Below are 111,585 nucleotides of genomic sequence, written 5' to 3'. Positions count from 1 at the left end.
CTTCTTCGCTAATCAAAGCCAGCACTTTCTCCTTTACGGTAAGCTTCACCGTGACCGAAGCGCTGCGAATCGGAGAAGCAGTACCCGAAGTAACTTTGGACTCAGGCAGCTTGGCTGTCAAGGTAACCTCGCCCTTGCCCACGCCAACGATCTTCCCGTCTTCCACTTTGGCGATTTTATCGTCGCCGGATGTCCAGGTTACTTCTTTGCTGAAATCCACTTGTTCATCGTCAAGCTTGGTTCCCGTTACTTTCGGAAAGCTAAGGGATTCGCCTTTATAAAGTTCCAGTTCCGTCTTCTCCGTAGTCAGTTTGGTGATCGTCGAATTAACGGTAACCTTGAATGATTTGCTAATGCCCGAATGACTTACTTTAATAGTCGCGGTTCCTGTGGCCTTGGCAGAAACTTCTCCGCCAGACACCGTTGCCGCAAGCGGATTGGAGGACGTCCAGGTCGCTTTCGAAGTTACGTCTTCCGAATTGTTGGCACCGCTTCTAACCTCGGCCTCTACCTTCAGTGTCTCACCGATAAACATCGACTGGTCGGCCGAAGGATCGAGCAAAATCGCTTCATAAGGTGCGCGGACGTAAATGTCGGTTTGAGCCTTCACGCCAAGATATTCAGCGGTAAGGGTCGCTTTACCGATAGCCAGCACCTTGATTTTGCCGCCTTCCACCGTAACTACCCCTTTGTCGGAAGACGTCCAGGTTGCTTTATCCGTAACTTCCAACTCGGAGCTGTCGCTGGCGAGGGTCGACCAGGCCTGCAAGGTAGCTTTATCATCACCGACTACAAGCTCAATGTCTTCGGCAGACAATTCTTTATCGTTGTTCAAGAATTTCAATTTCAATTTCGAATAAGGCGAGTTGACCTTTGCGGTGAATGTGGCGGTAAGCCCCGAATATTTCGCGGTAACGGTAGCCGTACCTTCCCCGACAAGGGTAAGTTTACCTTTTTCGATCGTCAATACGCTCGAGTTCGAACTGGACCATTCCGCATCCGCGGTAACGTCCTTCGTAGCTTCGGAGCCCTGAATCGCGGCCAGTGCTTTTACGGTTGGATTTTCGCTGACCCCCAGGCTATATTTCCCGTCCTGAGCATATTCCAGACTCAATTCTTTATAGGAATCCTTTGCTTTTACTTCAATCGTCGAAGTCGCGCCTTGGGCATGATCCGCACGGATCGTTACGGTGCCCGCTTTCAACGCCGTTAAGAAGCCATTTGTTACTTTAATGGTTTCACCGTCACTGGACGTCCAGGTAACGGAATTCGTCAAGTCGCGCTTTACCGAGGAGCCTTCAACCGTACCCCATAATTTAAGCTGTTTCGTCTTTCCCACAGTGAGCTCAAGCGTCGTCCCTGATCCTTCGATGTCAATCGCAACTACATCGTTTGCGGCCGCAATAGCGCCATTCGGAAACACAGTGACTAGCAGCAATGTGAGCATCAGGAGCCATCCTGTCAATTTCTTTTTTGCAGTCATTCATTTCTCTCCTTTTGATCCATCTTTTGGCGGAAATCCTTCCTCTCCAGGCCTATGCGTTGTATATCGGCTTTTAGGAGAATTTTAGTAACCTTTTCCTTAAAAAACACGACCTTGGTCCTATTAAAATTCTTAAGCATCTGCTATATCTGCTAACCAGTTCACGGGCGTCTCTCCATGCTCTTCCAAAAAAAGATTGATCCGGGAAAACGGACGGCTCCCGAAAAACCCTCTTCTTGCGGACAAAGGACTGGGATGCGGTGAAGATATCACCGCATGCTTGGATGTGTCGATCATTCCTATCTTTCTCTGGGCGTGGCTTCCCCACAACACGAACGCAACCGGCTTTTCCCGGCGGTTCAATGCTCCGATCACGGCATCCGTAAACTTCTCCCAGCCTTTCCCCTGATGAGATCCGGGCTCCCCGTCCCTCACGGTAAGGACCGTATTAAGCAAGAGAACCCCTTGCTCCGCCCATGACGTCAAAGTTCCCGTCGCGGGGATCGGACACTCCAGGTCGCTCGATAATTCCTTATACATATTGCGCAGTGACGGAGGAATGCGGACTCCCGGCAACACGGAAAAGCTAAGCCCATGCGCCTGGCCCGGTCCATGATAAGGATCCTGTCCCAATAGGATTACCTTTGTTTCGGCATAGCCGGTCAACTTCAATGCCTGAAATAAAAACTCCCTTGGCGGATAAACGACTTGATGTTCGTACTCCCCGTCAAGCCAGCTCATAAGTTCCCTAAAATAAGGCTGCTCCACTTCACCGTGAAGCATTTCATCCCAATCGTTTCCAAACATTCTGCTCTCTCCCTCTACCCTGGGATTTGATATTCTCTCATCATCAATTTCATCATAGGTTCTGCATCCTCGGAGCGAGGCTGATTAAAGTTAAAGCTTTCAAAACTGCATGCATTCCGTCTCCTGCCGTCGAGCGTCCAGCTTAACCGGAATTTGCACCAGTCGACGGTCGCATTCTGAAAACCGCAGTAATGGCAACCGTCCCGTTCAAAATAGCACCGCAAGCCGGGCGGCAAACTCTGGACCAGGTCCAGATAGTTGTCCATGTTTTTCAGCTTCAAGATAACCTGAACCTCTAACGTATGAAAATCAATGATATAACGCGCAACCCGTTTATTTTTGAGATAATACTCTATTGTATCGTCCTTATAATGCGCTGCCAATTTTATTTGATCTGCGAAATAGCTATTAAGCGCAAGCAGCAACTCTCCGTTATTCTCATCAAGCAGCGCAGCAAGATCCCGTACCGTGCAATATTCAGGCAGCTTAGCCCGTTCCGCAACCCGTTTATAATCAAAATAATAAAACTCGTGCGGATCATTCCCCTGAAACGAATCTGTCAACGCATAGGCCTTGATCACAGTCATCAGCAGAGGATTATCGGGGAAAGTGATTACAATAGATTCTGCATGCTTTGCTATCTTATCTCCGTCAAACCCGCCGATCGTAAATCCGAAATCCATTAGCCTGCTTAAGATGAGGTGAACTTTATTCACCTTTTTCAGAGCTGTTTTGAAATCGGCAACCGTAATTTTCAGCCCGCAGACAGCCGATTCACCGAGCTTACCAATTGCGGCGATCACATCGCCTAACCGCTTAACGGAGCGCCAGGAGGCTTTCGCTAAATTGCCGTCCTCTTTATTTTCATTGACCAGATTAATATCGACTATCATTACCCCGTATGCCTCGGGTCTTAACTCCATATCGCGATACATGCGACCCATGATCCCGGTAAATTGCCGAAACGACATGACGAAGTCTTTCTCGCTCATTCCGCTCAGCAGTAGCGGATTGACGGTGAAATGCTCCGGCACATGCGGTATATGCCTATAATATGTAGTGACCTCGCGCTGCACATGATATTTGTGATCCATAACTCATCCTCCTCCTAAAATAAGCCGGATTAGCAAAATCAAATACATTTGAGAAACAATTCACATTTCAATAGGACGTACAAGAGTATTTTACCACTTAAATAGAACCACGGCATGCCAAAATATACAAATCGCACAGCCGCACTTACGCGCAGCCATGCGATCCTTATCCTGCAAAATAGATGGATGACGCATAAGCATTAATCTATCGCTTTTAATGAAGTAACCATATCAATTTGCTTAATCTTTCTGCTGATTAGCCTGTTTACGGCAAATGAGCACAAAAGTGTGATGGCAACTGCAATGAGATAACTTGAAATTCTTACTGTAGGAAACAACATAACGCTTTCGCTCGTACTTAACTTTTCGAGGGCGTGGATAGCCCCACTGCCCAATGGAACGGCCAGCACTATGCCAATCCACGTTAGCATTATATTTTCCCGGGACAACAGGGTCCGAATTTCCCGCTGATTAAAGCCTAGAACCTTTAATGTGGCCAATTCCCGCGCCATTTCCGTAAGGTTAATCAAGCCCAAGCTATAGATCACGGCAATTCCCAAAAAAACGGCTGCAATGGTAAGTCCCGCAGCGGAGGCAAATACGCCTTCGTTTAATTTCAGATTTGCATTTTTCATTTCTTCTTTAGAAACGATTTGAGTAACCGGATAATGCTCTTTAATCATCCCTAAATCTGCCTGATCCCCAATCAAAAGAGATGTAACAACAAACTGAGCCCCCATCTTCTCCCAAGTTTCCCCGTAAACATAAGCATGATTTGCTACGGGAGCCTTAATCGTTTCCGCTACCTTTACATCCCTCCATTCATCGTCAGCTATCTTCAGCTGAATTGAATTCCCCTTTGTCACACCTAAAACATCCGCAGTTCTTTCTGATAAAATAATTCCGTCTGAGGAATTGGTCACGGAGTTGCCGTCTGCATGATTTAAGTTTATGTAATCCCCCGAACCCATCACTGTAACCGGCAAATTTCTTACCGCCCGATCCGATTTTATCTGAATCCTGGATTCCTGTATGTACTGCACCGCGTCCTCGGCCGGACCAGGAACTGGCAAAGAAGCTGCATCCGAAGACTGTATGTCCGCTTTATAGGTAAAACGGTATTGCTGTTCAAATTCAACGAGGATAGATTTGTTGCTCGAATCAATATTGGCAAAACCAAACAAAATCAAAAAAGCACAACCAAAGGCACCGATGATTCCCATAAAACCACGTAATTTGTGAGCTTTTAAATTCCTGAAAATCCAGAGATTTTCAAAGGAAAGCCGAGCTTTGGAAGCCTTACCTGCCATCGACTTTTGGCGGCGGGTCTGTATGCTCCCTCTTAATACTGACGCCGGCGATTCCTTAAGTTTCTTGCCGCAGGCCATTAACACAGCAAGGATGCAGCATCCGTACATGGCGACAATGGCAAACAAAGATTCTAAAGGGAAAGAAACGATCCACTGGGGTAATATAAAGGACTGGGTTAACGTTCTCATGAAAATCATGGGAATTCCAAAGTACCCCGCCGCCATCCCGATAAGACTCCCTGTAAACCCTAAAAACAGTCCAAAACACATATAATGCCATCTAATCTGACGGGCGGAGAATCCCAGGGACATCAAAGTGCCAATCTGTATTCTTTGATTGCTGATAAGTCTGCTCATGGTACTGGCAACCACGAGTACCGCAAGAACAAAAAACAGCAACGGAGTGACATAAGCCAACGTTTTGAATTGGGCAATTTGACTTGCGGCACCAACGGTGCTTGTATGGTCCTCATGAGTGATGCTGTTTAAATATTTACTTCCCAAAACCGTTTCGGTTTGAGTAATAATGTTTTGCTGATCCGCTCCTGCCATTACCTTTAACAAAATCTGATTATAACCGGTCACATGGATGAATTGGCGGGCGGCTTGTTCCCCGATAAAGCCATAACCGTAGAGATCGTGCCGGGTCGACAATGTCTCCGAAGAGATATCTATCAATTTTTCCGGGCTCATAACCAAACCTTTTACAGCCATTTTCACGGTGCTGTTATTATCGGAAGTAAATTTTATGGTGTCCCCTACCTCAATCGCATTGGCTGAGGCATACTCCCGATCCAGCCAAATGCCGCTCTCGCCGGAGCGAAAAGATTCACCCGTGATTGGAAAAGGCTGAGCAAGCTTATTCTCATTGAGGATGAACAATTCAATGCTTCGATTGCCGGAATGTACCTTCAATACATTTCTTCCCTGTGCCTCTTCAACTCCAGGAAGATTTCTAATGTTGAGTATATCCTTGTCCTCAATATTTTCGGCATTGATCCAGATATCATTCATCCTGGTCTTATCATAAAAGCTCATAACGCTCTTCTCCAGGCGGTTGCCAACCGTGATAGCCCCGACAAATGTAAATACTCCACAAGCTACGATAATGATGATGGTAATAAATTGCGCTTTGGCGCTCCAAATGTCCCGAAACATTTTTTGGGGTAAAATCATCACCAGCACACCTCACTCATGGAAAGCGGCGACTCATTGATTACTACCTCGACTACCTTGCCGTCCTTAAGACGAATGACTTTATCGGCTGTATCCGCAATTGCGGCATTGTGAGTCACAATGATGACCGTCTGGCCGTTCTTCTTGCTGACATCCCGGAGCGTTGTCATTACAAGCGCCCCCGTAACACTGTCAAGGGCCCCGGTTGGCTCGTCGCATAACAGTAGCTTTGGATTTTTACAAATGGCTCTGGCAATGGATACCCGCTGCTGCTCACCGCCCGAAAGTTCTGCAGGAAAGTGATGAATCCGGTGACCAAGGCCCACGGCATTCAGTATCTCCGTGCTTTCAAGTGCGTGTTGGCAAAGCTTCTTCGATACATCGACATTTTCTTTGGCTGTCAAATTGGGAATGAGATTGTAAAACTGAAACACAAAACCAATATCATTACGGCGATAAAGGCCGAGTTGATCCAGCGAAAAATGGGCAATATTCACCCCATCGATGAAAATATTACCCGAGGTTGCTTGATCCATTCCTCCCAACAAGTTCAAAAGCGTACTTTTTCCGGATCCGGACGGACCAAGAATAACGACAAATTCTCCTTTTTCAATCACAAAATCCATCTCATGAATTGCGTTTACAGTCATTTCTCCTACCATATACTGACGGTTAACTTTTTCTATTTCTATGAATGGTTTCATGTGTCCGGTCTCCAGTCTTTTGTCATTAATTCCTAAATATCAGTTCCCCTCCCCTAAAAGAAAAAGGAGGCTTCTGGCTAAAGCGTTAGTTAATGATATTTCATCAAGCGATACTCCGGGATCTTCGCCCGGCAGCGAGTAACATTTGAAGAGGACCAAATCTCTTACTATTCCATCCATAGATGCCACTGCGAATGAAAAAATGTCAGGTAAAGGCATTATGGGGTTTAACGTACCGTCCTCCACCTTCCCCGCAAGGTAAGCCATGGCATACTGCATCAATTTTTCGAAATCCGTAACCTCGGCAATTTTACTTTTCTTTTTATTAAATAATTCAGGATTTGCAAGAAACTTCGTATTCATTTCGAACGTAAATTTGCCTTCGGTCGGAATAGATTCGATCAAATACTCCCCTAAATAATGAAAGACCTTCAAAATAACTTCCCGTACGCTTTTATCCTCCGAAAATAAAGGCTCGCAATTCGCCCATAATTGATATTGATCCTGGTTGCGATTAGTTAAGCCTATGAGAATATCATCGATATCTTCAAAATACCTGTAGACACTGCCTACACTTAGCTTGGTCTGACGGATAATATCTCTCATAGTTACTTCATAGGCAGGCTTTGTCTTGCACACCTCCTGTGCCGCATCCAGAATCATATTGCGCATCTTCTCTTCATACCCTTTCGGAACTTTGGGCATATGAACTCCTTTCCCATATATTAAAAATGACGGGGTCGTCACTTTTATAATATATGGACCTGATTTTATTTTGTCAAGACGAATTAACACAATTTGGGACGAGCGAAATGCTTGTCCGTTATTACTATAGGTGCCAAAACAGGTTTAGTAAATAACGGCTTTAAGCAAAAAAAACGTCTCCTCCGCTTTATACGGTGAGACGTTCTTTTTGGGGGTCGGTTTCAAGGTTCAAAGAACGTTGAAGCGACCGGTTATTTACTAATGATGCCGAGGACCGGGATCGAACCGGTACGGTAGTCACCTACCGCAGGATTTTAAGTCCTGTGCGTCTGCCAATTCCGCCACCCCGGCAAGGGTTTAGCCGGATTTTCACGCTTTTTAACGCAATCTTCCGTTTACTCCACGCAGAACCTCCGATAAATTAACGCACAGTTTTGCGCGTATTCCGAAAAATCCTGCGGGATTGATTATAGCACGAGGGGGCGTCGTATGGCAAGCGGTCGATAATGTGCGGAAATCCTGTGCGGTGGTTTTGACGCGAACGAAGTACCCAGAGGACTGCGGAAGTACAGCGCAAAAAGGGCGCAGACTCAACGGATTTCACTCCGCGAATCTGCGCCATTCTCGCCTTTATTCCGTGGTCACTAACACAGTATCCGGATAGTCACTATGATCGTCGCTGTCCTCGTTAATAGCGACGTAGAATCTCGTCGCGGATACCGGAAGTTCGAACGTAATCTGTGATTTGCCAGTTGCGTTCGGATTAAGCGTTCCTATCGAATTTCCACCGTTGGTCGGATCGTATAGATTCCCGTCTAAATCGCGCAATTTAATTCTGTGAGACATTACCGTTTTAGACGACTTGGTACGGTTAGTTGCGGATGCCTCCAAGGTAACAATGCTTCCGTCACGATTTACGCTATGAATGATAAAGTCGAAATCCTCTACGCGAACTACCTCACCTATACTAAACTTATGTATTTTTGCTTCTCTTTCCTCTTTACTGTCCTTACTAACTAGGGCTATAAGAAGTGCAGACATAACTAAGATCAAGGCGCCAAACAATATAAACAGCTTCTTCTTATCGGACATATATCAGCCTCTCCTCCAAATTACTTAAATAATACCACTATGTAAACGAAAAAAGAACCCCTCAGCGTAGTCTCTACGTTTGATTACGCAAAGACCCGCCAAGGGGTTCCGTTATCTTCTATTCCGTTTTAAACGTACTATATACGCCAGTTCCGATCAACGCGTACGTAACAACGTCAACGCCGATTTGCCACATGCCGAAGTCCGGCGCAACTCCGTATTTTTCGAGAATTTGATACGCAAGCCCGACAACCGCCGCAATAAACAACGGATTCATTAAACGTTTCTTCATCGATTTATTTCGCCCCTTTCGTAGTCACAACCGCAACCTTCGTTTTGTTGTCCCACGCAACAACCGCGCCCAATCTTTCGCCTACATCCCGCAGCGGCACGTACACCGATCCGTCGATAATGACGCCGTCCTTCGCCGGCTTTCCGTCAACTGTTACGCTCGCCTTCGTTACAATCACGTCGTTGTCCCCTTCCGTTTCTTTAATCCGCTTATATGCTGCATCAATCTGCGTCGTTGTTGGACGCCTGCCCGCGCGAAGTTGAGCCGTTGATAGTCCGAATGTCATCTCTAAATGCGGCATGTCCTTAAACGAGCGCCAATCGCCGCCCCACGCAAATCCGAGCTTCTTCGCTTCCTCGACGACTTCGGACCAATCCGGCAACGAGTCTTTATCCGCGTCCCTCAACGTATCCCACGAAACAGAGCGCCCGTCCGCAAGCAGTAGCGCAAAGTCTATCGCAACGCCGAAATTATGATTCGATTCGCCACCGCGTGCCTTCGTAACGATCTTCCCCGGCTTCGTCCGGCCCTGTGCGAAGAGTGCGTCTTGCTCGGCGTATGTCCGAAGTCCTTGCGTAATAATCACGTATACCTCGCGCGCATAACATCGGTCGATCAACGCCGAGGCCGCCGCAGCCACAACGGGATTAAGTCCGCTCAATCTTGCCGCTGACTTAGATCGTACATATTCGAGTGTGAGAGCCATTAAGCCGCTTCCTTTCCGTTGATTGCCGATTTGATTTCGTGTACGTCCTCCGCAAGACCGTCGTAACGATCCGCCAACTGTTCGAAGCGCTCCGTCAAATTTTCGGATAGTTTCATTAGGCGGTCCTCACGCGTGCGAGAATCGCGGAGTTGGTGGACAAATAGCGCGACAAAAAGGACCGCGAACGGTCCCTGTGTAATGAAATATTTTAAGATTTCCGATTCCATGCGTTCACCTCTTTCGGGATTATGCCGCGCTATCCTCCGTGATTTCTTTGTAATTTTCGGTGAGATATTCGTAGTCACATGCGCCGATGTTTCCGTTACCATCACGATATACAAACTGTCCGAGATTTACAACGAAGAGATTCGTTACGTCTTTGATAACGCCCGTTCTGACGCTCCCATCTGCTAAATAATCTACGGTGATAGGCCGGCCGGTGAGTGCGATAATTGCGCGTATCGTAGTCTGCTCTGCATCCGAAAATTCAATTGCCTCAACGCGATCTGTCGATTGAAATATTCTAATCATCGTCAACACCCTTCTTATTTTATTTCAAAAGCAACAACCTATTCGAAGGCATACCAATCTACCGTTTGAAAAGAGCCCGAAGAGGTCGGGCCGTGTATGTTGAATCCATCAGAGAGTAAGAATTGTTTGCTTGCGCTACCCTCTTCATACGCCGCGCCGGAAAGCCCGAATTGTGAGTATCCTAGCCAAAAGCCGTAATTTAATTCTCTGCCCATCACAGGCAGTCGAGATATAAAGAAACAATATGCATGATCCGGTGCAGTGTAAAAAACAACTCTCGGCCAAAAGCCTATACCACTCACTGTTGTTGGTGATGTTGCTGCAATAGCAACTGTTCCGGAAGCATATCTTTTACCCGTCACAATCTGCCCGATCTTAGCCGCCATTTGTGGAAACGTATCGCTGCCTGATGCCGGAACTCCTTTGCCAGTAATCGCGGCAGCGACTTGGGTTTTACCGTTACTGGCAAATGTAAAAAGTTCGTTTATGGCGGCGACCGTGTTAGTTTTTGTCCCGGTGAGCAAGGATGCCAATGGACCGACAGCGTTGTTAACTTTAGTCTGTGCGCCTGTGGGTGTTTCTGCCGCTGTGGCTGCCATATTCGCAGCATTTGCCGTAGCCTGTGCCACAGTGGCTGCTTCGTAAGCCTTTTTTACTGCGTTTGCCGTCGGGGCCTGTGTTGTCGATGTGCTGTTCGTCGTGTCGTTAAGCTGCACAATCCCCTTCGTTGTTGTCGTCGCGTCTGGAACCGTAATGTTCGCAAGCGCCTCCGTCACACTTGTATCTACGGATTGTGCAAGAGCATTCAGATCACGCGGCACATCTGCAGTCATGCTTCCGTCAATCAACGGTAATTTTAGATTCGCTGTTTCCGCCATCTATTACGTCAACCCCCCCGATTATAAATTTCGTCATACGGTTTTCCCGTCGCAGTAACCGCGTCATAAGTCCGTCCGCCTACCGCCAACTCCGCGTAAGTATAAAAACGGAACACGTACTCAATCGCCATATGTGCCGGAGTGATGTCGCGCACGGCCGCTTTCAATTCGTCGATTTGCTCCGGCACTCCGTACTGACTCACGAATGTAATCTGAATCGTATAATCCGCAGGCCGGTTCGCAACCTCAACGTCACCGTTCGCATAAGCCGACGCAACGCTATCGATAAGTTCCGCGGTCACCGCACCGACACCGCGCAGCCGGCCGAGAAGGATTTCGCGCCGTTGGGCGTATGTCTTCGTCGGGTCCGTCGTGATACCGAAAATGCGCTCCCACCGCGTAAGACCCCACGTTGCCGTCTCGATAAAAAATTGCGCGAGAACGTCGCCAATACCGGCGTTAAGCTTCGCAATTTCTTCCGCCTCGCAATCGAGTATATTCGTCGCGACCGGCATCTCGTCGTAATAACGCGGCACATAATCGCGCATGTCCCGCTTAATTTCCGCTACTGTCCTCACGCGGCAGTCACCACCACTCCGCCAAGCACCGCAACCTCTCCGTCAGCTATTGCGGTGTTCCCGGCCGTGCCGTTTAGCGTCAGGTTTTCGTAGTCAATAACGGGCGGAATATCGAGGATCACGTTAGCAATACGCGTAATCCGTACAAGCGGATCGGCAAACGCAAGCGATCGGAGATATGCGCGGACTCCCGTCTCGATCTGCGCCCGGACTTCCGCAACGGTTGCGCCCGGGGCGAGCGTTACTTTAACCGCGATATTAACCGGAACCTCAACGGCCCCGGCAATCGTAACGGCTGCGCCAATGGGAGCAACGCCTTGCCCGGTGCCGTCCTGCGTTGGGTCAATGTACGTTTGGGCTGCGGATACGACCGAAGGGTCAGGCGCGGTCTTATCGTCATCGAGCAGTACAATTTTTACGGTGCCGGGTCCGTTCCAAACCGGATAAACGCGCGCATCACTGACGCCGGGCACTTCGAGCGCCCATTGTCGATATTGATTAGCGTTACCCGATGTTGCCGGCCGCTGGGCCCGCTCGTAATAACGCGCCAACAACGACGCATCGGATTCCGCGTCAACACCGCCCTCGAAATAGGCCGCGCTGGTAACCGTTACGATTCCGACGAGGTCGCCAAGTAGCGTAGTTATTTCGCCTGCCCCAACGTTTCCGGCCGCCCCAGCGTCCTGCGCTTCTGCCGCGACGGTAACCGAGCCGCCGGTAATCGTAGTCTCCGTCGTCGTTACGAAATAGACCGGATTGTCGCCGCCGGTTGACGAAAGTGTTCCGCGCGATATCACCGTTCCAGCCGGCCCCGAAAAGGTAAGCGAACCGGCCGCTTTGACCGCAGGCTTCCGGGTCAATCCGTATTCCTTGGCGCGCATGTCGAGGTAGTTTCCGTACGTCGTATCCGCGAACCCGAACGCCAGGACGTTGTCGAGTTCGGAGTATGCTAACGTCAATTCAATCGCAGCCGGAGAGAGTAAATCGAACGTAACGGAGCCTTGCCGCTTATCGATATCGGCAGGAGACGCGCCAAGCATCCGTTCAAGTATCTCGGCTTTCGTTTGATCTTCGTACACTTACATTGCCACCTCCATTTGCAACGTGTCATCCGCCGTATCCACGTAAAAAGAGACGGACAACACGTCCGCCTCCTTCGTTATTCCAAAACCATATACGCGCTCAATCCGATCGTCGTAAATGAGCGCCTCCTCAATTACGCGCGGAATCTCCGACTCCATTAGCGCTTGTGTCGCGTTTTGGCCGATCAAATCGTCGAGTTCACAACCGTAATCATCGTCATAGGCCGCGAACCGGAATCGCGCCGTCTTTATCGCCTTGATAACGAATTGTTTGAGCGCGGCCTTTCCGTCAACAACGCCGCCCATCGCGCCTGTTTCGAAGTCGAGCGCATACGTCCGGAGCGGTTCCGGCTCACTTGCCGCGTTTAATTCCTCCGTTATATCAGCAGGTTCAAGCGGACTTAACGCCATACTTACGCACCTCCGATCCGGTCAAGTATTACGTAATTCTGGCCGGCTCCGTACGATAAGATAATAACGCGGTCGCCGGCTTTAAGCGCGTCCTCAAACTCGATTTCAACCGGCGCGGCGCCGTTTATCGCAGCCTTACGTTTGTGCATCGTTAGGTGTTCGCAGACTATTACGTCGTCCGCGTCGAGATCAAACGGTTGGCCGTCGACTTTAACGCGAATATCTGGAAGCGGCGAAAGGACCGTCGCGAACTCAACATCAACATCCTTGTTGTGGCCGAGTTCCCGAATGACATGGCGCAATTTGCTGCGGCCGGCTCCTTCGATCATTTCAACGGGCATTTACGCCGCCTCCTCGTAATTAATTTCCGGCAAATCGTCTGTTTTCGAAAGCGTAACATCCATCCGGTATGCGCTTTCTTCAAATACATGCTTATCCGCAGTTACGTAAAATCCGCCGGCCAACTTCGTCATTGACTCAAACGCGTACACCGCTGTTCCAGCGATGACCTCAACGTTTCCGAGCGCCTCAACCGAGATTTCTTCGCCCACTTTCGCCAGGTCCTTGAGACGTTGCTTCGCGAGTTGATCTAATTGCGATTTATTCGCGTCTGTACTCGCCGTTTCGTAGTGCTGCATCAGCCCATACTTAGCGATCATTGACGCATCCTTCGCCGCTGCGGTACTCCGCTTCTTTTCCTCGCCGGCTTCCACCTTTACGGCCGTACGCGTATCTTCGATCGACAGCGACCGGCTGGCCCCGGTTATGTTTACGCCTCGTTCCAAGTGCCAGCGAACGACTTCCTCTTTTCGTTCGCGAAGGTACAAGAGACCGCCCTTTGAAAATACGGAGAACTTGCGGCCGTTCTGTTTGCGCGTCTCTGTTAGTGCGGTCACGATCATATCCCACAGCGTTGTACCATGTAGATTCATTTTCGGGATTACATACCCCGTGTTCGCGACCGAACCGACGGGCACCTCGAACGCTTTACAAATTTCCTTTAAAATCGCGCCGGCCGTCATTTTCGTAAACTTGCGCGTATCAACGTTTTTGGTGAGATATACGTTTTCGTCATGCGCCGTGATAACCGCCTCGCCACGATCTGAAATGTAATATTCGAAAATGATTCCGCGAAACAGACCGGTATTGTTCGCGTAAAATCGGATCTCTTTTCCGACTTCAAACGGCACGGCCTGTTCCTTTCCGTTCAGCGTATTGGATATAGTCAACGTTAAAGTCCGATGTGGCTGCGCGACATCACCGGACCATTCAGCGGATTTTATGAGAGGCTCAATCCAATGCTTACCGTCATATAAAACGGTTATTCTCGTCATGACGGAATCACCAGCTTTTGTCCCGGTTTGATTAGATTCGGATTCGCACCGATGACTTTCTTATTCTTATCGTAAATCTTGCGCCAATCATCGCCATTACCGTAAACCCTAGCAGCGATTTTCCACAACGAGTCGCCGGCCTTAACTGTATAGGATTTCGGAGTTTCGCGCGTTGATGGACGAGCAGCGGCGTTAAGTTTCGGCATGCTTACACTAACTGAGCCGCCCGCCGCGCTGTTATCATCCTTTTTATTGACCGTCAGGAATACGTATTCCTTTAAACCGAGCGTATAATAAACGTCGCCAGGTTCCCCACCTCGCTCCGAGTACTCAAAACTCCGGATCGTTACCGCGACATTAATCGGCGTTCCTGTAACGATAAAGCGTGTAGGCTTTCCGGACCGTTGCCACCGCTCTATTATCGCGACACACTCGTACGGATCAACTACCGAAGGAACCGCGCAAAAAGAGGTGTTGTGATCACGTGGAAAAAATGAGGAAAGCGAATACTCGCGCAACTGGCCGCCACCAATTACCGTATATTCGCCGAGATTTGTTACGTCAATATCTTTAAATCCGTGCGTAGATGTTACTGAGATCGCGTCCGGATTAACCGGAAGCTGTAATGTCTCCGCGCCGTTATTAAACTTGAGCCAAAATTCCGCGATAAACACCTCCTTATTGCGCCAATACGTGGGCGAGCTTCGCAGCTAAACGGTCTATATCCGCATCTTCGCGAATGGTCACGCCGTTCAAGTTGATTACGATAGGCCGGGCGCTTCCTCCGCCATTACCGCCAGATTCCCGGTAAGACTGCGCTTCTGTACGCGTGAGGACCATTTCGTCGCGATGCAAGCGCGCCGGGTATCCGTTATAAGGGACGCGATTGAGTCCAGCGGCATGTCCAGGAAACTGCGGGAAAGGATTATCCTTCGCGATATTTCCGCCAGAATAAGACTTAGAACTTAAAGGGTTTAGAACCCAATCCAGGGTCTCCGGCTTCACCTGGTATGGTTGCGATTCCTTCAATGTGCCGCCTTCGCTGACTATCCCTTTGTAAAAATCAGCGCCTTTACCGCCCATCAATGTTTTTAACGTATCAACCGAGAGAATCCCTTTTAAAATCCCCTCACCAACCGAAACACCGATCTTTATGGCTGCTTGCATCAGAGGATCGGACGCTTTGAGTGCCCCCGCAAGGAATTTGATAACAGATGCTGCAATTTTCTCGATTTTTTCCCGACCGCCGCCGCCTAACCAGGCGTTGAAGGTTGTCATAATATCCTCAAATACAAACTTAATCTTGCTCTCAAGTGTGGTTAGTTTTTGGAACTCAGGGTTATTTGTGTAGTGACTAGCGATGTATTTCTTGATTTTTGCACTCATCCGCTCAAACGCAGCAGTGATTTGCGGAGTATACTGTATCACCATTTCGGCCGCGGCATTCGCGAAGTCGCTAATCAGAGGCATCGTCGGAAGTAACGCGGAAATCTGCAGCGTCTCGATTGCGCCCTGGAATTGCTCAACCGCACCGGCCGCATTGTCCATTTTTTTCCGAGCGACTTCGAGCGCTGTTGTCGTACTCATGTTTCTATAAAATTCTTTAACGCCCTTCGAACCAGCCTTATAAAGTGTGGTTGCCGCCTTTACCCCGTCGGTTCCGAACAAGTCCAGAAAGGTTGCAACGCGCTCCTGATCGGACATGTTCTTCGTTATCTTCTGGAGTATTTCCGCAACTTGATCGAGGCTCTTCAATTTACCGTTTTCGAAGAACTTGTTCGCCTTGCCTACGCCGATGCCGAGTCTTTCGAAGAGTTCCGCAGCTTTCTCCGTCTGTGGCTGCAGGTACATTAACATTGATTTAAAGCTTGTACCCGCATCTGACCCGTTCTTGAGTCCGTCATTCGACATCAGACCGATCGCCGCATTAAGATCCCGGAACGACACGCCGGCCATATCCGCAACGCCACCGGCCGACGCTATCCCGTAACCAATCCCGCGAATGTCTGTAGCTGCGGCGTTCGCCGTACCCGCAAGTATATCCGCGGTTTGCGCAGCCGTGAGCCCGTCCTTTTTGAACGCGTTGAGAGATGTCGCCATTGTCTCGGCAGCTTCCGTAAGCTCCAATCCGCCAGCCGTTGCGAGGTTTAGTGCTGCGTTTAGACCATCCGCTTGAACTTGGGCGGTCGTCATACCGGCCTTTAACAGTTCTTCTATAGCCTTTGCGGATTCCAACGCCGAGTATTTCGTGAGCGCGCCTTGTTGGAGGGCAAGCAACTGCATTTGCTGCATCTGCTCTTTCGTTGCGCCGGTCAACGCCTGGATCGAAGACATTTGCGCCTCGAAACTCATCGCCTTTTTAACGCTGGAATAACCGGCATATGCAGCGAATCCGACCCCAGCCAGCGCTCCGAACTTCGCCGCACTTTTCGCCAGGCTACCGAATGCAGATGCGCCAGTTTTAGCCAAACCGCCGAGTGACTTGCCGGCTTTTTGTGCGGCCTTATCGATATCAAGTAGCTTTCCGCGCGTTCTATCGCCGGATGACACGAATTTCCCATTTGCGTCACGGAGGCGTCCGGTCGCGTCCCGGTATGTATCCGTCGCCTTTTTGACGCGCTCCATTTGCTTTTCGACTTTTTTTAGTGGGGCAGAAATGTTATCTACGAGCTTTAATTTTGCTACGAGATCGAAAGCGATATAAACTACCTCCCTCCCGCGTTAATCCGACGTATTCGATCTTCACGTTCGGCCGTCTTCCGCTCTTTCTCTTCCTCTTCAAAAACGAGCATCATCGACGCGTACATAAACATTTGGTGACGCCGGTCTTTCGCGTAAACTTCGTCGGGCGGAATATGGTGCCGCTGAAAAATCGCATGCAAAAGAAACGGGACACCGCCCGCCCTGATTAGTTTTTTGCGTCTTCGATCAACTCTTCCTCATCGTCGAATCCCGAAATCTTCATAATCGCCGTCAACACTTTCGCAATCTCACCGGGCAGTAGCGCCTTTGTCACGCAGTCCGCCGCGTCCGTAGCACCATAATGCGCAATTAGTGCCTTGTCCGAAAAGTCCGGATCGACGCAACCCTTTGCGATAAGCACCGCGTTAAACAATTGACCGTCGAGTTCCTTCTCGCCCTTTCGCGTCGGGATTGTCGCCTGGTCACGCGCCCGGGTCATTTCCGCCTGATCCAGCGCCTTCACCGTAAAGTGCGTCTTAAGCCGCGAAATATAGACTACGTCCTGTACGTCAAGTGTTGCGCCGAGGAGCGCCTCAAGTCCGTTTTTAACCACTGTTTTCGCCATTATTTATATCATCCTCCGTTAATTTCGAATTAAAAAGCGGAGTCCGAAGACCCCGCAATAGTGCGCTCTTTTACACTGTCGGCCGGAGTTTATCCATGACCTCCGCGCCAGAAAAAACGAACGTTAGCTCATGTTCAACGATTGCGCCGACTTCGTAATTAATCAGCGGAATCTTATCAAACGTGACGTTTTTCAGGCGGACCCGATACGCGCCGAACGATTCCGGATCATCGAGTTTAACGACAAGCTCCGTTACAAACGGCGAGCTTACGTCGTCCATAACCTGCATCGCTTTTTCGATAAACTCGGACGTTACGAGATAGCCGCTTAGCGAGCCGGCTCCTTTCAGCGTCGTGACTTTGTTGCCGAGCCACCGCGTCCCGGCGAGCTTGATTTCTTCGAGTCCGATTTCAATCGTCGCCTCACAACCGGTGATATTCGTAAGCCAGTTTCCGTCCTGATCGAAGACCTGGCCGAAGTTTCCGTTAATAACTTTCCGCGAGTCTAAAATTGCTGTCACTTTATCACCGCCTTAAATGTTGATTGTGAGGAAGATACGCTCGATGCTGTCGACCTCCGAATAACCTACACGCAAGAACACCGCATCCCCCACGCTCGGATTATCCGGATCAAGTTCGACAACGGGCGCAGTAAGTACGTCGTTCCGTTCCAGCGATTCGAGATACGCCTTTACAGCGACGATGAGCGTTGCCTGCCCGTCCGCGTTGTTGTTCAATTTCCCGATATAGCTGTCCGCAGCCGTCCGCATGATATCCGTCGAAATCGATTGACGTGCGCGAATCGAACGGATTTTCTTACCGGATGTAGCGAGGCCTTGCTCGATTTTCACTTTTTCGCCGTCATGTACGAACACGAGCGAGCCCGCCTGCAGCGCCGCCTTAATCTGCGCATTCGTCAGGCGCTTTGTAACGTCATCGGCCGGAACTTGTGCGTATGTCGTCGAGCGGTTAATCGCTGTACCGGCGATAAGGCCGGCCACCCACGGCGCATACTCGGACGAGTTGAACGTTTCAGTTCCGATTTTTACGCCGGAAATCAGATTGACGATATAATCGTCCTTATTTAGCGTCGTCCGTGCGTTGCCTACTGTCGGGTCCGCGTCGGTCGCGTCGTCGCCGCCGATTACCGCAATAAAATGCTTGCCTTCCTCGCGGTTGCGTGTTAACCACGTTTTGGTCGCGGCCTGCTCCGTCACCTCGTACTCGCCGTCGAAAACGAATACGTTGAATTGGCGCGTGTCAAAAGCATCGCGCATATCGACGTAATCCTCTGCAACCGGCGTCGACGGCATTGTGTATACGAGTACTTCTTTTGCACCGCCTTGAAGCGTGAGAAGAATCGAATGTACATTCGCAAGGCCGAACGTATCGACCGCCTGCTTTTCGGACTCAATCGTATAAAACGTTTTGGCCTGCGCATTCGATCCGTAAGCCAGAAGCGGAATTGCGACCGTGCCGCGTGCGCCTCCGCGAATCTGAGCCGCCGCCGCTTCGACAAAGTTAATGTATAGGCCGGGCCGAACCGGAAGTGCGGTCGGGTCCCAGGAACCTCCTGCCATTAGAAAACCTCCTTCTGTAATAGAAAAAGGCGCTCCATAATGGAACGCCGCTTATCGTTGGTTGACCGTTACTTTGTTCATCTTCGGATACTGCGTTTGAGTCCGGGCTTCTCGCGCGGATGTTTCGAGGATTCCAATGCTCACATACATTCCGCTCTCCGTTTTAGCCGGTTGCGAAAACGCGAAGGACTCGACGCGCACCCGGCCGATTACGTCCGCCTCATAAAACGCCCGAGCCAACGCATCCATTTTCGGAAGCACCTGCTCCGCTTTCGACGCGAAATAAACAATTTGGTATTCGCGGTCAATTCGGAAGTGGTAGCGCGTTTCCGTCTCGCGATCATCGTTCAAAAAACGGATGACGAACGAATTGTGCGTAGGCGCGGTCGGCACCGTCTGTTTCGTTGTGGTCGCGTCTGGAAACTGCGCTTTAATAAACGACTCAATCGCGACAATATCATCAATTAGCGCCAATTTACCACCCCGCTCTCTCAAGGCCGGACTCGATTTCGTCCTCAATATGCTGATGCCACTTGCGCTCGTTCTTTTTCGCCGGCTCGTCGAGAAATTGCTTCACGGTTCCCGGCGTGCGCAAGTTCTTTCCGCCCGCGTCTTCTTCGTGGATGTAATAAGCGTAATTGAAACGACCACTCCGCGTATTGACAACAGCATTCGCGCTAATCGATCCGGTTAGGTTTGCGCCAGTCCCTTCGATTTGCTCGACGGTTATCGTTTTGCGCAATATCCCCTCGTCAATCGGCGCAACGTCAACAGCCTCCGCTTTCCACACGTTAAGTACGTCGTGCATACCGGCCCGGGCCGCTTCCGCCGCAATCTCCGGAGATTTAGCGATTAAATCCGCCAGTCCCGAAATGTCGAACTCAAATGACAACGCCATTACACGAACACCTCCGTCGATAGCGCTTTACCGTTGAGGCCGCGCTTAACCTCGATACTTACTGGCTTTCTCGCGACAGTCACGCCCAATTCGTTCGTGTACGTTATGACGTCGTCGTACGATACGTCCGGTAGTTTATCGAGGATAATGCGCAGGCTCGTCGTGGCCTCTTCGCCATATTGGTTCGTGACGACGTTGGTTTCCTCGGAGACGCGTGCCTTATACGTGATTACCGCGCCGGGCGTTGTTCCGCCCCATCCGTCATCCGCGCCTGGCTTCGTTACGGTTACGTTTTGTTTTAACGGGACCAGCGCCATTACAACGTCACCCACCCAACGCGCCGCTTCGAAATCGTTACACCGTTCTCCGCGCCGATGAGATCGAGCGCCACCTGCGGAATCAGCTTGCGCAGGTCAGCGTCCGGCCCCGTTATAAATGCGTCCTTAAAATCGAAGTTGGCGACGTCATTGACGGCAAATCCCGTTATTCCCTGACGCGCCAACCGGTTTGTATCGTTAAAAGCTATCACCAGCACATTCGCAAATTCATATACCGCCGCATCAGGTACAGTATATTTCGGATAGGCTCGGAGTAGCGTTCCTTCGGCGACGTTTAACATCCGTTGTCTTTTCGCCGCGTCCGCTTCCGTCCAATCTTCGATATCGACGCAATTTGCGGTAATGTAATGATCCGCGAGTATTACGTTTTGAGCCATGCGCCCACCTCCGTTTATTTTCCGGAGGCATTCGCCGCACTTTTTGCGCGAGTTTTAGGCGCAGGCTTAACGGGTTCATCCGCTGGCTCTGCGTCCTTTTTCGGCCCCTCCGGTTCTTGCTCCGGCTGCTTTTCCGGTTCGTCTTCATCTATGCGCCTAACGTCAATTAGCGCGTCAAGTACGTCAATCTCCGCTGGATCGTCCGTACTATATTGACCGCCACTAAAACGCCGGAACACGCCGTCAACGTAAAACCCGAGCGCTGGATAGCGCGGCGATTCGTATTTTGCCATCGTATACCTCCATAATAGTTTAGGCGCGAAGCATTAAGCCGCGCGCCTGTTATGATGCGTAGAGATTACGTCAAGCCTTTCAGGCGGCCGTGCGCCTTCTCTTGTTCCAGTTCCAGCGTGTATTCGCCGATGATTTGGCCGGTCGTGTAATCACCTTTCGTGCCGAGGTAAGTGTGCGAGAAATCGCGAGTAATCAGCGGACGAATCTTGGCGCGGTTAGCGTCGAAAAGGAACAATTCGTCGGAAGCGAGGTTTTGATTAAGAACAACCTCAAACTCACCGAAATCCGTCACGATCTTATCAACTACCTGGCCGCGAGTATTCTCACCGCGAGTTAGAACGATCTTGTTGGCGTCGGTTCCAGACAGCGCGATCTTTTGTTTGGCTGCGACCATGATTTTATAGTCGCCACCATTCGCAAAGCCCCCCGCGTCATATACGCCCTGCGCCAACGTATTGATTGCGGCGAGGGTCAGTGCGCCACCTACATTTGTTACATTCGAAGTGATAAACTGGCGAATACCTTTCATTTGACGGACTTGGCCGGACTCAAACGAAACACCGTTAATAAGCGCCTTTTCAAGTTGCAGCGCGAGTTCGAGTTGTTTCTTTTGCTTCTCGTATTCGTACAGATTGTCGATGCCGTATTGCGCAACAGCCTGCGCAGTTCCGGAAATCTCGATCGAGTCCGTGAAGATTTGCGTCAGGTTGGACTTACGTACGCGCGCCTTGTAGCGAGCCGCCCGAGCGTCGGCGCCTTCCACGCCTTCATCAAACAGGAACTCGACTTTAGCACCAGAAACTACCGCAGCGGCCGGGGTCGAAGCGTATCCGCGTGTTACCGTCAGCGTTTTAGTGCCACTATTAATTGCGGACACGTACAGCAATTCGTCACCGATTTTAGCTACGGAACCTACGCGGAATGGTGTAACGTCAGCGACTACGATTGCCACCGCATCGATCAACGCGGAAGCAGATGTCGTAGTTTCATCCGGGAACATTTCGTCCTCGAACCATACGTGTTCAACCGCTGTAACTGGCTGCGCAAAACCGATCGCGTTCAGGAGTGGTGTTTGATGTGGATTGAGATTCAACAACTCATCAACCACAGATTCCTTCTTACCAATCAAAGATTCATCATATACTTTAGGCATCTTTTTGTTTCCCCCTGTGTTTTAGGTGCTACGGATAACTCCGTGCAATAAAATAAGCCGCCCAAAATGAGCGACTTTGCTGAGAATAAATTTATTTAGACAGTTCGTGTTTAAGTGTGGCGTACGCCATTCGATCCTCGATTCGTCCGGTCCTCCGCGCTTTGTCCGCAGCTTCCTTGAGTAATTGTTCCTTCGTTTTATCCGGCAATGGATCGCCACCACCCGCAGCGCCCCCGATAGGTTTCGGAGCGGCTTGCGCGACCAAATACGGATAAGCCGCAACAAGTGCATCGACCGCTTCTTTCGCGCCGACCGCGTTGCCCTCTTCGTCCACCGTTACCGCGCCCAAATCCGCAAGTTTCAGCGCCGCGGCCAAGCGGTCCGCCGGAATGTTCGCGTCACGGGCCAGCGTTTTAAACTCCGCGTTAATCAAGCGTTGGTTCGCCGCCGTTAATGCGGATTCTCGCGCCTGCTCCGCCTCTTGCGCTTTCGCGCGCGCTTCTTCCAACTCTGCTGCAAGGCGTTCGGCCTCGGACAACTCCGCTTTCTTTCGCTCGGCTTCCGCTTGTTCTAACGCGTCGAGCTTCGCCTTAATATCGTCGTAATCTTCGCGGCCTTTGCGATCCCGCGTCAACCTTTTCGTAACTATCTCGTCAACTTCCGCCTGGGAAAACGTCTTTTCCGGTTCTGGCGTTGGGTCCGGAGTTGGTTGCGGATCAGGTTCGGGGTCTCCTTCCGCGAATAATTGCAAATTCAACGGATATCTATAAAGCGGCTCTGTGCGAATAATTTCGTTCTTCATTCGTTCCTCCCGCGTTTTAGCGCCGCGTAGCGCTTAGATTCCGGAAGTTTAACGCCATTCCGTAAGGCCAAAAATGGGCATAAAAATAGCGCCCCCATTGTTGAGAGCGCTAGTTATTGCGGAATTACTTTTGCGATTTCGGAGCGGCTAATAGTTTCGAGTGTTTCGTCCATATATTCGATTTCGAAATCGTCAGCAGAATAAACATGGACAATGGCTCCAATTCGTCCGTCTTTCGTCTCGACTACATCCAACATTTTCACTTCGATTTTCCCGCCTCCTTAATCATAATAGTTACCAAACGAGGGAAGTCTGTCCCTTCGTCTATTTGCCAGCCGGTAGTAACATCAGCAGTTCGTCCGCTAGGTCCAGTAAGGGGCATTACAACCTCAAACTTCGAACCAAAATTGTTCCTTCCCTTTTCTACGGATTCATAGTTAGGAAGGTTCCGTAAAATATCATCACGTAAATCCATCCAATTGTTTACATTGTATCCCAATACTTTCTCGAATACAACGGCTTTATTCTTGCCTACAATATGCGCTGGATTGAGAGCGTATCCCGCAAGTTTATCTTCACTAATCCTTGCGTTCTCATAACTGGGAAGAGTATTTTCGGCTGCGTTACTAAGTAGGTGCGGATCGCGAATTGGACTAACCACGTGCCTACAATTCGGATGAAAAATTTCCCGGCGTGGCAAGTCGCCAATATACGGATAATCTCCCGGAGCATCGCGCACCAACTTAACGATGCGCCCCTCCCAGTTTCGGCAGGCGTCGGCTGCGCCGTGACGCGAAATCCGTCCGTAATAAGCGCGCCGACCGATCGCTTCATTAAACGTTGCCTCCCGGTGTGACTCCGCCATCTTCGTCCGCGTCACCATTTCGACGTAGACTTCCGGCTTCCAACGGCGCCCGGCTGCGTCAATGATCCCGGTATTCACGGAGTCACCGAGCTTCTTCCGCAAGCCGGCGAGAATGTCCGTACTAATCGTCCGCCGGCCGTTGATTCCCTTCGACATGTTCGCGCGCATAGATTCCGCGGTGACCTGTCGGACCGCAGTCCTTACGCGCCGTTCAACGTTTTTGGTGACCGCAAGCAAATCCGCTTGTGTATCCGCAACGGCCGCCGCTACGAGTCCGCGGTTGATTCGCGAGAACTTTGCGACTTTGTCCGCGACTTCTTCGTCGAGCGAAACTAGCGCAGTCAAAACGCCATCGCGGACAGCCTGCGGAATGTTCTCTGCGACCCACGCCGCCGATTCGTCGTTAAGAGATGCGAGGATTTTCGTTACTACGACGAGGGCCGCCGCGGACATTGCCCGGGACATATTCGCGACATCAATGCGGTCGAGTTCCGCGAGGATTGCCGCGATTGCCGCCTTATAGGCGCGGACCAGACGGCCAACTTTGTAATCGTAAACGGGCTCCGGGATTCGCGATGCCATTAAGCAGCACTCCCATTAAATACCGAAGAGTCTACCGTCCCATTCGCGCGCACCTCGTCTGAGTCGATTCGCTTAATTCGTTCCTCCGCGGTTGCGTCATCTACGCCGTCGAGTTCCTTGATTGCGTCAGCTACGGATTGCGTCGGCTTGCCGCCCGTCCGGATATTAGCGACTTCCGCCGCTTCTTTCAGGTCCTGCGGAACACCATCGCGCCAATTAATTCGCGGATAAACTGGCTCGTACGGTTCGAAATCAGCTACGCCTCTATTCGCGAAATTTTCGAGTTGCATCGCGGTCCATATTGCGTCGCGGAGTGCCCGGTCGACGTGCGCCCGGATGCGATTGACTTTCGCCAAGATCGGCATGAACCGCGCTTTGATTGCACCGGAGTCCGTGTGCGACGTGCCGGTTCCGCCTTTATCGTTGGCAAGCGTTGTGCCGAACAACCATTGCGGCGTTTCCGACATTTGATAAACGAGGCCGAGCAGGATATCGAGTTCTTTAAATGCGGATTCGAGTTGGCCCTCCCATGTCATATAGCCCGGCGTGGTGTCTTCTTTTCTAACCGGAATATAACGGCCACCGCCGCGTAACGAACCGCCTTCTTCTTCTTCATCCATATCGTCCGGACCATACATCCACGGATCGGAATGCTTCCAAAGGATATAGTCAATCTGCGCGAGCCGTTCGTTAATCGCGGACAACACGCTCTCTAACTTTTCGACTCCGTTAATCCCTTCCCACCGGTCGTCTACGCTCTTGTACGGAATGTGATGTACGAGCAGCCGGTCGGTTCCTGTTTCCACAACGTCGCTTTCTTTCTCGGTTGCAACTTTCTCGCCGATTGTATACGTTGAAATCGGTACGGACCAGTCCGAATTGACGCCGCGTTCATGGAGTTTATAGCGCTCATATACGATAAACCCCGGTAGGTGCCTCTCGACGTTCAAATACGGGACATACGACGCGGGCTTTCCGGTGATCCAGCGGATAAGCTTGCCGCCGGGCTCTTCGACCCAATCGATCCAAGCGATATTAATCGCCTTGAACTTTTTCCGCGAGCCCTTCGCCAATTCCGGAAATACAAGGTTCGCCGGGACCGCCTCAATAACCGGTTCGAGCGGCGTCTCTGGCGCGGTCAATCCGAGTTGTTGCGCAAGTGCTTCCGTTTCACTTACGTCGGCCCGCGCAGCATAATACGTCTTGATAAACGAGTCGCCGCGGTAGCCGCCGCCGATGACGAGTTCGTGCGTCATTTGCGTCAAGTCGTTTTCCTCGACGATCGAGTCCAGGCGTTTCTGTTCGCGGCTGTCCGGACCCTTTCCGGATTCGTACGTCGGCGGCTCGCCGGTTAGCAAGTCCGCCGGCTTCGTGAGCAAAATGTCCATCAAGTTCACCGCGATGAACAGCGTTTTAAGCTGCGCGGCGTGCGGCGTGTCTTTCAAAAGCGACGAGGCGCGTTCGTATATTTCCGGATGACGTCCGTCGAATATGATGCGGCCGCGTTTGTATCGGGCCAGACGTGGGATATCACGTTCGGGCGGATATTGTGCTCCTGTTTCAAATAACTTCGTCAATTTGCGTTCCTCCTCTCCGTTGTTTTACGCCCATGCGGGCTTATTGCGGACCTTTTTCCGCGCGGTTCCCGCGATACTTACCGCCATTTCGAGCGCGTCCGGGAGGTCATCGTGTGAGCCGGCCGGATACATTTCGAATTGTTCGAGGAGCAACGCATGTTTCTTCGTAAATTGAATAGCGCCGCTCTCGATATCCGGGAGCAGCGCCTCTATTCGGAGGTCTTTTCTGGACCGCTGATATATCTCTTTAACGCGTGCCCGCGCCGGATATCCCACAGCCGTCAGCGCCTCTTTCAACTTATCTACGAAAAACTCCTGCGCCGCCTGCGCCTCTGCCGCGATCGCATTCGGCTGATACCGTAGTGTTTTATCGACAATTACACGCAAAAAAGCGTCCGGCTTTATTCGCTCACCGAACGCATCAATAACGTATTTTGTTCCGGTCTTTTTATTCCGTGCAATAACGACGATGGCCGAATAGTCACCGCGAGTTTTCCCCATCGCGAAGTCAACGCCCATATAGACGTCATATTCGTCAACCGGGCGCGGGTATTGCGAAAAGACATCGTTAAGCTTTCCGTCCCAATACGTGAACGCCTCCGGATTGAAAATCATCGACTCCTCATCGACCGGATTGTTCATATACTCCGTGTTAAACGCCTTCGACCCGTTGTCCCACTTCCACGTCATCAACTTCCAAATCGGCTGCGCTTCCGGCCACAATACAACGGCTCCGCGATCCATTTCCTCGCGATTGGCTTCGTATAGTTCTATCGCATCTTTAACGCGGTCCTCTTTCGGACGGTCCGGGTCCTTGTAAACGAGCCGGCACGCTTCCCACAAGTCCATGCGCTCGGGCCATTCGATGACCGCGCGATAGACTCGCGATTTAAAGTCTGACCGGTTGTAGAGCACGTCAACGAGAAGGGCTTCGTGATGGACCGTCGTTCCCATGTAAATAAACGCCGTTTTCTTCCCGCGTGGATCGCCGAGCGGTACGACCGTCTGCGCGAACCAGTCTTTGAGCTTGCGCCTGAGTTCCGGCGTCGCGGCGTTCGATTTAATGTCTTCGAGGTCGTCGCATATGATCAAGTCCGGCCGCACACCGTTCCAGTTCCGTCCCCGCAGCGCCTGGCCCGTTGATGCCGCTTCAACCTTCGTCAGCATCTTCTTCGTACCGTCTTCGCGCGATTCCCATGCGATAAACTCGGACGAGTTGTCTTTCGGGTTTTCCTGCTGCTTCGGCGATAATAGCGGCCCAAAGTCCGCCCGGAGCTTCGCGTTACTCTTTAACTGCAGCGCGATCCAATCGAGGTTGGCGCTGGATACCGCAGGCGTCTCCGATATGATAATCGCGTATTTACGTTTGCGGTAGCAGGTCTCGCGCAAAGGAGCGGCCTTTGTTAAATACGTCGATTTTGCGTGAGAACGCGGCGCCGCGACCGCGACCTTATCGTTGGTGATGACGTTCGACACAGCGTCTATAATCTCGGAAATCTCGCGGTGAAACTCCGGCGCTTCCGACGTGTCGACGATATCGAATCCGTCCCAGTTTCCGTCATTACCGGGATTGCGCGCCTCCGAAAAGTATTCGAGCGCAAATTCGAGCAAGTCCGTTTCGCAGCGGTGAATCCGCGACAACCGCTCGTACTCCGTTAAGGCTGCGTCAATCTCCGCCGCGTCGTCTGGAGAGAGGGCGCCTACGTCTACGCCGTCCAATACGTCAATAAGCGCCGCGAGTTCGCCGATTTTAACTTCGCGTTCTGTTCGATCGACCCAGCGGTTATTTATCCAAGCAATCGATATCGCCCCCTACCCGCAAGGCTTGATAGGTACCGGCTAATTCTTAATGCGCGCTCATCTGAGTACTGCCCGCAGGCCATAAACCACTCAATGTAGTCGGAATGTCTCTTACTACTATTACAACTCTTACACGCCGGAATAATGTTCTCAGCAACATAGCCGCCGCCAGCCGATACGGGTATGACGTGGTCCTGTTGTAGATCAGCTTCCGGCTCTCCACAGTAAGCACAGGAGTGGCCAAAGTACGACAGGCAGGTTTCCCACTCGTCTCTAGTAAAGGCTGCAGGTAACCCCCGCATACGAGACCTTCTTCTCTGTTCTTGTAATACTTTGTTTTCCCTTGCTTTTTCGGGATTCTCAATTTTCCATCTTCTAACTCTTTCGCGTACGGCGGACCTATTTGCTGCGCGATATACCGCGCCGTTTTGCTTAATCAGGTCGCGATTATTCTTTCTATACTCCGCTTGTATCTGCCTTACTTTCGCGGTGTTGTCCTCTCGGTATCTCTTATTAACCTGACTTGTGCATTCCTTACACTCCGATCGATATCCGTCTGTTGTTGCTTTTTTCTTGTAAAATTTATCAAATCCTTTGGTTTCTCCGCATTTAGTGCACCTTTTTTCTGACACGGTCCGCCCTCCCTTCCGTTCTTCCGTAGTTTTTGCGCGAAAATAGAGACGTTGGGCCGTAACCCTTCCGAATACCCTTGCGCTAGGGTAAGCGCGCTAATATTACGGTAATTTAGCGTAAGTCTTGCGTATGGTTGCGCTCGGGTCCGGAATCTCCGAAACCCAAACGTTATTTTTGATACGCCGATTGTAGATGCGCCTGAAACGGCCCATTTCGGAGGGGGCCTTGGGGGTCCGCGCTTTACCGCATTAACGCGACCTACATATGCACAAAAGCCACGTTTTGACCACTAGTCTACCGCCGCACCACTTCGCCACAAACCGCATAACCACGCGGCTTACAAGCGTTATTACCTACGCGAGTCATGCGCCAGCCCTCCGCCAATTTGCACTATTGCGCATATTTCCCGAGCTAATTGCGCCCGGTTTGCGCTGATTTCGAAAATTTCCGGAGGGGCGTGCGCCGGGAGCCGCGTGCAGATAAATCGCGCCCTATTCACAGGCTTCCACAATGCTCCCGCGCGAGTCCCTACATTATAGCGATCGAATAAACGTCAGCCCTGTGAGTCTTCGCCTTTGCTCCGTATCTTTAGCGCCTCGATACGAGCTGCCAACGCCTCGACGTCAGTCCCCTCGTTGCCCTTCGTTTCCACTTCGACCTTGTCCGTAAGCATTCCGTTAATCTGCAGTACTAACTTCGCGGCGGCTGCGTTACCTTCACGGATCGCCCACTCCGCCATAGACTCGACTACTTCCGGAAGCTTCGCGCTGTTATTGCGCACAATAGCTCGCTTAAGTTCCGCATCGAACGTTTTATCCTTGCGCCAATTACCGAGCGTATTAAAATGTACTCCGCATATCTCCGCGATCTCTTCGTAAGTCTTTCCGCCTTTATTCGGAATCGACAGCCACTCGATCGCGATGTACTGTTCCGCAGTCAGTGTCTTCGCCACCTTAACGCCCCCTCTCCGTATAATTGCGCGTGTCCTACGCCCGAGCAAAGCGCAGGAGTTGCGTCTATTTCGGTTCTTCCGCTAACTCATACGTCTCGATCGCGTAACAACGACCGAACCACATCCGCCACGTACACGCATACCACTTTCCGCCTTCTCCGTAGGTTGTGCGATACATAAACGGAAACAACTGCTTCACGTACCATAGCGCTTTATTCAACGTTATCCCTCCGTTTAATCAACGTTAATCAATACGCGAACCGGTCCGTAATCATCGATAATAACACCGTCGTTTCCCGCGATTAAGACGTTATCTTCCGGACCAAATACGAGTTCCCTTACGCCAGTCCTGCGTGCTAGTTCCGTGTGTAATTCCGCGGTAGAAACGCGAGATAAGTCCTGCGCTTCATCTTCGAATGATAGCGAGTGCGGTACGATCCCCTTCGGAATAACCGTTCCCTTTACCGTCTTCATATACGTAATCCCTCCGCTCACTTTGCGTTCGCTTATCGCGTATAAAATGACTACATGAGATACTTCTGTGAGTGGGCTTCATGATTCTTACTTGCAAAGGTTTGTGCAGGGCATTGCCTCGGCCTGCCGGCCTTGCAACCGTCGCCTATCGGCTCCGGGACTATTTCTATCCGCGAATAGAATTTATAACAACATCTGACGCGAATAAGATAATAGTTACACAAGGCCTGATCTTGGCCGCGGTGTCGGGCGCAAGCCCGTATCTTCCCCGCAATACAAGACTAAGAAATAATTTCGCCCTCAAAAGCGAATAAACCCGCGTGGCTCTAAGGTGCAAGCCCCGTTTTTGCTGTCCGGAAATTTACCGATAAGAGGGCGCTTTTGTCCGGAAATTTACCGATAAGGAATTACGCTGCCCTCTTCGCGAAGTTATTGCGGATAGAAAACATCTCACGCAATGTCGCGTCCGGCACGCCGCTTTTGCGGTAGAATACGAACGGATTGATCTTGTAATAGCGCGAGGTCCCGTAAATAACCTCGGCGAATACGTATTGGTCGCCAAAACGTAGGCTGCGCAACTTCGTATATACGGATTTCTCCGTCAATCCCGTAACAGACGCGATCCCTTCTTTCGTAAGCGGCAGCGTGCTCTCTACGTTGCGCTCGTACGGATTCGCACATATCGTATTCGTTTCGAGGTGGATGTACGGAAGCAGCTTGTACACGAAGCCTAAGTCGCGCGCCTTCACCTCGGAGTATAGCGCCTTAACCTTCGCAACAAACGTCTTTACCACCGCGGTATTATTAGTCGTACCCTGGAAATGGTAACGCGGATTAAGCCGGTATTTATCGTCGTCTTCGTAAATAATGCCGGCTGCCGTCATCTCCGCAAGGAACTCGTACAGCGTGGATTTACTTATTTGAAGCGTCCGCATCATGTCATCGCGGCTCATTGCGGTTTTGTCTGGATTCTCCAGGATTGCATCGTAATTGACGAAGCATTGCAAATATAAAAGGTACCCGCAATGTTTATCGGATACCTTTTCGATGACCTCGTCGATATTATTCATATTTGTAACCGTGAACTCCGCGCCTCGTCCGGCCTGTTCACGCTCTTTGATTCGTGCATATTCTTCGCGTTGTCTTGCGGTTGTAACCCGGTCGCCATCCGATAGTATCGCGGCTCGTTCGTGGATCTCGCCGGTCTCTGCGTCAACTAATCGTCTGATATCCGCCATTACTCACCGCTCACCTCCCGTAGATGCGCTTCGATTGCGCTAAATAGTTCCGGCGTATTATCTACCGCAAACAGCCGCGTATAGTCCGTTGTCCGGTCAGTCTTTGGCGCTAGGACCGCCGTGTCACTGTCTGCGCAAATGACTACGTGCGCGATCCCGTCCCAATGCGCAATGTCGCCTTTGTTGAACGTGCGATTTGCACCGGACTCCGTCTCTAACTCGCGCAACGCCTGCGTCGCCTTCTTCGCCTCGCGCTGGATCGCTTTAAGGCCGCGGATTGCTTCCGCGATATCTACGTCTACTTTTACGTTCAATTCGCGCAGTTTTTGCGCCATTTATAACGCCTCCTATTTGGTTGTTCCGGAAGGCCGACGGAGTTTACCCGCCTGTGCGTCAATCTTCCGTGGGCTTCATAACCCGTAGGCACATAATCGCGCAAAATGCACCCTACTCTAGTAAAATAGTCGCAAAATATGGTAAAATTTCGGTATAACACGCGAAAGGAGCCGTCGAAATGGCGCAACTTAAACGGAGTCAGGGCCGGAGTAGCCGATTTATGCGCCCGTTAACGTCCGATATCCACTTTTATACTGCGCAAATGGACCGGTCGCCGGTCGTCGTTTTTGCCGCAGGAGAACTCGTTGGTAGCGGTAGGATCGCGGAGATTACGGAGAATAGCGTGAAGATCGGGGACGAGCGATATCTTCGCGCGGTGTGTACGTTTAAATACGCGGCGTAACGCAAAAAGACCGCCAGATTAACGGTCTCTATACGATAAATCTCTCGAATACCGGACTCCGCAGCATCCCCGCGCGAGTCCAGTTTCGCATTTTCACACGTACTTGAATCCGCGGCTCCACGTAAACAAAGTCGCGATCTTCCCCGGTAATCAACGACTTATTTACGCCATAAAACGCCTTCTTTTCCGTTGGCCCCACGCCAAGTTCGATAATTCCGGCCGGACGCAATTTGCCGCGCTCATCCATAATTCCCACGAGCCACCCAAACTCAGCCTTCTTATACCCCGTAATATAAACGTCAGCATGCGCCCAGTTAATTACCTTGCGCCAGTTATCGGATCGGCGGCCTGTTTCATATACGCTGTCCGATCGTTTGCCGACAATGCCCTCCATTCCGCGCGCCTGAATCTGCGCAAATAACGCATCGCCCGCGCCTTCAACATGTGGTACGACGCTGATATTTGCGTTCGGCATCGGAATCCCTGCGAGGATCTCTTTGCGCTTCATTAGCGGCAATTTCCGCAGGTCCTCGCCGTTATATTGCAGCACGTCAAATACCGCGAAATAGGCCGGCAATGAAGCGGATAAGCGTGCAATCTTATCGGATCGTCGCGCCTGGAACCGGGACATTATCGCTTCAAAATCCGAAACGCCGGTCATTGGGTCTACGCATGCAATTTCGCCGTCTAATATGATGTCATGCGTAAATAGTCCTCCAGCGACTTCGGGGTATTGGCGCGTGCAGTCGTTATTATGGCGCGTATAAAGACGGACGTTGCCGGACTCTTGAGAAAAGATTAACCGGTGGCCGTCGATTTTTGGTTCGTATATGAAACGCGGATCGCTAAACGGACCCGGCGCAGTTGCGAGCAACATCGGATCAATAAACATAAAAACACCTCTATACCGATTATAGCGCGAGGCTATGCGATAGAGAGGCGGTAAGTGTTGGTAGCGGAATAATATGTCTCTTGAATAAGAACGTTTGTTCGTGTTAAACTATCCGCAGAGGTGATTACGGATGGAAACGAACACGCGCAAGAGCCGACCGCAAGTTGACGGACAGCTCGCGGATCAAATATCGCGATTCCTCGTCGAAACGCACCGCGCCAAACAGCCGGTCAACTTACGCATGATCGACGATTTCGAGGACATACGCGTAATCGGGGTGATCGAGCGGTTGGATACGCAGGGCCAACGATTTTTGGTCGACGGCGAATGGTTTAATGCTGCGGACATACTCGAAATGGGATTCGCGCGATGAACAAAGTCGCCGGCATTATCACGATGAAAGAACGCCGCATGCTTCGCGATTACATACTCCTCCCCTATATAGAAACGATGATAAAGCGCAGCATGGCGAATATCGAAAATTCAACGGACGTTTTGAGGCGCCTGTATCTAGCGGCGGCCCTCCGGATTCTTTCTGACGTTAGCCGCGATAAGGTCCGACTCAAGCGCGAATTAAAGAGCCGCAAGATTCAGATTACAGAAGAGATATCCTCAGAGTTAGTTCAGTATTACGACATCGTCTGCCGCGGATATACGGAGCGGTTCGGCTTGACGCGCGATGTAATGCGGTCCGAAATTAGCCTGCGCCTAACGCAATATGTCGCCCAAGTCAACGCGCTACTAAACGAAGAAAAAGCGCCGTCATCGCAAATAAACGGCGCTTCTCGTTATTTTTGAACAGATATCGCGTACTCAGCGTCAGTGTTAATGACGTTTATGCGTTGTTGTAAACGGACTACGTAAGCCGCAAAATCAACAGACGAACTTGGCGCGTCTAATTTAAACGAGTTGATCACGTTCCGTATGGTATCGCGCTGTTCTGGCGTGAGCTCATCTATGATCAAGACTACGCGGATATTTGTTCGAAAAGCTTGCTCGAGTAGGTGGTTCAGGTGGAGCGAAATCTGCTGCTCACGAATACCCGGGTAAAGCATGCGAATCCAACCCGATACTTTTTCGGTGACATCATCATTTGAATACACATAATCAATTACTTTCTGTGTCCAAGCTCGTACAGTCTGGTCGCGAATGGCCCCATCAGTTACGACACTAAACGTCGATGCAAACCGCATGAGTTGCGGAATTATATGTCCATTTAGGTAGTTGAATTTATCAACTGACTTACTCCGTGTCTCTCCATAACATTCATACTCAATGAGGTTAATCTGAAAAGGACACGAATCGCCTTTATCAAAACGAACCAATAAGGCGTCCGGTATACCCGACACCCCAGATACTCTCTCGTTTTTCGTAGAGGTAATCCCAGCCGTCTTAAACATGCGATTGTCGGATATAAGCAAGGTTCTGTTCTCAGGAAAATCATCAAAAAGCTCGTAAAAGTTCTCATTCACTAACGTCTCAAGCCCCGAAACAGCATGCTGCTCACTTCGGAATTTAATTGTCAAAAAAGTTCCCATGATGTTTAGCTTTGATTCAGATAAATCTTCGGCAATCTCGGCGTGATCACCTAACTCGATATCTTCGTCTGAGTCAACTTCTTCGAAATCGAAGATAAAATGCCTAGTTGTTTCGAATATATAGGGCTTATCCAGTTTAACTTCTGAGAAACAACGGTCGAGCACATCTAATGCGTTCGGATCGTTGATAGCCTTGGCTCCCTGCAGGTACTTCAAATTCCAATGCTGCCCACCAACACTTGATAAGATATTTATTTCAAATGGCTTGCAAAATTCAAGATTTTCAAGAGTAAACGCTTGAGGGTATGAATCTGCATCCTGCCAAGGACGTTTATCCGTAATCTCAGATAAAACCGCTCTTGCACCACAGTACGCTTTTTTCTCTGGCTTTACAACGAAATAAATAGTGTCCCCCGACGTAGGTCCTCTACGGGCGAAACCGGCAACTTTTTCGTTGATGCAAAGATAGTAATTCTCGATCGATTTTCCACAGTGTAAAATACGTACGCTCAAATCTACCATTCCTTTTAAGTCATGTTGCGTACATACTTCGACAAGCTACTAACAATTCCTCTAAAGAAAAGAAGAGTGCCAGTAACCCGGCACTCTGTTTCATTAGGCGGCGTCCCTGGCACTCTGTGTAGAAAGCCTGCGGCACGCAATACCCGCATACTCCGCGTCTAGCTCGAAGGCCATATAGTTACGGCCGGTTTCAAGACACGCCTGCGGAAGCGACCCCGTTCCTGCAAATCCGTCGAAAACAACGGCATCCGGATCGCTCGAATTTGTTACTAATGTTTTCAGCAACTCGACCGGCTTCTCCGTCGGATGCGTAAGCCTTGCCGCCGGGACCTTAGCGCAGTCTATAACGTCGGGCAGACGCTTTTCACGTAGAAGTGAACGCCCTTTGTGCCCAAATAGGATTAGCTCGTGCTTCGGACCGTAGGAGCCTTTCAGGTCCCCGGTTCCATGAACATTTTTATTCCAGACAATCAGATTCTTAAGTTTGAAGTGTTTCTCAAACTCAATCTTAAAGAAGTCGATGTGGTGCCAACTGCAAAACATGTAAATCGCGGTATCGTCCTTCAATATCCTATAACATTCCGCAATGTAGTCAGCAATCAGACCGTGGGCATCAACATCGTTCTCGAGGTGGCGAAACTTTTCCGTTGCGGTACGTCGGTTACTTCGGTAGTTCATCAAGTACGGAGGGTCCGTAACAATTAGATCAACGCTCTTGTCCGGAATCCTACGCATCCCTACGATACAATCCTCGTTATAAATCCGATTCAGTTCGATTGTCATTATGCCGCCATCTCCTTTTCATAAGTGTCTTCCGCTACGATTTCTTCGCGGCCAATCAGCGCCGACCACTTCGCGCCGATCCCGGCGGATTGCGTAAACGACGCACTCGCTCCATCAATAATCGGGCCCGGCGAAGTATCCCGGCGATATTTCGCATTCCTGGCGCGATTCTTACGTCTGGCTGCTCGGTCAATGAAGCGCTCCTCACGCGCAGTCCGATGACGACGCTCGGGCTTCGCTTGATTTGCGCCGGCCAAGTCGTAAGTTTCCGCCAAGCTTAGCGAGTATTCGTGGTCGTGGCGCCGGTCTAGCTGCGATTCGGAGAGGAACGGATAATCTTCGTCTTGCACCTTGTTACGCCGCTTGTCCGTCAATTCCTCGCGCAAGATATAGTCGGAAAGGCGCGCCAATTCCGTAGCATCCGGCGCAATCCCTACGCTATCAACGTACGCCTCGGTTAGCGCATGGACGGCCGCCATCCTTTCGCCGCGATCCGTAATTTCTTCCGCAATCAGATCCGTCACCGCATCGTGAAATTCCGCTTTGTAATCGAATACTACGTTTACTCCGCTCATATTACGCCGCCTCTCTTTCGTTGTCTCCCGCGCCTGTATATTCGACCGTGACCTCTCCGTATTCCCAACGCCTGTACACCGCCGCCAGCTTCTCCGCAGCCTCAGCGTACATTCGCGCAACGACTTGCCGGGCGATCCCCATGACGCGCGCTGCTTCGGCCTGCGTTAAGTCGAATCCGGAAATCAGCGCAACGGCTTCCGTCTGGCGCTCCGTCAGGCCGGCGTTATAAATTGCGCTGTTTAGATCGAGCAGGATGTCGCTGGCCGCGCGGTCGCCGCGGAATCTTGCGGAGGAAATGCGGTGCCGGTCGCGGAGTAGCGATTTAACGCCAGCCGCCGAATCTAGCGCGTACTTAACGGAGTATGTGCGCTCCTTTTTATCAACTTCGATTTTTACGTGTCCGATGGTGATCCGCCCCTTTTTCACGTATTGATGCGCTATATTTTCGTACAGTGCATCATTGCTAAACGACTCTTAGTTTCATTTGGGAATGTAGTCGATAAATCCCCCAAAATCCTCATGAAACCATTTGGCTCCGCACCGTTCAAACGCAAAGTCCTTTATGTCTATATTGCCTTCTTCATCAAAAGCCCCTTCTATTTCGTCATCGGTAATACCAATCGCTTTTAATTTCTGCTGATTTCCAAAGGTATTTTCAACAACTGCATGATATAAGGTTGAACCATCAGCGTCATAATCCACAATCTCGATACTGTTCAAAATTCCTAACTTCTCTTTAATTGTCACTAAAATCACTCCTTCACTATTTGTGGCTACTGCGTTATTCAACCGCCCCATCCGAGCCAATCACGCCGCGCCGACGGATGAACCACGTTTCCGTAAACGCCCGCTCACAATCGCTATGGACGCGTTCGTGCTCGTGTGTTTCCGTTATTTCGTCGCCGGCGTAAATTTCTCGCCCGCACCACGTACACTCCGTAACATGCGTCGGCTCATCACGCGGTCCCGGCGGTTCGAAACGGTACTCCGGAGTTCCATCGTTAATCGTGCGGCCACCTCCAATTCCGCATCTATTCCAACGCGTGATCGTGCGATTTCTGCGTATTCCGGCTCTTTCGATAATCCGTAAGATGGATCGCAAACTACGCTATCGAAAAAGTTGTCCGGATATTGGCGCAAAACCTCCGCACTGTCTCCGCAAATAACCGTGTTGATTTCCGTCAAAAAATCGCCTCCATTTCGTTTGATTTACGTTAGATGATTCGCTATAATCAATTCAAAATAATGAGTTAGGACGTGATGTGCATTGGCAATCGAGGTATTTACAAACGAGCCCATACGCGGTACTGAAATGACCCTCGTTACTGACAGTTTCGGGCGTCTACGCATGTCCTCCCTACTGGTCTCTTTGCTTCATTTAAAAGACGAGAGTGCGTCATTTTATTTAGGTTACGACAAAGAGAGAAGATCAATAGCTCTCGGCCCTGTCGGCGACGTATTTCCGAAGAACGCCCGACCGGTCACGTTTGACGCGAAAAGACACTACGCAAGTGCCAGAAGCTTCTTCACTGCGTTCGGTCTCCCGTTTGAGTGCGCAAAATTCGCGTACAAAGGTACCGACAACGGCTGGCTCATGTTCGAACGCATGAATTAAGCCGCCTCCAATTCCGGAGTCAGACCGTCGGAAGCTCCGGACGGAAGTCTGCCCGTCTCTTCCGTCCCCTTTCCGCCCGACCTAACTCGCAGCAATTCCACATCGCCCATATCACCGAACTCACGCGCTACCCATTCGCGGGCTTCCGGATTCTCGCGTTGCTCGCCCTCAGACGGCAGCCATCCGAAATGACTTCCGCAAATATAGTTCAATTTCGCGAGTAGCCGCTCGTCCTTGAACCATACGTGGATTGTACCTTTTGCGAACATTTTGAAGCGGAGCCACTCGTTTTCGAATTCTTGCGAAGATAACGCTGTAAACTCTCCGCTTACGTTCGGATCAATAAGTTGAAACGCCTTTACGATATCGTTAATCCATTGACGCACATCGTGGTTTATCCGGCTGTAGTCTTCTTTAAAGTCCCACGAATCGAAGTGTGAGTATTTGATCGGGATTACGATTTTCTTGTTGATTTTGTACGAACTGTTTGTTTTCCACCCGTTGTAGTAGTGGACATTGCCAGAATAGCTCGTCATATGCCGATCAGTTATCTTTTGAAATATCGCGACAATGCTGTCCGTCAATATTTCCCTCTGATTCGCGACGAGCGCCATCAAAAGCATCCGTATGTTTACCAGATTGATTTCCATGTTGCCCGCTGCTTCAATCTGGCGGTTTAGCTTCTTAATCGCCTCGTTCGTAAGTACCTTCCTAAACTCGTCCGTATCAAGTATCAATTCCCAATATCCGCGCCGTAGTCGGTCCAACTCCTCGCTCAAGTCGTTAGCGGAAAATTCCTTATTGTACGGAGTTATCATCGATAATGGCGACACTCGCTCCCGCCTATTAACTTGCGCAATGTATCCGAATAACGAACTCTTCGCACGTATTGCCTTGTACGTATCTTTCGCAAGCCGGCACGCCGTTTCGTACTCAAGGACTAGCCGCTCAATATCATTCATTTTCGCGCGTAATTCGGACGGCTTTACGTATGTCGAAAGTGCCGCGCCAACTTCCTCGTCCGCTTCCTTCCGGCGTGAAGCGCTAAAGAACGGGATTGAGTCGTATATCGACTTGCCGGCGCCTGCCTTTTCAACTTTGGCATGGATTAGCGCGACTTCTACGTCGGTCTTCCGTTCGGCTTGCGAAAAAGCTCCGCTAACATACCGGATTTCCGCGCCGTATTCGCTCAACTTCCGCAATAACTCCTGTCTTTTCGCGGAAAATGCGTTATCTATCGTTTCTTTGTTGAGAATCGCGAATATCTCACATTGAGATAGTTGCTTTTCCGCTAATTCCAGCGCTTTTAGGACGTGATCTACGCCGTTTGAGAATGGCGGATTCATGACGATGAAGTCGTATTCCTTGAATGTCTCGTACGTCAGAAAATCATCCCAAACAACGGAAATCCCCTCGCCCATCAACGCGCTTACGAGCCGTGGATCATTCTCAATCGCGTCTATCTTAAGCTCAGACCGGAACTTTTCTCGTATGTGGCGGATCATATCGCCTCTACCTGCGGACGGCTCCAGGATGCGTCCGCTAATTCGGTTTCCGTCGAGTAGTTTTACGAATAACTCGCGCGGCGTCGGGTAAAAGTCCTTATTATCCGTAAATATCAAGGTTAAGCCGCCTCCCGTTCGCTGGAACCCGCGCATGGCCGTTGCGCAAGAACTGCGTTAAGTTGCTCCGCCAGCGCGACGCCGATCCTATAAGCGACGCGCGATGCGACGCCGTTGCCGACGAAACGATATTGTGCGGAAAGCGATATGTCCGCTGGGAGTACGTACCAGTCCGGAACCGATTGGATTCGTAGGCACTCGCGGACGGTGAAGCGTCGTGGTCGTATATTACTGCCGCCGGGATGTACTCCCTCGTTTCGAGCACGCCCTCCGATTGTAGCCATCGGCAAATCCCATACTGCTTGTCTATTAGCCTTTTCATATGTCCATTCTGGATTCACATTTTCGAAAAGAAAAGCCTCCGGCTGCCCGCTTTCGATTGCTTCTAGGTACTCCCATACAAGTTTCCCACGCTCGCCTTCCTCACCTTCTCCTAACCCTGCAACGCTATAATCCTGACAAGGCGGACCACCAGCATACACATTAGCGCGGGGGAGCTTCACTTTGACTTCTGGATTCGTAATATCACCGCAAATAACATGATCACCGAGATTATGCGCGTAAGCCTTTGCAGCGTTCTTATCGAAATCGTTCGCGAATATCAAGTTAAAGCCGGCCGCCTTGAGTCCGACCCCCATCAAACCACCACCGCAAAACAGTTCAGCAACCGTTAGGCCGTTCGAAGGTAATTGCGAAGTAACGTTATAGTTACGTATTTGTACCATCTCCTTTCGTTCCGGATAAAAGCAGTTAGCACCGCCCGGGACGCCGTGGTTCCCGCTGACAACCGTCTTTGCGGGCGCGTCCAATTTAGATGCCGAATGCCCCAAGTATTCGCGCGTAGGAACGCCGCCGATGTGATTTTCCGTATCTTCTACGCTCCCTTCTTTACCGCTCGGATCAACAAGTCCGTTCGGTGCACCTTTCGCCCATTGCGCCAACACCGCCGGACTTGGCGCATCCATCTTTGCGACCGGATGTTTACGGATGTACTCCGAGTAGCCGCCGTTGGCCATTTTCTGCGCTACTGCAGCGCTAAGTGGTTTCAGATCGTGGTTCGCAACCATCCGCACCCTCCTCCGCCTGTTTCGCTCTATGCTTCTCACCCGGCGTCCGGCTGTCATAGGCCGCGCCCTTCATCTCGTCGAGCCGCCCGTAATAGTAACCGGCTTCGAACCCTTTCCGCCATTCATCGTAAATGTTCACGCAGCTTCACCGCCCGCGACGCGCAGCGACTCCATAATCTCGTCAATCTGCGCATACAACTCCGGTAACCCTGCGCCATTCATGACCGTAAAGTCCGCCGCGTATCCGTCGAGCGCTGTTTCGGTGCCGTGCGTCAGGTCGCGCAGATTGAACGTATCGCCCGATTCGATTGCGCGGTGGATGCGGAGGGATTCCGGTGCCTCGACGCGAATAAGGACGTAGCCCCGCGCCGATAACACTTCGGCTTCGTTTAACTGGCGGACGTCGGTTATGACGGCCCGGAACTGCGGAGTGCTACTCCATAATCCGCGGTTAGCGAAAGCAACTTTAACGCTTAATTCATGGTGCGAAGCAGCTTCGAGACATTTCCGCACCCATACGTCCGGATCGCGCTCGCGTACCGTCTGGCCGAACCATTGGTAGAGTTCGCGTGGCTTCGAGCCCTCCGCAGGCTCTCCGAACAATTCGTGGGCGTAGCGCTTGAGTTCGTCGCCGAACGCAAAGCGTGTGTAACCGTATTTCTCCGCGAGATAGGCGGCGACAACGTCCTTACCTGCACGGAGCTTGCCGATTAGTCCGATGTTGGGTAACGGCATTGGTTGCGACAACTTACGTACCATAGGCGCGCCCATACACCGCTTGTGTCCGGAGTACCAAACGCCCATATGCTGAAACGAATACACCGACGTTACGGCTTCACCGCAATAGTCGCAATTACTCATTTCCTCGCCTTCCTTTCCGGAGCCATCCGCTCCCACATGAAATCACGAAACAGTTCGCACAATTTCTTCGCGGCGAGCCACCGCTCCAACACGAACGCGTAAAGACGCACCAATCCGAACACGGCCAGCGCAAAGGCCGCCAACACCGCAAGTCCTGCGAACGCGATGCCGATCCACGTGAATACTGCGATCATTCTGCGCCCACCTCCGAAATTAAAATTGCGGTCATCTTGCGGTATTCAGGCGCAGGATGCCAAACGCTGTCCGCGTTCTGCCCACTAAGTCGGCGAATCTTGCGCCCGTTCGTCCAAACGTTGATTACGTCGACTTTCGCGTCATGAGGCAGCGCGTTAAGCTGCGCAATAACTTCGGTAACTGGGCGCTTCATTAGGCCGCCACTCCTTTCGCGGAGGAAGAAGCGGAGAGTTCCGCCCCTTCCCGCGTATCGTCGATGATACTGACGTCTTCTTCGAACGCCCAAGTATTTCCGTCTCTCCGTCCGTCATGTCTGTGCGCGTAGAGTAGACCGCCATCTTCTGCGTCAAGGCTTACGCAGACACCGGTTGTCCCCGGAAGGTACGCTCCTGAGCCCGTAGCCTTTACGATATCGCCAACGCGAACCTCCATCGGAGCCGGCACGCTCAAATATTCCGCAGGAACTTCGAGTCCGAGCGCACGCCGTAACGCAATGGCCCGTCCAATATGCGCGTTGAATACGTCGTTCGGTGCGCAGATGGAGCGTCCGCGCAACCATACGCCCGACTCGTCGCTACGAATAAGCGCCACGACCGTTCTCTTTTCGCGATTTACGTGGAACTCAACGAAGTCTATCGGCATATAACTCTCACCGCCGCCTTCAACGTACGGCCAAAATCCGATACGTCCGCATGAGTTTTCAATCGGTACCAGCGGAGTTTCCGACAGCGCCTTAACGTCAGCCTTCGCCCGTTCAACGAGTTCGTCGCGGATTTGTTGCGGCGTCTTCGGCGACTTCTGCGGCGGAATAACGGTCAGCTTCGGCGTGTTGTACTGCTCTTTTTCCAACGCTGCTACTCGTGATTCGAGCGCCGAAATCTGCGCCTGCAGCGACGCGATATTTTCTGCAGCCTGTTCCGGAGCCGGACGCGTGGAGAGGGGCATCGGAGCGACGTCCTCCTCGCTCTTTACTGGTTCTAATACGCGGTAACCGATATCGCCGCCGACGTGCCATACGCCGCCGTTGTAGACATACGAGTTGCCCGAAAAATCTGCGCTAACCGCTCCGTCGTCATAGGCGTATCTTACACGCGCTACGTTACCAGCCTTATAAAATCGTCCACAATCACGCGGAACTAGCACACGATCGCCCACCGCAGCCTTCCGGTCGACTATGCGGAACCGGGCGCCGTCGATGCGGATAATTTCGGTCGGTTCCAGGACGACGTACTCACTGTCTCGAATATTCGGACGGCCGGTTACGCAGGCGCCTATCGCATCTTCCGGAAACGGGCGGTGGTCATACCGTCCAGATACGAGCAGCACTTCGCCCACTTCATACGGATTTTCTACGCCGTCCATGTTGAATCCGCGATCGAATCCGTTAAATTTAATCCGCTCACCGACGGCCGCCTTACGCTTAACCTCGCGATATTCCCGTAAAAGACCGCCGAGTGATTCGTCCGCCAATACCGTAATTTGCTCGTTCATTTAATCCGCTCCCTTTTCGTCAATTATCGTTACTTCCAATTCGCGCTTGCCGAACTTTAACGCATCGCTAATTTCCGGAATGTACACGTCGATCCGTTTGCCCTTGATTTTCCCGCCACGGTCGTAACAAGTCCGCTCGCCGACACCTTCGATTTCGACGCGCGTCCCAAACGGTAACTCACGCGGACATGCCGCAGTTATGCCGTCCTCTACGCGTGCGCCTGACGCAGTGATTCCGTGGCTCGGCGTATAATCGTCGCCGATTGAATACGCGGTGACGACGTAGGTTTCCGGTTCAGACGGAAGCTTGCCCGTTGCTTCCGTCATTCCACCGACCGCAAACGCCAGCGCCAGGATCACCGCGGATATTACGCCGATTGCTGCGCCTCTGCGAACGCATCTTCCACTTGTGCGATGAGTGCGGCTTTCGCTTCGGCTGGCGTGATTTTTACGACGTCACTCGCGCGCGCCCAATCGTCCTTATTGCCGAATACGGCGCGTAGTCTATACGGAACGTACGAATCGTCAACAACCGTTACCTGCGCGATATCTCCTGCGCTTAACTCCTCGTTGTATGTCCGACTAACCACACGCACATAATCATCAACGCCAATTACGAATAGCGCCTCAAGTTCCGCGAGTTCTTCACGTTTCTGCTCGATGAGTGCGCGGATTTCGGCCGGTGAGTGTGGTGCGGATTCGACGCGGCAGAATACCGAAAACTTCGACGGGTTGGCGACAAATAAGAAACAAGTACCAAGGCCTAATCCGCGCTCATCGTTAACGTCGTCAACAAATCCGACAATGCCATACCTAGAGATATTTGCGAGATAAAACGCCCCCTCTTCCGCGTCGCCAACCGCACTGTCGTCGCACCGTAAAATATCATCAAGCCGTGCCGGCCCCTCCGTCTGCACATACCGCACGCCGCCGTATTCAATCTCGCGGTCGCTCAGCGTCTTAACTCCGTCCAATTTCGCCATTACTCGAACACCTCCGTTAGTTTTTCATCGATATACGCGTCGATCACGTCAAATTGCAGATGCTGCGCCAGGACCGTTCTCTCCGCAAGGCCGACGCTGTGCCATCCGGTATCAATTATGCCGTTCAAGCGGTCCGGCCCGACCGTTGCGATGACGTAGCCGACAATGCGCCCGGCCAGCGCATCGGCCGCAAGCCTAGCGAATTCGGCCGCCATTTCGTTCGCGGCGCAAGGGAACGGGATGATTTCGGCCAGTTGCGGTTTTTCTTCGCTCAATTTGCGTCACCCCTTTCGCTTTTCAAAGTACTTACGGTAAGCCCACGCGCTGGCCCACGCTGTTCCGATATTGGACGCCGCGATGAGTGCGAACACGCAAAGGATTGCGAATAAGTATGGATGATGCGTGATAAAATGTGTCATTTAACGACCTCCACTCCGGTAATCCGAACGATTTTTCCGCCGATAAAACGCTGTCCCCGGCGCGCCGATTCGAGTCGCTCATACGTCCTAATCGATGGTGCCGTGCTTGAGCCGCCGCCCTTCGGGTATCCCGTAATGTTTCCGTCGGCATCTACGCAGGCAAGTACGAATAAATCCGCGATTTTCACTTGCGCCCCTCCTTCGTCAATTTAGCGACCACTCTCGCAAGCCAAATCGCAAGTCTCCCGAACCCCAGCGCAATCAGAAACTCGCGCCAGGCTTGCCGGAGTTCTTCCGCAGCTTCGGCGAATGTCTGCCGCTGCCTACTCTGCACCTTCCCGCTCCTCAATTACGTAAATTTGTCCGCGCTGCTCGACGATTTCGTATTTTGCCGCGTCGATAACGTAGCCCGGGCGGAGTGTGACTTCGTGCTGGACAGGTTCGCGAAGGTTAAAACACAGCGCCGCAATATTAACGGCAACTACCGCAAGGACTGCGAAGATAGCCACAAACCCGTAGGAATCGTCATTCACTGCCGCAATGACGAAGCAGAAAGTGAATACTGCGACGCCAAGTAGGAACATTCCGAGTAACACAAGCACGGGAGCCGAACCGCCGCCAAACGTATTCAATACGTCCATTAAGCCGCAATCCTTTCCGCACTCGCGCCGTAATCAACGTCGGTGTCGTCGATAACTTCGTATTGCTTGTCCGCAAGAAACCCACAGTCACCAACAAAGTTTGCAGCGTAATTGCCGAATTTCTCCCCGTCCAGTTCTGGTCGCATCCGCTCAATCGTTTTAATCCCGTAAGGCTCTCCGCTCAAGGTGTGCGCGTAGACTTTTGCACCCACACGCGGCTCGTCCGGTTTCGGCGCATTAACGTATTCGTCCGGGACCGAGAGGCCGAGCGCTCGCCGTAGGCTAATCGCCTTGCCGATTTCCGCGTGGAATACGTCGTCGGGCGCAGCCTTTGCGGTGGCTTTTGCGACGTTTCTTCGGTTTACTTTCCCGCCGAATCCCGTCGTGCTGACGAGTGCAGTTACAGCGCGCTTTTCACGGTTTACGTAAAACTCAGCGGTATAAAACGTGTGGTGGAGTGCTGTTCCTTCCGGGAGCCTTCCACAGATGTCGCGGCCGATTCGCAGCAACTCCGCAATGTCCGCCTTGGCCAATTCGATGACCTGCGAACGAGTCAGCGGTTTAGGCTCCGTAACTACATCCGCCACGGTTGGCGTCTCGATTTCGTCGAGATACTTCCGGACGGCTGCGGCGTTCTCTCGCATGAAAAGAGCAAACGCTTCGGGGAGATTTGCGGACCCCGACGTTTCTTGTGCGATAGGTTCGAGAACGACGTACTCATGTTGACTGGCGAAGAACAATCCGTCCGGGTTTCCTTCGCCTCTCTTTACTGGGAATAAAGCGTTCCCGTCCTTGTCCAGCTTAACGATCGTGAGTGTGTCTCCGTTCTTGTAGTGGCCGAATGAAAGTCCGGCGTTTACGATCTTAATGCGCTCCCCTACGTTGGCCTTACGTTTAACTTCGCGATATTGAATTGTCATATTGCGCTCCTCCTTCGTTTTGGTGGCGCGGTTCTTTGCGCCCTTATACTGACCTTGTTGCCGTTAGATCCCGTTTCGCACAGTTTTAGCGCAGATAATTTTCGCTTTTCGCAAGTCTCCGCCGGGCCTCCGCTAATTTCCGTTCATACTTAGCGAGTAGGCCGGCGTAAATCTCAACGCTATTTTCGAGGCTTGCGACTTCTACGCGCTGCATTACGATGAGATGAGCGCAGGTGTTTCCGTTGTCCGGCAGTAGGATCATGCGACCGCCTCCGCAATATCGTCGATTAAATTCTCGCGAATAAGATACGCCAGGCATACCGCGAGTGCATCGCTGTCATCGTAGCCGACGCGGAATTTATAGTCCGGACTTAACCGCAGCCATTTGCGCACGGCCTCCGCAACTTCCGTCTTTTCCGCCTTCCCGTTGCCGGTCACAAGCTTTTTGACCGTCGTCGGGGTCAGCGCCGGTTTCAGGTCCTCCGCGAGATATCCGTAACTAGCGAGCGCTCGGTCAGCCGCCGCCCACGCGCTGAATATCGTCTGCGTCGCGCGTTTGTTCCGGCCGGATGTAAAGTCTTCGCGAACAACGAGCTTAAACGGACGATGCTGGCGGACGAACTGCGCAACAAACGTCTCGACCGTATAATTCCGGACCGCATCCGTATCGTCAGTAGATGTGGCGACGGAATCCGCCGCGACCAAATACGGAATGCGGTTCCGTATGTCAATCGCGGCTATTCCAGGGCTTAACGAAAGATCAAGTCCGCAGATTCGGAATACGTCAGGCTGCGCTTTCAGCTTCGCCAGAATTACGCACCTCCTCGTACGTAGCCTCGAATATTTCCGGCTTACATGGGTAAATCTCTCCAGCAACGCCGCGAGTAATGTAATCTCCTGGGGAAACTTGCATATCGCCCTCCAAGGTTCGTATTTGCATAAACGTCCCTCTTTCTTCGGTATAAAACCAAACCGCGCCCGCTCTTATTTCGTCAATTATCCACTCCGGGTCCTCTGTTTGGTCTGCATCTCCAGTCCACCGAAAAGCGTCTATCACAGCGGGTTTCTTACGGTATTTCCCCATAATTACGCAGCCTCCTTCGTAAGTTCTCTTTCCGCGCGAATCCGGTATATGTCCGCAAGTGCCTCCGCCGGGCCACGTTTTTTCCATTCCGGCAAGCTTGACCGTTGCAGGGCGGTGACTTGGCGTTCGATTTCCGCAAGCTCGTCCGGCGATAAGGACAACGCGCAGACCTGTTTGAAGTCATTGAATGTCCACTTTCCCAGGTCGATTTTCGGAGGAATGCCGAGATTGGCCGCGTCAACTATTCCCGCAAAATGGTCGAGCACTTCCGCACGCATTTCGTTCGTGATGTGGAGGCCGAACGCAACAATGTCCGGGTATTTTTCAACATCCGCCTCAGTCATTTCCCACCCTTTTTTCGATGCGTTGACGTAAAGAATCACGTAATAGTCCACGTTATACATTAGCGAGTAACAAATGCATTGTTTAACATGGTCTAACTTCGGACCGTTACGCACCGAGTACCCGGATGTCGTGGAGTATGTCGTTTGTTTCGACTTGCATTCAAGTCCCACCCGTAGAACCTCACCAAGCGGTGAGCGGTACTCCATAATGCCGTCGCCGGTTCCAAATAGTATGAATTTTTGCCCGTTATGTTCGATGACCGAGTTTAATTTCGCGAACTCTTCGAACATAGGCTCGCCTCTTTCGTTCCGCGCGAAGGAAAACCGCGATTTGCTGCCCGTTACCTTTTCATAATGTTTCTCCATAAACAGGACATCGCGCTGTATCATATCGCCGAGCGCCGTACCGATCCTCCGCCAGCGTCCCTGATGCGGAGGCATTTTCGTCTTCTCCTTCTTGGCTCCGCGCATCTTCTCATATAATCCGCGCGCGTCAGAGTTCGCAGCCGATGGCGAAAAATAAGGCGCTTCTTTCGACGGCCACACCTTGCGCGACTTATCCGTTAAGATGTCCGCATACCATTTGTGTATTTGCGCGTCGAGTGCGTCGTCGTAAACCTCCGGAGCCGCGTGCCAGGCGTTGAGGTGATGCGTAAAGTCTTGCGCGATTTTATCTGCGATTTGTTGAGAGATATTAAGCCGCCTCCTTCGTAATTACCTTCCAACCGTATGCGGAACCTTTCTTCGTCTCCTCAAGCGTCAAGGTCCCGATATCCGTTCCGCTCAAATACGCGAACACGTCCGACATATAGAGCGAATAACGCTTGCCCTCCGCATCCTCAACGATAAGGCCGGCGCTCGACCGCGACGAGAACCAGTCAACAATCGTATACTCGCCGGAAACTTGACGTTTGTCGCGCTTAACGAATGGTTTACTTTTTCGGCATGTGAAGCACCACGGGCTGTCCGGCTTGGTATCGTCCCCGCACACCTGACACACACGAACGTTAATTTGTCCGGTCATATTTACGCAGCCTCCTTCGTTATTTTCCGTACAATCGCACCCGGCGGCACGTATTTAAGCGGACGCTCCTCGCTATCAATCACGACATTGCGGTAACTGATTCCGTTAATCTCCGCCTTTTCCCGGAGCTTCGCGTAGAGATGCAGCGTCGCCTCTACGTCGTTCATTGCGCGGTGATGCTGGCGCAAAACAATTCCGTACCGTGCGCAGCAGTCCGCGAGTCGTGCGCTTTCGTCCGGATCGACCAGGCGCGAGAGGGCGCGGGTACAGACGAATCCTCTCGATATTGCCGGAAAGTCAAGGAACGACAGGTCGAACGGAGCATTGTGCGCGATTATCGTTGTTCCGTACGCAAAGTGACGCAGAGAATTGTACGCGCGATAGAAGTTCGGAGCCCCGTGCGAGTCCTCCGCACGAATCCCGGTCAACTCCGTGATCATTTCCGGAATCTCTACACCGGGCGGCAGCGCAACGAACGTTTGAAAGCGCCCGATTTCGCGGTAAGCAAGGCCGGGCGTGTCCGTAATGATTTCCGCGCGGATTGCGGCAATTTCCGTAATGTGGTCGGTGGACGGATCAAGTCCGGTCGTTTCGATATCGATGACGGTTACGATTTCAGGCGTGATCATTCTGCGGCCCTCCCCGGGACGTATTTTGTAACGGTAACTTCGCGCGGAACGACTTCCCATATTTCGTACGCAAAGTCTCCGCCATCCTGCATTTCCGTAGCCGGACGCTCCCGGTCAATCGTGAAGTACGCGGTCTTTCCGTCAGTTTGCGTAACCTTGTACGTGGTTATCTCCCGTGTGGTCCAGCGTCCGCCTTCGCCGTACCGCGTTGCTACCTCGTCGACTTCGTAGCCTTCCGGGTTGTACGCGTCGAGAATATCGTCAATCTCACGCCAATCAGCGTCACCGACCGTTCTCGAATAGATTGACGTGTTCGCCTTCGCTTCCAATTCGCGCAGTTTCTCAATTACGTTGCTCATACTTCGCCAACTCCTTCGCTATTAATTCGTCAATCTCGCGGCCGGGTGCGCCGTAATACGCCCACTCGTAGGTGAGCGCAAAGGCGAACGCGTCCGGAGCGACTCCGTTATCAACGCAGCGCTTAACATATTTGCGCACGTCATCGGCGCGGGCGTTCGGTCCCCATCCGCAGATACAGCCGTGGTCGCCGTATTCGTCCGCAAGTGTGCGGATCTGGCGCCGGCACTCCGAACAAGTGTACGTTGCGGTTTTGCGTTCACCAGGCGTAAGCATCACGCCGCCTCTTTCGCGACACGATACGGAAGTACAATCGCGTCGATTTCGTTTTCCTCATCGCGCAGGACGATCGGAGTCGCCTCGCCCGTAATTCCGACAATGACGCGCTGACTGCCGGCGTCCTTAAATACGTTTAGCGCGTTTAGGAAAAGCTGCGCATTGAACGCGACCGCTGCGTCTTTTCCGAAAGTGTCCGCAGTAAGCATCGCAGCGAAAGATGCGTTATCCTCCGATAGATTGACCGTTAATTTAACTCCGCTGCCCTGCGCCACATCTAAACGCGTAATGTGCGATTTGTCTGCGGAGAGCTTCGCAGTTTCCAGCGCCACCTTTACGCGGGCGATTGCGTCTTTAATGCCGGAGAAAAACGCCGTATCAACGAGCGTAATCTGCGTCGGAAGTTCCTGCGGAACAATCCGCGAAGTGTCTGGAAATACTCCGTCGATGACTGCGCCAGTTTTCGCATGAGACGTAAATGCCTCCGTAAAGTTATGCGCGCCACCGATCCGGAGCAGCGTAACCCGGTCCGTACAAACGACGGAACCATCTGCGGCGTAATGAACGCCTTGTAATACCGGAGTTGCTTCGGACTTCGTCGTAAAGTTCTTCGCGTGCTTCGTAATCAATTCGAGTTTCTTCGCCTGTGTAATCGCCATTTATGCGGCCTCCTTCGTTTTCTGCGCGAACCATGCGTCCGGCGTAACGCCTTTACCCCACCGCGTCATAATCGCAATATCCGTTCCGTTCGCAACGCTTCCCCACGAATAGGACTGCGTCATGATCCGCTCGATGACTGCGATATCTTCACGCGTGAAGTCTTCGGGGATCTCGAAAACTAATTCGTCATGAATCGTTCCCCACAGCGCCCATCCTTCGCGCTTCTTACACTCTTCGTGCGCCTTAATCATCGTGACTTTCGTTTGGATTGCGGAACTACCTTGTACGCGAGCGTTCGTCCCCTGGCGCATGGCCCGGTTAATTTTCGCGTTGTGCTTGCGCGACTCTTCGTATTTCGGATCGTTCCACTTTCCGAACGGTATTTCTTTACGCTTGAGCTTACCGTCGGGAAGGCGCCGCTTACGTTGTTGCTTATCCGCCCAAACAAATCCGAACTTGACGACGTGCTCCTCGTTCGCTTTCAACCACGCGGACAGCTTCGGCATTCCGCTGAACAGCTCCGTCTTAAACGCGGTCGCTTCCGGCTTTTTAAGTCCGAGCATTTCCGCGAGTGAGAAGTCGCTCATTCCGTACAGAGTCGCAAGCCATACGACTTTCATCGCCTTGCGTTCCGGTGTGTCCTCGCCGTTCGGCAGCTTATTGACTTCGTGATACGGTCGCTTATAATACATGCTCGCCATGTTTGCGTACGGATCGATTCCCTTTTCGAAAGCTTCGATTAGAACCGGTTCGCCGGATAAGTACGCGGTACAACGGATTTCCTGCGCCTTAAAGTCCGCGGAAACCAGCACTTTACCTTCCGGAGCCAGGAACATCTTCCGCGCCTCTTCCGGCTGATTTTGAACGTTGAACTGGTTCGAATCCTCCGCGTCTTCGTCCTTACCGGAACTGAATCGGCCCGTAACGGTTCCCATCGGATTAAAGCGCGAATGCCACCGCTTGGTCGACGGATTCTGTTTCGTCGGAAGCGAGTCGATATACGTTCCGCTGAGCTTCGTAATCTTGCGGTATTCCAACAAATCCGCAATGACTTCGAACTCTTTCGCGAGAGGCTTGAGCGTCTTCTTCGCGTCCATGTTCGGGAGCTCGCGGCCAATCGCCTTAGACAACGCGACCTTCATCTGCGGCGTGGAGTTTAGGTTAAGTTCGCCGTCTCCCTCGTGATGTTTCGCCATGACTCCGATTAACTTGGCGTGAAGCACTTTCGCACGTTGCCTCAACTGCTCCCCGTACTCTTTCGCGAAGTCGAGGTCGAGAATATATCCGTTCGCCTCCATATCGACAATTACGTAGAGGAGTGGAATCTCAACCGTTCGGTAGTAGTCGAGTACGGTAGACATTGCGGTAAGGTGCGTAAACTGGAATTGATATAAGCGCCAGGTCAGATCCGTATCCTTTGCCGCATATGCCAGCGCAATGTCCAGCGGAATTTCGTTAAACGGTGTTTTGCCGAACAGCTCGGCGAACGTGTCCGACTCGACTCCGAGATATTTCGGCGCGAGGTCTTTCAAGCGGAACGACATTTCGTTTTCGTTAAGCATGTGCATCGCGATCATCGTATCCCACGTAACGCCGCGCAAATCGTAGCCGTGCCGCCTGAACATCGCGATATCGAACATGGCGTTATGGAGAATCTTGCCAATCCCCTCGTCGTAAAGAAATCCGCGCAATTCCTCAAGAACGTAGTCTCGCGAAAGCTGCTCGCCGCTATCGTGCGCAACCGGAATATATACGTGCATCCCTTTTTCGCGTAATGGCGGAATACTCACGGACGGCAACGTTAAGGAGATGCCGACAATCACATCGGTATAAACGTCAACGCCCGTTGTTTCCGTATCGACCGCAACTTCGGACTCTTGGCGAAGTCTTTCGTTGAGTCGCGCCAACAGACGCTCGGAATTAATGAGGAAGTAGTTCGCCGGCATATCCGCAACCATCTTGCGCAAGGTTTCCTCGCGGATAGACTCGCGCAAATCCGTATATATCCGCAGCGCCTCCGCTTTGCTGAACCGCTTGCCTACGCCGGACGGATGCCTGCCCGTCGCACCCGTCTCCATGGCGTATTTTACCGCGAGTAGCTTTTCGCGGTCGGCGTCGCTATTCTTCATCGCAAGTATGCGCGCCCAAGCGTCCTCCAACGTTTTCTCCGCAGCCTTCTTGCGCTTGGCTGCGTCCTTAACGCGTTCGGTTGTCGCTTCCCGGTCGGTGTCAGCGGTCGGCGAGCGTAAGTTGAGTGTTAATTTAACGTCCAAGATGCGTCACCTCTTTCGCGTATTAGGCTGCGGCCTTTTCTTCGCGATCAAAGCGCTGTTCGGCCGGGACGATGAGCTTCGCGTCCTTTACGTATACTGCGTAATAATATCCAGAAGGGATACGTAAGCCCATTAGTAACTCCCCGTCGAGTTGAATACGCGGCTCGTCCTCAACCTTCCCGTAAATCCAATCGCTACTACCTAGCGAGCGTTTAGCTTCTACGATATCCCCGCGCTTAAACTCGCCGACCTTCCGCCCGATTGCCGCCCATTTCTCAATCTCCGCGACTTCCTCGGCGCTGACCTTTTCGAGTTGGTCCGGTTTGGCGTATGCCGTCGGCTGTCCTCCGCCCGTAATCTGCACCTTTTCGGAAGTGTTGCCGGGCTTCGGATCACCTACGGTATAGATTCCGCCAGTTTCGTAATCGAACAAGCCAAGCGTGCCGCCTCCGCTAATCAACCGCACCTTATCGCCTTTCGCGAACTGGTTACGCGGATCGACGGCCGCTTCGTATTCTTCGCGAGTGACTTTGCGGAGGGCACTGGCGTCACAGTATCCGTGCTTCTCGCCTTTATCTACGCGTAGTGCGTACTTTCCGGGAATGTCCGCAATCTGGACGGTAACGAAATCACCGTTTTTGATTCCACGGTGGCGTACGAGGCTTTCCGGAGCATTAACCAGTTCCGCATAACCGCCGTCGGCAAAGTCCCCGTATTTGAGCGCCTCTTTAGCTTCGCGTTGGGCCGCGGCAACTTCGGCCTCCGTTGCGCACTCAACGTCCTTCTCGTCGAGCCAATTGCCGAGAGTGCCGTCTGCTTTTTCCGCTCTATACGGGTAATGGCGGTGATCATCAATCACAATTTTGACGAACGTTCCGACAGCGTAATTGTGACTGGCATTATCTGCGACAACCTTCGCGTAATCCCCGACGGTCAGACGCTTCGGCTTCGCGGGCTGCGCAGATTCTTCGATCGGTTCGAGGACGACGTATTCAGTTAACGCAATTACGCGCTCGCCCAACGAATCCACCCAAACGTACCCGTCCGACTCTCTGACTTTATCGACGGTAAATTCGTCTCCGACTTCGTACCGGTCCTCGATCGGCCACAATTCTACGATCTTAATCCGCTCGCCCGCGCTTGCCTTGCGCTTAACCTCGCGGTATTTTTGTGTCGATTCCGTAACCTTTTCGTAGACTTCGTATTCCACGTCTGCCCCGTCAAACTCGTCTCCGTCTTCGTCAATAAACTGCGGATCATCGCAACAATCCACGCGAGTTACCTCGTAGAACGCGCCGTCAATAACGTAATCACAATCGTCATTATCCGTAATCTTGAGCACGTCACCGACCGCGGCTTTCCGGTCAACCTTCCGGTATTTAACGCCTTCGATTTCGACTTCAACCGTTGGAACCGTTACGTTCAATTTCGCCATTTATACGTTCTCCTCTCGTTCGGGCCGCGCCATATACGCTGTCGCCCGCCTTGCTTCGTGCTCTTTTCCGTTAGGCCGCGAACTCAACCGGTCCGGCCGCAGTCTGCTCCGTGTACATTTCGCGTTGAATACTTAGGGGCAGCTCGATCCAGCGCTTTTCTGCGCTTGCCTCGGTCGCCCAGTACTCGGTCAATCCGGAGTTTTCGAATACCCATACGCGAGGAGCCTCATCACCTTTAGCGCCCAGTACGCCGATTAGATAGTCGACTTCGGGCTGCGTATAAGGTTCGCCGTTTCCTTTGCGTGAGTACACGACCATTTCATTGCGCCGGTCCGACCGGAGTTTAATCGTCTTAACCTGGAACGTTTTCCATTCGCGACTAACCGGGTCACACGCCACAATGTCGTATGATTCGCGAGTCTGCGGAACCGCAACGGTCCATCCAGCGCATACGAGCGCCGTTCGTGCGACTTGCTCCGATACTTGACCAACGATTTCAGTGATGTGCGCCAAATATATGCGCCTCTCTTTCGTGTGGGGATCGCCAGCCAGCGGCAACCTGCGCGCCGGCCGACGTCATTAATACGTTAAGTCAACGCGAAATCAGAACGGAAGATCCTCGTCAGAAATGTCGAGCGGTTTATCGGCGTCACTTCCGCCAGATTGCGCAGGTGCTGCGGCACCAATCGTAAGGCCGAGGCGCGAAATATCGAAGCCGGCGACTACGAGATTCTTCGTCTGCTCGTCCTCATCCGCGACATAAAGACACGTTTCGAACAGCGCCATATCGAACGGTTTCTCTCCGAGTTTGGCGAAGTTTTTGCGCTCCTCTTCCGTCAAGTCTTCGTCCATATCGATGATCGGAGATAGCGCTACGACTGCGTTAGTGCTTGCGCCAGTCTTCGTAAGTTCGAACGCGATAGTGCCGAGTTTCTTCGAGTACTTTTCGATCACGGCCTTGAGCGTCTTCTCTTGTTTCGGCGACAAGTCAACAACGATGTCCTTGCCCGTAGACAAATCGTAGAAAGCACGGAGGAACCGTTGTTTGCCGCGGTACAAGTACGCCTCGTCCGTGATCTTTTTGACCGCTTCCTCACTGGCGCCGGCATCTTTCGCAGCCTTTGCGTCGGCATAAAGTAAGTCAGCCGCGCGATCCCACAACGTCGGGTCGGACTCGACGAAACCGCGATTATTACGCTTCGCTGGGTTCTTAGGCACGAACGTGTTCACTTTTTTATAGATGCTGTACCCGTAGTACTCAGCGACGTCGTACACGCTTTTTACGCCGACTTTGAACGAACTTCCGCTCTTGAACGATGTAATCGGACTCTCTTGCGCTCCTCCCGTATTATCCGTTGCGGCTGCGGCTGCTTCGCCCATCTTCGTAAACAGTGACATTCGATCACGTTCCTTTTCGTAGTATTAGGCGGATTGGTCGACGCTCCGCCGGGCGTCCGGTCGATAGGATTGCGCTCATGTACGCGGGCCCTGCGCACACTTGCGGCTTACACTTCGGCATAGCACGTACGGGAGCGCTCCAAACGCCGCTTAATTACGCCCGGCCCACGCATGAGACGGTCACAACCGTAAGATTGACGCTATTTTTACGCGACTAATGCGCGGCCCCTACGCCCGATATGTCGCAGCAACCGGAAAGTTACCGCAACACGGCCGACGTAGGAATCGGCTCTAAACGATCGCTGCGTATCCTTGCGCCAGCAGCGTCAATTCACGTTTCTCCTTCGTAATCCCGGCGTTAATCTCGCGAATCTGTAGCTCGACTGCGTTCATTCGCGCGGTCAACGCATTGCGGCGCGCGGCCGTCCGGGCCTTTGCGATTGCCAGGCGCAGGGTCGCCGCCTCCTGTTCGAGCGGTGCGCGTTTGGCGAGCGCTTCTACTTCGGCCTTCAATACTGCGAGTTCCTTGCGTTTGACCTCGCGACCAACTGCGGCGGCAACTGCGGAAACGGCCGGCGCCGGAATCTCCGCTTTCAACACGGTTAGGACCGCGCTATCAATCAAATCCGCGATAAATACGATGCCGGACTTGGCGAACATGCGACCGTAAGTTCCGTCCTCGGCGAGCGTGTTGCATACGTATTCCGCGTCGGCCATGTGCTGATTCGTCCAATTCGCGGCCGACGATTTCTCAACGCCGAACCGTTCGGTGATCCGACGGAGGGCGTGCGCGGTTAGGCGCCATTTCTGCGTCATGCGATCCGACCGCCTTTCAAGCGAATGTAGTCTGCCGGGTCTTCGTATACTTCCGGCGCGCCATTATATAGAAGGAACGCGTCGTCGAACGAGGAAAGGCGTACATTTTGCGAGATTTGCGGAACCATATTCGGATTGCTGCGTACTTTATATGTGGAATAACGTTTCATATCGGATACCTCCGGGTAAGTTGCTTTTAGGCAATAGGAAACTAAACGTTGACAATGCGCAATTTTTTGCGTAATATTGAAAACGTGAGATTGAATGAATTGTAAAGATTTAGGTTATGCTATACATAGAGCTAAAACTTACCGTTTGCTAATTTGCTTGACGATTGTGCTATACTAGTGTTGAGAGGACGGCTTTCGTGCCCGAAAACTCGTCCTTCTCATAAAGAAATCATGCCGTAAGATAATGACGCTTTACACGCAGTCCTTCTGGTAAGTATTCGAGAATATCTCCGTCTACTCCGAGTCTGAACTGACGTGCAATAAGATCAAGCTTGCGGCGAGCTTCTTGATGATGTATCCCGAGCGTTTTGGCGAACGCATTGACGGAAAACTCATCACATTCAAATGTCCTATTTTCTGTAGCGATTAGCGTCGCTACCGGATCGTTAGCGCGATCCACTAAGATGTCGAGAAGTTGGCGCTTCTCGGCTTCTTTTTTTGTTCCCATAACTGGTATAACCTCGGCTTCGGCAGATACAGCGTATATATCAGGTGGAAGTTTGTACTTTGGTTGGCACTCCCCTGACGCAACATCCTCCACTACTTCATCCAACGATCCTACAACTCGTTTTCGGCGTCTCTTGTTCCCTCTGAACACTTCAAGACGTTTGAGTTTCAAAGCCGCGGACAGAGAGTTCGTGAAGTCCCGGATATCATCCCGTCTAGATAACTCGAGCACCGCGTTATCAAACGTTTCCTGAGCTTTGTGCCTGTCTTGGCAACCTCGACTCAGAAGAGTGTCGCGATGAAAATCCCCGAACTCTGCGGACGCCTCCTCATACAAGTGATTGAACGTTTCTGCAGTAGGGTTCTGCCTGTGGGCTTCTGCTAGAATATTCAGTTTTTTACTACTCAAACTATATCAACTCCTAATAGATTTTGTGCCTTACACTTACTATGTTGCCGATGATTAAACTTTCGCACACTTTTTGCGGAAAATTTGTTAAAATAATTAATGATGACTGACACAGAAGGCAGGTAGGCGAATTGCGACGAGAACTGGGTCGCTGCCGCCTCGGTGTGGTTCTCGATGAAATCGGCTGGAGTCAGCAAGACTTGTCCGACTATTCTGCCGTTCCTAAATCTGTTATCTCCCGCGCTCTATCGGAAGAACCGGATCAGAAGCGTAAAATTTCATTACGCGACGCAATCGCAATTACAGACGCGATATACGTTGTGACCGGTAAATACTACCATCCGCGCGAGTTATATGAAGGAACATTAATGCCACCGAGCCGCCGCAGCGAGGGCGAATCTTAATGGTTTGCCCTGCGCAGTAGTTGCTGAATGTCAACTATCGCCATTATACGACAACTTTCGTCACGCTGTCATCATAAAATTTACCAGCGGACTATAAATTTCCCTTGTTTTCCCTATTTCCGTTATTCCCGCCTCGGTAGGATCTTTGTATCCGCTTGGCACCAACGCAATTTCCAACCGCAACCGTCCCTGCAAACTCTCCGCGATCTCATTCCGCCAGGCTCGTCCGGCCGCGTCGTTATCCCGCAATAGCACGAGAGTTTCGATCGGACTCCGCAAGATAAGATTGCGTTTCTTCTCGTTAAACGCCGCCCCACCGGTCGCAATCGCCGGCACTCCGATCGTCCAGAGATAGAGCGCATCGATTTCGCTCTCCACGCAGGCCGCGAGCTTGATATTCCGCGAATGAATAACGTCGATCCCGTATATCAAATCGCGGACCGGAACGCCCCCCTTTGTGTACCAAAAGCGTTTTGCGTAGGTTGTCCGATATTTTACCGTCAATAACCGTCCGGCAGCGTCAAACCACGGAATTGTCACGGCGCGGCTCTGCGGATCGTAACCGGTCCGAAATAGCGCCTGCACCTCCGGACTTATGCCGCGATTCGTGAGGTAGTCGGAGCGGTCCGTAGAGTAACGGTCGAGTAGCGCTATGTCGAGCGGTCGTGCGCGAGCCTTGGCGGTAGGTTTTCGTATTTGAAGCGTTATGTAGTCCGCCGGGCCATCCCGCTCGCTTTCCGTTAATATCTGGCGCGCTGTTTCTTCGTCGATGCCGCGTAACATGGCGAGAAGTTGGACGGGGCCGCCGCGCCTGAGATGCGGATCGATTGCGCCCGAATCGTTCCAGCATCCGAACAACTCCGAGTCCGGGTCCGTGGTGACGCGAAAGGACGGCCGGTCGTCTTCGCGGTTGGGCGAGCTGGCTTCGAGTTTGTCCGCGTGCCAGCGTGGGTTGCGCCAAGGATAACGCTCGATTTCCGCCATTAAGGCAGTTAGCATTAAGCACCACTCCTTGTATCAATCTGTTTCGTTTTGCTTATCTCTTCTGGCTTTAAGTCTTTTAACACTTAATTTAAATGCCGATTCGATCTCGCGAGCGATAAACAGTTTTTCACTGTCGTTGAGATCCTTAGTTTCATCTGCGACGGCTACTACGTCAAACAACTGCTCAAGCAATGGTGCTGCTTTAAACATATACTTACGTGATTCTTCAAGCACTTTCACGGAGCTATCCAACAGCTTGGAGAGGTCGTAGTAAAATTGACTTTTCTCCTGCTGGATGTAATCGCTAATATCAACTTCCGGAGAGATTCTTCCGGCAAGCGCAAAGATACTCTCCTTGTCCACGTTAATCGCATATGAAACCTTCTCAAGAGTCTCATCAGTTGGGTCCTTAACCAACCCCCTCTCAAGCTTACTCCACTGGGAAAAGCTGATCTCGGCCTTTTCAGCGATATCGCGGACGGTAAATCCGAGTTCTTGTCTTTTCTCGCGGATAAACTCCCCTAATAAATTTTCTTGCACTTCATATTCTCCTTCCAAAAATAAGTTGGAATATTTTCCATGGGTCAAGCATACTATGATTTGTTTTCCGCGTCAACACATTTTGTATCTTGTTAGGAAACAAACTGTATTGAATCAAAATCCACTTGCAAACTGCCCCGCAATTTCCGTACCCTTCGGCAGTTCCCGCAGCACCCCGTAGTCCATCAGCGCAACGAGTTCGATCGCAAACCCCTCGCCACCATTCCTACCCTTCTCAACGCCGAGCGCCCCGTTACCATTCGCGGCATCAAACGAAAATAGGTTAGTCGCGATTTCGAGTACGGCTTTCGTCGTCTTCACCTGGTCGCGTTTCGGCAGCTTCACCGCCCGGTGTTCGCCCTCTTCCGTTTCCTGACGCTCGGTCTGCGCCTGGATCGTGAATATACCGACGACATCGTGCGCACCAATAATCGTTTCCAAGCGCCGGGCCGCCATTTCCGCCGCACCGCCCGCTGTCTTATTCGCGTTCCGTCCGTAGACGTCGGACAATCCGTAGAATGGGTCGATGATAACAACGTCGATATCCGGCCGCATATGCAGTTCGCGATCCAACTCGTCCAAGCTGCGCGTAAGATTAGCGTCGCCTTTCGCCTGCAGGATAAGCTCGCCCGGATAATACTCGTTAATCTTCGCGACCATATCGAGCATGAACGATTCCAGTTCCGCGTCCATCTTGCCGGCGAGCATCGCCTTGTTCGGTAGGCCAACGTCGCCGAGTCCGTCCGCTTTAACTGCGCCATCTCTTGCGGTCGCGATCGAAATGAGCCGCGAAATTAGCGGATACCACTTAACCTCATATGACTTGGCCAGCACGACCGCCCCTTGCCGGAGCAGCTCGTCCAAAAAGACCTCGGACAAGTACGTTTTACCCCGGCCAGATTCAGCCATAATGATATAACAATCCCCGGAATAAAGGCCGCCAATCTCCGCATTAAGCGTCGCAAACGGCGTTTTCCATAACGTGTACGACTCGCCGGCCTTGCGCTTTTGGTACTCCGTTTTAAATGCGCCGGCCAACGTTAGGAGACTCGCGCCGATATCGCGTTTAACCGTCGCCTTGCCTTCGATTGATTCACCGAGTTCGCGCAGATATTTTCCGAAGTCGGCCGGCGCAAGCTGCGCAAATTTCTCAGCGAGTTCCGACGGGACTTTTCTGCCGCTGTCTTCGTCGGTGTATCCGTTGATCTTACGCAGGACTTCGCGCTTGGCTGCCGCGGCTTTAAGTTCGCCCGCGAGATATTCGAACGAATCCGAAACGTCCGGTATATACGTAATGTCCGGACACTCTGCCGCAAGTGTAACGTAGGACGGCGCTCGGCCGGCGTTCTGTTGCGCGTACTTAACGGTAAAGTCGTATGCTTGGCGCTCGCCTGGCGTCTCGAAGTCCTCGCGCGTGATTCCGTATTTGGTTAGCGCGGATATGTCGCCGACGTCGACCGTCTTTGAAAGTAACTGCTCTCCGTGTACTGGCATTCTCGATAGTCACCTCCGATAATAATAAGTAACAACTTACTTGTCTAATCGCGAAGAATGAAATTTTATCTTTAAAAGCAGCGCTAAACGAGTCAATCTATAAGTTGCTTCGATTTGCTAGATTATTCGACTTGCTCGTATGAAACGCTATGAAAAACTTTTCAATTCCTCTTCCCGCGTTTACTCTCACCCACAAACGGAACCACTCCGCACATGTCCCGCATACGATCCGCCATTCGACCGTCGAACACGCGCACCTGATCTTCGAATGTAACGTTTGAGGTATAAACCGAAGGTAATCCGTTGGTATTGCGGTGATTAATTACGCTGTGTAAATCTCCGCGAAACCCGTCTGACGCGTCGCGTACTCCAATATCGTCAAGCACGACAAACGGAGCAGTCCGTGCGCTCTGCATTTGACGGTAATATAATCGCGCGGCCGGTTCGGCAACATCTGTCGGTACGTGCGGTCTTGTAAACGTCGTATACAGCTTTTGCCAATCATTTACGTCTAAGAAGTATGCCGGCCGTTCCAGCGGTTGCCCGTTCCGTTGGAGCGACCCGATATAATGGCGTATGACCCACTCGTTTAATAGCGCCGCGGCCGTCGTTGTCTTTCCGGTGCCGGGCTCGTGCGAGAACAGATAAAGCGACTTGATTCGTTCCGTTCGCGGATTTAGCGCGGTATCGAATTGCCGCATAAAAGTCCCGACGTACGCCTCTGCGATTTTATACGCCTCTATCTGCGTTTCGCGCGCCGGACTGTTCGCGAGTGTGAGCCGCTTGTATTCCGCCGGTACGCCTGCCGCGCCGATCCTTCCGCCGAGGCCATCCGCGCCGTGACACGCTACGTACGACGGACAAATTGCGTTGCACTTGTCTCCGCCTGCTAGCGTACAGTGTTGCGCTAATATGCAGTTGTCTGCGTGTGCCATGCGATTCCTCCTTTGCTATATTTTCGAACTGTGACGTTTCTACTTCATCATCGCTTGAACTTGTTGCTGAATTTCCACCGCAATCTGCTCAATATTTCTAGCATGAGTTTCTATATGTTTCAGCCTTCCAGCAGGACGTTTCCCCGCTTTTGTTCGACCAACGGCGAAATGCTCTATCTGTACAAAATTTTCATGTAGATCATCGAGCAATGAGAATAACTCTGTGTTTTTCCGATTTGCCATTTAAACACCCTCTTGCGTTAAATGTGTCATATCTGCACCGAATGTTCGAACTACGACGTTAATCCAGCTTGCAATCTTCCAAATGATTAACCATATCGCTCAATCGTCCATTTACTTTTTCTTTGAATGATTCGATAATTTCCTCGTCCGTTTCCCCTTCCAACTCAATCGCATACGAACTGCTTTCATAAGGCAAAATCACGTCTACAGCCATTTTCGTTAAGTCGATACTTTCAATTTCTACCTCGCCGTTTTCTTTGCATAATCCCCTCAATTTGTTTTCAATGCTCATTCAAAAACCTCCTCATTTTTGTTGAACAAAATGTGTCTACTGCGACACTAAACTATTTTTATCCGCGCACCACACACGCATCTATTAACGTGCTTGCGCAACTCAACTTCGCGGCCGCAACTCGGACACTTCGCCGTCATAGCCAACTCGCCATCTCCTCCGCAGACATTGCGCTCACCACCGCCGCACTCGCTTTTTCCTTCCGTTGCCCTTCCGCCAGAACTTGCGGCATGATCCGCGGCAACATGTACGCGATCAGAAAGCCTGCGGTAAGCTGCGGATACTGTGCGCCAGGCTTGTACTCCGCGAAGGCTCGTTCGATAGTTTCACGTAAGGCCGCCGCACCGTAGTCGTTGAGTGCGCGCTTGATTACGCCTTGTTCAAACGCCCAGCCGCGCAATGGTACGTATTTCTCAATGCCGAATTTTTCCGCGTTGAGGTCGATGACCATAGCGTGTACCGTTCGCGTGTTCCAATTCGCAAGCGGAAGGTTGCGCCAGTCTTCGCGTTGCTCTGCGGTGATTTTAGGACGCGCCACTATTCCCCCACCTCCCGTAAAAATTCGCCGACTGCGACTGCGAGCGCCTCATCACTTTCGCCGCGTTCGTAAACTAAGCGGAGTTTCTCGACGTGGGATCGTATCATTTCGTTTTCATACGCCCACTCGTCCGCCATTGCCTCGAACCTACATCTCCGGTCTTCCTCAGCGGAGAGCGCGGATTCAGCCTCGACTGCCCGCCGGATCGCATGCGGCCATCCTTCACGCGCTTCTGCGATAAACCGCGCATCATCCTCGGTAATTGCCGAAGCCACGATCGTATCTAAGAAATCACTCCGACAGACTTCGTACTGATACTCCGAGTGAACGCTAGGCATCAAATGCCAGGGCCCGGATATCGCCGCCTCGCATATCGCCAAGTCCTCCGCAAGGTCCCGTGTAATCTCCGTTGTCACTCCGCTGACACCTCCGATTATATAAATTACATGCGAGATTCGTAAAACGCCAAATTCCGAGATTTGTTCGGTTTATCAAGTTTCCATATATCCACAGGTTTAACCAGGCTCAAATAAACTAGAATGAACTCAAATGGTATAAACAGGTATATATTACAGAGGAAAATTGGTAAATTACAGATGGTCTTTGTTTCAGCAATCTCCCGTTTTCTCGTTATTACTCTGTGTATCTTACATTTTCTCGATGGATTAGAAATGGGAGTTATTCGACACCGTTCGTCATTGATCTTAATATAACGCGAACGTACGTTCCTCATACGGACAACAAGCGGCCATTCACCGGACAGATATTTTAGCGGTAAATTACGCGTGTTTAGTCGGACATTCCCGCAAGTACCGGGACGCTGAGAAAGCGCCCATTTGCCCGGTAAAACTGCGATAAACGTACGGGATCATTGCGGACCCCAACCCATTCCGGCGATCGTTGCTACGGACAGCACAGCGCAAAGTCCGCAGGAAGCCGCGCATACAACCCTGAACCGTTGAATCGCGCCATCCTTCTCGTCTATGGAAAACGCTCCGAAACAGATAGCGCCGATCGTCGAAAGGATCGCGGAACACCACGTTAAGGCTCCGAAAAATGCGTTCCAGTCCATTACGCCGCCTCCTTTAATATCCGCGCATAGTATTCGTAATCCCCGTCATGTTGCGTTGCGCCCGTTCGCAATTCGATCCGTATTTCGTTCGTATTCAAAAACTTGCGCACATAGTCTATTTTCGTGAAAGTCCGCTTATCTAACGTTGAATAACACTCGCGGAAATACGCTAATACGTTGTGTCCGCGAACAACTGGCGTAATCTCAACGTCGAGCCATCGCCTGTTTAACGCATAGCGCACCCATTCGACGCCCTGATACAACGCGCGCGGAACGGGTTTATTTGCGCCATAATCGTAAACAACGCAAGTTTCACCGGACGCGAGCGCGAGTAAGAACGTATAATCGAGGTCCTGCAGTACGAAGTCCCAGCGTTTCTGTTCGCAGGCCGTCGATTGAATGCGGATAAACGCGTACGGCTCGGAGATATTCGGGATGGCTTCGATGCCATTCGTGAGATTGACGAAGTGTCTCGCCGTCATGCCGCCTCCCTCCGCTCTCGTAGTGCCCTCCAGAACATTACCTGTTCGCGCCAGGACATTCGTTTATATTGCGGATAGTCGTATAGCCACAAGTTAAATTCGCGGATTTCATCCGGAGTTAATTCGATTTCTGCGTTCATTCGCGTTCACCCTTTCCTTAGTATTCGAGAATATCGTCAACCGTTTCGATCTTCAATCCGTAATCCTCCCGTCCCATTGCGCAAATCGCTCGGCAGCGCTTTGTCGGCGCACCTCATCGCGGCTAATCATTCGCCGATACTCCGCGTCAGCGCGCAAGGCCGCGTAATAATCACCAACAACGCGCGACGCAATGGTGATATAATCCGGGTCGCCGTGTGAGTACGCGCCTCCGCCGTCGAGGTATTCGCGACCAAAAACTTTTCGGAAGCCCCATCGTTTCCTTTTCGCATATAATCGAGCGATCGCGTAATTACTGACCCACATACCGTCCTCACACTCGCGGATCTTCACGCGGTACTCCGTCCCATCCGGAGCCGTTACGGGAAATTTCGTAAGCTTAACGTTGCTCACGCCGCCACCTCCTCCGTTAACCTCGCGATAATCGCCGCGAGACACATCGCTTCTGGCGCGGCTTCTCCATAAGCTTGCGACACAAAGGCGCCCTCGTCGGTTTTAATCGCTGCGAAATAGTGATTAACGCCGTCATTGCGCTTAACGATGTATGCGTAAAATACCTCGAGGACCGACCACGCGTCGTCAAGCAGGCGCGTAGGCTTGAAGAAATTGACGGGAACCTCTACGTTACCGCTGGAATTTACCCAGTACCATGCGTTATACTCCGATTCAGGACTGTTCGGCCTTTCCTCTTTCCGCCAGCCGAACACAGCCTCCGCAACCCAAGCGTCACGTTCACGTGGAGCCATCCCGTCCCATTTTGCGATGATTTCGCCGCGTGTCATGCGGACACCTCCCGGAACATGGCATTAAATTTCGCAACTTGTTCGCCGATAATGACGTTCTCCTTCGCCTGCTTTCGGCGCTTTATTTCTTCTTGCTTCGCGTCAAAATCCGTAACATCTCGTTCAAGTTGCCTAAAATACTCGAGGATAGGCATAACCCACGTTCCTTTATGCAACCAGCCGTATGTTTCAGTCCATCCCGGATTTCCGCCAGTTATCCCGTACACCTTGAATAATTTTTCTTCCTCATCTATCAAATAAATGAAAAACGTCCGTCCCCTGGCGTGTGAAGCTGTCACGAACAAAACGTTCCCCCAACGGAAACATTCCGCGTCTCCCCCGTGATATTTATAACCTAATCCCGTTTTCTCAAGTCCGCCAAGGCCTCTTCTATGAGCCTCCCGAATTGCTACATGATAAGCGTCTGCTCCGTGCATCACTTCGTTCCCCTTTCGTTTTACCGTTAAATTAGCGCTACTACGCTCTACCCTACCGAATACACTACGCGCCGGGTTACGACGCTAATTTGACGTCAAAATCGCGCAACTGACCCGATGATAGCGCCGCGACTATCCGCTCAGTCTCCGCAGCAAGTTGCGCCATAAATTCGGCGAGTGTTTCCGCGTTTCCGCTCGCTGCCGCTTTAATCCGGACGGTCCCGAGAGCCGCCGTGAGCCCGGCGGGAGTATATCCGTAATAGCCGGCGTCCTCCCATACTTCGCGCGGTGACGGATCAAGCGTTGGATTTGCGGCGAGTCGCGCCTTCCAATTCGGAGCAAGCGTTGGGTCGACGAGGCGGCGTTCCTTTACGATAAAATTGCGGTCATCTGCGGTAAGGCGAAAATCTGGCGTGAGTTGTACGTTCAATTCGTTTTTCATGCGACGACACCTCCGTAAAATTTTTGATACCGCGCCCGTATCCGTTTCATACTTTCGTTGACGCCCTGGCGCGTAATTCCGAGCGTCTTTGCGATGTCTGTCTGCGGCACGCCCGCCGTTAGCAAGCGAATGATATTGCGCTGGCCCTCCGTTAGTGTCGCGGTAAACTCGTCGACCTCGGCTCCGGTATAGTCCGCTTCGCATTCCGGTTCCTTTGGCGCGCGATCGTCGTCCGGACCGTGTGCGTTCAAGCTTTCCGCCTTCCGGATCATCACGCAGTACTTCGCCTCCCGCGCATCCTCTACGGTAATTCCGAGTTGTTGCGCGATCTCCGCGTCCGACACATCGTCGAGACATTCGCGGCTGATACGCTGAGCATTTTCGGAGTGCTTGCGCGGTATCCGAATAACGTGCGCTCGGTCCCGGAACATGTGCCGGATGTGTCCGCGAATATACGGGGCTGCGATTTGAGCGAACGCCTTGCTTGCGTCAGAGTAGCGGTCATATGCGAGTATGAGTCCGATAGTGCCCTCGCTGACGACGTCTTCCTGCGGAATATGAAGCGCTTCGGCTCGCGAACGATAACGCCAAGCTATCGAGTAGACGAGCGGTAAGTTTGCGACAATGAACTCCGCGCGGCTTGACGGGCCGAGTAGCGGATTGTCCGGGTAATTGCGTTGAGTCATCGTGGGGCCCTCCGTTTCTTGTAGTGGATGCGCGGCGCTGCGGCCGGCTGCGTACTTCTTCGAATATGCTTACATATTCTTTTCTTTACGCGAAGAAAATCTATCAATGATATGTCTCTGTGCGCGTAAGGTATTTCTTATATCAATTGCTCCGCGAGGTTCAATGAGCGTAGCGAATTTAACCGAAGCGGTATTATTTGTTTCTCTCTTACATCTTTCTCTTTTAAAACCTTTCTATCTTTACAGTCGGCCTCAGGCATACCACCAGTCGTCGGCCCTAGGCATACTTCCTGTAGTCGGCCTCAGGCATACTTACTATCTTTGGGGTGATTTTTGAGAGCACATCGAATTGCCTGGGGATGCTGACCGATTTAAAAACGGCACTTAACTCCCTCATGTCAATTCCGCACTCTTGGGAAATCGCTGTCTGCATAGCGATGATCTCACGCCTCATTTTGGCGCGTAGTAGGAACTCCTCTTCCTCTAAGTCACCTTTCAGACTGTTGCAGGGCATACAGAGAATCCTCAAGTTGTTTACCTCGTCCGGACCTCCTTTACTCTCCGGGACAATGTGGTCAATGTTATAAACAAGCGAATAGTCTCCTTTACAGTCTCGCTTACTCACCAATCCAACCGCTCCGCACGTCCTCCCCTTGCTGTCAGCAAACCGTTCACGCTTTCTATATCCCCACGCTATTGCCATTCTTACGCAACCCCTTTTCTTTTTCTTCGCGGCCGGTATACGTTCATATCCGGAACAATCTTCGTCCCGTCCTCGTCAACAACGTAGCCGTCATCGGTTATCCGCGGGCAGTACGAGGGAAAATACCATTTAAATTTCCGCGTACTTTCCCAGCGAGTCGCCGTCCGGATAATTCCGTTAGCTTCGAGAATGTCCGCGAGCTGCTTGATGCGGTTTCGTTCGATCCGCAGCATTGACGTCAGCGTCTCGTACGATATGAAGCACGCCCCAAACCGGTCATTTATGGTCCCATCTGCGCGGAGATAATTTCCGTCGATGTACGACTGTAGCGTAAAGTAGAACGCTATAATGTCGCGTATGTCCGGCTTTCGTTGTCGAGAGTCTGCGTACACCTCGTCGTAGACTTCGCGTATGATTCGCGGAAACACCTTGCGGACGAGTTCGCGGTTGTACACCTCAAAACCGCCAGGCCCGTCGAGTAGCGTTTGCTTATCGTTTGGTAACGGTGTAATTGCGTTCATTTTATGTTTCGCCCCCTTCACTTACTCTGTTGCCGGTCGAATCGATCTCGCACACTTTCCGAAGAAATTTTCCGCCGCTTATCAAAAAAGACGACGTCCACACACGTCGCGCACATTATTCGCAAAAAAAAATAGCGCCCGCCCCTCCGGTTACTTCCGAAGAGACGAGCGCATTCACACGTCACAATTTCGTTATTCGTTTTTTATCCGTAATCAACCGATTCAGCGGCGACGCTTTCGTATGGTCCGACTTAATATCGTCATCAAGCAGCGAAATGTATCGCTGTGTCATCTTCATGTCCGCGTGGCCGAGCATCCGCTGCAGCGCAAACGGCGAGCCTGATCCGCGCAAAAATTCTAGCGCAAAGGCATGCCGCAAGTCGTACGGACGAATATGTACGCCGAGCTTCGTGCTGTACGCCTCGATACGGTCGCCCCAAGTATGCCGCGTCATCCTTCCGCCTTCCCACGTGCAAAATATCGGCACATCTGCGCTCCAATCCGCAGGCCTTATCGCAGTGAGTCTCCGTATCGCTTTTGCGGTATGGTCCGAAATAGGGAGCGTCCTGGATACGCGCGTCTTCGCCACTTTGGCCGCGATATAGATTTCGCAGGCTTGCGGATTGAAGTCGATCGGAATGAGGGACAGCGCCTCTTTCGGACGAATGCCGGAATCTAGCGTCAACAGAATGAGCGAATAATCGCGCAATCCCGTAAACGTCTTTTGATCGGGAAGCGTCAGTAACTCCCGCAATATCTCCGCGTCAATATTAACGACGCGCCCTTCGTCCTTCCGCTTCTTGATATTCGCGATCGGATTATCCGCGGCGTACCCGTTCTCCACGCACCAATTCAGAAACGTCCGCAAATAAACGAGCCGGTTGTTAAACGTAGGCGCCGCGATCTCCTCCGCGGATAAATGCGTATATGCCGCCTTTTTTAACTCCGCCGGGCTTGTCCACGCGTCAGGAAACCGTTTGAAGAACAGGCGCACGTGCTTATCGTAATCGCTATACGTCTGCTCCGATATCCCTTGCGTCTTTTTCCACGTTAGAAATCCGCCGAGCGCCTCCGCCCAGCCACGGAATTGCTCCGGAATCTCGTCCGGTATCCGCGTAATTCTCCGTCCTGCCATAACGCAAAAAATCCCCCTTCAACGTAAATTGAACGGAGATAAACGGTTGAACCTGCGATTAAATTAGCGTATCAGTTGACGGAAAATCAGGCGAGTCACCTACCGCAGGATTTTAAGTCCTGTGCGTCTGCCAATTCCGCCACCCCGGCAAGGGTAAGAAGGAAAAAATCCCGTAGATATGATTATATACGGATTTCCGATTTGTTTCAACTCTTTTCTGAATTATGGATTTTCACCTTGGGGGAAGACTAAATGATACTACAGAATGGAGGGAACAACGATGGAAATATTAACGGATAAATACCAAGTTGTACCATTGGATGCTGGCGCGGATGCGGTTGCCGTCATCAAAGAGGCGGAAGCAGCGCTTGAAGAGATGACCGGAGAGAAAATTACGCTGATTGCTTACGAAGAAACCAAAAAAGAATACAGGTTAAGATGAACGACTCCCGCCATCGTTAAACGAAACAAAAAGGCTTCCAGCGGAAGCCTTTTTGTCCTTTGATACGCATCGCCTATGAACGACGATCGGTTTCTCTTCTGCGCATCCCGGCAAGCCCGAGCAGGCCGATCAGACCAAGCCAGCCCCAATCCATGCGGTTATCGTTATTGTTAGCCGCATTGGCCCGGACATTATTCGTCGAATAATTGCCCCCTGTGGTGTTATTCATATCTGTGCCGTTCGTGTTGTTTCCATAAGCAGAGGCCGGCAGAACCAACACTGCGGAAATCAACGCCGTAACAAGCATGGCGGTCAAACTCTTTTTCAAAGAAAAGCACCTCCTGAGTTAGTGACTACATGCAGTAAGTTTCCCGATAATGCAGTCCTTTATGCAATGGAGGCCGGGGAGAAATAAAAACGGACATGTGCCCGGAAAACCGCATAAGATCTGCAGGGCTTAGGTAAACTATGGAAATCAGGCAGCTAAAATCATCCACCAGGAGGTTCACAATGTATTTTTACAAAGAAGATTTGATTAACGTAATCGTTCCGGATAAGCCTGATCCATCAGCAGCCAAGGTTCTTCAGGAAACGCTCGGCGGACGGGGGCAAACGCCCAGTCGTAATGGAGGAACCCTGGAAGTTACGGCACCTCCGGAAGGCTTCCCGCTTCCGTTCATGCCGGAGCTGCCCAGCGAGCACAGCCCTGGCTTGCATGACTTGAATAACTAACAGAAATACCGCTGCGGAATCCGTATTCCATAGCGGTATTTTTTCCCAAGTTTAGGTATTTAGATTTTTATGTCGATTTGGAATTTACTTCTTTACGTTCCCCGAGTGTTATCAATCCCCTTGAGGGTGTCTGCTGCCGCAATCAAACGCTTAATCCCTTCTTCTAATTGGGGCTCATTGATAAAGGAATAGCTTAGCCTGATCCGGTTATTAAGCAGTCCTAGAGGATCGCAAATGGCGCCGGGAAGAAAAGCAACGGAGCGATTCAGGCAGCGCTCCAAGAGCGACTCCGCCGTAATCTCCTCCGGCAGGCGAATCCACAAATTCAATCCGCCCTTCGGGCTCGCCCATTGCCACCCTGTTCCGGCAAGCTGTGCCTCCATTTTTTCTTTACGCAATTGAAGGGCGGTCCGTAGTTTGGCAATATGCGCCTGGAGCCGGTCGGAAAAAAAGTAGTGCTGGAATATTTTCTGGCCCAACAGCGGCGATCCATGATCCGTCAACGCTTTCATCGGAACCAAACAGTTCATGACCGGCGGACGGGCGGTCAGAAAGGCGACTCTAAGTCCGGGCGCCACATATTTGCTAAAGCTGCGGATATAAACCACATAACCTTCCGTATCGTAAAAAAACAATGGAGGAGGAGGAACACATTCAAAATAAATGTCATGGTTTATATCGTCCTCCACGAGGATGCATTGATAACTTTCCGCCAGTTCGACCAATCTTTTGCGCTGCGGGGAAGGTACCGTGAATCCGGTAGGGTTATGGAAGGTCGGATTCACATAGAACAAACGAGGGCGGTGACGGTTCATGATTTGTTCCACCCGATCGAGATCGTATCCTTCCTGAGAAATAGGAATGGGGATCAGTTTCGCATTCTGCTGCCGAAACAATTCGATAGCCGGACCGTATGTCGGTGTCTCAATTAATACCGTATCGCCGGGCTTGACCAGTGACCGGGATACCAGGTCGATCGCCTGCTGGGCACCCGTCGTAACCATCATTTCATCCGCCCCCGCCACAATCCCGTGTTTTTGCAAAAAATAACCGGCCATAGCCTCCCGCAGCTCCAAATCCCCCATTACGTCGGAGTATGTACTGAGTACCTTGGGATAAATATCGAACACTTGCCGCACATGATTGGATAAGTACCTGTTGGGCAGCAATTTCGGATCGATCAACGCCTTAGACATTTGATATTCCACGCTTTGGCTTTGGAATTCCATCGCTCTGTTGCGGTTAACAGTGGACTTGTGCACCCCATAGTCCCAGTGCAGCCGGTCATCCGGAATGCCGGCTCCTGGTGTCGGGACCGCCGCCGGAACTCTGCATACAAAATAACCGGATTTGTATTTCACCTCTATAATACCTTCATCCTTAAGCTTCCGATACGCCTTCAGCACCGTTAACCGGTGGACCTTCAAACGTTCGGACTGAATTCGAACCGAGGGCAGCTTGTCCCCGGGTTTCCACTCCCGTCTTGCAATACCCTCTACAACGGCATCGTATACCAGCCGCATGCGTTGACCGCTTTTTTCTTTCCTATCGTTCATGTCATTACCCCTTAACCCGTGCTCCATTTCATATCTGTTCTATTTTCGGCAATCTGTTCTAGGCTGTTTCTATTATAGTATACAAAAGAGGAGGAGTGAAAAGATGAAGTATTATGTCGTAGATGCATTTACGAAAGATATTTTCAAAGGAAACCCGGCAGGTGTATGCATAGTGAGCGAGTTCCCGGACACTGCATTCATGCAAAACATTGCCTATGAGAACAACTTGTCGGAAACCGCCTTTGTCGTGCCTCGTGACGGGTATTTTGACTTGAAGTGGTTTACGCCGGAATTGGAAATTGATCTATGTGGCCATGCGACATTGGCGAGCGCTTATGTGATTCATCATTTTTTCGATCAAGGTTTGACGGAGATGAATTTCCATACGTTAAGCGGCATATTGAAAGTTGTTAAGAAAGACGATCTGTTTGAACTGAATTTTCCTGCCCGTATTCCTGAAAAAATAGACTCCTTCTCTTTGATCGAGGAAATTCTAGGAGGGGACCCGGAAGAATTGTACGTAACCCGAAATCAGACAGGAACCCGTTATTATGCCGTACTTGAAAATGAAGAGCGGATTGCGCATTTTATCCCTGACTTTGAGTTAATTAAAAAGTTGCCGGACTCCTTCGGATTGGTGATCACGGCTAAAGGAAAACAAAGCGATTTCGTTTCCAGATTTTTCGCTCCCCACGCCGGCGTGGACGAGGATCCCGTTACCGGTTCCGTACACTGCACGCTCATTCCCTATTGGGCGGGAATTCTGGAAAAAGACAAACTGCTCGCCAAACAGTTGTCCAAAAGAGGCGGAATCCTCTACTGTGAAAATCTGGGGGCCAGAGTCGCGATCGGCGGACATGCTGTTCTTTATTTGGAAGGAAGCCTAAACGTCTAGGAAAGATTGCTTAAAACCGGAAAAACCACCTACACAGTGTGCAGGTGGTTTTCAGGGTTCAGACCATCGGGTAACTGAGCAAAAAATTATGTACATAAAGAACCAGTTGCTTTAAAGATTGTACCCTTTGGAATTCGGCTTCGTCGGATTCGAAATAATCCCAAGCGTTGCCAGAATGCCAAGCAAAACGTCAATGGCCGTTAGTACTTCTTGGGCTATAACTTCCGTTAAATCAAAAAGTCCGGTTAAATGGCCGATTAACTGGATGAGCAACAGAATTTGAGAAGCCACGCTCACCCAAAGCGCGTAATTCCGCCATCTTTTCTTGTTCATCCCGATCCCCCCCTATTTTCACCTTCTTAGCAGGCTATATAATATATGCATCCTATCTTAGTTTTAATATAAGTATTATGAGCTCGGCTCCCAATTCCAAAACCCCTGGCGACCTTTTGCCGGCACCGGGTTAGGCAACCGCCTTACATCTCCCAATTCCCAGGCAAACCTTCCATCCGTATAATCTCCGAACGCCATTTCTTGCTTCTCTATAGGATACCTATGCAGCGTGTTTAGAGTGCCATTTTCGAGTAAAGCCTTCTCATTCGGAGTTCGTAAAACAGAGTAGCATGCTTCTAACCTGCATATCGCAACGATAGTCCCGGTCGGCAAATTATCAACATGATATCCGTACATAGCAAGAATGGTTCGGAATGGCTCTGTCTGACAGATTTTCTTATCTATTTTTTTACCGGCATGGATCGCCAATTCTCCCCGGTAATTTGTAGCCCAACTGCGCGTTTCAAATTTCTTTTCCCCAAGAGCAATTAATGTTGCCCAAGGTTGGTGTATCGTGATGGTTTTCAATCCGATTCCTCCTTACGTTACATCATGAACATGTCAAAGCAGCAACCCTCTTCCGCCCAATCAACATAGGCAGAATCATCATAAACTGAATTAAAAAAGGGAGGCATACATTAATCATGCCAAACTACCGGATCATTGTCGACCTTTCTGACCGAATGCTTTATTTGCTGGATAACAATCAAGTCAAACGGGGATTTCCAGTGGGCATCGGTACCATGTTGACGCAAACTCCCGAAGGCGTCTATTCGATTATCAATAAAGCGCCAAATCCCGGTGGCCCTTTTGGAGCTTACTGGCTTGGTTTGTCCAGACCCCATTATGGCATTCACGGAACGAACGACCCCTCTTCCATTGGTAAACAAGTCTCTCACGGTTGTATCCGAATGTATAATCAGGATGTTATTCAATTAGCCAGCCTTGTATCGATCGGAACAAGCGTTACGATCCGGAAATAAAAAACAATCAATCTGCTTTAAAAACAAGAAGCCTTGGGGTAAGCCCCAGGCTTCTTGTTTTTTTGGTATTCATGATATTAATCCCATACTCTGGCGCGTGTCATTTGAGCCGTTCTCAAATAATCTAAGAGTTGACCCGTGTGGACAGATTCGTGGTAAGCTATGCGCAGTAACATATCCCCTAAAGATCGAATGTACCCTGCATCGCTGCGGTCTATTTTTATATTCGATAAATCCTCTTGAGTAAAAGACTTAACGCTACCGATAAATTGGCTCCTATAAGGTTCAGCAAATGCCAACTCATCCTGTACCGTCGTGAATTCGCGACTTTCAAACGGCGAGTCGTAAGATGATAAACTACCGCGATGAAGTAAAGCCAAATGATAGTAATGTTCACTGTCCAAAACATGGCGAATCATTTCTTTAATGCTCATTGCCTCCGAATCGGGCTTCCAATCCAGCTTTTCCTCGGGAATACTTAACCAAACTTTAATACTTCTGCGTCTAATCTCTTCAAAATTCAAAACAATAATTTCAAGTGCATTCATAGTAGCGTTATTTGTCCTTTCCTCTTCGTTGTTAGATTTAATTATAAGATCGAATTCTTGTCGGAACAACACCGGGATTTTAATCTATAAGGATATTAACTTAATTTAAACGTCCAATCCAATCAATTCGCAGAATCATATATTGTATAACAAATAATAGGAGGTGGAAAATTATGTGTAAAAGAAGAAAGGTAATCGTCGTAAAACTCCATCCTGGTCAAAAAGCCGTCGTTATTTGTAAGCATAGAAAACACCGGAACGTCACTTAAGTGAATATGCGGATTTGCTAGAACGCTCGAATGAGCGTTCTTTTATTTTGGGGTAAAACTACGGGCGAAGACATACTTCTGCCTCCGATACGGAGATATTTCGAATGACATCCATTGAAAAATTATGCTTTAAGTTGCATAGATTACTTCAAAAGCAGGAAAAAAGTGCTATTTTATCGAATTTTGTAATACCACTTTAGTCTGGTGCGGACAGTTCTTTAGTGGGATCCGCATAACGGTCGCCAGTGCACAGCGGACGTATTCACATAGATACTCGATTTTCAGGGGTGTCCGCTTTTGGAATTAAAACATAAAATTGAAGAACTTCGAGCCGAACTCAATAAATTTGCTATGTATAGTCGTTTGGCAGATCAGAAGTTAGTGGAACTAAGTCAAAAACTCGATCAACTACTGAACGAGTTTCATGAAATCAAAGAAACACTGAATCGTCAAAAAGAAAAATGACTCATGGGAGTCGCGAAAGCGACTCCTTTATAAGAAAGGGACTTTATTCATTAAAAAAACAGCCGGTGGAGTGGACTTTCAAGCTTAGGTTAGTTCCCATCATAAGACTTCCCCAACCTCCGAAGGAAAATTAAGAGCCTGCAGTGGTCGCAGACTCTTGATAATATGGTTTGCATAACTGAAACTCAGATTTGCCAATTTTCAATTTTTTCGGTCTCCGTTGCGTAACCAATTACTCTCATTTAGTAAAGAGGTATTAATATTCTCGAATTTTATGGTTTAGAATGTTAATATTAAACTTTTGAGGAGACCTGATATGTGCGGACGTTATACAATCACCGTCACTTTGGACGAATTAATGCTAAGGTACCTTGTTTATGAATCGACCATCACCGATTTTCGGCCAAAGTATAATGTTGCTCCCATGCAATTTATCCCGGCAATAGTTCAGGGTAAAAGCGGCAACCGGTTGGGAGAACTTCGTTGGGGACTTGTTCCCTCCTGGACTAAGGATGATAAAATCGGGAGAAAAATGATTAATGCGCGGGTAGAAACGCTGACCGAGAAACCTTCGTTTCATCGGCTGTTGGCGTCTCGTCGATGCATTATTCCTGCGGACGGGTTCTATGAATGGAAACAAGAAGGCAACCAAAAACAGCCATACAGAATCCTGATGCGTGACGGGGACATCTTCTCGTTTGCTGGACTGTTCGATATTTGGAGCGATCAACAAGGAAATAAGATATCTACCTGCACGATCATCACCACAGAACCTAACAGCCTTATGGCAAATATCCATAATCGTATGCCGGTCATTCTTCATCAAGGGAATGAGACGGAGTGGCTTGAACGCGCAAACACGGAAGTCCCTGTGCTAACGAAGTTGCTCAAACCCTACGATGCGAATAAGATGAGAGCTTACCGGGTGACGACTGCGGTAGGGAATGTGAGAAACGATAATAAGGAATTGATTGAGGAAATAGGGTAATCAGTTGCAAAAGGATCAATTAACCCCCATTCGACTTTCTCTGGCCGGAGGATCTCCCGGGCATGCTCCAAAAGGGCGGATTATTTTTGTTGCAAATGCAATAAAAATAGGTTAAATTTAATACAAAGGTTTTTTTGTTGTATTTGCAACAAAAAATAGGAATAGAGGAGTTAACAATGAGGGGAATTCTTCGTGAAATTGGCATGATCGCCAGAGCATTGGATTCTATAAGCAATATTGAATTTAAAGATTATGACCTTACAAAAGGACAATATCTCTATCTTGTGCGAATATGCGAAAACCCGGGAATCATTCAAGAAAAGTTAGCCGAGATGATAAAAGTGGATCGAACTACGGCAGCGCGGGCTATAAAAAAACTAGAAATGAACGGCTTTATCGAAAAGAAAGAAGACAAGCATAACAAAAAAATCAAAAAACTCTTCCCGACGGAAAAAGGGAAAAGCATTTATCCTTTCCTAATAAGAGAAAATGATTATTCCAATATCGTTTCATTGGAGGGATTTTCCGAAAGCGAAGCGGAAACCCTTTCTAATCTTCTTCGTAGAGTAAGAAAAAATATTGAAAAGGACTGGGAATTTGTAAAAAAAGGAAACAAGAGAACTTATTGAGCATAAAAAGGAGCGGCATAATTCAATGATTATAAATATAAAAAAGTGTACTCTTGACGATTCACGCAAACTACAAGAAATTAGCCATGAAACATTCAATGAGACATTTAAGCATCAGAATTCGCCCGAAAATATGAAGGCCTATTTGGAAAGGGCGTTTAACCTTGACCAATTAGAAAAAGAATTATCCAATGCCTCCTCGGGATTCTATTTTGTTTATTTTGATAATGAAGCCGCCGGATATTTAAAAGTCAATGCCCATGATGCCCAATCTGAAGAAATGGGTGATGAATCGCTTGAAATCGAGAGGATTTATATCAAACACCAATTTCAAAAACATGGGCTGGGCAAATACCTGCTAAATAAAGCGGTGGAAATTGCGATGGAACTCAATAAAAAGAAGATCTGGTTAGGCGTATGGGAAAAAAACGTAAATGCTATTGCTTTCTATAAGAAAATGGGGTTTGTCGAAAACGGATCTCACTCTTTTTATATGGGTGATGAAGAACAAACGGACTTGATCATGACTAAAACCCTCATGTAAATAAACGAAAATAACCCGCCCAGGTTGAAATGAAATGCTCCCTGTCAAGTAGACAGCGGAAAAAACAAAAACCGGTTAGGACTTTCCCTCAGTTCAAGTGTAGAGAACTGGGGGATTATTTTCATTAAGCAGTTCGGCGATACTCAAGGGGAGATAAGCCATTAAGTCGCTCGGTATACCGGTAGTTATTGTAGTATTGGATATAATTCCTCACATCTTCAAGAACATCATCGTAGGTATCGTATTTCTTCAAATAAAAGCTTTCTGCCTTGTATGTGCCCCAAAATCGTTCTATAGGCTGGTTATCCAGACAGCGGCTCACACGAGACATGCTCTTTGTAAAACCGTATTTCATCTTCAAGCGATTGTATTCATGTGAGGTATATTGGAAACCTCTGTCACTATGCAGAAGTGGCTTTATCCCACGCTTCCCCCTATACGCCTTCTTTACTGTATCCATGACTAGTTTGTTATTGTTTGAGGGGCTGAGCACCCACGAAACGATGGCGTTGTCGTACACATCAATAATCGCGCTCAAATAGGACTTCCGACCGTTCCCATACTTCAATTCGGTGACATCTGTACACCACTTCATATTCGGAGCAGCCGCTTGAAATTCACGGTTCATTACGTTTTCGGCGATATGTGTTTGCGTGGCTCTTACATCGTTTGGACGCTTCCTGCGAATCACTGCCTTTAATCCGAGAGTCCTCATGATTCGGTGGTATCGCTTTTTGTTGTACATCTTTTTAAGTTTACGGTTCAATGGGATGCGCATTTGACGATAACCCAGTATCCCTTTTCGCTTGTCATAGCGAAGCTTCACTTCTTTTGCTAGTGAAAGGTTTTCAAGTTCTCGTTTGGACGGCTTCCACTTTAGCCATTTATAATAGGCAGATCTGGCGACTTTAGCAAGCTTACATAACGCTAGTATGGCATAGCCCTTGTCCGTGTGCAGTTCTTGAATCGCTTGATACAAGTCTACATGTCGAACGAGGGTTAGCGTATACGTCTTCGCCGGATCTCTGCCAACTTTTTTTCGAAGGCATTCTCCATTTCTAAGTACTCGTTTCGCACCTCTAATTCTTTGATTCGAAGTTTAAGACGCTGCGTCTCATCTAGTGCTTCCTCAGGTCTACTGCGGCCACGACGGTCCCTAAGAGCCTCTTCGCGACCTGATTGATATTTACGAACCCATGCGTACACTTGTTGGTAGGAGACATCGTATTTCTTCATCGATTTCTGATAATCTAACTGATTGGCAAGGGTATACTGCACAATTTCAACACGCTCTTCAAAAGTGGTTTTACGTCCTTTATTCATGTGAACATTTCCTTTACGAGTAGGTTTGATTTCTTTCCCACAAGTATACTTGGAAATCCAGTTCGTCAAAACACTTTTACTTGAAATGCCATGCTGGTTTGTCGCTTCTCGGATGGAGTACTTTCCGGATAGAACGTTACGAATTGCGGTCTGCTTAAGCTCATGTGAGTACGGTTTCCAGGCCTTGGATTCCTTTACCCCTTCATCGCCCTCTGCTTCATATTTTCTTATCCAATCCTTGACGGTTTCGTTGTCGATCCCCAGTTGTTTCGCTTCATAATGAGGATTTGAATCATGTTGCAGGCATCTTTTGACAACGTCTAGTTTTACATCTAATGAAATTGGACTCTTTTTCGACATCAAAAAAACTCCCATCATGGTAGCAGTAGAAGTTTTGTTTTTTCTACTGTCTACTATAATGAGAGTATATCAGGTTAGCGCCAGGGGAACGGGTTATTTTCTGCTTATTCTGGGGGGCCTACCCCCAAGTGTTGTGCAGGAAGTCGGTGGCGACCGACGCCTTGTTTCTATTGTTCATTTCGCCTATCCCGTAGTATACCCCAATGCTATTGATGCATGGATAATTCAACTTCGGGCCATTCGTGTCACCAAATCACATTTTTCTAACGCATTACATGAGGAAAATCAACTGGATTTCCTACAGTTAATTTTCCGATTAACGGCCTGTTTAAGGAAAAAAGCTGGAAAACCTCCAGCTAATTTGGAAAGGTCAGCTGAATTCCAGCTTTAGTCCGGAAAATAGCTGGAACTTTTCCAGTTAATTGAGATGAATTGGGCTAAATGCAAGAATTAACTACATGTTTTCCAGTTAAATTTTTTAACGGTGCGGGCCGCAACAGTTCCAGGATATACTTAATGTCCCCCCCTATCAACCCCAAACATAGCAAAAAACCCTTGCTAGGCAAGGGTTTTCGCATGAATGGGCCCTGAGGGACTTGAACCCCCGACCAATCGGTTATGAGCCGACCGCTCTAACCAACTGAGCTAAGGGCCCGGATACCAAGAGACTAAAAAAGATTGCGGGGGCAGGATTTGAACCTGCGGCCTTCGGGTTATGAGCCCGACGAGCTACCGGGCTGCTCCACCCCGCGTCAGTAAATAGCGACAATTAATAATATACACGATATTGGCATATCACGTCAAGTGCTCAAGGGATAAATCTTACACCGTATTTCCCTCTCCGGGAACGGAATATTTCGATGACCCTCATTTCATCGAATCCGTAAATCCAACCGTCATGCTCCAATCTCCTGGCCAGGCAGCCTGCTTGAAATTTGGTTCGGTACAATTTATTAAAATAGACCCAACGCATCCCCCATAACTCCTTTCTTCGTTATGTGTATATTCTCCACCTTACCTATAGATTACCCAATAACGCATAAAAAAAGCCGCCGATTATCATCGGCAGCTTGATTGTTAATATTTAACTCCCCCTGCTCCCTCTTCTGGAATGAACGGCGTGCCGTCTTCTTGGAATTGGGTTTTCGGGTTGATCTTGATTTCTTGAAGCATTTTATTCCCCTTTTCCGCCCATTCATTGAGCGCTTCCTCAGGAGTTTTCTTGTTCTCCAGGACTTGTTGGAAGTAAGTCCGGCCAACATTGTTTATGCTGTACAGGCCAGGCTTATCGACCAGCAATTTGTCGTCCTTCGGATTGGTCGGCGGGAATGGTTTGAGCAAATAGAACGCCTGGATGTTATAGTTCAACCCTTGCTTTGGCTGGATGAAGGACTTCCGCGATACCATCTCGTAGCTATTGCTGCGAGATTTCAGCTTCGCAAAATCGGGACCGTTAACAAATTTAATGAACTCCCAAGCCGTATCCGCATTCGGTGCGCTGCTGTTGATCGAGAACGTATTGTTCAGATAAACGTTACCGCCTACGTCCGGTTTCTCGGGATGAACCGGAACAGTCACTACGTCCCAATCCACGGGAGTAAAGTTTTTAATTTTGGAAGCATTGTTGTTGGCATCCGCGATTTCATTCACATAATTGCTTTCGCCGATCGTCATGGCAACTTTGCCGGAAAGAAACAAATCGCCGCTGACTGCGGTCCATGTTTCGCTATTATTCATATTGCTGTTGCTGTCGGGAATAATTTTGTCCTTGGCCAATTTACTCATCGTTTCCCAAACTTTAACCCATTGCGGCGAATTCACGGTCATATTCTCAGCCTTTTCATCATACGTTTTGAGTTGCAGGCCAGAAATGTAAGAGTATTGCATATCCCCAAAAGGATCACTACCCATATAGCGGTTAAAGGAAAAGCCGTATACTCTGTCCTTGCCTTCACCTTTGGCTACAAGCCGGGCCTTAGCAAAAATATCGTCCCAGGTCGACTTGTCGGTTGGCGGTTCCACGCCGGCGTCCGTGAAAATTTTCTTGTTAAAGAAAAGCGCTGAGGAAGAGAAGGAAGGCGTCAAAGCGTACAGGTTACCTTCACCCAAATCTTTAAGCCCATCGATAACTGAAGGAACAAAATCGGTAGTATCGAATTTATCTTCCTGAATCATCGGATCCAGCTGCTTCAACAAATTTTCTTGAATAAGCTGCTTCAGCGTGCTCGTATCCGCAATTACGATATCGACAGGATTGCTTCCGGTCATCAGCTTTTTCATGCTATCCACGTAATCCGGCTGCACATACGGTTCAGTCCCGTCGTAATATCTATATTGGCTCTGATCGACAGCAGGCACGATTTCGATTTTTATATTTTGATTCGTATATTCAAAAATATCCGTATATTGTTGCCGGAACCAAGAATCGTCGCCGCCTCCGTAAGTCGTCCCGATCCGGAGTACTTTCTCCTCATTTTTATCCGATGCCTTGTTTCCGTTGCATCCGGCCAGCAGCCCCAATGCCAGGGAGGCTACCAGAGAAACCGTTAAAACTTTTAGCAGCTTCCCAAATCCGTTCTTCGTCATGATTTATCCCCCTCCAAAGATTTCGGTGCTGTAATGACGATTTTCTCCCCGTCAAATTCCATGCTTGCGCGTCCCCCAATACCAACGGCTTCCAGATATTCTTTGGGCACCTGAAGCCTCCCAACTCGGTCAACCACGACAAACGCTTCGTGCACTTCCTGCAATCCACCGCTCCCAAACCCCGAGTCCCCGGCGGCAAGATCCAGATTCGGATTTCGCTTCACGAATTCCGTGCTCGTCAATCCATCACGGATGGCGACGACACGATCTACTTTTCCGGCGAGCGTGAGATCATGGGTAACGATAACGATCGTAATGCCTAGTTCCTTATTGACTTTTCGAAAGATCGACATGATCTGATCGGAAGTCGCCGTATCCACCGAACCCGTCGGTTCATCGGCCAGCAGCATTTTCGGGCGGTTGGACAGCGAGATCGCTATCGCAACCCGCTGCTGTTCCCCACCCGAGAGCTGATGCAGTTTGTTATGCATGCGGTCCTTCAATCCGACCCATTCGAGCAATTGTTTAGCATATGCACGATCCAGTTTGCCCGCCAGCAGCATGGGCATCTCGACGTTTTCCAGCGCCGATAAATAAGGCAGCAGGTTGCGGGCATTGTTCTGCCACACAAAGCCGACGGTATTGCGTTTGTATTCCACAAGCTGGTCGTCGCGAATTTTGAGCAAATCCCAGCCTCCGACGTTGACCTGACCGGCAGACGGCCGGTCGAGGCCGCCCAGCATGTTCAGTAACGTCGATTTGCCGCTGCCGCTGTTGCCGATGATCGCCATCATCTCACCCTGCTCGACCGTTAAATTCAGTCCCTGGAGCGCAACAACCTCGATATCTTCCGATTTAAAAATTTTTACGAGTCCTTCGCAGTTAATCATTTTTTCGGTCGGGTTTACGCCGGGACTTTCTGTCATGTTGTCACTCATCTTACCGCTCCTCTCCCATCTTCACGGCCTGATGAACACGCAGCCGTCTAATTTGCCAGAAGAGCAGCCCGGCTCCCATGATCAGCATGACCAGCACGACCACATACAGCTTCATCGTATCCGAAGAGTTAAATATGATGCGGAACGGTGGTACTTGGGTCGTCACGTTGTCCGTCGTTTGCAAAAACGGAAGGTACAATTTGCCGGCGACTTTCCCGATGACGATCCCTAGAATAATGGATAGCCCCGCAGTCAAGATCTGCTCCGTCAGGAGCATGAAGGTCAATTGCTTCCGGGATAAACCCATTGCGCGGAGAATCCCGAATTGCACGACTCTGCCTGAGAGATTAAAGAACCAGTACAAAACATAGCCAATCAACGAAACGATGACCGAAACGATGAATCCAAGGCTAAGGATCCCGAATACGCCGCCCCGGGTCGGGTGTTTGCTTTGAGCTGCCAACTCGCTGCGGACATCCTTGACGGAATACAAGTCGATTCCTCGCTCGCTCAATTTCGTAACAAGCGGAGCCACCTTCGCGTCCGGTTTCATTTTCAGCCAGACTTCGTAAGGAACGAGCGGCGATTGATCGTAAATATAATCCAGATTCGCAATAATAAACGGCTTCTCGTCAGGATACTGGCTAGGCCAGTACGGCAAGATGCCATAAACTGCAAATTCCAGCGAAGCTTCCCCTAAAGAGACCGTGAACACATCCCCGGTCTTGAGTTTATATTTTTCCGCCATATTAGACGGCACCAGGGCCGCGCTCTCGTTCATCCCTAACAAATTCAAATACTGATAAGGATGCGCCGGGAACAAATCGTTCCGGAACCAGGCAACCTTGGAAAAATCAATGTTGTCGATCCCCATCAGATTACCCTGTCCCGCCGAGCGGCCGGAAATAATAATATTGCCTTTGGTTTGCAGCACGCGTGCGGCATGTTCCACGCCTTCAAGCTTACGAAACACCTCAAACGGCGGCTCCGAGTAGATCAATTTGGTAGGCTGCTGCCCGCCGCCTTGACCGCCACCCTGTCCTCCGCCACCGCCTTGGCCGCCACCCTGGCCTCCTCCGGAGCCTCCTTGGCCGCCGGAACCTCCCTGTCCCGTACCCCCTTGCTTAGGCTTTTTGGACATCTCGGGAGTAGCTTCCCACACGGTTTGCATGACTACATCAGCCCCGTATTTATACAGTGTACGTTCCGTCGAGTTCAGATCGATCGTCCGGGCAGCAGAGGCATTGTAAACCCCGAGTCCCAATGTCAGAACCAGAAGGATCATTAACGGATAGTAGGAAGATGCCGAACGCGACAATTGCGTTAAGCTCAAATAATACGGTACCGGCAGCCATTTCTTCCCGATCCAGCCAATCAGCTTAAGGATCCACGGAAACACGCGCAAGAAAAACAAGCCGATCGAAAAAATGGCCAGGGCCGGCACGAAAAACAGAAACGGCTGCACCTGCAGCTCATCCGTGGTCATCCCAGTCTGGAACGTAAGCATTTGACGTTCATAGAACAAGTAATAACCGTAACCCGCTATGCCCATCAGCACGATATCGATGAACCAGCGTTGCCAACCCGGGCGTTGGTCGGAACGGGCCTGCTTCTGCTTCGCGTTAACAATCGAGGCGCGCGCATAGGATATCGCCGGCAGCAAGGTCGCAAGGATCGCGATAATGACAGCCGCGGCACCCAAAAGAAAAGCATCCGTATTAAATCCAACCGGAATGGACTTCCGATTGACGAAAGCCAGGAACCCGTCGGCGGAGCCGATGCTCTTCGACATGAACCATCCGAGCAATGGTCCGGCTACCAAGGAGATAACCCCCAGAATCAAACCCTCAAGCAGATAGATGAATATAATTTGCTTTGTGGAAGCCCCCCTGCTTCGCAGAACGGCAATATCGCTCTGTTGTTTGTCAAGCGACTGGCGGGCGTTCATAACGATGAAATAGAACACCATGGCGATCATCGGTGCCGCCAGCGTAAACAACAGCGTCTGCATTTGCAGACTTTGCTTCCGGAAATCGTTCAGCAGGCTGCCGAACGAAATATCCAATTTCGTATCCTTCAGCTTTTGATACAGCTCGATATTCAGCCGATCCAGCGTGCTTGATAACGAGTTGAGCTGGCTGGTCTTGATTTCGCGCAGATCGAATGCATAATACCAGCTGGAATTGTGCAAAGGAATGTGCAATTGCTTCAAAAGCCCGTCGTCAAATACCGATTCATTGACATAAAAAGTATTCATCATGCCTTCCAGGCCTTGATACCAATAAGCATCGGTATCGTCCAGCGGCTGAAATGCTCCGACGATTTTCACTTTCAGTGTGACGTCCACGCCGCTGTATACCGGATATTCCATTACGTCACCGATATGCAAGTCCTGGCGGTACATCGCTTCTTCCAGCATCATCGCTTCAATCATGGTTCCGTCGGCTTTGTCCGAGAACAATTGACCTCCTGTCACGGAGACATGATCCTTCAGACCGCTCATAGAGGAGACGCTCATCGATCTCGTCCGGCTGGCGTCAACTTTGGTAGGATCTTCAGGATAAACCTCCGTTCCGCGAATGGAACGGGTATTTACATAGCTTTGATGAGGAAAACCAATCTCTTTCGGTACGTCATCAACAATATATTGATTCACTGCTTCAAGTCCGGCCAGATCCGTTTTGGCTCCTCCCGGCGCTTGATAGCTCATCACGAGAGAGCCGGCGGGCAAGCCTTCGCTCTCCGCTTTCAACGTACTGGATACGACCCGTTTCAGCGCGCCGTCCGAATACATCGGAATGCTGACCGTAAACGAAACCGCAACGATCAGACCGAGCAAGGTGCTGAGCGTCAGCCATTTGGTGTTCCACATTTTGCGGAACAATAACCGTAATAAAGGAACACCCATTAGCGACCCACTACTTTCTGCCCCGGCGAAAGCCCTTTAAGGATTTCAACGTCCGTCGAGGTTTGCAGACCAACCTCCACATCGGCTTCGCGCTTCGTTCCGTCCTCTTCAATGACCTGCACATAAGTACGCGATCCAATGGAACGGAGAGCGGAGATCGGAATCAACACGGCGTTTTCTTTCCGCTGGGTCACGATGGATACGCTGAGCTGGCGTCCGCGTTCAATATCCTTCGGCCATTTATCCAGCGACACGATCAAATACTTGTCGATCGAGTCTTTTTCCGGAGGAGTACCCGTTCCATTGCCTCCGCTGTTTCCGTTATCGGAAGAACTCGTTGCCACCGGCATCACTTTCACCTTGCCGTCAAACGTTCCCGCTGCATTAATATCTACTTTTGCCTTCATGCCGACGGAAATTTTCTCCAGATCTTCTTTGGCAAAAGAAGCCGCTACAACGAGGGAAGAAGTATCCGAAATAATGCCGAGCGATTCATAGGCCTTCACGGTACCGCCCTTTTGGGCGCTCATGGATACAATCGTTCCTGCAAACGGCGCCTTCAGCGTGCCATCGGCGATTTTTTGCTCCAGATCGACCAGTTCCTGCTGCTGTTCCTCAAACACTATGGATGCTTTATCAAAATCAATCTCGCTCATTTCATCCTTTGTGCGCAGCGTTTCTTTCATAGTAAGTTCCTGCTGACGAAAATCGAGGCGCTTCTTGCGCAGATCCATCTGCAATTTCTTCACGTCGAGAACTATGAGGACATCGCCTTGGGCGACTTTGTCCCCGGCTTTGACCTTGACCTCTTTAATATGAAGCCCCTCTTCCGTAAAATAAAGCGGCTCCTCCCGCTGACTCATCATCTTTCCTACGGCGCTTACGGTAAGCTCGATCGTCTCCGAACGCACTTCGTAATCCGGTTTCTTCGAGATGGTAGGCGGCGTAATGACCGGCAGAACCTCTTCCTCATCTTCGTTCGGAAGCAAGCCGCAGCCTGTCGTTGCAACGATAGCTAAGCATAAAGTTAACAAGCCCAGACTCCGCTTAATCCCCCTTTTTTTACCCGATAAATTTTCCATCCACCATTTCGTAAACATGGTCTGCTACCTCCAGGATTGTAGGATCGTGAGTAGTCATACAAATCGTCATTTGCTCCGTATGTATGATATTTTTGAATACCGCCATGACCTGCGCACCCATTTGGGAATCCAGGTTGGCTGTCGGCTCATCCGCCAATAACAATTTAGGCCGGTGCGCAATCGCTTTGGCAATTGCCACCCGCTGCTGTTCGCCCCCCGAGAGTTCGAACGGGCGGTGGAACATCCGCTTGCCGAGGCCGACAAGCTCCATACAATGGGTTACCCTGCGCTTCCATTCCTGCGGCGGAACTCCGGCCATCCGTAGAGACAGTTCGACATTTTCCCAGGCCGACAACAGCGGCAGTAAAGCGTAAGCCTGAAAAATAAAGCCGATATCATTCCGGCGGAGCAAGGTGCGTTTGTCATCGTTCAATTGATGCAGCGCCTGACCGCGGAACAAAATATCGCCCGACGAAGGCTGGTCCAGCCCTCCCAGCATGTTTAGCAGGGTTGTTTTCCCCGACCCGGATCTCCCCTTCAGCATAACGAGCTGGCCGGGGTTGACCTCCATATTAATGCCTTTCAGTACGTGAATTTCTCCGCCGCCCACGGGAAAAGTACGGTGCACTTCCCTCACGGTCAAAATAGGACCTTTCCCCATTTCCTGTACTTCATTAGGTACACGTTCAGGAAGGGAGACGCCATCCAAAAGTTTTTCTGTTATCGGTTCTGCCTCTGCGGCCCCGGCCTCACCCGCTGCCGCGGTTTCGGAAGGCGCTGCAGCTTCTTCAGGTTGAACTGGTTTGCGAAGCCATCGCATCATCTTGTATCGGTCTCCTAAGTTTCATATTGTTGCTGCCCCAAAACGGTAAGTGCCTGACGAACGCCGCTCTTCAATGCTCCGCCACGTCTTCACGTCTTGCATTATAAACGAAAATTCATACCAAAAAGTTACAAGAAATTTTACGATATTGATATTTTTATTTCCATAATTTTAACACTGATGGAATCTAGTATTTTTGTTAGTATTACGAGGATTGCTATTATATATGGAAAAGAGGGGAGCGTTATTAAACCGGTAAAGACAGCCCTTCTCATACTTGCCTTACTAACATCGGCGATCATTCAGCCGAAAACATATGTTTCCGGTAAGGAATTGCCTTTTAGAGATATTGAGTCAAGCTATGCCAGAGAAGCTATTGTTAGGTTAAATAGCAAACAGATTATGAACGGGACTTCGGACTATCTGTTTTCACCGGCCAAGCCGATTACCCGTGCGGAATTTGTCATTACCATGAATCGCATGCTGGGACTGGAATCCGTTGCTTCGTCGGTTCCCTCCTATAAGGATGTCCGTAAAAACCATTGGTTTTATTCCGGAGTCCAAGCGCAGACCGAACTGGGGTTGACCGAAGGTAAAGGGGATGGCGCTTTTGAGCCGTTTCAAGCTGTAACAAGGCAGGAAGCGGCGGTATGGATAATTCGAATTTTAAATGAGCGGACCGGAGGAACCGGACCTATTGCTGAATATCAAGATGATTCCTCGATCGCCGTTTGGGCTCGCCCCTACGTTTCGGCTATAACCGATCTCGGCCTCATGAAAGGGAGTTCAGGCCGGTTTAACCCGAACCGGTCTTTGACAAGGCAAGAGACCGCGGTCATTCTGGACCGTCTTCTGCAGAACAGCACCTGGTCGCGCAAGCTCTCAGCGAAAGCTGCTCCCGGCATCCAGATGGGATGGCAATTCGGCCAAACCGATGAACAGTATAAACAGTCGGTCCTGAAATCGAATGTGAATGTGCTCTCACCAAGATGGTTTTTCTTAAATGAGGACGGGAGTGTTTCGGATCACAGCGACCCGACCCTGGCGACTTGGGCCAAACAGAAAGGGAAACAGGTATGGGCATTGTTCGGCAACCGTTTAAATCAGGAAAACACACAATTGCTGTTATCGTCCCAAGAGAAAACCGCCGCGGCGATTGCCAAGATCAAAAACCTTGCCGTGAAGAATGGAATTCACGGGATTAATCTAGACTTTGAAAATGTAGCACCATCCGACCGCAAAAAGTTTACTGCATTTGTTACTGAACTTGCGCGTCAGTTGCATGCAAACAAAATGAAGTTGTCGGTTGACGTATCACCGGATCTCAAAACCGATTGGACGGAAGGCTTTGATTATGCCGCGTTGGGAAAAAGTGCGGACTACATCGTCTTGATGGGTTATGACGAGCATTGGTCCGGCGGAAAGGCAGGCTCCGTCTCCTCCTTGCCCTGGGTTCAATACGGACTGGATACTCTGCTGAAAGAGGTCCCAGCCTCCAAGGTCCTTTTGGGCCTTCCTTTGTACGTGCGGGATTGGGAAATCGACAACAAAGGAAACACCTTAATATCCGAAGACTTGACTTTGGCGGAACAAATTAAACGCCTTAACCGTGTAGGCGCCAAACCGGAATGGAACTACGATCTCGCTCAATACACGGCAACCTACTATTCCGCTACCGCTCACCGGATCTGGATGGAAGAATCCCGCTCCCTGTCGGAAAAATACGGGATGGCAAAGAACCGGAACATCGCAGGTTTCGCTTATTGGCATATCGGAGGAGAGACGCCGGAGATTTGGCCCGCCTTACGCAACGCAGAGAAGTACTCGGCGGTAAAATCGCAATAATTTTCACAAATAATGGAACAAGCCCGCAGAGCGTTACTCCTGCGGGCTTGTCATTTATCAACGGAGTCGGATCACTTCCCAAACGAACCTGGGTCCTCTCTCCATGACTTCAATAAAGCCAAATCATCCGGTTTGATCTCACCGCGCTCGATGGCAACGTCGATCAAAGCGGTGTAGTTGGACAACGATTGCAGCGGGATCCCAGCTTCTTCAAATCCTTGAACCGCTTTGTCCAACTGGTAGCTGAAAATCGCCAGCACGGCCAAAGGCTCGCCGCCCGCCTCGCGGACGGCCTGGGCCGCCTTGATTGAGCTGCCGCCCGTCGAGATCAAATCCTCGATGACGATCACCTTTTGCCCCGGCTTGATCAGCCCTTCGATTTGATTTTCTTTGCCATGGCCTTTAGCCTTATCGCGGATATAAGCCATCGGTAGTCCCAGCTTCTGTGAGACAAACGCAGCATGAGGAATGCCCGCTGTAGCCGTGCCGGCGATCACCTCGGTGTCCGGGTAGGCTCCACGGATAACCTCCGCAAAAGAATCGGCAATCAAATCCCGAATATCCGGATAGGACATCGTCAACCGGTTATCGCAATAAATCGGCGATTTGATGCCGGAGGTCCATGTAAACGGCTGATGCGGGCGAAGCGCCACCGCACCGATATCCAATAAGCGCCCTGCTACTTCATTAGCGATCTTGTCTGTGTTGATCATGCCTTCATCATCTCCTCAATGATTAATTCAGCAGCCTTGCGCGGCTGGGGTGAGGTAGTAATCGGGCGGCCGACAACGATATAGTCCGTTCCCTGCCGCATCGCTTCCTCCGGAGTTAATGTACGGGATTGGTCGCCCGCGCTGCTCCCCTCCGGGCGGATTCCCGGCGTGACCGTGATGAATGACGTCCCGCATCGGCCCTTGATCGCCTGTACTTCCAACGGAGAAGCAACGACGCCGTCAAGACCCGCTTCCTGGGTCAAGGCCGCATAGGACAGAACGGACTGCTCAACATTGCCCGGAATTCCAATTTCCCGGTTCAACATCTCCTGATTCGTACTGGTCAACTGAGTGACTCCGATCAGGATCGGCTTTCTCAGCGAAGATTCGCTGTCCAGAGCCGACAGTACGCCTTCTTTGGCCGCGGCCATCATCTTCAGTCCGCCTGATGCATGCACATTAAACATATCGACGCCAAGCCGGGTCAGGCTGTCCGCCCCGCCTTTTACCGTATTGGGGATGTCGTGCAGTTTCAGATCCAGAAAAACCGAGTATCCCTTGGCTTTCAACTCCTTCACAAAATCGGGCCCCGCGGTATAGTAAAGCTGCATTCCCACCTTCATATAGCATGGGATTCCCTCCAGGTCTTGAATCAGATTCCGGGCTTGTTCCGCCGATGGATAATCCAACGCAACCATCAGCCGGCCTGCGGCCTGTTCATACAAAAACGCCATTACCTCTCCTCCTGTTCATACTTGCGGCTCCGAAGCCGTAAGAGCATCCGGAGCCGCTTATTAACTTTAATGATTACTCTATTACAGCGAAGGCATTGCCTGGGAGGAGAAGTTGATCGTCTCCAGCATGTTCAGCAAGGCGCGCACCGTATCCAGCGAGGTCATGCACACAATCCCGTTCTCTACCGCTTCCCTGCGGATCCGGAAGCCATCGCGCTCCGGCTCCTTGCCTTTGGTCAGCGTGTTGATCACGAAGTGCGCCTCCCCATTGCGGATCAGATCCAGAATATTCGGTACGCCCTCGGTCAGCTTGTGTACGGTGGTGACATGGATACCCGCTTCAATCAAAGCAGCAGCCGTTCCTTCGGTAGCAATGATCTTGTAGCCCAGGTTGTAGAAACCACGCAGCAGTTCTACGGCTTCCTGCTTATCTTTATCCGCAACCGTAGCGATGATAGCGCCCGTGGACGGGATTTTCATGCCTGCTCCGATCAAGCCTTTATACAACGCTTTGGCATACTGTGGATCCCGGCCCATCACTTCGCCGGTAGATTTCATTTCCGGTCCGAGCGTAGGCTCGACGCGGCGGAGCTTGGCGAAGGAGAATACCGGCACTTTCACCGATACCTGTTGACTTTCCGGCCACAATCCATCTTCGTAACCCAGCTCTTTCAGCTTCGTGCCGAGGATAGCTTTCGTGGCCACATTGGCCATCGGAATGTTCGTTACTTTGCTTAAGAAAGGAACCGTCCGTGAGGAACGCGGATTTACCTCGATCACATACACTTCGTTTTTGTAAATGACGAACTGGATGTTAACCAGGCCGACCGTTTTAAGTTCTTTGGCGATTTTTATGGTGATATCTACGATTTTCTCCTTCAGATCAGCAGAAAGGTACTGAGGCGGATACACGGCAATCGAATCTCCCGAGTGAACCCCGGCCCGTTCGACATGTTCCATGATGCCCGGGATGAGCACTGTTTCACCGTCGCAAATCGCATCGACTTCAACCTCTTTACCGAGCATGTAGCGGTCGATGAGGACCGGATGCTCCGGATTGATGTTGACGGCCTCCTTCATATATTTCAGGAGTTCATTATCGGAGTAGACGATTTCCATCGCCCGTCCGCCAAGGACATAGGATGGCCGTACCAGTACCGGGTAGCCGAGCGACTGCGCCGTACCTACCGCTTCGTCCACCGTAGTCACCGTGCTGCCCTTCGGCTGGGCGATATTCAGTCTGGAAAGAAGCGCCTCGAACTTCTTGCGATCCTCCGCCTCGTCGATGCTTTCCAGCGAGGTGCCGAGGATACGTACTCCGGCAGCTTGCAATGGCGCCGCCAGGTTGATGGCCGTCTGGCCGCCGAACTGGACGATGACGCCGACCGGATTCTCTTGCTCGATGACGTTCATGACGTCTTCGAAGAAAAGCGGTTCAAAATACAAGCGGTCTGATGTATTAAAGTCCGTCGACACCGTCTCCGGATTATTGTTGATGATAACGGCCTCGTAGCCGGCCTTCTGGATCGCCCATACCGCATGTACGGTGGAATAATCGAATTCGATCCCCTGGCCGATCCGGATCGGACCGGAGCCCAGCACGACGATCTTTTCCTTTTCCGTTTGGATGACTTCATTTTCCGTCTCATACGTGGAGTAGTAGTAAGGCGTTGAAGCTTCAAACTCCGCCGCGCACGTGTCTACCATTTTGTAAACCGGACGTAGGTCTCTCTCCTTGCGGAACAGCGTGACGCTTTGCTCGGTCAGGTGCGTGCTTCCCTTTTTACCTACGCTCCGTAGCTCAGCAATCGCCCGATCCGTAAAACCGAGGCGTTTTGCTTCATACAGCGTTTCGTAAGTCAGTTCCGCTTCGGCCGCGATTTTGGTCTCGAATTGGACCAAACCTTCGATTTTGTCCAGGAACCACCAGTCGATCTGCGTCAGGTCCTGGATTTGCTGCAGGCTGTAGCCGCGGCGGAAAGCTTCGGCCACCAGGAACAGCCGCTCGTCGTCCGCCTTGATCAAACGCTGATCCAACGCTTCCTTGTCGAGTTGATCCGCACCTTTCAGGTAAAGACGGTGCGTGCCGATCTCCAGCGAACGAACCGCTTTGTGGATCGATTCTTCAAATGTCCGGCCGATAGCCATCACCTCGCCGGTAGCTTTCATTTGCGTTCCCAGCTTGCGGTTAGCGTTAACGAATTTATCGAACGGCCAGCGCGGGATTTTGCTGACGATATAGTCCAGTGTCGGCTCAAAGCAGGCGTAGGTCTGACCAGTTACCGGATTTACGATTTCGTCCAGCGTGTAGCCCATTGCGATCTTGGCTGCCATCTTCGCGATCGGGTAGCCGGTCGCTTTGGAGGCCAATGCCGATGAGCGGCTGACCCGCGGGTTCACCTCGATGACATAGTACTGGAAGCTTTGCGGATCCAGCGCGAACTGCACGTTGCAGCCGCCTTCGATGTTCAAAGCGCGGATGATTTTGAGCGATGCCGAGCGCAGCATTTGATATTCGCGGTCGGACAGCGTTTGACTTGGTGCCACTACGATACTGTCTCCGGTATGTACGCCGACCGGATCAAAATTCTCCATATTGCAGACGACGATGCAGTTGTCGTTCGCATCGCGCATAACTTCATATTCGACTTCCTTCATACCGGCGATCGACTTCTCGATCAGGCACTGGCCGATCGGGCTGTAACGAATTCCCGAAGCGACGGTTTCTTTCAATTCCTCCACCGTGGCGCAAATGCCGCCGCCGGTTCCGCCGAGCGTATAAGCCGGACGGACGATAACAGGGTAACCGATCTCTTCGGCGAAACTCAGCGCTTCATCCACCGTCGTAATGACCGTGCTCTCCGGCACCGGCTGCTCCAGTTCCTTCATCAGTTCCCGGAATAGATCACGGTCCTCCGCTTTTTCAATCGAGGTAAGCTGCGTTCCGAGCAGCTTCACATTCTCGCGCTCCAGAACCCCTGCGCGAGCCAGCTCAACGGCCATATTAAGCCCGGTTTGACCGCCGAGGGTCGGCAGGAGCCCGTCCGGGCGCTCCTGGCGAATAATTTGCGTGACAAACTCCAGCGTAATCGGTTCGATATATACTTTATCCGCCATATTGGTGTCGGTCATGATCGTAGCCGGGTTACTGTTAATCAGCACCACTTCTACGCCTTCTTCTTTCAGAGCCTGGCAGGCCTGGGTACCGGCGTAGTCGAACTCCGCCGCTTGGCCGATGACGATCGGGCCGGAACCAATGACTAGAATTTTCTTGAGTTCTTTGTTGATCGGCATATTACTGTGCTCCTTTCGCTGCTGCCATGAGTTCGGCTTGACGCGGTTTTTGCGGATGAAGCCGCTTGTGCTCGCGGATCATTTCAATAAAGTGGTCGAAGAGATAGCCATTATCATAAGGTCCAGGCGCCGCTTCCGGATGATATTGCACCGAGAAAGCGGGATGTTTGAGATGCTTGACGCCTTCGACCGTTTTGTCGTTATTGTTGATATGCGTCACTACCAGGTCCGTACCCGCAAGCGATGCTTCATTTACGGTATACCCATGGTTTTGGGACGTGATGTAACAGCGGCCGGTTTCGAGGTCCTTGACCGGATGGTTGCCGCCCCGGTGGCCGAATTTCAGCTTTTCCGTATCGGCGCCGCAGGCCAGGGACAACAGCTGGTGACCGAGGCAAATGCCGAAGATTGGATATTCACCGAGTAACTCGGCGATCGTGTTCACTGCATAAGGCACATCCTTAGGGTCGCCAGGTCCGTTGGAGAGTTGGATGCCATCCGGATGCAGGCGGCGGATTTCTTCGGCGGTCGTGTCATGCGGCACGATAACGACGTCGCAATCGCGCTTGTTCAGTTCGCGGAGAATCCCGCTTTTCGCTCCGAAGTCGACGAGAACAATCCGTTCTTTCGATCCCGGGCTGCTGTATACATTCGGCGTCGATGTCCGGGCAACCTGGTTACGCAGCTCATCGATGCTCGTCGTTGCCATCATATCCTGCAATTCCGCTACCGACTTGGAGGAAGTCGTCAAGATTCCCTTCATCGTCCCGTGCTGGCGGATAATCCGGGTCAGCATACGCGTGTCGATATCGGTAATGCCGGGAATACCGTATTCCTTCAGCAGATCACCCAGATTGTACTGCGCCCGCCAGTTGCTTGGCGTCGGCTCATAACGGCGGACGACGAACCCATGGATCGAAGGGGCGATCGATTCGAAATCGTCTCTCGAAATCCCATAGTTTCCGATTAGCGGATACGTCATCGTCACAATTTGTCCGCAGTAAGAAGGATCAGACAATACTTCCTGGTACCCTGTAATTCCTGTATTAAAAACGACCTCGCCGGTTTTATCGACTTCCGCGCCGAATGATTTCCCGGTAAATAGCGTGCCGTCTTCCAACAATAATCTTGCCTGCATCCTGCAGCACCCCTTTGCGTTAATCTATTTTATAATTGCTCTTTCCAGATCAGCTTTCCGTCAACGATCGTCGCCACCGGCCAGCCTTTAAGCTTCCAACCGGTAAATGGCGTATTGCGTCCTTTGGAGGCAAACTCCTCCGGATTGACTTCCTTCTCCAGATCCAGATCCACGATCGTCAGATCGGCTGGAGCTCCCGGCTCAAGCCGCCCGGCTTCCAGGCCGAATACACGGGCCGGATCAGCCGTCATCCGCTGTACCAGCATTTCCAAAGTCCAGTGGCCCTCCGCGACAAACTTCGTATACAGCAGCGGGAACGCCGTTTCAAATCCGACGATGCCGAACGGAGCAAGCTGCATCCCCTTGGCTTTTTCCTCCGCGCTGTGCGGAGCATGATCGGTAACGACGATATCGATCGTCCCATCCTCCAGTGCCTTGATGCAGGCCTCCACATCCCGTTTGGAGCGTAGCGGGGGATTCATTTTCCAGTTCGCATCCAGCCTCGGAATGTCTTCCTCGGACAAGATCAGGTGATGCGGGCAAATCTCGGCGGTCACATTGATGCCGATCTCCTTGGCCTGACGGATCAGACGGATCGATTGTTCCGTGCTGACATGGCATACATGATAGTGAACTCCCGTCGCTTCCGCCAGCAAAATATCCCGGCCGACGTGAATCGCTTCCGACTCGTTCGGGATCCCTTTCAACCCGTGGCGCTTGGCGAATTCTCCTTCCGCTACCGGCGCCCCTTCAACCAAGGAATTGTCCTCGCAGTGGGCGATGACCGGCATGCCCATCGAGGCGGCCCGGTTCATCGCGTCTTTCATCATCTGCGCGTTTTGGACGCCGACGCCGTCGTCGGTGAATCCGATTGCTCCAGCAGCTTTCAGCGCGGAGAAATCAGTCAATTCGCGCCCCAGCTCGTTTTTCGTAATCGCTGCGTAGGGCAACACATGAACCAGCCCGGCTTCTTTCGCTTTTTCCAGTACAAGGGATACTACTTCGGGACTATCCGTCACCGGCCTTGTGTTCGGCATGCAGGCGATCGTCGTGAACCCGCCTTTGGCCGCCGAACGAGCGCCTGACTCAATCGTTTCTTTATGTTCGAATCCCGGTTCTCTCAGGTGGACGTGCATGTCGATAAATCCCGGCGTCACCAGCTTGCCTGCCGCATCGATCTCACGGGTTCCTTCTCCGGGAACCGTCACCGGCTCCTGATCGGCAGCCGTGATCCGTTCGATTACCCCGCCCACAACCGTGATGTGCTTTCTTTCAAGTTCGCCGTTTCCGTTCAGAACACTTGCGTTTCGAATAATAAGCTGCATGGATGAAACCTCCGCTTTATCTTTTACAATCTATTAAAAAGTTCCGAGTTCGTTGTTTTCTATTTCATGGCTCTTTCCACAACCGCCATCCGGATGGGTACCCCATTCGACATCTGCTTGAAAATTCGCGATTGCGGGTGTTCGACCACTGCATCGTCGATCTCTACATTGCGGTTGATCGGGGCAGGGTGCATGATAATGACGTGCGGGGCAAGCAATGCAGCCCGCTCCTCTGTAAGACCGTACTCCAGACGATACTGCTCCGCCGATCTCAGCAATCCTTCGGCATGACGTTCCAGCTGTACGCGCAGCATCATGACTACGTCGGCGCAGAGCGCCTCATCCATCGATACATAAGGCGCATAACTTCCAAGTTCCGGGGCCTGCATGATTTCGGGGGCGCACAGTTTGACTTCCGCTCCGAATTTTTGCAGCGCCCAAAGGTTGGACCGTGCTACCCGGCTGTGCTTAATGTCTCCGATAATCGATACCTTCAACCCTTTCAATTCCCCGAAGTGTTTCTTCATCGTGTACAAATCGAGTAAGGCTTGGGTAGGATGCTCGTTGTTGCCGTCGCCGGCGTTGATGAGAGGCATCGACACTTTTGTGGCCAGATCCGCTAGCAGCCCTACCGGTTTCAGCCGGATAACGCCGGCATCGATTCCCATGGATTCGAGCGTACGCACCGTATCGTGGATCGATTCGCCTTTTTCCACGCTCGATACGGCGGCTGAAAAGTTCAGGACTTCCGCTCCCAATCTCTTCTCCGCCATCTCGAAGGAAAAGCGGGTGCGCGTGCTATTTTCAAAAAACATGTTGGCAACAAATCGGTCTTTCAGAACAGGAACCACTTTTTCTGTCCGGCTTTCCCAATAGGCAGCCCGGTCCAGAATCGAACCGATCTCGGAGGAGCTGAGCTCTTTAAGCCCAAGCAAACTGCGTTCCTTTAGAGCAGATGCTGTCATCGTCATCTCACTGTTCCCCCCGTTGCTGCAAAATGCGGACCTGATCGCTGCCATCCTTTTCCTCAAGAAGCACTTCGATTTCTTCCGCCTTGGAAGTCGGCACATTCTTTCCGATATAGTCCGGACGGATCGGCAGTTCCCGATGTCCACGATCCACAAGAACGGCAAGCTGGATGGATTCCGGCCGTCCGGCATCCATGATGGCGTCCATCGCGGCGCGTATCGTCCGGCCCGTATATAATACATCATCGAAGAGGATCACTTTTTTGTTTTGCACCGGTACGGCGTATTCGGCCCGCTCTGTCCCTCGTTCTTGGACGCTAAGGTCATCGCGGTAAGATGTAACGTCCAATTCGATCCAAGGGATCGGATTTCCTTCGATGCTTTCCAATCGTTCGGAGAGCCGTTTGGCCAGAAACACACCCCGTGTCTTAATCCCGGCCAAAACGCAGCCTTCAATACCGTTGTTGTGTTCAAGAATTTCATGGGCAATTCTGGTTAAGGCACGGCGAATGGCCATCTCATCCATAATAATATGACTTTCAGTGCTCATTGGATTCTCTCCTCCTCAGGATAAATTTCATCCAGATTCCGTGATTGGCCACAAAAAAACTCCTTGCCTGATCGAGGCAAGGAGTCTCTAGTCATAGTTAAGCCATGACTGTCATGCGGATCCAGGGTATGCATTGCCGCAGCAATAGTCATAGGTTTCCCAAAATCCTCATTCACGTTACCTTGCCAGCCTCACGGGACTGAATTAAAGGTTCTTATTGATTTACATGAATTATGACAGAATGCGGCCTACCTGTCAAGGCAACCAGCCTGGATAAATATACCTGTATATAATGAACGGCATAATTTCCAATGAGTCAACGAAAGCGTTATTTTCTTATAAATATACACTATTATTCATAATTATTCAAATCCTTTTTAAATCATTTCTCATCGGACGTGGATTAAACTTGAGTCCATACAAAAAACCGCCCGGCTCAACAGCCGGACGGTCATAAGTATAAATCATTCTAAAATATAAACTTCACTTCGCCAAGACGGCGTTTAATTTCCGCAATAACCCTTTCTTCCTCTTCAAGTCCTGCAGCGGCAAAGGTAACCGAAAACCGTACATAATGGCCCGCATCATCCCAAGGTACTGTCGAAATCAGCTTTTCCCGGATCAGGTATTGGGCAAAATCCTCGGCCGTCGCAAACGTCGGTCCGCCCTCGACTCCCTTCGGCGCTGCCACGTACAGAAAAAACGAGCCTTGCGGTTTTTTCGCCTTGAAACCGAGCTCATTCAGTGCGCCAACCAGCAGGTTGTGTCTGCGCGAATACTTCTCGGCAATCTTCTCGGTAATTTCCGGGTGGGCCAAACCGTAGGCCGCAGCTTTTTGGATCGCGATAAACTGACCGGAATCGTTATTATCTTTTACGTCGCTGAACGCTTTAACAATAAGCGGGTTCCCGGCAACAAAACCGATTCTCCATCCGGTCATGTTGTACGATTTCGAAAGGGAGTGCAACTCCACGCCAACGTCCTTCGCTCCGGGAACGGAAAGGAAGCTGAGCGGCTTCAATCCGTCATAGGTCAGGGCTGCATACGGCGCATCGTGAACGACAACAATATTATATTTGCGCGCAAATTCCACGACTTCCGTAAAGAATTTTGCGGTAGCGCTGGCGCCTGTCGGATTATTGGGGTAATTCAGGTAAATCAATTTTGCCTTGCGGGCGATCTCTTCAGGGATCGAAGCAAGATCCGGCAGAAAATTATTTTCTTCCGTCAAAGGTACCGTGTAAACCTCTCCGCCCAAATATTTCGTATGCGTCCCCAGAATCGGATAGCCCGGAACCGTCATAATCGTAACATCTCCCGGGTTAATGAAGCAGGAAGGCAACATGGCAAGCGCCGGCTTGGAGCCGATGGAATGCACGATTTCCGTATCGGGATCGATTCCATGCACGCCGAACACCTCTTGCAAATAGCTTGCAGCCGCTACCTTGAACTCGGGAATTCCGTTATCCGAATAGCCCCGATTTTCCGGTTTGGACGCTTCCTCCCCCAGCTTTGCCACAATACCGGCGTCCGCCATTTCATCGGGTTCGCCCACGCCCATATCGATCAATTCCACGCCTGGGAAATCCTTTTTAGCTGCGGCTTTAGCACGCTTTATTTTTTCGAACTTATAAATTGCCGTATCTTTTCCGTAATTCGCGCCTCCGATGCGATCCGCAAACTGGAGTTGAATGTATGTGTCCTGATAGAGTTCTACGCTCATAAAAAAGTCCATCTCCTTCTTAAAATCTCCCTTTTAAATATGCTGGAATCCGGGTTTTTAGAGAATGGATTAATCACCAGATCGTTTGTACTTTTCGACTATGTACCAAGAATGAATTATGTATCCATGAATCAAAAAAAGCATCTCCCATCCAGCCTTTTGACCTCCATGGCTGGTGCGAGATGCTCAATAAGTTTAAATTATTTTCCCTAACGGTTGCGCAGCGAATGCAATATGTCTTCTATGTCTCCAGGAATCGGAGCACTGAATTCCAGGTATTCGCCGGACGAAGGATGGGCAAATCCCAAAACGGCTGCATGCAGCGCCTGCCCTGACATCTTGACGCCTTTGCTTCGCCCGTAAAGCGGATCCCCGACAAGCGGATGTCCGATAAATTTCATATGCACGCGGATTTGATGCGTCCGTCCGGTTTCCAGCTTAAGCTCCAGCAACGTATAATCGCCGAAGCGTTCAGCCACCTGAAAATGAGTCACCGCTTCTTTGCTGTTCCGCTCGATGACCGTATACATTTTCCGGTCTGCCGGGTCCCTGCCGATCGGCGCATCGACCGTCCCTTGATCATGGCTGACATTCCCGTGAACAAGGGCGAAATATTTGCGGTTCACGGAATGTTCCTTAAGCTGCGCGGCCAATGAAGTATGGGCTTTATCGTTCTTGGCGGCCATCAGCAATCCGGAAGTATCCTTGTCGATCCGATGAACGATTCCGGGCCGAAGTTCGCCGTTGATGCCCGATAGATCCTTACAATGAAACATCAGCGCATTCACCAATGTGCCCGTAGAATGTCCCGGAGCCGGATGCACGACCATTCCTCGAGGTTTGTTTACCACAATGACATCACCGTCTTCATAATAAACGTCAAGAGAAATATCCTCCGGGACAATGGCAACCGGTTCTGCATCCGGGACAGTCAACGAGACGACGTCGCCCTCGGAAATTTTATAGTTGGCTTTGATCCGCGCCCCGTTGACCAGAATGTCTCCGTTTTCAATCCAAAGCTGGATCTGGCTGCGAGAGAATTCTTCGCCCACCTGAGCTTTAATATATTTGTCAATCCGATCCTTTGCTGCCCCGGCATCCGCCGTCCACTCCGCATTTCCGTCTTCAGGATCAAAATAAAGCTTGTCTGGTATCATACTTGCTCCTCATGCTCGCGTCCCGATTGATGTTTCTTTTCTCTCCGAATTTCAAGCAGCGAATCCAGAACGATCAAGGCAACCCCGATGACGATGCAGGAGTCCGCAACATTAAAGATGGGGAAGGTATAAGTTCCGAAATTAAACTGCAAAAAATCGACGACTTCACCGCTAACGGCACGGTCGAGGAAATTGCCCACAGCCCCGCCTAACACGAGCGATAACGCGGTGGGCAGAAGCTTGTTGCCGGAATTCTTCACTTTTTGAAGATACCAAATGATCCCCACCAAAACAACCGTTGTAATCGCGACAAAAAACCAGCGTTTTCCTTCCAATATGCCAAACGCTGCACCTGTATTCCGGTGAGATGTAATCAGGAAGAAGTTGCCGATCACCGGAATTTGTTCCCCGATGGTTAAGCTGTTCGCAATCAGATACTTCGTTCCTTGGTCAATTAGAAACATAATTAATGCAATCACAAAATAAATCACTCGGGAATTCACCTCGTTTTTTCGTTAGGCTGCCGAATAGGTTACGACAGAATGTTCCACTTGAAGACCTGTATATTGTAGCACAGCAGCAATTCACCCGTCCATGCGCGATAGGATTTTCCTTAGGTAAAACGTCATGGTTTTGCACAAAATAGCTTTACTGCGAAATACTCAAGCAAGCTTTCACGGAAAGGAGTTACATCCATGTCTCATTTGACGAAACAGCAACTGGCGGAGCTGAAGTTGGATCTTGAAAACGAGATTAAAGCAACCTGCCGCAGATTGGAGGAGAAAGAGCACTACGGGCTTCGCGGTTCCGTGCGGGACAATACCAGCGAGCTCTCGACCATTGATAATCATCCTGCCGATATCGGCAGCGAAATGTTTGAACGCGGCAAGGATTTTGCGCTGAACGAGCATGACGAACTGAAGCTGACCCGGATTAACGGCGCCTTGGACCGCATGGCCGAAGGTACTTACGGGTACTGTCAAACCTGCGGCCAGCCGATTAGTTTAGAACGGCTGAAGGCTGTGCCGGAAACGGCGTTCTGCATCGAGCACAGTCCCCAATCCTTTGTTTCGGCGGGACGGCCGATTGAAGAACTGTTCCTCGCCCCTCCGTTCGGGCGAACGAGCCTTGACGAGCATGAGGACCAAAACGGCTTTGACGGCGAAGATGCCTGGCAGATCGTTGAAAGCTATGGCACCTCCGACTCTCCGGCGCTCGCCGAGGATAATGAGATCGATGATTACAACGATATGGAGATTGAAGCGTCCGAAGAACTGGACGGGTTTGTCGAGCCGTATGAAACGTTTCTCGCTACGGACATTTACGGAGAGAACGTCGTTTTCTACCGCAACGGCGTGTACCGCAAATACATGGAGTCCACCGAGCATTTGGACAGCGAGGATTCCCTCGGTACCGGTTCTAATAAGTATTAAGCTCAAGTTGCCTTTGCACGATTCTAACGATATCGGCGATATAATCCCCGATAATCGGCAGGTTGAGGGCTCCAAGTACCTGAAGCACATAAATGATGGTGGCAGCGAAAAAGGTAAACCCGATCGCAATCCCTACGCCTCGCGCGGTACCGGATAATAAATTTAGCCAGATCAGACGCCACGGCGAGTTGAGCAGCAGTGTGTAATCGGCAATTCTGGATTTCTCCAGTTGCCGGCTCCAGTTTAAGGTCAGCCGGTACATGGCTCCCATCTGTTCCTCCGGCGTCCCGGAAGGCATGTGCAGCTCGGGCTCTTCCGGTGTTTTGGCTTTAGGTTTTCCTCTCCATATTCGACGCTTCATCGGTATCCTCCGGCAAAAATGAAACGAGCCGGGTCGGCTTCTTCCATTAGGAAGATTGCCTCGCCCAAGCTCGTTTTTTCTTGGTTAATTCTAGTATGACCGCCGGATCGGCGTGTCATACAAAGTAATCGTCACACCTTAGCTTATCCCCGGATATAGACGCCGATTTTTTTGCCGCCTAAATCTACCGTCTCGCCTTGGCCCTCGGCCGTTCCGAAGGACACATCCGTAATGAGTACATTATCTCTCAGCACATTCTCAAATGCCGTAATCGCGGTCTTAAGCTCATCGTCCACTTCCAGTGTCAGGTGCACTCTTTTTTCGATCGGAAGGTCAAGTTTTTTGCGCGTATCCTGGACGGCGCGAACCACTTCGCGGACCCAACCTTCCTGCTCCAGTTCCGGAGTGATGTCGGTATTCAGCGCAACGGTGATCCCGTAACCCGAAGCGGAGGCAAATCCTGATTTCGCCTGTTTCTCAATCAGAAGTTCCTCGGCGGTAACGTTCAGTTCCTCACCTTCAGGGGAAGTAACGCTCACCTGGCCGTTGTCCGCGATTTTGCGCGTTTCCTCGGGGCTCAGCCCCTTGAGGAAGCCTTGCAGGAAGCCTACGTTCTTACCGTATTTCTTTCCGGCTACTTTCAGGTTCAGCTTCAATGTCAAATCAACGAACCCGCTATCGCTCGTTTCGAGTTCGATTGTCTTAATATTGATTTCTTCTTTAATGATTTCCTCATATTGTGCCAGCGCAAAGTCACGGTCCATGGATACGATCAGACTCGACAGCGGTTGGCGGGTCTTGATCCCCGTCTCGTTGCGCACGTTGCGCGCCAGTTCGACGATTTGCCGGGCACTTTCCATATCCGCTTCCAGAGCCAGATCGATCAGCGATTCATCTACCGACGGATAATCGGCCAAGTGGACGCTTTCTCCGCCGCCCAGATTGGTGAAAATTTCCTCGGACAGCATCGGCGTGAACGGAGCCATCAGCTTGGACAGCGTAAGCAGCACATGAACGAGACTTTGATAGGCGGACACTTTGTCCTCGCCAAGGCCGCTGCCCCAGAAACGGTCGCGCGAACGGCGGATATACCAGTTGCTCAGTTCGTCGATAAACGACTCGATCGCTTTGGACGTGTTCACGAAATCATTCACGGCCAGACCTTTATCCACCAGCAAAATCAGGCTGTTCAACCGGGACAGGATCCAGCGGTCCAGCTTGTTATCGGAGTGACGGAACTCGTGCTCTTCCGGCTTATAGCCGTCGATGCCGGCATACAGCGTAAGGAAGGCGTGGGTATTAACGAGCGTATCCACCACTTTGGATTTGGCTTCCGCCACGATGCCTTTAGAGAAGCGCTTGCTGTTCCAAGGCGCACTGTCGGACAGCAGGGCCCAACGGAAAGCGTCGGTGCCGAATTCATTGATGATATCCCAAGGATCGATGACATTTCCTTTGGATTTGGACATCTTCTGTCCGTTTTCATCAAGCACGTGTCCGGTAGCGATGACCGCTTTGTATGGCGCTTTGCCCGTAAACAAGGTGGATACGGCCAATAAACTGTAGAACCAGCCGCGCGTTTGGTCGATCCCTTCGCAAATCATGTCGGCCGGGAACTGCTCTTCGAACGTCTTCTCGTTTTCGAACGGATAGTGATGCTGAGCAAACGGCATCGAACCGCTGTCGAACCAGACGTCGATGACTTCGCTCGTCCGTTCCATCACGCCGCCTTCGCAATGCGGACAATTAACCTTGACTTCATCCACGTAAGGTTTATGAAGCTCCAGATCTTCGCTGACCTCGCCGATCGCATGCGCGCGAAGCTCGGCCAGGCTATGCGGCGCGAACTGCTCGCCGCAATCCCGGCATACCCATACATTGAGCGGGGTACCCCAATAGCGGTTCCGGCTGATGTTCCAATCCACCAGTTCCTCCAGGAACTTGCCGAAGCGGCCTTCGCGGACATGACCGGGAAACCAGTTAACGGAGTTGTTATTGGCAATGAGTTGATCCTTGACGGCAGTGGTTTCAATGAACCAGCTATCCATCGCATAGTACAGCAACGGGGATTTACAACGCCAGCAGAACGGATAGCTGTGCTCGTATTTCTCTTTGCTGTAGAGCAGTCCTTTTTCGGACAGCGTTTTGACGATGTCGAGATCACAATCCTTCACGAAGCGTCCGGCAAAATCGCTTACCGACTCGGTGTAGCGGCCTTGGCCGTCGACCACGCTTACGAAGCTGATGCCGTTCTCGCGGCAGGTCCGGTAATCGTCTTCCCCGTGGGCCGGAGCCATATGCACGATCCCGGTACCGCTGGCGTCCGTTACGAACGAAGCGCCTACAATGACGTTCACTTTATCCGCTTTAATATAGCTGAATGGCGAAGCATACGTTTGGCCTACCAGCTCGTCGCCCTTAATGACCGACTCAATGTTGTAATCGCCCTTCATTACTTTTTCAACCAGGTTCTTGGCCACGATGTATATGCCGTCTTCCTGTTTCACTTTTGCATATTCCATAGCGGGATTGACCGCCAAAGCGACGTGAGCCGGCAAAGTCCATGGAGTGGTCGTCCAGGCAAGAACATACTCACCGGTGCTGTCCAGCTTGAATTTAGCGGTCGCGCTAAGATCCTTCACATCTTCGTACCCCTGGGCCACTTCATGCGAACTGAGCGAGGTTTGGCAGCATGGGCAGTAAGGGCTTACCCGATGGCCGCGGTAGAGCAATCCTTGTTCATGTACGGTGGCCAGAATGTTCCACACGCTCTCGATGTAATTGTTATCCAGCGTAATATACGGATTGTCCAGATCGGTCCAGTAAGCAATCGCTTCTGTAAATTCGCGCCATTGTTTTTCGTAGCCGAACACGCTGGCTTTGCATTTCTTGACGAATTCTTCAATGCCGTATTTTTCGATTTCCTGTTTCCCGGAAATACCCAGTTGTTTCTCAACGCCAAGTTCGACCGGAAGTCCGTGTGTATCCCAGCCTGCTTTACGAACCACACGGTATCCTTTCATGGTCTGGTAACGGCCGATAAAGTCCTTGATCACCCGTCCAAGTACATGTCCGATATGCGGAAGCCCATTCGCGGTCGGCGGGCCTTCATAAAACACATAGTTCGGACGGCCTTCCCGGTTCTCAATGCTACGCTTAAACGTATTCTCGCTGTTCCATTTGTTCAAAATGCGCAGGTCGCGTGTACGGGCCTGTTCCTTGACATCGACTTTTTTCATTTTGGTTTCTTCCCTTCAAAAAATTTCGATAAAAACAAAAAAAGCCTCATCCCAAAAGGGACGAGACTTTGTGCTCGCGTTACCACCCTTGTTTCATGCAAAACCGGATACCGAAAAGTTATCGCAGGCAGCATGACACCTTGATCCCATACGCTTCATATGGGTCCGGTATAACGGCCGGCTGCCGGCATAGCTTACGCTTTCCAAGCGGAAATTCAGCTAGGCTTCTCCGGGAGGATTTTCCGTCAGCGTCTTGAACATTGGCTTTCAGCAATTGCCAACTCTCTGGGGGACAACATCGCCGCGTACTGGTTCCCATCATCAAATCGATTTAGATCATTCATACATTCAACAAACAATATGTTATTATTTATAACTTATTTCCACGGGAAATGTCAACCTGATGAGAGGCTTAGTAAATTTCTTTCACTTCGCGGTCGCGGTCCTGTTCAGAGGAGCGTTCACGATTCTCAAGCGAATCCCATCCATCATGGCTCAACAAATCCAACTGAGCTTCCACCAACGTGCGGAAACGCGCGCGATAGATCGAAGCCTGTTTCTTTAACTCCTCAACTTCCATCGCAATTTTGCGCGATTTGGAGAGGGATTCGTTAACGATCCGGTCCGCGTTCTTCTCTGCTTCCTTTACGATCAACTGGGCTTCTTTCTTCGCATTGTTCTTAACTTCGTCGGCCGCTTCCTGCGCAACGATGATCGTCTTGCTTAACGTTTCTTCAATATTTGAAAAATGATCCAGTTTCTCTTGCAAAGAAAACAGTTGATTATGCAGCTCCTTGTTTTCCCGGATCACGATTTCGTAGTCTTTGATGACCTGGTCGAGGAATTCGTTTACTTCGTCTTCGTCATAGCCGCGAATGCGTCTCGAAAACTCCTTGTTATGTATATCCAGCGGTGTTAATGGCATGATCCGCACCTCCTATTATATTCAAAACTTCCCTTCGGGAAGCTTGTCTCACTCCCTACTTAGAGGTTGTTCAAAAAGCGGTCTTCTTATTGCAGGAAATACGGAAAACCTCACTTTTTGAACTCTCAATTTATACGTAAGTAGTTAATTTCGACAGGAATTGCAGATCTCCTGCAACGAGTTCAACTAAATTTACCGATTTTTACTCGGAGCCTGCCTCTTTTTGTCGCTCCGTCGCATTCCAGCACTTTAAACCGGCCGAACCCCTGTAAAGCGACGATATCGCCTTCTTTCAACAGTTTGGACGGATTTTCCTCCGTCTTCCAGTTGACCCGGCAGCGCCCCGCTTTGATCGGCACAAGCACCTTGCTCCGGCTAAGCCGGAACACATCGCCGGCAATCCCGTCCAAACGTAAAGAAGCCACCGTTAAATCCAGCGGCTCGAGTTCGGCTTCCGTCGTTCTCAGTGAATCCAGATCCACAAGTTCAGTCATGACTTGGACCCGGTGTACCTGCTGCAGATTCATGCTGAGAAAAGGGGATATTTCTTCCGCGATAATAACGTGGCAGCCGTCTTCCCGAACATGGATGTCGCCGATTTTCTCCCGTTTCAGTCCCAGGCCGAGAATCGCGCCCAGATAATCCCCATGCTGCAAAGCAGCCAGTTTCTGGTCATCCGAAGTAATGCTAAGCACTTTCATGCCCATCGGTTCGCTGCCGAGGTCGCGGTAATCCGGCGCAATGAGACCGCGCTGCCGCTCCGCGCCTTCATAACCCCCGTCCAGCCGTACGGCCGTATCAGGATGACGGTTAGCCAGCGATTGCAGAATAAAACATTGCCGCGGATCGAGAAAATCACTCAGCTTCACTTCGTGATAATCCCCGGCGCCCACGACCCACTCCCATGCCCGGTCCGCAAAGTGGCGTTCTTCCGGCTTAAAATGATCATAAATATCGCTCTTCATGATCTCAAACCATCACACGAAGATATAGTTCAACACGCTGATGAGACCCACCGCGGCTAAACGAAGAACAAGCAAAGCCACGATCGGGGAAAAGTCGATTGTTCCCATGAGCGGAGGAATAAACCGCCGGAACGGAGCCAAAAACGGCTCGACCAGCTTCCCGAGCAGTTCGCCGATAAAACTTTCACGAACGTTTGGAACCCAGGACATCAGAATGTAAACAAAAATCATATAAAAATAAATATTATAGATCAGCCAAACAATGTCTCCGATTGTATTTCCCAAGCTGTCATCACCTCATTCTGTTATATTCGGAATCCTCGGTCAGAATTTCCGTAATCGCTCCCTGAATTTCCACGGTATCCGGCGTGCACAGAAAAATATTGCCGCCGATTTTGGAAATGCTGCCGCTGAGCGCATAGATCGTACCGCTCAGGAAGTCGATAATCCGCATCGCCTGGTCGTTGCGTACCCGCTGCAGGTTAACTACGACGCTCCGGTGGGAACGCAAATGATCCGCGATCTCTTGGGCTTCGTCATAAGAGCGCGGTTCATAAAGAATCACCTTGACGTTCTTTTGCGAATGAATGCTGACCACATTACTTCCTCTTTGATTTTTACGGGTTTCAAAGCTCGGGGTTTCAAAATCCGGCTCATCCTGTCCCGGAAATGTTTCGCGCTCCACTATTTCTTCCTCTTCCTGCAAGCCCAAGAAGTTCATGAACCGGTTCATTACTCCCATTACATCTCATCCCCTTTCCCTATTAAAAGAGTCCCGAGGCGCACCCAGGTCGCCCCTTCTTCAATCGCCACTTCAAAATCACCCGACATGCCCATGGACAATTCCGTGAGAGGCTCCGCCGTCACACCCTTGGCATTTAACTCGTCCCGAAGCATCCGCAGCCCGCGAAAAACAGGTCTGGTGTCTTCAGGATCCTCTTCCTCCGGCGCCATTGTCATCAGCCCGATGATCTTCAAATGGGCCAACTGGTCGACTTCCCGAAGAAGAGTTTCGGCTTCTTCCGGCGCAACCCCTTGTTTGGATGCCTCACCGGAAATGTTGACCTGCAAAAACGCGTTCACTACAGTATCGGCCGTTGCGGCCCGCTTGTCCAGTTCTTGAGCCAGCGAAAACCGGTCCAGCGAATGAATATATTGAAATTTACCGACGACATCCTTGACCTTCCTGCTTTGGAGATGGCCGATAAAGTGCCATACCCCCTGCCCGCCAAGCGCCTCCCACTTCGGCACCGCTACGCCCGGGCGATTCTCCCCCAGGTGAATGATTCCGCTGTTCAGAACCGAGGAGGTCATCTCTGCTGAGACATACTTGGTCACGGCGATCACCGTGACATCTTCCCGATTTCTTCCGCTTCGGTCACAGGCCGCCATGATCATTTCTTCTACATGCTGTATCCGTTCTTTAAGTGACAAGAAAGGATCACCTCTCCTTCAAACCAACCCAGCTCGCCATCCGCCCGGTCACCCCGTTGTGCTTGCGGTAAGAGAAGAACCGGTCGCTATGGCAGCTTGTACACCAAGATGTACATTCGATATGAGTCGGCAATATTCCTGCTTTTATCATAATAATTCGATTCATTTCTTTCAAGTTCAGCATACTTCTTCCTTCCCGACGGGAAGGAGAATAAATTTTCGGAGCCCACTCCGCCTCTGGCATCTCTTGGAAAGCATCACGTACTTTCCCCATGACATGCTCATCCACTTCGTAGCAGCAGGAGCCAATGCTCGGGCCGATAGCAGTCCTGATCTGACTTCTGAGGCTGCCGTATTCGCGCTCCATCGTAGCGACAACCGCTTCGGCGATTAACCCGACCGTTCCTTTCCATCCCGCATGGGCAAGGCCTACAACCCGGTTCGCCGGATCAAGAAAATAAAGCGGCACGCAATCGGCATAGAAAGAAGTCAGAAGTACGCCCGGCACATTAGTTACCAGTCCGTCCGTTGCTTGAAAGGCACTTTCCCTGTCGCGGAACCCTTTACCCCGGTTCTTTTCCACGACGACAGCGACCGAGACTCCGTGAACCTGCTCCCCGCAGGTCCATGTTTCCGGGGGAAAGCCAAGCGCCCTGGCCAGCCTGCGGCGGTTTTCAAGCACGTCGACCGGATCGTCCCCGACATGAAACGCCAGGTTCAGGCTGCCGTAAGGCTCTTTTCCCGTCCCTCCTGAACGGCCCGAAAATCCCGCACTTAACCCCGGGACAGAAGTTTGCCAAGCTTTTAGTTCATATTGTTCAGGAATATCCTGTTTAGGATTCCAAATAAACGGTTCCATCATCCATCTCCCCTTGATGCACGGTAAAATCATTCCCAAATCCAAAGCGTCTTGCCAAAGTAGGCAATCCTCTAACTCAGTTTATCATATCTCAACTCCTGCGTTTACCCGCGGCGTTCCGCTCTTCCGTCCCGGTCGATATAAACGGTGGTCTCGTAGGCCGGCTGATTTCGGGATTCCCGTAATTCCTCCATCTTGACAAGTACGACATCCGAGCCGATTTTAACGATATTTTTCCAAGGGATAATCAGATCGGTACCGCCGCCGAAAAGTCCGAGAAATTTGGTGTTCGCAGGCACTACGATCGCCTCGATCAATCCCTGCCGCAGGTCCAACTCCAGATCGCTAATTTGCCCCAGCCGCTTGCCGTCCACGACATTGATGACGTCTTTCGTTTGAAAATCCGAGATTTTCATGCTCGCTCTCACCGCGTTATCCATATCCCATCGCTCCCCGTCTGCCAAATGCCATCCCTTTACTATATGATTGCCGCCTTCAAAAAATTAAAGGAAGTCATTAAGAAAACGACCACGCCTTTCTAATTTCATTTTTTCCATGACATGCTTCCCCCACTATAGATCACCGATTATTGCAAATGTTGGAAAAGTGCAGTCAGCCGCTGCCTGTCCAGCACATCCGCGACCTTCATGGGATGAAATCCTGTGGCGTGGATAGAATGGGCCAAAATGGCACGCCCCAGCTGTTCCCGCCGAGCACTTTCAACGGATAGCCGATTGCATGTATAGACGAAAAAAGGGCCCCTAAGGGGCCAGTCAGTCACGGTTACGACTTCACATGTTTCTGCATTTGTAAGATGGCGGATTTCTCTAGCCTGGATACCTGAGCCTGGGAGATGCCGATTTCGTCGGCCACCTCCATCTGGGTCTTGCCTTCGAAGAAGCGCATCGACAGGATCATCTTCTCCCGCCGCCCCAAACGCTGCATCGCTTCCCGCAGGGCGATTTCCTCGATCCAGGAGACATCCTTGTTCCTGTCGTCGCTGATCTGGTCCATGACATAGATGGGATCGCCCCCGTCATGATAGATCGGCTCGAACAACGATACCGGATCCTGGATGGCGTCCAGCGCGAAAACAACATCTTCTTTCGGAAGACCGAGCGCTTCCGAAATTTCGAAAATCGTAGGTTCCCGCGAGTTCTGGTTTGTCAGGCTATCGCGCATTTGCAGTGCCTTATATGCGATATCGCGCAGGCTCCGCGACACGCGGATCGGATTGTTATCCCGCAAGTACCGGCGGATTTCTCCGATGATCATCGGCACCGCATAAGTCGAGAATTTGACGTTTTGCGATAAGTCGAAATTATCGATGGCTTTCATGAGTCCGATGCAGCCGACTTGAAACAGGTCGT

144 protein-coding genes, 3 tRNA genes, 1 pseudogene and 1 other annotated feature (2 of these 149 cut by a window edge) are annotated in these 111,585 nt (G+C 50.8%); of the genes and pseudogenes, 15 read left to right on the top strand and 133 right to left on the bottom strand.

What is annotated here, in order from left to right:
- The 41 genes from DFP94_RS02820 to DFP94_RS02635 form a co-directional block, all read right to left on the bottom strand.
- Positions 1–1,483, bottom strand: the 5' portion of a protein-coding gene (locus DFP94_RS02820; protein WP_114494909.1) for an Ig-like domain-containing protein. It extends 740 nt beyond the left edge of the window; the window shows 1,483 of its 2,223 coding nt (coding positions 1–1,483); its start codon is at positions 1,481–1,483; the stop codon falls past the left edge of the window.
- Between the two features lie 132 nt (positions 1,484–1,615).
- On the bottom strand, positions 1,616–2,290 hold the full coding sequence (locus DFP94_RS02815; protein WP_114494908.1) for a uracil-DNA glycosylase: 675 nt from the start codon (positions 2,288–2,290) through the stop codon (positions 1,616–1,618).
- 14 nt (positions 2,291–2,304) lie between these two features.
- On the bottom strand, positions 2,305–3,384 hold the full coding sequence (locus DFP94_RS02810) for a hypothetical protein (RefSeq protein ID WP_114494907.1): 1,080 nt from the start codon (positions 3,382–3,384) through the stop codon (positions 2,305–2,307).
- A 200-nt stretch (positions 3,385–3,584) separates the two neighbouring features.
- Entirely contained in the window at positions 3,585–5,870 is a 2,286-nt protein-coding gene (locus DFP94_RS02805; protein WP_114494906.1) for an ABC transporter permease, read from the bottom strand.
- Entirely contained in the window at positions 5,870–6,574 is a 705-nt protein-coding gene (locus DFP94_RS02800) for an ABC transporter ATP-binding protein (protein WP_114494905.1), read from the bottom strand. The genes DFP94_RS02805 and DFP94_RS02800 overlap by 1 nt, the downstream gene beginning before the upstream one ends.
- Positions 6,575–6,613: 39 nt before the next feature.
- On the bottom strand, positions 6,614–7,237 hold the full coding sequence (locus tag DFP94_RS02795; protein ID WP_181873010.1) for a TetR/AcrR family transcriptional regulator: 624 nt from the start codon (positions 7,235–7,237) through the stop codon (positions 6,614–6,616).
- 307 nt (positions 7,238–7,544) lie between these two features.
- Positions 7,545–7,630 (bottom strand) — tRNA-Leu (locus DFP94_RS02790).
- A gap of 279 nt (positions 7,631–7,909) precedes the next feature.
- The gene (locus DFP94_RS02785; protein ID WP_114494903.1) at positions 7,910–8,371 is read right to left on the bottom strand and encodes a DUF4352 domain-containing protein; all 462 of its coding nucleotides are present in this window, start codon (positions 8,369–8,371) and stop codon (positions 7,910–7,912) included.
- Positions 8,372–8,489: 118 nt separating this feature from the next.
- Positions 8,490–8,663: a hypothetical protein gene (locus DFP94_RS25375; RefSeq protein WP_181873009.1), complete on the bottom strand. Its 174-nt coding sequence runs from the start codon at positions 8,661–8,663 to the stop codon at positions 8,490–8,492.
- A 4-nt stretch (positions 8,664–8,667) separates the two neighbouring features.
- Positions 8,668–9,369, bottom strand: coding sequence for a M15 family metallopeptidase (locus tag DFP94_RS02780; protein WP_114494902.1), 702 nt, complete (start codon positions 9,367–9,369; stop codon positions 8,668–8,670).
- Complete coding sequence (locus DFP94_RS02775; protein ID WP_181873008.1) at positions 9,369–9,596, bottom strand: BhlA/UviB family holin-like peptide; 228 nt, start codon at positions 9,594–9,596, stop codon at positions 9,369–9,371. Before DFP94_RS02775 ends, DFP94_RS02780 begins: the two co-directional genes overlap by 1 nt.
- A gap of 19 nt (positions 9,597–9,615) precedes the next feature.
- Positions 9,616–9,900 (bottom strand): hypothetical protein, encoded by a 285-nt coding sequence (locus DFP94_RS25370; protein ID WP_181873007.1) that lies wholly within the window; start codon positions 9,898–9,900, stop codon positions 9,616–9,618.
- A 38-nt stretch (positions 9,901–9,938) separates the two neighbouring features.
- A complete protein-coding gene (locus tag DFP94_RS25685; protein ID WP_220270887.1) occupies positions 9,939–10,778 on the bottom strand; it encodes a tail fiber protein in 840 nt (279 codons plus the stop codon).
- A gap of 8 nt (positions 10,779–10,786) precedes the next feature.
- Positions 10,787–11,356 carry a putative phage tail protein gene (locus DFP94_RS02765; RefSeq protein WP_114494900.1) on the bottom strand — a complete coding sequence of 190 codons (570 nt, stop codon included), beginning with the start codon at positions 11,354–11,356 and terminating at the stop codon, positions 10,787–10,789.
- On the bottom strand, positions 11,353–12,435 hold the full coding sequence (locus tag DFP94_RS02760; protein WP_114494899.1) for a baseplate J/gp47 family protein: 1,083 nt from the start codon (positions 12,433–12,435) through the stop codon (positions 11,353–11,355). Before DFP94_RS02760 ends, DFP94_RS02765 begins: the two co-directional genes overlap by 4 nt.
- Positions 12,436–12,849, bottom strand: coding sequence for a DUF2634 domain-containing protein (locus tag DFP94_RS02755; RefSeq protein ID WP_114494898.1), 414 nt, complete (start codon positions 12,847–12,849; stop codon positions 12,436–12,438).
- Between the two features lie 2 nt (positions 12,850–12,851).
- Positions 12,852–13,190 carry a DUF2577 family protein gene (locus DFP94_RS02750; RefSeq protein WP_114494897.1) on the bottom strand — a complete coding sequence of 113 codons (339 nt, stop codon included), beginning with the start codon at positions 13,188–13,190 and terminating at the stop codon, positions 12,852–12,854.
- Complete coding sequence (locus DFP94_RS02745; RefSeq protein ID WP_114494896.1) at positions 13,191–14,183, bottom strand: XkdQ/YqbQ family protein; 993 nt, start codon at positions 14,181–14,183, stop codon at positions 13,191–13,193. It lies immediately after the preceding gene.
- Positions 14,180–14,857, bottom strand: coding sequence for a LysM peptidoglycan-binding domain-containing protein (locus tag DFP94_RS02740; RefSeq protein WP_114494895.1), 678 nt, complete (start codon positions 14,855–14,857; stop codon positions 14,180–14,182). The genes DFP94_RS02745 and DFP94_RS02740 overlap by 4 nt, the downstream gene beginning before the upstream one ends.
- 4 nt (positions 14,858–14,861) lie before the next feature.
- Entirely contained in the window at positions 14,862–16,808 is a 1,947-nt protein-coding gene (locus DFP94_RS02735; protein ID WP_114494894.1) for a phage tail tape measure protein, read from the bottom strand.
- Positions 16,809–16,888: 80 nt separating this feature from the next.
- Positions 16,889–17,065, bottom strand: coding sequence for a hypothetical protein (locus tag DFP94_RS02730; protein WP_220270886.1), 177 nt, complete (start codon positions 17,063–17,065; stop codon positions 16,889–16,891).
- Between the two features lie 26 nt (positions 17,066–17,091).
- Entirely contained in the window at positions 17,092–17,490 is a 399-nt protein-coding gene (locus tag DFP94_RS02725) for a phage tail assembly chaperone (protein ID WP_245954436.1), read from the bottom strand.
- Positions 17,491–17,560: 70 nt separating this feature from the next.
- Entirely contained in the window at positions 17,561–18,010 is a 450-nt protein-coding gene (locus tag DFP94_RS02720; RefSeq protein WP_245954435.1) for a phage tail tube protein, read from the bottom strand.
- 12 nt (positions 18,011–18,022) lie between these two features.
- Complete coding sequence (locus DFP94_RS02715) at positions 18,023–19,069, bottom strand: phage tail sheath subtilisin-like domain-containing protein (RefSeq protein ID WP_114494892.1); 1,047 nt, start codon at positions 19,067–19,069, stop codon at positions 18,023–18,025.
- A 51-nt stretch (positions 19,070–19,120) separates the two neighbouring features.
- Positions 19,121–19,543 (bottom strand): phage tail terminator family protein, encoded by a 423-nt coding sequence (locus tag DFP94_RS02710; protein ID WP_114494891.1) that lies wholly within the window; start codon positions 19,541–19,543, stop codon positions 19,121–19,123.
- 1 nt (position 19,544) lies between these two features.
- Positions 19,545–19,967, bottom strand: coding sequence for an HK97 gp10 family phage protein (locus tag DFP94_RS02705; protein ID WP_114494890.1), 423 nt, complete (start codon positions 19,965–19,967; stop codon positions 19,545–19,547).
- Positions 19,967–20,299, bottom strand: a complete 333-nt coding sequence (locus DFP94_RS02700; protein WP_147273831.1) for a hypothetical protein — start codon at positions 20,297–20,299, stop codon at positions 19,967–19,969. The genes DFP94_RS02705 and DFP94_RS02700 overlap by 1 nt, the downstream gene beginning before the upstream one ends.
- Positions 20,284–20,682 carry a hypothetical protein gene (locus tag DFP94_RS02695; RefSeq protein WP_114494888.1) on the bottom strand — a complete coding sequence of 133 codons (399 nt, stop codon included), beginning with the start codon at positions 20,680–20,682 and terminating at the stop codon, positions 20,284–20,286. The genes DFP94_RS02700 and DFP94_RS02695 overlap by 16 nt, the downstream gene beginning before the upstream one ends.
- Before the next feature lie 14 nt (positions 20,683–20,696).
- On the bottom strand, positions 20,697–20,975 hold the full coding sequence (locus tag DFP94_RS02690; protein WP_114494887.1) for a hypothetical protein: 279 nt from the start codon (positions 20,973–20,975) through the stop codon (positions 20,697–20,699).
- A 65-nt stretch (positions 20,976–21,040) separates the two neighbouring features.
- The gene (locus tag DFP94_RS02685; protein WP_114494886.1) at positions 21,041–22,129 is read right to left on the bottom strand and encodes an SU10 major capsid protein; all 1,089 of its coding nucleotides are present in this window, start codon (positions 22,127–22,129) and stop codon (positions 21,041–21,043) included.
- Between the two features lie 91 nt (positions 22,130–22,220).
- Positions 22,221–22,931 (bottom strand): phage scaffolding protein, encoded by a 711-nt coding sequence (locus DFP94_RS02680; protein ID WP_114494885.1) that lies wholly within the window; start codon positions 22,929–22,931, stop codon positions 22,221–22,223.
- A gap of 113 nt (positions 22,932–23,044) precedes the next feature.
- On the bottom strand, positions 23,045–23,194 hold the full coding sequence (locus DFP94_RS02675) for a DUF4926 domain-containing protein (protein WP_114494884.1): 150 nt from the start codon (positions 23,192–23,194) through the stop codon (positions 23,045–23,047).
- On the bottom strand, positions 23,191–24,378 hold the full coding sequence (locus DFP94_RS02670) for a phage minor capsid protein (RefSeq protein WP_114494883.1): 1,188 nt from the start codon (positions 24,376–24,378) through the stop codon (positions 23,191–23,193). Before DFP94_RS02670 ends, DFP94_RS02675 begins: the two co-directional genes overlap by 4 nt.
- On the bottom strand, positions 24,378–25,955 hold the full coding sequence (locus DFP94_RS02665; RefSeq protein WP_245954434.1) for a phage portal protein: 1,578 nt from the start codon (positions 25,953–25,955) through the stop codon (positions 24,378–24,380). Before DFP94_RS02665 ends, DFP94_RS02670 begins: the two co-directional genes overlap by 1 nt.
- 24 nt (positions 25,956–25,979) lie before the next feature.
- The gene (terL, locus tag DFP94_RS02660; protein ID WP_342768206.1) at positions 25,980–27,674 is read right to left on the bottom strand and encodes a phage terminase large subunit; all 1,695 of its coding nucleotides are present in this window, start codon (positions 27,672–27,674) and stop codon (positions 25,980–25,982) included.
- 68 nt (positions 27,675–27,742) lie between these two features.
- Positions 27,743–28,387, bottom strand: coding sequence for an HNH endonuclease (locus DFP94_RS02655; RefSeq protein ID WP_114494882.1), 645 nt, complete (start codon positions 28,385–28,387; stop codon positions 27,743–27,745).
- A 554-nt stretch (positions 28,388–28,941) separates the two neighbouring features.
- Complete coding sequence (locus DFP94_RS02650; protein ID WP_114494881.1) at positions 28,942–29,340, bottom strand: phBC6A51 family helix-turn-helix protein; 399 nt, start codon at positions 29,338–29,340, stop codon at positions 28,942–28,944.
- A 64-nt stretch (positions 29,341–29,404) separates the two neighbouring features.
- Positions 29,405–29,560, bottom strand: coding sequence for a hypothetical protein (locus tag DFP94_RS25365; protein ID WP_181873006.1), 156 nt, complete (start codon positions 29,558–29,560; stop codon positions 29,405–29,407).
- Positions 29,561–29,574: 14 nt separating this feature from the next.
- Positions 29,575–29,814 carry a hypothetical protein gene (locus DFP94_RS02645; RefSeq protein ID WP_114494880.1) on the bottom strand — a complete coding sequence of 80 codons (240 nt, stop codon included), beginning with the start codon at positions 29,812–29,814 and terminating at the stop codon, positions 29,575–29,577.
- A 407-nt stretch (positions 29,815–30,221) separates the two neighbouring features.
- Positions 30,222–31,052, bottom strand: a complete 831-nt coding sequence (locus tag DFP94_RS02640) for a hypothetical protein (RefSeq protein ID WP_114494879.1) — start codon at positions 31,050–31,052, stop codon at positions 30,222–30,224.
- Complete coding sequence (locus DFP94_RS02635; RefSeq protein WP_114494878.1) at positions 31,052–31,387, bottom strand: hypothetical protein; 336 nt, start codon at positions 31,385–31,387, stop codon at positions 31,052–31,054. Before DFP94_RS02635 ends, DFP94_RS02640 begins: the two co-directional genes overlap by 1 nt.
- A gap of 179 nt (positions 31,388–31,566) precedes the next feature.
- On the opposite strand from DFP94_RS02635, the gene DFP94_RS02630 reads away from it, so the two are divergent.
- Complete coding sequence (locus tag DFP94_RS02630; RefSeq protein ID WP_245954433.1) at positions 31,567–31,791, top strand: hypothetical protein; 225 nt, start codon at positions 31,567–31,569, stop codon at positions 31,789–31,791.
- Between the two features lie 28 nt (positions 31,792–31,819).
- Here the strand turns inward: DFP94_RS02630 and DFP94_RS02625 are convergent, their stop codons facing one another.
- On the bottom strand, positions 31,820–32,683 hold the full coding sequence (locus DFP94_RS02625) for an ATP-dependent DNA ligase (RefSeq protein ID WP_114494877.1): 864 nt from the start codon (positions 32,681–32,683) through the stop codon (positions 31,820–31,822).
- Between the two features lie 130 nt (positions 32,684–32,813).
- On the opposite strand from DFP94_RS02625, the gene DFP94_RS02620 reads away from it, so the two are divergent.
- Together DFP94_RS02620 and DFP94_RS02615 are read left to right on the top strand one after the other, a co-directional pair.
- Positions 32,814–33,056 (top strand): YolD-like family protein, encoded by a 243-nt coding sequence (locus tag DFP94_RS02620; RefSeq protein WP_114494876.1) that lies wholly within the window; start codon positions 32,814–32,816, stop codon positions 33,054–33,056.
- Positions 33,053–33,481, top strand: a complete 429-nt coding sequence (locus DFP94_RS02615; RefSeq protein WP_114494875.1) for a YhjD family protein — start codon at positions 33,053–33,055, stop codon at positions 33,479–33,481. Before DFP94_RS02620 ends, DFP94_RS02615 begins: the two co-directional genes overlap by 4 nt.
- Here DFP94_RS02615 and DFP94_RS02610 read toward each other — a convergent pair.
- The 6 genes from DFP94_RS02610 to DFP94_RS02585 all read right to left on the bottom strand — a co-directional run bounded on the left by DFP94_RS02610 (position 33,472) and on the right by DFP94_RS02585 (position 37,287).
- The gene (locus DFP94_RS02610; protein WP_220270885.1) at positions 33,472–34,734 is read right to left on the bottom strand and encodes a hypothetical protein; all 1,263 of its coding nucleotides are present in this window, start codon (positions 34,732–34,734) and stop codon (positions 33,472–33,474) included. The genes DFP94_RS02615 and DFP94_RS02610 overlap by 10 nt on opposite strands.
- A 102-nt stretch (positions 34,735–34,836) precedes the next feature.
- Positions 34,837–35,526 (bottom strand): DNA-methyltransferase, encoded by a 690-nt coding sequence (locus DFP94_RS02605; protein ID WP_114494873.1) that lies wholly within the window; start codon positions 35,524–35,526, stop codon positions 34,837–34,839.
- Complete coding sequence (locus tag DFP94_RS02600; protein WP_114494872.1) at positions 35,526–36,101, bottom strand: hypothetical protein; 576 nt, start codon at positions 36,099–36,101, stop codon at positions 35,526–35,528. Before DFP94_RS02600 ends, DFP94_RS02605 begins: the two co-directional genes overlap by 1 nt.
- A 1-nt stretch (position 36,102) precedes the next feature.
- On the bottom strand, positions 36,103–36,528 hold the full coding sequence (locus DFP94_RS02595) for a DUF134 domain-containing protein (RefSeq protein ID WP_245954432.1): 426 nt from the start codon (positions 36,526–36,528) through the stop codon (positions 36,103–36,105).
- Between the two features lie 54 nt (positions 36,529–36,582).
- Complete coding sequence (locus DFP94_RS02590) at positions 36,583–36,891, bottom strand: hypothetical protein (RefSeq protein WP_147273830.1); 309 nt, start codon at positions 36,889–36,891, stop codon at positions 36,583–36,585.
- A gap of 102 nt (positions 36,892–36,993) precedes the next feature.
- Positions 36,994–37,287 (bottom strand): site-specific DNA-methyltransferase, encoded by a 294-nt coding sequence (locus DFP94_RS02585; RefSeq protein ID WP_114494870.1) that lies wholly within the window; start codon positions 37,285–37,287, stop codon positions 36,994–36,996.
- Positions 37,288–37,414: 127 nt separating this feature from the next.
- Here DFP94_RS02585 and DFP94_RS02580 point away from each other — a divergent pair, with 127 nt between their 5' ends.
- Positions 37,415–37,717, top strand: a complete 303-nt coding sequence (locus DFP94_RS02580; protein WP_147273829.1) for a hypothetical protein — start codon at positions 37,415–37,417, stop codon at positions 37,715–37,717.
- On the opposite strand, the gene DFP94_RS02575 is transcribed toward DFP94_RS02580, so the two are convergent.
- The 31 genes from DFP94_RS02575 to DFP94_RS02450 all read right to left on the bottom strand — a co-directional run bounded on the left by DFP94_RS02575 (position 37,714) and on the right by DFP94_RS02450 (position 57,299).
- Positions 37,714–39,339, bottom strand: coding sequence for a DUF4942 domain-containing protein (locus tag DFP94_RS02575; protein ID WP_181873005.1), 1,626 nt, complete (start codon positions 39,337–39,339; stop codon positions 37,714–37,716). The genes DFP94_RS02580 and DFP94_RS02575 overlap by 4 nt on opposite strands.
- Before the next feature lie 2 nt (positions 39,340–39,341).
- A complete protein-coding gene (locus DFP94_RS02570) occupies positions 39,342–40,406 on the bottom strand; it encodes a DNA cytosine methyltransferase (RefSeq protein ID WP_181873004.1) in 1,065 nt (354 codons plus the stop codon).
- A complete protein-coding gene (locus tag DFP94_RS25360) occupies positions 40,375–40,545 on the bottom strand; it encodes a hypothetical protein (protein WP_181873003.1) in 171 nt (56 codons plus the stop codon). Before DFP94_RS25360 ends, DFP94_RS02570 begins: the two co-directional genes overlap by 32 nt.
- Positions 40,542–41,141 carry a nucleoside/nucleotide kinase family protein gene (locus DFP94_RS02565; protein WP_245954430.1) on the bottom strand — a complete coding sequence of 200 codons (600 nt, stop codon included), beginning with the start codon at positions 41,139–41,141 and terminating at the stop codon, positions 40,542–40,544. Before DFP94_RS02565 ends, DFP94_RS25360 begins: the two co-directional genes overlap by 4 nt.
- Before the next feature lie 122 nt (positions 41,142–41,263).
- Positions 41,264–41,461 carry a hypothetical protein gene (locus DFP94_RS02560; protein ID WP_114494865.1) on the bottom strand — a complete coding sequence of 66 codons (198 nt, stop codon included), beginning with the start codon at positions 41,459–41,461 and terminating at the stop codon, positions 41,264–41,266.
- The gene (locus DFP94_RS02555) at positions 41,458–41,655 is read right to left on the bottom strand and encodes a hypothetical protein (RefSeq protein WP_114494864.1); all 198 of its coding nucleotides are present in this window, start codon (positions 41,653–41,655) and stop codon (positions 41,458–41,460) included. Before DFP94_RS02555 ends, DFP94_RS02560 begins: the two co-directional genes overlap by 4 nt.
- Positions 41,655–42,953, bottom strand: a complete 1,299-nt coding sequence (locus DFP94_RS02550) for a hypothetical protein (protein ID WP_114494863.1) — start codon at positions 42,951–42,953, stop codon at positions 41,655–41,657. The genes DFP94_RS02555 and DFP94_RS02550 overlap by 1 nt, the downstream gene beginning before the upstream one ends.
- On the bottom strand, positions 42,954–43,313 hold the full coding sequence (locus DFP94_RS02545) for a 3D domain-containing protein (protein WP_114494862.1): 360 nt from the start codon (positions 43,311–43,313) through the stop codon (positions 42,954–42,956).
- A gap of 8 nt (positions 43,314–43,321) precedes the next feature.
- Positions 43,322–43,936: a hypothetical protein gene (locus DFP94_RS02540; RefSeq protein ID WP_114494861.1), complete on the bottom strand. Its 615-nt coding sequence runs from the start codon at positions 43,934–43,936 to the stop codon at positions 43,322–43,324.
- Complete coding sequence (locus tag DFP94_RS02535; RefSeq protein ID WP_114494860.1) at positions 43,936–44,211, bottom strand: hypothetical protein; 276 nt, start codon at positions 44,209–44,211, stop codon at positions 43,936–43,938. The genes DFP94_RS02540 and DFP94_RS02535 overlap by 1 nt, the downstream gene beginning before the upstream one ends.
- Positions 44,212–44,217: 6 nt before the next feature.
- Positions 44,218–44,355: a hypothetical protein gene (locus DFP94_RS25355; protein ID WP_181873002.1), complete on the bottom strand. Its 138-nt coding sequence runs from the start codon at positions 44,353–44,355 to the stop codon at positions 44,218–44,220.
- Positions 44,352–44,543 (bottom strand): hypothetical protein, encoded by a 192-nt coding sequence (locus DFP94_RS02530; protein WP_114494859.1) that lies wholly within the window; start codon positions 44,541–44,543, stop codon positions 44,352–44,354. The genes DFP94_RS25355 and DFP94_RS02530 overlap by 4 nt, the downstream gene beginning before the upstream one ends.
- Entirely contained in the window at positions 44,540–44,689 is a 150-nt protein-coding gene (locus DFP94_RS25350) for a hypothetical protein (RefSeq protein WP_181873001.1), read from the bottom strand. Before DFP94_RS25350 ends, DFP94_RS02530 begins: the two co-directional genes overlap by 4 nt.
- Entirely contained in the window at positions 44,679–44,996 is a 318-nt protein-coding gene (locus tag DFP94_RS02525; RefSeq protein WP_114494858.1) for a hypothetical protein, read from the bottom strand. Before DFP94_RS02525 ends, DFP94_RS25350 begins: the two co-directional genes overlap by 11 nt.
- Positions 44,996–45,916 (bottom strand): hypothetical protein, encoded by a 921-nt coding sequence (locus DFP94_RS02520; RefSeq protein ID WP_114494857.1) that lies wholly within the window; start codon positions 45,914–45,916, stop codon positions 44,996–44,998. The genes DFP94_RS02525 and DFP94_RS02520 overlap by 1 nt, the downstream gene beginning before the upstream one ends.
- A gap of 85 nt (positions 45,917–46,001) precedes the next feature.
- Complete coding sequence (locus DFP94_RS25345) at positions 46,002–46,178, bottom strand: hypothetical protein (protein WP_181873000.1); 177 nt, start codon at positions 46,176–46,178, stop codon at positions 46,002–46,004.
- Positions 46,175–46,792: a crossover junction endodeoxyribonuclease RuvC gene (locus tag DFP94_RS02515; protein WP_181872999.1), complete on the bottom strand. Its 618-nt coding sequence runs from the start codon at positions 46,790–46,792 to the stop codon at positions 46,175–46,177. The genes DFP94_RS25345 and DFP94_RS02515 overlap by 4 nt, the downstream gene beginning before the upstream one ends.
- Positions 46,701–47,000 carry a hypothetical protein gene (locus DFP94_RS02510; RefSeq protein ID WP_114495745.1) on the bottom strand — a complete coding sequence of 100 codons (300 nt, stop codon included), beginning with the start codon at positions 46,998–47,000 and terminating at the stop codon, positions 46,701–46,703. The genes DFP94_RS02515 and DFP94_RS02510 overlap by 92 nt, the downstream gene beginning before the upstream one ends.
- 2 nt (positions 47,001–47,002) lie before the next feature.
- Positions 47,003–47,890, bottom strand: coding sequence for a hypothetical protein (locus DFP94_RS02505; protein ID WP_245954426.1), 888 nt, complete (start codon positions 47,888–47,890; stop codon positions 47,003–47,005).
- Positions 47,891–48,038: 148 nt separating this feature from the next.
- Complete coding sequence (locus DFP94_RS02500; protein ID WP_114494854.1) at positions 48,039–48,368, bottom strand: hypothetical protein; 330 nt, start codon at positions 48,366–48,368, stop codon at positions 48,039–48,041.
- Between the two features lie 2 nt (positions 48,369–48,370).
- Positions 48,371–48,997, bottom strand: coding sequence for a 3'-5' exonuclease (locus DFP94_RS02495; RefSeq protein ID WP_114494853.1), 627 nt, complete (start codon positions 48,995–48,997; stop codon positions 48,371–48,373).
- Positions 48,994–49,356, bottom strand: a complete 363-nt coding sequence (locus tag DFP94_RS02490; protein WP_114494852.1) for a hypothetical protein — start codon at positions 49,354–49,356, stop codon at positions 48,994–48,996. Before DFP94_RS02490 ends, DFP94_RS02495 begins: the two co-directional genes overlap by 4 nt.
- On the bottom strand, positions 49,340–49,630 hold the full coding sequence (locus DFP94_RS02485) for a hypothetical protein (RefSeq protein ID WP_114494851.1): 291 nt from the start codon (positions 49,628–49,630) through the stop codon (positions 49,340–49,342). Before DFP94_RS02485 ends, DFP94_RS02490 begins: the two co-directional genes overlap by 17 nt.
- A complete protein-coding gene (locus DFP94_RS02480) occupies positions 49,630–50,289 on the bottom strand; it encodes a beta clamp domain-containing protein (protein ID WP_114494850.1) in 660 nt (219 codons plus the stop codon). The genes DFP94_RS02485 and DFP94_RS02480 overlap by 1 nt, the downstream gene beginning before the upstream one ends.
- On the bottom strand, positions 50,290–52,563 hold the full coding sequence (locus tag DFP94_RS02475; RefSeq protein ID WP_114494849.1) for a DNA polymerase: 2,274 nt from the start codon (positions 52,561–52,563) through the stop codon (positions 50,290–50,292).
- A 22-nt stretch (positions 52,564–52,585) separates the two neighbouring features.
- Positions 52,586–53,998 (bottom strand): hypothetical protein, encoded by a 1,413-nt coding sequence (locus DFP94_RS02470; RefSeq protein ID WP_114494848.1) that lies wholly within the window; start codon positions 53,996–53,998, stop codon positions 52,586–52,588.
- 70 nt (positions 53,999–54,068) lie between these two features.
- Positions 54,069–54,512, bottom strand: a complete 444-nt coding sequence (locus DFP94_RS02465; RefSeq protein ID WP_114494847.1) for a PDDEXK-like family protein — start codon at positions 54,510–54,512, stop codon at positions 54,069–54,071.
- A gap of 90 nt (positions 54,513–54,602) precedes the next feature.
- Positions 54,603–55,397 carry a hypothetical protein gene (locus tag DFP94_RS02460; RefSeq protein WP_114494846.1) on the bottom strand — a complete coding sequence of 265 codons (795 nt, stop codon included), beginning with the start codon at positions 55,395–55,397 and terminating at the stop codon, positions 54,603–54,605.
- 291 nt (positions 55,398–55,688) lie between these two features.
- Entirely contained in the window at positions 55,689–56,057 is a 369-nt protein-coding gene (locus tag DFP94_RS02455; protein ID WP_147273828.1) for a hypothetical protein, read from the bottom strand.
- Positions 56,058–56,209: 152 nt separating this feature from the next.
- The gene (locus DFP94_RS25340; RefSeq protein WP_181872998.1) at positions 56,210–56,383 is read right to left on the bottom strand and encodes a hypothetical protein; all 174 of its coding nucleotides are present in this window, start codon (positions 56,381–56,383) and stop codon (positions 56,210–56,212) included.
- 229 nt (positions 56,384–56,612) lie between these two features.
- Positions 56,613–57,299: a hypothetical protein gene (locus DFP94_RS02450; RefSeq protein ID WP_114494844.1), complete on the bottom strand. Its 687-nt coding sequence runs from the start codon at positions 57,297–57,299 to the stop codon at positions 56,613–56,615.
- A gap of 131 nt (positions 57,300–57,430) precedes the next feature.
- Here DFP94_RS02450 and DFP94_RS25255 point away from each other — a divergent pair, with 131 nt between their 5' ends.
- Positions 57,431–57,703 carry a hypothetical protein gene (locus tag DFP94_RS25255; protein ID WP_147273827.1) on the top strand — a complete coding sequence of 91 codons (273 nt, stop codon included), beginning with the start codon at positions 57,431–57,433 and terminating at the stop codon, positions 57,701–57,703.
- Between the two features lie 60 nt (positions 57,704–57,763).
- On the opposite strand, the gene DFP94_RS02445 is transcribed toward DFP94_RS25255, so the two are convergent.
- From DFP94_RS02445 to DFP94_RS02360, 19 genes are all read right to left on the bottom strand, one after another.
- On the bottom strand, positions 57,764–58,702 hold the full coding sequence (locus DFP94_RS02445) for a toprim domain-containing protein (protein WP_114494843.1): 939 nt from the start codon (positions 58,700–58,702) through the stop codon (positions 57,764–57,766).
- An 18-nt stretch (positions 58,703–58,720) separates the two neighbouring features.
- Positions 58,721–59,227 carry a helix-turn-helix domain-containing protein gene (locus DFP94_RS02440; protein ID WP_181872997.1) on the bottom strand — a complete coding sequence of 169 codons (507 nt, stop codon included), beginning with the start codon at positions 59,225–59,227 and terminating at the stop codon, positions 58,721–58,723.
- A 114-nt stretch (positions 59,228–59,341) separates the two neighbouring features.
- Positions 59,342–60,721, bottom strand: coding sequence for a TRM11 family methyltransferase (locus DFP94_RS02435; protein WP_114494841.1), 1,380 nt, complete (start codon positions 60,719–60,721; stop codon positions 59,342–59,344).
- 161 nt (positions 60,722–60,882) lie between these two features.
- Complete coding sequence (locus DFP94_RS02430) at positions 60,883–61,656, bottom strand: P-loop NTPase family protein (RefSeq protein ID WP_114494840.1); 774 nt, start codon at positions 61,654–61,656, stop codon at positions 60,883–60,885.
- A gap of 39 nt (positions 61,657–61,695) precedes the next feature.
- Positions 61,696–61,899 (bottom strand): hypothetical protein, encoded by a 204-nt coding sequence (locus DFP94_RS02425; RefSeq protein ID WP_114494839.1) that lies wholly within the window; start codon positions 61,897–61,899, stop codon positions 61,696–61,698.
- A 58-nt stretch (positions 61,900–61,957) separates the two neighbouring features.
- Complete coding sequence (locus DFP94_RS02420; protein ID WP_114494838.1) at positions 61,958–62,191, bottom strand: hypothetical protein; 234 nt, start codon at positions 62,189–62,191, stop codon at positions 61,958–61,960.
- A 136-nt stretch (positions 62,192–62,327) separates the two neighbouring features.
- The gene (locus DFP94_RS02415; protein ID WP_245954424.1) at positions 62,328–62,729 is read right to left on the bottom strand and encodes a hypothetical protein; all 402 of its coding nucleotides are present in this window, start codon (positions 62,727–62,729) and stop codon (positions 62,328–62,330) included.
- On the bottom strand, positions 62,729–63,145 hold the full coding sequence (locus DFP94_RS02410; protein WP_114494837.1) for a hypothetical protein: 417 nt from the start codon (positions 63,143–63,145) through the stop codon (positions 62,729–62,731). Before DFP94_RS02410 ends, DFP94_RS02415 begins: the two co-directional genes overlap by 1 nt.
- Before the next feature lie 452 nt (positions 63,146–63,597).
- Positions 63,598–63,801, bottom strand: a complete 204-nt coding sequence (locus DFP94_RS02405; RefSeq protein ID WP_114494836.1) for a hypothetical protein — start codon at positions 63,799–63,801, stop codon at positions 63,598–63,600.
- Positions 63,801–64,283: a hypothetical protein gene (locus tag DFP94_RS02400; RefSeq protein WP_114494835.1), complete on the bottom strand. Its 483-nt coding sequence runs from the start codon at positions 64,281–64,283 to the stop codon at positions 63,801–63,803. Before DFP94_RS02400 ends, DFP94_RS02405 begins: the two co-directional genes overlap by 1 nt.
- The gene (locus DFP94_RS25335; protein WP_181872996.1) at positions 64,280–64,423 is read right to left on the bottom strand and encodes a hypothetical protein; all 144 of its coding nucleotides are present in this window, start codon (positions 64,421–64,423) and stop codon (positions 64,280–64,282) included. The genes DFP94_RS02400 and DFP94_RS25335 overlap by 4 nt, the downstream gene beginning before the upstream one ends.
- A gap of 52 nt (positions 64,424–64,475) precedes the next feature.
- Complete coding sequence (locus DFP94_RS02395; RefSeq protein ID WP_114494834.1) at positions 64,476–64,835, bottom strand: hypothetical protein; 360 nt, start codon at positions 64,833–64,835, stop codon at positions 64,476–64,478.
- Positions 64,832–65,224: a BC1872 family protein gene (locus tag DFP94_RS02390; RefSeq protein WP_114494833.1), complete on the bottom strand. Its 393-nt coding sequence runs from the start codon at positions 65,222–65,224 to the stop codon at positions 64,832–64,834. The genes DFP94_RS02395 and DFP94_RS02390 overlap by 4 nt, the downstream gene beginning before the upstream one ends.
- On the bottom strand, positions 65,221–65,661 hold the full coding sequence (locus tag DFP94_RS02385; RefSeq protein ID WP_114494832.1) for a hypothetical protein: 441 nt from the start codon (positions 65,659–65,661) through the stop codon (positions 65,221–65,223). The genes DFP94_RS02390 and DFP94_RS02385 overlap by 4 nt, the downstream gene beginning before the upstream one ends.
- Before the next feature lie 76 nt (positions 65,662–65,737).
- Positions 65,738–66,091, bottom strand: a complete 354-nt coding sequence (locus tag DFP94_RS02380) for a hypothetical protein (protein WP_147273826.1) — start codon at positions 66,089–66,091, stop codon at positions 65,738–65,740.
- A gap of 8 nt (positions 66,092–66,099) precedes the next feature.
- A complete protein-coding gene (locus tag DFP94_RS02375) occupies positions 66,100–66,789 on the bottom strand; it encodes a sigma-70 family RNA polymerase sigma factor (RefSeq protein ID WP_114494830.1) in 690 nt (229 codons plus the stop codon).
- 277 nt (positions 66,790–67,066) lie between these two features.
- A complete protein-coding gene (locus DFP94_RS02370; protein WP_114494829.1) occupies positions 67,067–67,492 on the bottom strand; it encodes an HNH endonuclease signature motif containing protein in 426 nt (141 codons plus the stop codon).
- 2 nt (positions 67,493–67,494) lie between these two features.
- Positions 67,495–68,013: a hypothetical protein gene (locus DFP94_RS02365; RefSeq protein ID WP_114494828.1), complete on the bottom strand. Its 519-nt coding sequence runs from the start codon at positions 68,011–68,013 to the stop codon at positions 67,495–67,497.
- Positions 68,014–68,194: 181 nt separating this feature from the next.
- Positions 68,195–69,148 carry a site-specific integrase gene (locus tag DFP94_RS02360; protein WP_114494827.1) on the bottom strand — a complete coding sequence of 318 codons (954 nt, stop codon included), beginning with the start codon at positions 69,146–69,148 and terminating at the stop codon, positions 68,195–68,197.
- A 280-nt stretch (positions 69,149–69,428) separates the two neighbouring features.
- Between DFP94_RS02360 and DFP94_RS25330 the strand changes: the two genes are divergently transcribed.
- On the top strand, positions 69,429–69,590 hold the full coding sequence (locus DFP94_RS25330; protein WP_181873060.1) for a hypothetical protein: 162 nt from the start codon (positions 69,429–69,431) through the stop codon (positions 69,588–69,590).
- Positions 69,591–69,663: 73 nt separating this feature from the next.
- Here DFP94_RS25330 and DFP94_RS02350 read toward each other — a convergent pair whose 3' ends face one another.
- Positions 69,664–69,918, bottom strand: coding sequence for a WGxxGxxG family protein (locus tag DFP94_RS02350; RefSeq protein WP_245954421.1), 255 nt, complete (start codon positions 69,916–69,918; stop codon positions 69,664–69,666).
- A 182-nt stretch (positions 69,919–70,100) separates the two neighbouring features.
- Here DFP94_RS02350 and DFP94_RS26445 point away from each other — a divergent pair.
- A pseudogene (locus tag DFP94_RS26445) lies at positions 70,101–70,193 on the top strand (manganese catalase family protein); the annotation flags it as partial.
- A gap of 221 nt (positions 70,194–70,414) precedes the next feature.
- On the opposite strand, the gene DFP94_RS02340 reads toward DFP94_RS26445, so the two are convergent.
- The gene (locus tag DFP94_RS02340) at positions 70,415–71,878 is read right to left on the bottom strand and encodes an aminotransferase-like domain-containing protein (protein WP_114494825.1); all 1,464 of its coding nucleotides are present in this window, start codon (positions 71,876–71,878) and stop codon (positions 70,415–70,417) included.
- A 103-nt stretch (positions 71,879–71,981) separates the two neighbouring features.
- Between DFP94_RS02340 and DFP94_RS02335 the strand changes: the two genes are divergently transcribed.
- The gene (locus DFP94_RS02335) at positions 71,982–72,773 is read left to right on the top strand and encodes a PhzF family phenazine biosynthesis protein (protein WP_114494824.1); all 792 of its coding nucleotides are present in this window, start codon (positions 71,982–71,984) and stop codon (positions 72,771–72,773) included.
- Between the two features lie 111 nt (positions 72,774–72,884).
- Here the strand turns inward: DFP94_RS02335 and DFP94_RS02330 are convergent, their stop codons facing one another.
- Both DFP94_RS02330 and DFP94_RS02325 read right to left on the bottom strand, forming a co-directional pair.
- Positions 72,885–73,106 (bottom strand): phage holin, encoded by a 222-nt coding sequence (locus tag DFP94_RS02330; RefSeq protein WP_114494823.1) that lies wholly within the window; start codon positions 73,104–73,106, stop codon positions 72,885–72,887.
- 75 nt (positions 73,107–73,181) lie between these two features.
- Positions 73,182–73,634, bottom strand: a complete 453-nt coding sequence (locus tag DFP94_RS02325; protein WP_114494822.1) for an ASCH domain-containing protein — start codon at positions 73,632–73,634, stop codon at positions 73,182–73,184.
- Positions 73,635–73,750: 116 nt separating this feature from the next.
- Here DFP94_RS02325 and DFP94_RS02320 point away from each other — a divergent pair, with 116 nt between their 5' ends.
- Entirely contained in the window at positions 73,751–74,089 is a 339-nt protein-coding gene (locus DFP94_RS02320) for a L,D-transpeptidase (protein WP_114494821.1), read from the top strand.
- 77 nt (positions 74,090–74,166) lie between these two features.
- Here DFP94_RS02320 and DFP94_RS02315 read toward each other — a convergent pair whose 3' ends face one another.
- The gene (locus DFP94_RS02315) at positions 74,167–74,637 is read right to left on the bottom strand and encodes a DinB family protein (RefSeq protein ID WP_114494820.1); all 471 of its coding nucleotides are present in this window, start codon (positions 74,635–74,637) and stop codon (positions 74,167–74,169) included.
- A gap of 566 nt (positions 74,638–75,203) precedes the next feature.
- Between DFP94_RS02315 and DFP94_RS02310 the strand changes: the two genes are divergently transcribed.
- The 4 genes from DFP94_RS02310 (at position 75,204) to paiA (ending at position 77,532) form a co-directional block, all read left to right on the top strand.
- Positions 75,204–75,371 carry an aspartyl-phosphate phosphatase Spo0E family protein gene (locus tag DFP94_RS02310; protein ID WP_114494819.1) on the top strand — a complete coding sequence of 56 codons (168 nt, stop codon included), beginning with the start codon at positions 75,204–75,206 and terminating at the stop codon, positions 75,369–75,371.
- 316 nt (positions 75,372–75,687) lie between these two features.
- Positions 75,688–76,359 (top strand): SOS response-associated peptidase, encoded by a 672-nt coding sequence (locus tag DFP94_RS02305; RefSeq protein WP_114494818.1) that lies wholly within the window; start codon positions 75,688–75,690, stop codon positions 76,357–76,359.
- A gap of 176 nt (positions 76,360–76,535) precedes the next feature.
- Positions 76,536–76,988 (top strand): MarR family winged helix-turn-helix transcriptional regulator, encoded by a 453-nt coding sequence (locus DFP94_RS02300; protein ID WP_114494817.1) that lies wholly within the window; start codon positions 76,536–76,538, stop codon positions 76,986–76,988.
- A gap of 25 nt (positions 76,989–77,013) precedes the next feature.
- Positions 77,014–77,532: a spermidine/spermine N(1)-acetyltransferase gene (gene paiA / locus DFP94_RS02295; RefSeq protein ID WP_114494816.1), complete on the top strand. Its 519-nt coding sequence runs from the start codon at positions 77,014–77,016 to the stop codon at positions 77,530–77,532.
- Between the two features lie 124 nt (positions 77,533–77,656).
- On the opposite strand, the gene DFP94_RS02290 is transcribed toward paiA, so the two are convergent.
- From DFP94_RS02290 to DFP94_RS02245, 10 genes are all read right to left on the bottom strand, one after another.
- Positions 77,657–78,511 (bottom strand): IS3 family transposase, encoded by an 855-nt coding sequence (locus tag DFP94_RS02290; protein ID WP_181872994.1) that lies wholly within the window; start codon positions 78,509–78,511, stop codon positions 77,657–77,659.
- A 20-nt stretch (positions 78,512–78,531) separates the two neighbouring features.
- A complete protein-coding gene (locus tag DFP94_RS02285) occupies positions 78,532–79,215 on the bottom strand; it encodes a helix-turn-helix domain-containing protein (RefSeq protein WP_181872993.1) in 684 nt (227 codons plus the stop codon).
- 581 nt (positions 79,216–79,796) lie between these two features.
- Positions 79,797–79,870: transfer RNA gene (locus DFP94_RS02275), tRNA-Ile, on the bottom strand.
- 23 nt (positions 79,871–79,893) lie between these two features.
- A tRNA-Met gene (locus DFP94_RS02270) sits at positions 79,894–79,967 on the bottom strand.
- A 56-nt stretch (positions 79,968–80,023) separates the two neighbouring features.
- Positions 80,024–80,188, bottom strand: a complete 165-nt coding sequence (locus DFP94_RS25325) for a hypothetical protein (RefSeq protein ID WP_181872992.1) — start codon at positions 80,186–80,188, stop codon at positions 80,024–80,026.
- A gap of 104 nt (positions 80,189–80,292) precedes the next feature.
- A complete protein-coding gene (locus DFP94_RS02265; RefSeq protein ID WP_114494812.1) occupies positions 80,293–81,801 on the bottom strand; it encodes an ABC transporter substrate-binding protein in 1,509 nt (502 codons plus the stop codon).
- Entirely contained in the window at positions 81,798–82,691 is an 894-nt protein-coding gene (locus DFP94_RS02260) for an ABC transporter ATP-binding protein (RefSeq protein WP_114495742.1), read from the bottom strand. Before DFP94_RS02260 ends, DFP94_RS02265 begins: the two co-directional genes overlap by 4 nt.
- A 49-nt stretch (positions 82,692–82,740) precedes the next feature.
- Positions 82,741–85,647, bottom strand: coding sequence for an ABC transporter permease (locus DFP94_RS02255; RefSeq protein ID WP_114494811.1), 2,907 nt, complete (start codon positions 85,645–85,647; stop codon positions 82,741–82,743).
- Complete coding sequence (locus tag DFP94_RS02250) at positions 85,647–86,747, bottom strand: efflux RND transporter periplasmic adaptor subunit (RefSeq protein ID WP_114494810.1); 1,101 nt, start codon at positions 86,745–86,747, stop codon at positions 85,647–85,649. Before DFP94_RS02250 ends, DFP94_RS02255 begins: the two co-directional genes overlap by 1 nt.
- Positions 86,710–87,549 (bottom strand): ABC transporter ATP-binding protein, encoded by an 840-nt coding sequence (locus DFP94_RS02245; protein WP_425459237.1) that lies wholly within the window; start codon positions 87,547–87,549, stop codon positions 86,710–86,712. Before DFP94_RS02245 ends, DFP94_RS02250 begins: the two co-directional genes overlap by 38 nt.
- Positions 87,550–87,885: 336 nt before the next feature.
- On the opposite strand from DFP94_RS02245, the gene DFP94_RS02240 reads away from it, so the two are divergent.
- Positions 87,886–89,397: an S-layer homology domain-containing protein gene (locus DFP94_RS02240; protein ID WP_245954420.1), complete on the top strand. Its 1,512-nt coding sequence runs from the start codon at positions 87,886–87,888 to the stop codon at positions 89,395–89,397.
- A gap of 71 nt (positions 89,398–89,468) precedes the next feature.
- On the opposite strand, the gene pyrE is transcribed toward DFP94_RS02240, so the two are convergent.
- From pyrE to lspA, 10 genes are all read right to left on the bottom strand, one after another.
- On the bottom strand, positions 89,469–90,110 hold the full coding sequence (gene pyrE, locus DFP94_RS02235; RefSeq protein ID WP_114494808.1) for an orotate phosphoribosyltransferase: 642 nt from the start codon (positions 90,108–90,110) through the stop codon (positions 89,469–89,471).
- The gene (gene pyrF, locus DFP94_RS02230) at positions 90,107–90,844 is read right to left on the bottom strand and encodes an orotidine-5'-phosphate decarboxylase (RefSeq protein WP_114494807.1); all 738 of its coding nucleotides are present in this window, start codon (positions 90,842–90,844) and stop codon (positions 90,107–90,109) included. Before pyrF ends, pyrE begins: the two co-directional genes overlap by 4 nt.
- A gap of 81 nt (positions 90,845–90,925) precedes the next feature.
- Positions 90,926–94,138: a carbamoyl-phosphate synthase large subunit gene (carB, locus tag DFP94_RS02225; protein WP_114494806.1), complete on the bottom strand. Its 3,213-nt coding sequence runs from the start codon at positions 94,136–94,138 to the stop codon at positions 90,926–90,928.
- 1 nt (position 94,139) lies between these two features.
- Positions 94,140–95,276: a carbamoyl phosphate synthase small subunit gene (locus DFP94_RS02220; RefSeq protein ID WP_114494805.1), complete on the bottom strand. Its 1,137-nt coding sequence runs from the start codon at positions 95,274–95,276 to the stop codon at positions 94,140–94,142.
- Positions 95,277–95,305: 29 nt separating this feature from the next.
- Entirely contained in the window at positions 95,306–96,601 is a 1,296-nt protein-coding gene (locus DFP94_RS02215; protein WP_114494804.1) for a dihydroorotase, read from the bottom strand.
- Between the two features lie 59 nt (positions 96,602–96,660).
- Complete coding sequence (locus DFP94_RS02210) at positions 96,661–97,572, bottom strand: aspartate carbamoyltransferase catalytic subunit (protein WP_114494803.1); 912 nt, start codon at positions 97,570–97,572, stop codon at positions 96,661–96,663.
- A gap of 1 nt (position 97,573) precedes the next feature.
- Positions 97,574–98,119, bottom strand: a complete 546-nt coding sequence (gene pyrR / locus DFP94_RS02205; protein WP_114494802.1) for a bifunctional pyr operon transcriptional regulator/uracil phosphoribosyltransferase PyrR — start codon at positions 98,117–98,119, stop codon at positions 97,574–97,576.
- A 469-nt stretch (positions 98,120–98,588) separates the two neighbouring features.
- Entirely contained in the window at positions 98,589–99,842 is a 1,254-nt protein-coding gene (locus DFP94_RS02200) for an LL-diaminopimelate aminotransferase (protein WP_114494801.1), read from the bottom strand.
- Positions 99,843–100,051: 209 nt separating this feature from the next.
- The gene (locus tag DFP94_RS02195; RefSeq protein ID WP_114494800.1) at positions 100,052–100,999 is read right to left on the bottom strand and encodes an RluA family pseudouridine synthase; all 948 of its coding nucleotides are present in this window, start codon (positions 100,997–100,999) and stop codon (positions 100,052–100,054) included.
- Positions 100,996–101,490: a signal peptidase II gene (lspA, locus tag DFP94_RS02190; protein WP_114494799.1), complete on the bottom strand. Its 495-nt coding sequence runs from the start codon at positions 101,488–101,490 to the stop codon at positions 100,996–100,998. The genes DFP94_RS02195 and lspA overlap by 4 nt, the downstream gene beginning before the upstream one ends.
- A gap of 204 nt (positions 101,491–101,694) precedes the next feature.
- Here lspA and DFP94_RS02185 point away from each other — a divergent pair, with 204 nt between their 5' ends.
- Positions 101,695–102,432: a TraR/DksA C4-type zinc finger protein gene (locus tag DFP94_RS02185; RefSeq protein ID WP_114494798.1), complete on the top strand. Its 738-nt coding sequence runs from the start codon at positions 101,695–101,697 to the stop codon at positions 102,430–102,432.
- Here DFP94_RS02185 and DFP94_RS02180 read toward each other — a convergent pair.
- The 10 genes from DFP94_RS02180 to sigG all read right to left on the bottom strand — a co-directional run.
- On the bottom strand, positions 102,419–102,730 hold the full coding sequence (locus DFP94_RS02180) for a DUF5665 domain-containing protein (RefSeq protein WP_114495740.1): 312 nt from the start codon (positions 102,728–102,730) through the stop codon (positions 102,419–102,421). The two genes, DFP94_RS02185 and DFP94_RS02180, sit on opposite strands and share 14 nt — an antisense overlap.
- A gap of 206 nt (positions 102,731–102,936) precedes the next feature.
- Positions 102,937–106,032 (bottom strand): isoleucine--tRNA ligase, encoded by a 3,096-nt coding sequence (ileS, locus tag DFP94_RS02175; RefSeq protein ID WP_114494797.1) that lies wholly within the window; start codon positions 106,030–106,032, stop codon positions 102,937–102,939.
- 53 nt (positions 106,033–106,085) lie between these two features.
- Positions 106,086–106,363 (bottom strand) — a binding site (T-box leader).
- An 81-nt stretch (positions 106,364–106,444) separates the two neighbouring features.
- Positions 106,445–106,957, bottom strand: a complete 513-nt coding sequence (locus tag DFP94_RS02170) for a DivIVA domain-containing protein (protein WP_114494796.1) — start codon at positions 106,955–106,957, stop codon at positions 106,445–106,447.
- 182 nt (positions 106,958–107,139) lie between these two features.
- Positions 107,140–107,922, bottom strand: coding sequence for a YlmH family RNA-binding protein (locus tag DFP94_RS02165; RefSeq protein WP_114494795.1), 783 nt, complete (start codon positions 107,920–107,922; stop codon positions 107,140–107,142).
- Between the two features lie 12 nt (positions 107,923–107,934).
- Complete coding sequence (locus DFP94_RS02160; RefSeq protein WP_114494794.1) at positions 107,935–108,207, bottom strand: YggT family protein; 273 nt, start codon at positions 108,205–108,207, stop codon at positions 107,935–107,937.
- Positions 108,208–108,214: 7 nt separating this feature from the next.
- A complete protein-coding gene (locus DFP94_RS02155) occupies positions 108,215–108,664 on the bottom strand; it encodes a cell division protein SepF (protein WP_114494793.1) in 450 nt (149 codons plus the stop codon).
- Positions 108,664–109,356 carry a YggS family pyridoxal phosphate-dependent enzyme gene (locus DFP94_RS02150; protein ID WP_114494792.1) on the bottom strand — a complete coding sequence of 231 codons (693 nt, stop codon included), beginning with the start codon at positions 109,354–109,356 and terminating at the stop codon, positions 108,664–108,666. The genes DFP94_RS02155 and DFP94_RS02150 overlap by 1 nt, the downstream gene beginning before the upstream one ends.
- Positions 109,357–109,363: 7 nt before the next feature.
- Positions 109,364–110,215: a peptidoglycan editing factor PgeF gene (gene pgeF, locus DFP94_RS02145; RefSeq protein WP_114494791.1), complete on the bottom strand. Its 852-nt coding sequence runs from the start codon at positions 110,213–110,215 to the stop codon at positions 109,364–109,366.
- A 104-nt stretch (positions 110,216–110,319) separates the two neighbouring features.
- Positions 110,320–110,655, bottom strand: coding sequence for a YlmC/YmxH family sporulation protein (locus DFP94_RS02140; RefSeq protein ID WP_245954418.1), 336 nt, complete (start codon positions 110,653–110,655; stop codon positions 110,320–110,322).
- A gap of 343 nt (positions 110,656–110,998) precedes the next feature.
- On the bottom strand, positions 110,999–111,585 hold the 3' portion of the coding sequence (gene sigG, locus DFP94_RS02135; protein WP_114494790.1) for an RNA polymerase sporulation sigma factor SigG. 196 nt of this gene lie beyond the right edge of the window; only the last 587 of its 783 coding nucleotides appear in the window; its start codon lies off the right edge, out of view; the stop codon is at positions 110,999–111,001.

Origin of the sequence: Fontibacillus phaseoli (genome assembly GCF_003337355.1) — a bacterium.
Classification (GTDB): Bacteria; Bacillota; Bacilli; order Paenibacillales; family Paenibacillaceae; genus Fontibacillus; species Fontibacillus phaseoli.
The sequence above is the reverse complement of the archived record's forward strand: the minus strand, read 5'-3'. Positions and strand labels throughout refer to the sequence as shown.

Coding starts and splice junctions, on each gene's coding strand:
- DFP94_RS02200 (WP_114494801.1), bottom strand. CDS start 99,842: ATGAGCGTAGAACTCTATCAGGACACATACATTCAACTCCAGTTTGCG.
- DFP94_RS02185 (WP_114494798.1), top strand. CDS start 101,695: ATGTCTCATTTGACGAAACAGCAACTGGCGGAGCTGAAGTTGGATCTT.
- DFP94_RS02480 (WP_114494850.1), bottom strand. CDS start 50,289: ATGGCGATTACACAGGCGAAGAAACTCGAATTGATTACGAAGCACGCG.
- DFP94_RS02800 (WP_114494905.1), bottom strand. CDS start 6,574: ATGAAACCATTCATAGAAATAGAAAAAGTTAACCGTCAGTATATGGTA.
- DFP94_RS02630 (WP_245954433.1), top strand. CDS start 31,567: ATGGCGCAACTTAAACGGAGTCAGGGCCGGAGTAGCCGATTTATGCGC.
- ileS (WP_114494797.1), bottom strand. CDS start 106,032: ATGAAAAAAGTCGATGTCAAGGAACAGGCCCGTACACGCGACCTGCGC.
- DFP94_RS02445 (WP_114494843.1), bottom strand. CDS start 58,702: ATGCTAACTGCCTTAATGGCGGAAATCGAGCGTTATCCTTGGCGCAAC.
- DFP94_RS02685 (WP_114494886.1), bottom strand. CDS start 22,129: ATGCCTAAAGTATATGATGAATCTTTGATTGGTAAGAAGGAATCTGTG.
- DFP94_RS02455 (WP_147273828.1), bottom strand. CDS start 56,057: ATGTTCGCCAAGTCCGGCATCGTATTTATCGCGGATTTGATTGATAGC.
- DFP94_RS02640 (WP_114494879.1), bottom strand. CDS start 31,052: ATGGCGGATATCAGACGATTAGTTGACGCAGAGACCGGCGAGATCCAC.
- DFP94_RS02695 (WP_114494888.1), bottom strand. CDS start 20,682: ATGGCTCAAAACGTAATACTCGCGGATCATTACATTACCGCAAATTGC.
- DFP94_RS02390 (WP_114494833.1), bottom strand. CDS start 65,224: ATGACACGCGGCGAAATCATCGCAAAATGGGACGGGATGGCTCCACGT.
- DFP94_RS02220 (WP_114494805.1), bottom strand. CDS start 95,276: ATGCAGGCAAGATTATTGTTGGAAGACGGCACGCTATTTACCGGGAAA.
- DFP94_RS02265 (WP_114494812.1), bottom strand. CDS start 81,801: ATGACGAAGAACGGATTTGGGAAGCTGCTAAAAGTTTTAACGGTTTCT.
- paiA (WP_114494816.1), top strand. CDS start 77,014: ATGATTATAAATATAAAAAAGTGTACTCTTGACGATTCACGCAAACTA.
- DFP94_RS02750 (WP_114494897.1), bottom strand. CDS start 13,190: ATGCCCGTTGAAATGATCGAAGGAGCCGGCCGCAGCAAATTGCGCCAT.
- DFP94_RS02715 (WP_114494892.1), bottom strand. CDS start 19,069: ATGGCAGGAGGTTCCTGGGACCCGACCGCACTTCCGGTTCGGCCCGGC.
- DFP94_RS02260 (WP_114495742.1), bottom strand. CDS start 82,691: ATGATTAACTGCGAAGGACTCGTAAAAATTTTTAAATCGGAAGATATC.
- DFP94_RS02245 (WP_425459237.1), bottom strand. CDS start 87,549: ATGCGATGGCTTCGCAAACCAGTTCAACCTGAAGAAGCTGCAGCGCCT.
- DFP94_RS02165 (WP_114494795.1), bottom strand. CDS start 107,922: ATGAAGAGCGATATTTATGATCATTTTAAGCCGGAAGAACGCCACTTT.
- DFP94_RS02500 (WP_114494854.1), bottom strand. CDS start 48,368: ATGACCGGACAAATTAACGTTCGTGTGTGTCAGGTGTGCGGGGACGAT.
- DFP94_RS02555 (WP_114494864.1), bottom strand. CDS start 41,655: ATGAAGCGCCCAGTTACCGAAGTTATTGCGCAGCTTAACGCGCTGCCT.
- DFP94_RS25330 (WP_181873060.1), top strand. CDS start 69,429: ATGGAAATATTAACGGATAAATACCAAGTTGTACCATTGGATGCTGGC.
- DFP94_RS25325 (WP_181872992.1), bottom strand. CDS start 80,188: ATGCGTTGGGTCTATTTTAATAAATTGTACCGAACCAAATTTCAAGCA.
- DFP94_RS02315 (WP_114494820.1), bottom strand. CDS start 74,637: ATGAATGCACTTGAAATTATTGTTTTGAATTTTGAAGAGATTAGACGC.
- DFP94_RS02690 (WP_114494887.1), bottom strand. CDS start 20,975: ATGGCAAAATACGAATCGCCGCGCTATCCAGCGCTCGGGTTTTACGTT.
- DFP94_RS02775 (WP_181873008.1), bottom strand. CDS start 9,596: ATGGAATCGGAAATCTTAAAATATTTCATTACACAGGGACCGTTCGCG.
- DFP94_RS02510 (WP_114495745.1), bottom strand. CDS start 47,000: ATGGGGAAATACCGTAAGAAACCCGCTGTGATAGACGCTTTTCGGTGG.
- DFP94_RS02400 (WP_114494835.1), bottom strand. CDS start 64,283: ATGACGGCGAGACACTTCGTCAATCTCACGAATGGCATCGAAGCCATC.
- DFP94_RS02570 (WP_181873004.1), bottom strand. CDS start 40,406: ATGGTTGCGAACCACGATCTGAAACCACTTAGCGCTGCAGTAGCGCAG.
- DFP94_RS02420 (WP_114494838.1), bottom strand. CDS start 62,191: ATGAGCATTGAAAACAAATTGAGGGGATTATGCAAAGAAAACGGCGAG.
- DFP94_RS02520 (WP_114494857.1), bottom strand. CDS start 45,916: ATGACAATTCAATATCGCGAAGTTAAACGTAAGGCCAACGTAGGGGAG.
- DFP94_RS02360 (WP_114494827.1), bottom strand. CDS start 69,148: ATGGCAGGACGGAGAATTACGCGGATACCGGACGAGATTCCGGAGCAA.
- DFP94_RS02565 (WP_245954430.1), bottom strand. CDS start 41,141: ATGCCGTTACCCAACATCGGACTAATCGGCAAGCTCCGTGCAGGTAAG.
- DFP94_RS02580 (WP_147273829.1), top strand. CDS start 37,415: ATGACCCTCGTTACTGACAGTTTCGGGCGTCTACGCATGTCCTCCCTA.
- DFP94_RS02495 (WP_114494853.1), bottom strand. CDS start 48,997: ATGATCACGCCTGAAATCGTAACCGTCATCGATATCGAAACGACCGGA.
- DFP94_RS02170 (WP_114494796.1), bottom strand. CDS start 106,957: ATGCCATTAACACCGCTGGATATACATAACAAGGAGTTTTCGAGACGC.
- DFP94_RS02140 (WP_245954418.1), bottom strand. CDS start 110,655: ATGGATAACGCGGTGAGAGCGAGCATGAAAATCTCGGATTTTCAAACG.
- DFP94_RS02680 (WP_114494885.1), bottom strand. CDS start 22,931: ATGAAGAACGAAATTATTCGCACAGAGCCGCTTTATAGATATCCGTTG.
- DFP94_RS02525 (WP_114494858.1), bottom strand. CDS start 44,996: ATGGACGTATTGAATACGTTTGGCGGCGGTTCGGCTCCCGTGCTTGTG.
- DFP94_RS02285 (WP_181872993.1), bottom strand. CDS start 79,215: ATGTCGAAAAAGAGTCCAATTTCATTAGATGTAAAACTAGACGTTGTC.
- DFP94_RS02210 (WP_114494803.1), bottom strand. CDS start 97,572: ATGACGATGACAGCATCTGCTCTAAAGGAACGCAGTTTGCTTGGGCTT.
- DFP94_RS02550 (WP_114494863.1), bottom strand. CDS start 42,953: ATGAACGAGCAAATTACGGTATTGGCGGACGAATCACTCGGCGGTCTT.
- DFP94_RS02340 (WP_114494825.1), bottom strand. CDS start 71,878: ATGAACGATAGGAAAGAAAAAAGCGGTCAACGCATGCGGCTGGTATAC.
- DFP94_RS02735 (WP_114494894.1), bottom strand. CDS start 16,808: ATGGAGCGCGTCAAAAAGGCGACGGATACATACCGGGACGCGACCGGA.
- DFP94_RS25345 (WP_181873000.1), bottom strand. CDS start 46,178: ATGATCCTACTGCCGGACAACGGAAACACCTGCGCTCATCTCATCGTA.
- DFP94_RS25370 (WP_181873007.1), bottom strand. CDS start 9,900: ATGATTAGAATATTTCAATCGACAGATCGCGTTGAGGCAATTGAATTT.
- DFP94_RS02330 (WP_114494823.1), bottom strand. CDS start 73,106: ATGAACAAGAAAAGATGGCGGAATTACGCGCTTTGGGTGAGCGTGGCT.
- pgeF (WP_114494791.1), bottom strand. CDS start 110,215: ATGGAACCGTTTATTTGGAATCCTAAACAGGATATTCCTGAACAATAT.
- DFP94_RS02620 (WP_114494876.1), top strand. CDS start 32,814: ATGGAAACGAACACGCGCAAGAGCCGACCGCAAGTTGACGGACAGCTC.
- DFP94_RS02305 (WP_114494818.1), top strand. CDS start 75,688: ATGTGCGGACGTTATACAATCACCGTCACTTTGGACGAATTAATGCTA.
- DFP94_RS02425 (WP_114494839.1), bottom strand. CDS start 61,899: ATGGCAAATCGGAAAAACACAGAGTTATTCTCATTGCTCGATGATCTA.
- pyrF (WP_114494807.1), bottom strand. CDS start 90,844: ATGGCGTTTTTGTATGAACAGGCCGCAGGCCGGCTGATGGTTGCGTTG.
- DFP94_RS02180 (WP_114495740.1), bottom strand. CDS start 102,730: ATGCCTTCCGGGACGCCGGAGGAACAGATGGGAGCCATGTACCGGCTG.
- DFP94_RS02460 (WP_114494846.1), bottom strand. CDS start 55,397: ATGTCACTGTTTACGAAGATGGGCGAAGCAGCCGCAGCCGCAACGGAT.
- DFP94_RS25685 (WP_220270887.1), bottom strand. CDS start 10,778: ATGGCGGAAACAGCGAATCTAAAATTACCGTTGATTGACGGAAGCATG.
- DFP94_RS02795 (WP_181873010.1), bottom strand. CDS start 7,237: ATGATTCTGGATGCGGCACAGGAGGTGTGCAAGACAAAGCCTGCCTAT.
- DFP94_RS25355 (WP_181873002.1), bottom strand. CDS start 44,355: ATGACACATTTTATCACGCATCATCCATACTTATTCGCAATCCTTTGC.
- DFP94_RS25335 (WP_181872996.1), bottom strand. CDS start 64,423: ATGAACGCAGAAATCGAATTAACTCCGGATGAAATCCGCGAATTTAAC.
- pyrR (WP_114494802.1), bottom strand. CDS start 98,119: ATGAGCACTGAAAGTCATATTATTATGGATGAGATGGCCATTCGCCGT.
- DFP94_RS02250 (WP_114494810.1), bottom strand. CDS start 86,747: ATGTTTACGAAATGGTGGATGGAAAATTTATCGGGTAAAAAAAGGGGG.
- DFP94_RS02300 (WP_114494817.1), top strand. CDS start 76,536: ATGAGGGGAATTCTTCGTGAAATTGGCATGATCGCCAGAGCATTGGAT.
- DFP94_RS02155 (WP_114494793.1), bottom strand. CDS start 108,664: ATGGGAGTAATGAACCGGTTCATGAACTTCTTGGGCTTGCAGGAAGAG.
- DFP94_RS02430 (WP_114494840.1), bottom strand. CDS start 61,656: ATGGCACACGCAGACAACTGCATATTAGCGCAACACTGTACGCTAGCA.
- DFP94_RS02490 (WP_114494852.1), bottom strand. CDS start 49,356: ATGAGCAACGTAATTGAGAAACTGCGCGAATTGGAAGCGAAGGCGAAC.
- DFP94_RS25340 (WP_181872998.1), bottom strand. CDS start 56,383: ATGAAACGTTATTCCACATATAAAGTACGCAGCAATCCGAATATGGTT.
- DFP94_RS02485 (WP_114494851.1), bottom strand. CDS start 49,630: ATGCTTACGCCTGGTGAACGCAAAACCGCAACGTACACTTGTTCGGAG.
- DFP94_RS02405 (WP_114494836.1), bottom strand. CDS start 63,801: ATGGACTGGAACGCATTTTTCGGAGCCTTAACGTGGTGTTCCGCGATC.
- DFP94_RS02435 (WP_114494841.1), bottom strand. CDS start 60,721: ATGCCAGTACACGGAGAGCAGTTACTTTCAAAGACGGTCGACGTCGGC.
- DFP94_RS02810 (WP_114494907.1), bottom strand. CDS start 3,384: ATGGATCACAAATATCATGTGCAGCGCGAGGTCACTACATATTATAGG.
- DFP94_RS02195 (WP_114494800.1), bottom strand. CDS start 100,999: ATGATACCAGACAAGCTTTATTTTGATCCTGAAGACGGAAATGCGGAG.
- DFP94_RS02215 (WP_114494804.1), bottom strand. CDS start 96,601: ATGCAGCTTATTATTCGAAACGCAAGTGTTCTGAACGGAAACGGCGAA.
- DFP94_RS02335 (WP_114494824.1), top strand. CDS start 71,982: ATGAAGTATTATGTCGTAGATGCATTTACGAAAGATATTTTCAAAGGA.
- DFP94_RS02745 (WP_114494896.1), bottom strand. CDS start 14,183: ATGACGAGAATAACCGTTTTATATGACGGTAAGCATTGGATTGAGCCT.
- DFP94_RS02705 (WP_114494890.1), bottom strand. CDS start 19,967: ATGGCGTTGTCATTTGAGTTCGACATTTCGGGACTGGCGGATTTAATC.
- DFP94_RS02470 (WP_114494848.1), bottom strand. CDS start 53,998: ATGGCGAAATTGAACGTAACGGTTCCAACGGTTGAAGTCGAAATCGAA.
- DFP94_RS02375 (WP_114494830.1), bottom strand. CDS start 66,789: ATGACTCAACGCAATTACCCGGACAATCCGCTACTCGGCCCGTCAAGC.
- carB (WP_114494806.1), bottom strand. CDS start 94,138: ATGCCGATCAACAAAGAACTCAAGAAAATTCTAGTCATTGGTTCCGGC.
- DFP94_RS02725 (WP_245954436.1), bottom strand. CDS start 17,490: ATGGCGAAAACAGTGGTTAAAAACGGACTTGAGGCGCTCCTCGGCGCA.
- DFP94_RS25375 (WP_181873009.1), bottom strand. CDS start 8,663: ATGAAGAAACGTTTAATGAATCCGTTGTTTATTGCGGCGGTTGTCGGG.
- DFP94_RS02600 (WP_114494872.1), bottom strand. CDS start 36,101: ATGAGCGGAGTAAACGTAGTATTCGATTACAAAGCGGAATTTCACGAT.
- DFP94_RS02780 (WP_114494902.1), bottom strand. CDS start 9,369: ATGGCTCTCACACTCGAATATGTACGATCTAAGTCAGCGGCAAGATTG.
- DFP94_RS02755 (WP_114494898.1), bottom strand. CDS start 12,849: ATGGCGTTAAGTCCGCTTGAACCTGCTGATATAACGGAGGAATTAAAC.
- DFP94_RS02255 (WP_114494811.1), bottom strand. CDS start 85,647: ATGGGTGTTCCTTTATTACGGTTATTGTTCCGCAAAATGTGGAACACC.
- DFP94_RS02805 (WP_114494906.1), bottom strand. CDS start 5,870: ATGATTTTACCCCAAAAAATGTTTCGGGACATTTGGAGCGCCAAAGCG.
- DFP94_RS02385 (WP_114494832.1), bottom strand. CDS start 65,661: ATGCACGGAGCAGACGCTTATCATGTAGCAATTCGGGAGGCTCATAGA.
- DFP94_RS02365 (WP_114494828.1), bottom strand. CDS start 68,013: ATGAACGCAATTACACCGTTACCAAACGATAAGCAAACGCTACTCGAC.
- DFP94_RS02670 (WP_114494883.1), bottom strand. CDS start 24,378: ATGGCATCGCGAATCCCGGAGCCCGTTTACGATTACAAAGTTGGCCGT.
- DFP94_RS02560 (WP_114494865.1), bottom strand. CDS start 41,461: ATGATCGCAGTATTCACGTGGATCGGCATCGCGTTCGCAGGACTTGCG.
- DFP94_RS02785 (WP_114494903.1), bottom strand. CDS start 8,371: ATGTCCGATAAGAAGAAGCTGTTTATATTGTTTGGCGCCTTGATCTTA.
- DFP94_RS02320 (WP_114494821.1), top strand. CDS start 73,751: ATGCCAAACTACCGGATCATTGTCGACCTTTCTGACCGAATGCTTTAT.
- DFP94_RS02625 (WP_114494877.1), bottom strand. CDS start 32,683: ATGTTTATTGATCCGATGTTGCTCGCAACTGCGCCGGGTCCGTTTAGC.
- DFP94_RS02635 (WP_114494878.1), bottom strand. CDS start 31,387: ATGGCGCAAAAACTGCGCGAATTGAACGTAAAAGTAGACGTAGATATC.
- DFP94_RS02605 (WP_114494873.1), bottom strand. CDS start 35,526: ATGACAATCGAACTGAATCGGATTTATAACGAGGATTGTATCGTAGGG.
- DFP94_RS02645 (WP_114494880.1), bottom strand. CDS start 29,814: ATGAAGACGGTAAAGGGAACGGTTATTCCGAAGGGGATCGTACCGCAC.
- pyrE (WP_114494808.1), bottom strand. CDS start 90,110: ATGATCAACACAGACAAGATCGCTAATGAAGTAGCAGGGCGCTTATTG.
- DFP94_RS02370 (WP_114494829.1), bottom strand. CDS start 67,492: ATGGCAATAGCGTGGGGATATAGAAAGCGTGAACGGTTTGCTGACAGC.
- DFP94_RS02815 (WP_114494908.1), bottom strand. CDS start 2,290: ATGTTTGGAAACGATTGGGATGAAATGCTTCACGGTGAAGTGGAGCAG.
- DFP94_RS02540 (WP_114494861.1), bottom strand. CDS start 43,936: ATGGCGAAATTGGACGGAGTTAAGACGCTGAGCGACCGCGAGATTGAA.
- DFP94_RS02615 (WP_114494875.1), top strand. CDS start 33,053: ATGAACAAAGTCGCCGGCATTATCACGATGAAAGAACGCCGCATGCTT.